The organism is Bacteroides sp. AF25-38AC (assembly GCF_003602995.1).
Taxonomy (GTDB): domain Bacteria; phylum Bacteroidota; class Bacteroidia; order Bacteroidales; family Bacteroidaceae; genus Bacteroides; species Bacteroides uniformis.
Genome location: NZ_QTMD01000003.1, coordinates 57,672 through 173,014, shown reverse-complemented (window position 1 = coordinate 173,014; position 115,343 = coordinate 57,672). Strand labels below are relative to the sequence as shown.

Here is a 115,343-nt window from a genome sequence, read left to right as displayed (position 1 = left end):
AGTTCCCGATAAGAATGAGCTCAATACAGAAATAGACGCACTCTCGGCAATCGCCGTTCAAGACACATGGCAGCAGACGGCAACGGACAACAATCTTGGTATCCGCCAGGCAACGGTTGCCACAAATCTGGCAGAGCAGAAGGTGAAGCAGGCAAAGGCGGAGTCATTGCCTTCGGTGGCTGTCGTGGCAGAGAATCATCTCTTTGGTCCTTATACACAAGACCTCATCCCGAAGGATTGCAATGTAAACGTGTGGTTTGTCGGGATAGGCGTAAAGTTTAATCTTGGCAGTCTTTGGAAGAACAAACACCATATCCGCAAGGCACGTACAGAGCATCGGCAGTCGAGGGAAGCGCTCGCCTTGGCTCGTGAGGGTGTGGAGAATGCTGTACAGGCAAACTACACCAACCTCCTTACGTCCTACACCGAGGTGAAGACACAGCAGAAGCAGGTGGAACTTGCCAATCAGAACTACTCCGTGGTGCAGAACCGTTATCAGAACGACCTTGCACTCCTTACCGACATGGTCGATGCCTCCAACATGAAACTCTCTGCCGAAATGGCACTGGTCAATGCCCGCATCAGCATGCTTTATAATTTCTATACACTCAAATACGTAACAAATACTTTATAATAATGGAAAAGAACAAGATACACATCTATTTATACAATGCGCTCATCGTGCTTTGCCTCTTGGGTGGAGCCGTTTATGTGGTGAGCCAGTTTATGCACTTCGGCGGTGGAGAATTTACCGACAATGCCCGTGTACGCCAGAACGTCGTGCCTCAGAGCAGCCGTGTGCAAGGCTTCATCCGTGAGGTACGGTTCGCGGATTTCCAGCAAGTAAAGAAAGGCGATACGCTTGCCATCATCGAGGATGCCGAATTTCGCTTGCGACTGGCCCAAGCCGAGACCGACCTTATCCGTGCCGAACACGGTTCGCAGGGAACGGCAAGCAGCATCGTTACCACCAAGACAAGCATGACCGTTACCGAAGCCGGCATCGAATCCGCACGTGTACAGATGGAGAATGCCATGCGTGAGGATACTCGTTTCAAGAAGCTCCTCAGTCAGGATGCTGTTACCCGACAACAATATGATAAAGTACATACGGGCTATCTGAGTGCCAAGGCAGCCTACGAGCAGGCGGTTCGTTCACGTCAGATGCAGTCGGCTGTTGTGGCCGAACAGGGGCATCACCTTTCCGTTTCGGAGCAGGGCATCGAACTGGCTCGTCGTGCCGTCGACCTCGCCCGTCTCAACCTCTCCTATTGCTACATCATTGCCACTTGTAACGGTACCGTTGGCACGAAGGATATTCACGTAGGTCAGCTTGTCAATCCGGGCCAGGTACTGGTGAGTATCGTTGACAATGGTGAACGTTGGGTTGAGGCAAACTACAAGGAAAGCCAGTTGCCTCACATCAAGGTGGGTGGTAAGGCTGAGATTACAGCCGATGCCGTTCCCGGTATACAATATACGGGTACGGTGGAACGTATCTCTGATGCTACCGGCAGTGCCTTCTCACTTATTCCCATCGACAATGCCACGGGTAATTTTGTGAAGGTCGAACAGCGCGTCACCGTACGCATCAAGCTCGATGAGAATGCTGATGTTGCCAGGCTCAAGGGCGGTTATAATGTGGAATGTATCGTTGAGGAGTAATGGGACAATTGACTGAATTCTTTATGAAGAGCGCCGGTGGCCCTCCACCCGGCATGGGCTTTTCCATGCCTATGATGAAGGGATGGGTACCTCGCCGGATACAGCCGTGGCTGTACGTGCTGACCGCCTTTTGCTTCCAGTTCGGCGGTGGCATCTACCTTGGTGCACTGGATGGCATTCGTGGCACCACCGACTTCATGATCGAGGACGTGCTCTTTCTGCTTTATGCCACCCTCGCGGGCATGGCTGTCTATTTTCCGATGCTTTTCCGCATGAAGTTCCGCTTCACCAACAAGCAGTTGCTCTGCGGTTCTGCCATCGTTCTTGCCGTATGCAATGTGCTGACGATGCATTGCCAGTCGATGCCTGTGCTCATGATAGTGTGCTTCATAGCCGGAATGGCTAAGATACAGGGCACGTTCGAGTGCATGAGCAACATCCAGCTTTGGATTACCCCCCGACGCGATTTTGCCGTTTTCTTCCCCGTGCTTCACATCATCCTGCTCACCGCCATCGAGGGTAGCGGATGGCTTGCCGCCTGGTTCGGTCATCATTTCACATGGCAGATGATGCACGTCTTCACCATCGGCACTATGTCGTTCGTATTGCTCACGCAGGCCATCTTCTGCCGTCCGTTTTGTCCCATGCCCCAGCGTCTGTCGCTCAAAGGCATCGACTTTCAGGGAGCATTGCTCATCTGCGGACTGATGCTCGTGGTGTCGTACATTGTGGTGTACGGCGACTATTTTATGTGGTTCGATACCCTCCGCATACGCCTTCTGTTCGGTGCTGCCATTGTGCTTTCCGGCATTGTGCTCTACCGCCTGCGCTACTACCGTTACCCCTACATCGAGCTTAGTCTTTTTACACGTCGCAACGTTGTTCCCATCCTCCTCGTCACCTTCTTTGCCGAACTCGCTTTCGGTGCTGAACACACGATGGAAGAGATACTCTACAGCGAAGTCATCCGGCTGGAGGAGCTGACCAAAGAGTCGCAGTATATGTGGGCGCTTCCCGGCATGTACCTCGGTATTCTGCTCGATCTCTATTGGCTGAAAGTCAAGAAGTGGAAGGTGTGGAAACTCTTCGGCATTGCCTTCATTGGTATCGCACTCTATGGCATGCTGATGTACTTCACGCTTGACATAAACGTCAACATCGAGCAGTACCGCTTTGCCATCTTTTTGCGAGGATTTGCGTATGCCATCCTTGCCCCGACATTGATGTGGGCTTTAGACGAATCGGTGCCAAGTCTTGAGCAGTTCTTCATGGGCTTGTTCGTGTTCAACATCCTCCACATGTATCTGGCAGGAGCGGCAGGTTATGGCATTTATACCACTATCTTCTCGCACTTTATGAACGACAACATGATGAGCTACGGACAGCAACTCACTCTCACGCATTTGGATATGGCGCACTTCAACCTCGGCGAATACGTTGGCCACGACTTCCTGCACTCCATGATGATGGTGGCAATGAAGCAGGTCTATGGCTATGTTATCTGGTTCGCTTTAGGCCTTGCCGCCCTCTTCCTGCTGTGCGACATTCCTGCTGTCCGTACAAATATCCGCAAAGTTCCCCGCTGGCCGGTTTATGCCATCGAGTATCTTGCGAGAAGGAAGTAAAGGCGCCGGCAAAGCAGAAGATTTCATCGGCAGTGATATTACAGCTCTGCGCATCTGTTTCTGGGTAAACAGTGACATCCGTATCACGGCATCCGGCACTACCCGTACCGAGGGACTTGCGCTGAAGGGAGGCCTTCTTTTCTCCAAAAATGACCGGTATTGATTCGGGACAGACGGCATCATCGTCAATCTGGCCGGTAGTGAGCGTGGAGTAGATGATGGAGAAGGAGGTGGAGGCATTACTGAAGGAGCGTCTCAGTACCTGTGGCTTTACGTTTACCAACATACAGTCGTCCGTGAAACCCAACGATGTGCTGCAAGCTGCCATTGTCTACCGGTGGAAATACGTTACCATTCTTGAAGTTGCAATGACAAGCTCATGAGAACTCATTGGCAACTTGATTCTTTGGGGAAGGTACTGATTGTGTACGCGGGTACTCACAAATAAATCAAGCGGTAAGCCATCTATCTTTTTCTTTGCTAAGATTTATTCGTCCGATACTTGTTGAATTATCGTCCGACAGCTGTTGCAGATTCGTCCGACAACTGTCGGACGATAATTCAACGGCTGTCGGACGAATAAGTTTTAGTAAGCAAGAATTTAAAATGCAGTATTGCAGGAATTGTTGCTTAAATAGGGAATGTAGTAAATGGGAGACTGGCAATATAGACTACCGATTGGGAGTTCGCAGGCGACGGCTGTCGGGGGTCATTGAAGCTATGAGGTCACTGTTGAAAAGGAGAACACTTTCTTTGCCGGCACGGCTTCCTGTATTTTTTACGTCCACAGTGAAGATAAGCTCGTCATCGGCTGTGAAGTCTGCCTTGTTTACTTTCAGATTGCTATAGCTGAAGCAGGTATAGCTTAGTCCGTATCCAAAAGCCCATTGCACGGATACAACCGCGTCATAGTCGTAGGCCCCTTCCATTTTTTCCACTTCCTCGCTCACCTTGTAGTTGTAGTTGATGAGTGAGTTGATTTCTTTCGGATAGGTGAAGGGCAGCTTTCCACTGAAGTTTTCATCACCGCTGAGCAGGTTGGCAAGGGCTTCGAGGATAGTATTGTATTCATCAGTAAAATGGTTGGTCAGGTGTCCTTGCCAAGTATAAGACCATCCTCCGTTCAGACAACGCATGGAGTTGGCATTCGGTCCTGTGACGAGCAGTCTCTTGCCTTTTGCCAGTGGCAGGATGTTATCCGTATTCTTGAGCAGTACCATGGTTTCTTCGGCAGCATGGAGGGCTGTTGTGGCATGTTCTTTTCTGCCGAATAGGGGGAAATCCTTGGTGTCGTAGGTCGGGGTGTCAAACAGTCCCAGGCGGAATTTCATGCGTAGCACGCGCCGGGTGGCGTCATTAATGCGGCTTATGGGTACTTCGCCTTCGTGTACAAGTTCTTTCAGCAGTGTACAGAAATCCCATTCATAAGGTTCCATGGCCATGTCGATACCTGCGTTGATGGCGATTTTGATGGCTTCTTTCTTGTCGGCTGCCACTTTTTCGCGGCGCCAGAGGTTGTTGATGTCAGCCCAGTCCGTGACAAGTACTCCATCCCAGTTCAGTTCTTCTTTCAGCCATTGGGTCAAGAGTTTGTAATTGGCGTGTACGGGCAATCCGTTGACAGAACACGAATTTGCCATGACGGATAATGCTCCTGCTTTTACACAAGCCAGGAAAGGAGCAAAGTGTTTCTCACGAAGGTCTTGAGCCGAGATGTATACCGGTGTACGGTCTTTTCCGGTGAAGGGGACGCTGTAGCCCATATAATGCTTTAGTGATACGGCAATATTTTGTTTGCCGATATGGTTCGGGTCTTCTCCTTGGAAGCCGAGTACGGCAGCCCGCCCCATTTCTGCATTGACGTAGCAGTCTTCGCCATAATTCTCCCATATGCGTGGCCAGCGGGGATCGCGTCCCAGGTCGATGGTGGGAGAATAAGTCCACGGGCAGCTGCCGGCTTTGGTTTCATAGGCAGTAATACGTGCGGCTTCACGGACCAGGTTGCGGTTGAAGGAAGCAGCCACATTGATGTTTTGAGGAAAGAGCGTTCCACCCATTGTGTAGGTTGTCCCGTGATTTTGGTCCAGTCCATAGATGCAGGGTATGCCGATTTCTCTCATGGCCTATTTTCTCTTCAAGGGTCATTTTTTTCAGTAGGGCTTCCACTTTCTGCTCTATTTTTTTGTCTTGTGGAATAGCTGGAGCAGCTGCTTGCTGCGCCATTGTTGGCAGGAGAAACATGCTTGCCAACAAGAAAGATTTTATTCTATTCATGGTAGTGTGTATTTGGGTTCAACAATCATTTGGATGTTTTGGTATTCTTCTTCATCAACCAGTGTTGTTTCAGCCACTCGCGTACCGGTTCGTCATACAGTTTGAGGCAAGCGTATGCAATGGCAATGGAGAGTACAAAGACGGATACGGCAATGAACAAGTGCATTCCTGCCGGTGCGTCGGGGTTATTCCGTGCCCAGGCTATCTGCATGTATATCAGCGGGAAGTGTGTGATGTACAGCGGATAGGATAGTTCGCCCAGGAATTTGCAGAGGGCTACGGAACGCTTGCCCGTGACGTTGCTGCCTGCTCCCATAGCCACTATCAGCGGAAAGAGGGCGAGCACGCTTACGGCTTCGTAGACGCCGTTCATCCATTGGCTGGTCTCGCCTCCGATGCGCGGCATCACGAGGATAACAGTCACCAGCAGGGAACACCAGTAGAATCCTCTCTTCACCTTCACCAGCTTGCCTATGCGAGACAACAGCAGACCCATGAAGAAGGGATAGAGCAGGCGTGAAATGCCTATATAGAGCTGGCCGGGTGTCAGGCTCCAGCCGCCGATGAGGGTGTAGGCGGCTTCTCCCCGCGATGAAAGAAGCCCAAAGGTATCTATGTTGAGCGTGACGTCGAGCGTAAGGCAGGCAGAGAGTCCGACGAATATGCCCAGTGCCAGTTTGGAGAAGCGGCGGATGAATAGGGCATAGAGCACATTGGCAATATATTCCCACATCAGCGACCAGGTGGGGCCGTTCAACGCGTTTGTTTCCCACCAGCCCCGGATGTCCCATGAAGTGGGGGTGGGGAACATAAGGCAGCCCAGGAGTGTCATCAGCAGCACGTTCCACCACGGTGTTTGCATCACCATCGGGAAGGCGGAGCAGGCACTGAAGTAGAATAGGGAGGCGCCGAGGAGTGTACCCATAATCACCATGGGGTGCAGGCGTACCAAGCGTCGCTTGAAGAAGTCCCACGTTGTCATACGGTCCCAGCGGTCGTCGTAGGCATAACCGATGACGAAGCCGGAGAGTACGAAGAAGAAGTCCACGGCCAAGTAGCCGTGGTTCAAAATCTGGTGGGCAGGCCCTGCGGAATAGGTTTCAAAAAGATGGAAAGCTACCACGATTATTGCGGCTACGCCGCGAAGCCCGTCCAGTATTTCGTAACGCGGCTTGGATGCTAAATAAGTTGTTGTCTTCATTGGAATTATGTTTGTTGTTAGATTAATATTCTTCTAAAATGCGGACGTGTCATGACTCACCACAGATTACACAGATTATTTTAGGAGCTCTGATAATCAAGAACTTTTATCGGTGTTAATCTGTGGCGAGTGTGTATTTTGACATATCCTCAGACAATCCGGATTCCCGGCATAACTTTATTTCGCGGGCAAAGTTAGTCTGCAATTTCTCCGGGCATTTCTCTTATTGTTTATTAGGATTGTCTTATATTTGCATTTACTCCCCTTCAGGGAGATATTTTACCCAAATTATGAATGATAATGCAGTGCCTCGGCCGGAAAACACTTCTTTTACCTTCGACGATGTATGCCTGGCTCCCGGCGAGCAGATAGGTCTGCATGAGCAGGCAACGTGGGAGTTGTCGTATATCATCGTAGGCTCAGGCATGCGGCTGATAGGTGACCGTACTGAACCTTTCGGGAGTGGGGAAGTAGTGATAGTTCCTCCGGAGATACCGCATTGCTGGTATTTCGAGAATGATGTGACAGATGCGCAGGGGCATATTGCCAATATCACGATAACTTTCGGCCGGGAATTTCTTGACAACTGCTGTGTTGCTTTCCCTGAGCTGCAGGAATGTACGGAGAAGCTGAAACGGAAAAGGGATGCCGTGAAGTTCGGGAAGGAAAAGTCGTCGGCTATTGCTTCCGTCCTCGAGGAGATGCGTCCTTTGGGGAGGGCTGAACGCATCCCGCTGATGATAAAACTGCTGCTTATTCTTGCCGGGAGCGAGGAAGAGAGTGTGGTGGGGCAGTATCAGAAGATGGACCCGGAACGGGAGCGAATGAATAGGATACAAGTCTACGTCGTTTGTAACGCCAAGCGGGATATTACGCTAGATGACGTTGCCCGCCACGTGGGGATGAACCGCACTTCTTTCTGTATCTTTTTCAAGAAAGTCTCGGGGAAGACTTTCGTCACTTATCTCAATGAATACCGCATTGAGCTTGCCTGCCGGTTGCTGAAACAACAAAAGGTATCCGTAGCAGAAATCTGCTATCAGGTGGGATTCAACAATGTTCCTTATTTCAACCGGGTTTTCAAGAAGATGAAGGGCGTTTCGCCGAGTGAATATGTCTTTTTGTAAGGGAAAAGGGGAAGATACGAAAGGTGTGGGTATAAAAAAAGGAGTACCGCTGTACTCCAACCTTTGTTAACCTTAAATCTAATACTATGAAAAACACATTGCAAAGGTACGGACTTTTTGCTTATCTCCAAATAAAGCAAATAAAAAAGGCTGTTTTATAACATGTTTTAGGAAAATACGTCTCTTTGTTAAGGCTTGCTAAGGTTTTGAAGCCTCTACGCAGCTGTTTTCTAAAAAAGAATTATCTTTGTCACATTAAGTTTTGGGCCTTACTTGACGATTTTCTGCTCTCTTGGCTCAAAATCCTGGAAATTAAAAATTAAAGACTTGTATGCACGAAGATATTGTCCTTACCCCGATGATGAAACAGTTCCTCGACTTGAAGGCAAAGCATCCCGATGCTGTCATGCTGTTTCGTTGTGGTGACTTCTATGAAACCTATTCCACCGATGCCGTCGTCGCGTCCGAAATCCTCGGTATTACCTTGACCAAACGTGCCAACGGCAAGGGGAAAACCATCGAAATGGCGGGCTTTCCGCATCATGCACTCGACACCTATCTGCCCAAGCTGATACGTGCCGGCAAGCGCGTGGCCATCTGCGACCAGTTGGAGGACCCGAAGCTGACGAAGAAACTGGTGAAGCGCGGCATCACGGAGCTGGTGACGCCGGGAGTTTCCATCAACGACAATGTGCTGAACTACCGGGAGAACAACTTCCTGGCTGCCGTGCATTTCGGTAAGGGTGCCTGCGGTGTGGCTTTCCTGGACATATCTACGGGCGAATTTCTGACGGCGGAAGGACCTTTCGACTATGTGGACAAGCTGCTGAACAACTTTGCCCCCAAAGAGGTGCTTTTCGAGCGTGGCAAGCGGCTGATGTTCGAAGGAAACTTCGGCAGCAAGTTCTTCACCTTCGAGTTGGACGACTGGGTGTTTACCGAGACATCTGCCCGCGAAAAGCTGCTGAAGCATTTCGAGGTGAAGAACTTGAAAGGCTTCGGTGTGGAGCATCTCAAGAACGGTATCATCGCTTCGGGAGCCATCCTGCAATACCTCATCATGACGCAGCATACGCAGATAGGGCATGTCACTTCGCTGGCACGCATCGAGGAGGATAAGTATGTCCGCCTGGATAAGTTCACGGTGCGCAGCCTGGAGCTGATGGGGTCGATGAACGACGGCGGTAGCAGTCTGCTGAATGTGATAGACAAGACCATCAGCCCGATGGGTGCCCGCCTGCTGAAACGCTGGCTGGTATTCCCGTTGAAGGACGTGCAGCCGATTAACGAACGGCTGAATGTAGTGGAATACTTCTTCCGCCAGCCCGATTTCAAGGAGTTGATAGAGGAGCAGCTGCATTTGATAGGTGACTTGGAGCGCATCATCTCCAAAGTGGCGGTAGGCCGTGTCTCTCCGCGTGAGGTAGTGGCGCTGAAGGTGGCTTTGCAGGCGATAGAACCCATCAAAGCGGCTTGCATGGATGCCGATAATGCCAGCTTGAATCATATAGGCGAGCAGTTGAACATCTGCCAGTCCATCCGCGACCGCATAGACCGGGAGATAGACAATGACCCGCCGTTGCTGATTAATAAGGGCGGTGTCATCAAGTCCGGTGTTAGTGCCGAGTTGGACGAGTTGCGCCAGATAGCCTACTCCGGTAAGGATTATCTGTTGCAGATACAGCAGCGCGAGAGTGAGCTGACGGAGATTCCCAGCTTGAAGATAGGCTACAACAATGTCTTCGGTTATTACATCGAAGTGCGCAACACGCATAAGGACAAAGTGCCGGCAGAGTGGATACGCAAGCAGACCCTTGCCAATGCCGAACGCTACATTACCCAGGAATTGAAGGAGTACGAGGAGAAGATTCTCGGTGCGGAGGACAAGATACTGGTACTGGAAACACAACTCTATGCAGAATTGGTGCAATCATTGAGCGAGTTCATCCCCGCCATTCAAATCAATGCGAACCAGATAGCGCGTCTGGACTGCCTACTCTCCTTTGCCACGGCAGCGCGCGAGAACAACTATATACGCCCCGTCATTGCCGACGACGATGTGCTGGAAATCTGCCAGGGACGCCACCCGGTGATTGAGAAGCAGCTCCCCATCGGCGAGAAGTATATTGCCAATGATGTGATGCTGGATAGCCAGACGCAGCAGATTATCATCATTACGGGTCCCAACATGGCGGGTAAGTCTGCTTTGCTGAGGCAGACGGCGCTGATTACGCTGCTGGCTCAAATCGGCAGTTTTGTGCCTGCGGAGAGTGCCCATATCGGGTTGGTGGATAAGATATTCACCCGTGTGGGTGCCAGCGATAATATTTCCGTGGGCGAGTCTACCTTTATGGTGGAGATGAACGAGGCGGCGGATATCCTGAACAACCTTTCTCCCCGCAGCCTGGTGCTGTTCGACGAGCTGGGGCGCGGTACTTCTACATATGATGGTATTTCCATCGCCTGGGCGATTGTGGAGCATATACACGAGCATCCCAAGGCAAAAGCCCGAACCTTGTTTGCCACGCACTACCATGAGCTGAATGAGATGGAGAAGAGCTTCAAGCGTATAAAGAACTACAACGTTTCGGTGAAGGAGATAGATAACAAAGTCATCTTCTTGCGCAAATTGGAGCGCGGCGGTAGCGAACACTCCTTCGGTATTCATGTAGCCAAAATGGCGGGTATGCCCAAAAGCATCGTGAAGCGTGCCAATGACATTCTGAAACAACTGGAAACAGACAACCGCCAGCAGGGGATTTCCAGCAAACCGATGGTGGAAGTGGGAGAGACACGCGGCGGCATGCAACTCAGCTTCTTCCAGCTCGACGACCCGGTGTTGTGCCAGATACGCGATGAGATACTGAATCTGGATGTGAATAACCTGACGCCGCTGGAGGCACTGAACAAGCTGAATGATATAAAGAGGATAGTGAAAGGGAAATAACCGGATAGGGGTGTGTCAAAATTCACCACAGATTACACGGATTAACACAGAATGAGCTTAATCTACTGATAATCAAAGATGCTTATCTGTGTAAATCTGTGTAATCGGTGGTGAATACCAGTTTCGACGCATCCTCATCCGGATTGTTTCAAAACACGGCTGGTTTCTTATAGTTTGACTTTTCCCTCCAACTGTATATCTTCCGATGAAGCCCCTATCAGCAGCTTCACCGTTCCGGGTTCTACAACGAACATCTGCTTTCCTTCGTTCCAATAGCCGAGCTCCTCTTTGGGAACGGTAAGCGTCACTTCCCGGGTTTCGCCGGCCTTGATGGGGATACGCTTGAAGGCGCGCAACTGCTTGGAAGGACGTTCCACTTTGGAGTCCGGATAGCTGGCATAGAGCTGTACGACTTCTTCTCCGTCGCGTCCGCTGGTATTCTTCACTGATACCGTCACGCGGATGTTCTTCTTGTCTTGCTTGACGGATTCAATCTTCTCGTACGTAAAGTCGGAATAGCTCAGACCATAGCCGAAAGGATAGAGCACAGGGCCTTGGTGGTACATATACGTACGTCCGTTGCGGATGTCGTAGTCCATCATGTCGGGCAGGTCGATGATGTCTTTCACCCACGTCTGTACGGTACGTCCGGCTGGATTTACCTTGCCAAAGAGTACGTCGGCCAGTCCGTTGCCCTGCTCCTGGCTGCAGTGGGTGATGTGGACGATGGCAGGCACGTGCTCCTGGCTCCAGTTGATGGTATAGGGGAAACTGCTGACGAGCACTAGTATGGTATTGGGATTGGCTTTGAGCACCAGCTTCACCAAGTCTTCATCGGGCAGCATCAGCGATTTGCGGTCCACGGCTTCGCGGCCGTCACTGGGGACGGGAGAGAACTTCCAGTCCGCACGTGTGCCGTAAGGATGGTTTCCTACACATACAATGGCGATGTCGGCGGCTGCGGCAGCCTTTTCCGCCTGGCCCATGCGGTTGTCTTCGGCGTGGATGACTTCGGTATCTTCCTTTACAGCATTGCGTATGCCGCTCAGAATCGTTGTTTCGTAAGGCGGGGTACCACTATACCAGTCTTGCACGATTTTGTCCGAATACGGGCCTATAACGGCTATTTTACGCAGCTTTCCGGCATCGAGTGGCAGGAGATTCTTGTTTTTCAATAACACCACAGACTTGGCGGTGACTTCCCGTGCCAGCCTGCGGGCTTCTGCTGTCATGAAAGGCGGTGCCTGCGTACTGTCCTTTCCGATGGAGAGATAAGGGTTACGGGAGTGGTCCCCGTCCAGCAAGCCAAGCTTGAGGGCGACGAAGATGTTCCCGCGGATGGCTTTGTCAATGTCGGCTTCGGTCAGCAATCCCTTTTCCAGCGCTTCCTTGACGTAAGGAACGTATACGTCGAGAAACTGTCCTGTGGTGGCTTTTACTACGGCAGCGGCACCCTCCGCAAAGCTTGGAAAACTCTTGTGCGCTTCAATCAGCAGTTTCAGGGCACCGCCGTCCGTACAGATGATACCGTTGTTGCCCCATTGCTTGCGGGTAATCTCTTCGAGGCAGGGATGGATGGACATGGGGATGCCGTTCCAACTGTTGTAGGCGGCCATGAAGGCGCGGCTGCCTCCCTCGGTGATGCCTTTATAGAAAGGATAAGCGTAGTATTCATGGAACAGCCGCGTGTCGAAGTCGGAGGAAGTGCTGTCCCGTCCGTCCTCGTTGCTGTTGGCAAGGAAATGCTTCATCAGAGAGGCGGTTTTCCAGTAGCGGGGATGATTGCCTTGCAGGCCGCGTACGCTGGCGATGGTGAGTTGGGCGGTGAGGAAGGCATCTTCTCCGAAACTCTCCTCGGTACGTCCCCAGCGCGGGTCGCGGGCAAGGTCGGCATTCGGAGCGCGCATCACGAGGGCATGACGCTTGTTACCGGTGGTCTGCATGTAGTAGCGGGCTTCTTCAGCGGCTTGTTCCGCTACTTTCTGCACCAAATCGGTGTCCCATGTGGAGCCCAGACCGTAGGACTGGGGGAATATGGTGGTGGGGCAGTCGGTAGGGACTACTTTCCCGTCTTCCGTTCTTTGGCGTCCGCCCCACATGGCAGGCCCGCCGAGGGTCAGCCCGTGCAGTCCTTCGTAGTGTCCGCAACGGGGAATGTTGAGGCGGGGGACACCGAGGTCGGTGGAAAGAAGGTTTATCTTTTCATCCAATGTCAGGATGGAAAGAAGATGTTCCACGCGCTGTTCGTCGGTGAGCGTGGTATCTTGAAAGGCTTGTGTGTGTTGTGCGCTTGCCTGTAAGCCGAATAGCAGGGGCAAGGCGAGGAACAATAACTTGTTTCGCATGGGGTATTAGGGTTTAATGTGTTTGATATACCGGTTATGGGATTGATATCCGTTGTAACTGTCCGTCCTGCGGCAGGCAGAGCAATCCTTTAGCTTTCTTTTCGTCTGCCAGATACTTCTTCCACGTAATCTTGTCCCATTTCATCTGGTCTGTGCATTGTGCCACGGGGATATGGGGGATGGCCGAACCGTCCTTTACAAGAATGACGATGGGCAGGGTGCCGCACTCGATATGGTTCCATCCCGGAGCATACACCTTTCCGGTCTGGTAGTCTATCCATTTCTGCCGTCCGGGGAGGTAGACATCCCGTCCGCTGCCCTCTTCGAGCATGGGTGCCACGAGGAGGTTGGAGCCGAACATGTACTCGTCCTCTACCAGCCATGCACCCGGGTCGTCGGGATACTCCAGCAGCAGGGCGCGGAGCATCGGCCAGCCGTTCTCGGTGCACTCTTTGGATTGTGCGTATACATAGGGCATCAGTTTGTACTTCAGCTCGGCGCAACGGCGGAAATAGTCTGTGAACTCTTTCCCGTAGTACCACGGCTCAGTGGGAGGTGCTCCGTGCACGCGGCTGTGGCTGGTGAGGAAGCCGAAGGGCAGCCAGCGGCGGTAGAGGCTTTCGGGGCTTTGGGTCACGAAGCCGCCTATGTCATTGCTCCAGAAGCAGAACCCGCTCAATCCGATGGAGAGACCGCTGCGGACGGTTCCCTCGAAACCGGTTTCGGTGGTGGCGGCATCACCGCCCCAGTGCAGCGGGTAGCGTTGTGAGCCTGCCCATGCAGAGCGTGCCCAGATGATGTTTTCGCCGTGCAGCTTCTTGATGATGTCGGCCACGGTTTTGTTGTAGCGCAGCGGGTAGAGGTTGTGTTCGTACAGTCCGCTACGGCCGTTGGCATAGATGGCATCCAGCGGGGCACCTTCGCCGAAGTCTACTTTGATGGCGCCTACACCCATTTCAATCAGATTGCCGAGTTTTTCCTGATACCACTTCACGGTTTCGGGGTTGGTGAAGTCCAGCACCACGTCCTCGTAGGGGAGCTGCCCCTTACCGTTGCGTACGTACAGACCGCGTTCCACCAGCTCGGGGAAGAACTTGTTTTTCGGAGTGAAGTAGGGGAGTTGCCAGAGGCAGGTGCGGAAGCCTTGTGACCTTAGGTCGGTGAGCATCTGCCGGGGATTGTCGAAGCGGTCGGCGGCAAAGGCGTAGTCGCACTGCCAGTCCACGCCGAACCAACCGGTATCGAAGTGGATGACGTCGCTCGGTATCTTGTTCTCACGCAGTTTCCGGGCTACATCGCGGCCCTCTGCTTCGCTGAAGTAGGTGATGCGGCTCATCCAGGTGCCGAAGCTCCACAAGGGGGGCATTTCGGGCCGTCCTACCAGTGCGGTGTATTCGCTCAGCATCTCCTTCGGCGAACCCAGGAAGATGAAGATGTCCATCGCTTCGTCTGCCATAAAGAGTTTGGTGGCTCCGATGTAGGAGCAGCCGAAGTCGCAGGTCACGGGGGCGGAAGTGTGCATAAACATGCCATAGCCGCGGTTACTGAAAAAGAAGGGGATAGGCTTGTACATATCCGGAGTTTCGGGGCCCTGCGGGTCGGTGACAAAGAGGTTGACCTTTTGTCCGGCCTTGTTCAGTGCGGTGGCGGACTCGCCGCAACCGTAGATTTTCTCGTTTGGCGCGAGGCTGAATACGGGATTGATGCTGCGTGAGTTGTCCGAGCCGCGCTTGATAAAGCTGAATGGAGGTACCTTGACCTGTGTGGAGTCGTTGTCGCTCCAGCAACGAGTCTGTGTCAGCAGGCGTCCGTCGGCATCTTTCAGCACCAGGCGCCAGGGGTAATTCTCGATGAGCAGGCTGCCGTATCGGGAGGTGTACAGGGTACCTTTATCCGTCTTCTCGGCTTTCCAGAAGGAGCGTCCGTCGGCAGGCTTTCCTATGAGCATGGGGTCATCGGCATCTTCTTTCGGTACGATGGGCGAGGTAAGCATACGGATGCGGAGGGTGCGTTCGCTGACCGGTTCGACGGTGAACGTCAGCTGCGGGTTGTTGTCGTAGGCCGTCTCCGGGAAGTCCAGCGACTGGAGGGGCTGGTGCAGGTAGGTGTTTGCATTGAATGCCTGGCGGGGCATCAGTTGCTGGCGTTTCCACTGGACAGTCCCTTTACCGGTAGAGGTGTCGAACGATACCAGGCTGTCGGCAAAGAAATAGGTGTTGCTGAGGTCCAGAAAATCCTGGCTCATGTCTTTCGACTGGGAAAGCAGGTATTGCACGCCGGCATTTGTTTTCAGTTGGGCATGCGCAGGCGGGGTGGCAGTTGCTGCCAGCAGCATAAAAGCTGCCCCTTTCATCAGTTGTCTCTCTTTCATGATAAATATATGATTTACGGTTACTGTTTCGATGCCGTAAAAGTAGAGAAATCCACACAGATGAAAGGGGTGGGTATGTTGCTTATGTAGGGCTGAAATGTTTATTTGGAAGCTTTCTTCCCGTAGAAACACATGAAATATACCCCGATAATCACAAACGGGATACTGAGCCACTGGCCCATGTTCAGCGTCATGCTGTCCTCAAAGTTCACCTGGTTTTCTTTCAGGAACTCGATGAAGAAACGGAAGGTGAAAATCTCCGTCAGGCAGAGTCCGAAGAAGAAACCGCGGTGATAGGGCAGGGAGGCTTCGGCCTGCACGGTGGTTGATTTCCGCTTGGTGGTGCTGAAATCTGTTTCGAGCTTGGTCTCTTGTTTCTTCTGTCCGCGTTTGTATAGCCAGACCATCCCCAGGAAGAAGATGAAGTAGGCGATGGCTTCGTAGAGCTGTGCCGGATGGCGGGGCAGCATGTCTTCGCGCTCGAAGATGAATGCCCAGGGCACGTCGGTCGGTTTGCCGATGATTTCGGAGTTCATCAGGTTGGCAAGGCGGATGCAGCAGGCGGTGATGGGAGTGGCAACGGCTATCATGTCGAGCACGTCCATGTAGTGCATCTTCGTCTTGCGGCAGTACATCCAGAGGGCGATAATCAGGCCCAGCGTGCCGCCGTGGCTGGCAAGGCCGGTGTAACCCGTCATTTTCCATCCTGCGGCGGTCTGCTTGATGGGGAGAATCATTTCAACGAAGTGGTCTTGGTAGTAGGCCCAGTCGTAAAATATGCAGTGGCCCAGTCGTGCGCCTATCAGTATGCCGAAGAAGCAATAGAAGAAAAGAGGTTCGAATTTCTTTTCGTCTATTTTGCGGTCGCGGTACTGGTGTTGCACGATAAGGTAGGCAAAAGCGAGGCCGATAATCCATAACAAACCGTAGTAGCGGATGGATATGCCGAAGAAGTTGAATAGTTCGGGGTCGGGGTTCCAGTTGATGGTGAGTAATGATAGCATATTTATGAAGAATTAAATTACTGAATTACGGGGTTGTTCGGGACAAAGGTATGAAATTATCTCGTTTGGCAGTTCATCGTGACAGTTTATTTGAATTTCTCCGCCACCATCCTATACGTCGGCACCTCAATCCCTTGTTCCTCTGCAGCCGTAATCATGTCGAACAACAAGCCTTGTACTTCGCTCTGATGCCCTTTGGCCATATCTTTCTGCATGGAGGCGGTACTTTCGGGGGCGAGTTTGTCTATTACTTTGAGGTTATACTGCACGATGTCTTCCTTGAATTCTATACCCAATTTCCTGCCCAAAGCTGCACTCTCTTGTGACAGTCCGATAAAGGTGTCGCGCACTTTGCCCGGTTTCTGGACTTCGCCCATAGGTACGTCGTAATAGGCTCCGGTGACGGCCATAGCAGAAATGAAGGACCACTTGACGAATGTGTCCCGGTCGATGTCGTCGGAGATTTCGGCTTTGATGCCGCTTTCCTGCAAATCGCGTTGCACGGCTTCCAATGTTTCACGGGAAACAATCGTGCCGCGGTGTGCTCCGTAGACGAGCCGGAAAATCTTTCCCATCTGCGTGATTTCTCCCCGTCCGGATACGAATCCTACGATGTAGATGCAGCCGTCGAGCACCGTGACGCCGGGGACCAACCGCTGGATACGGGGACCAGTTCCGTAAACATTCAGGATGGGGATTACCACTGTACGGTCGTGTGAGGCACGTTTGATGAGTTCAGTGATGGAGTCTACGGAATAACCTTTAACGCAGACAAAGATAACATCCGCTTTGCCTTGGAATTCTTCTGCGGTAAATGACGCAACTTTCAGAGAATGTTCACCTTTCAAATCGGAGTGCAGTTGCAATCCGTTTTTGCGTATGGCGGCAAGGTGTTCGCCGCGTGCAATGCAAGTGACGTCTTTGCCGGATAATGAAAGAAAGGCGGCAATGCTTCCGCCTACGCCGCCGGTACCTGCTATGAGGTATTTCAGATTATTGTTTGTCATTTGTAGTGTATGGTTAATGTTATTGAACGTAGTTTTTCTTTTCCATATAGTAAAGCCCTTCGCCGCGGTCACCGTTCTCCATGTCTTCCAGTTCTACTTTGAAGATACGGTAGGGAAGGTCTTTTCTGGGATGCTTGGGCATATCTACTGTCAATAGATAGGCGTTGCCATATTCGTTGCTGTCGAAATACTCTTTTATTTCCTGCTTCATCAGCACGGGGACCTTCTCGCCGTCTATCCAGACGGTGACTTTCAGTTGCCCGGGGCGGGGAGCCATCTGGCATTCTCTGGCTTCTTTGTTTTGTTCTTGTTGCTCAATGTCACCCAGGTTTTCACCGTGTACCAATGACTCGGGCTTTGTTTCTTTCATCCATTGGTAGGTACGTGTCAAGCTCATGGGACGGACGTATATCTGATAAGTAGGCATGGCTCCGGGGATGCGGAAAGCACGCAGACCATAAGCTTCCATACGATGATAACGTATGTCGAGTGTAGTGTCGCGGTCGGCGATGAAATCCCAGGCCCAGAATTCCAGGCGGTGTTCAGTCTCGGGCAGCCCGCTTTTCATGGCAATGTGCGCATAGGAGGGCAGATAAATAGAGGCTGCACTTTGATATTTCCCTTTGGGTATACGGGCCGTGTAATGCCCGTCTTTGTCGGTTATGGCTTCTATGATGTCATTGAACTGCGGGTTTTGCCACCAGACGCTGGCACTGTCTATCGGCTGTCCGTTGTAATCAGTCACCCGTCCGTGAATGGTTACTGAGTCTTGCTGTTGTGCATAAACGGCAGTACAGAACAATAGGAATAAAAGGAAGATAATCTGTTTCACAGTATTGTTATTGTATGGAGTTTATTAGAAAATGGCAATGTACAAAGAAAGTACATTGCCATCTGGAATGAATGTCATTACACATTGAACCTGAAGTGCATAATGTCCCCATCCTGCACCACGTATTCCTTGCCTTCCACACCCAGCTTTCCGGCTTCGCGCACGGCGGCTTCGCTGCCGTACTTGATATAATCCTCATACTTGATGACCTCTGCCCGGATGAATCCCTTTTCAAAATCCGTATGGATAACGCCGGCGCATTGTGGAGCCTTCCAGCCCTTGCGATAGGTCCATGCTTTTACTTCCATCTCTCCGGCAGTGATGAAGGTTTCGAGGTTCAGCAGGCTGTAGATAGCTTTAATCAAACGGTTGCAGCCGCTTTCTTTCAGTCCCAGGTCTTCGAGGAACATCTGCTTTTCTTCGTATGTCTCCAGTTCGGCGATGTCGGCCTCGGTCTGGGCGGAGATGATGATGAGTTCCGCATCCTCACCCTTGATGGCTTCACGCACCTGCTCTACGTACTGGTTGCCGCTGGCGGCACTGACGTCATCCACGTTGCAGACGTAGAGCACGGGTTTGGTGGTGAGCAGGAACATCTGCTTGGCACATTGTTCCTCGTCGTCGTTCTGTGGGATGACGGTGCGGGCGCTTTGTCCTTGTTCCAGGGCATCCTTGTAGCGGAGCAGGAGTTCGTACTCTATCTTTGCCGCCTTGTCGCCACCCACTTTGGCAATCTTCTCTACACGCTTGATGCGGTTTTCCACCGTGTCGAGGTCCTTCAGTTGCAGCTCTGTGTCGATGATTTCCTTGTCGCGCACGGGGTTCACCGAACCGTCCACGTGGACGATGTTGCCGTTGTCGAAGCAGCGCAGCACGTGAATGATGGCGTCGCACTCGCGGATGTTGCCCAAGAACTGGTTGCCGAGTCCTTCACCTTTGCTGGCGCCCTTCACCAGTCCGGCAATGTCTACGATGTCGCACACGGCAGGTACGATACGCCCCGGGTGAACCAGCTCGGCGAGCTTCGTCAGTCGTTCGTCGGGTACGGACACTTGTCCCATTTGGGCGTCGATTGTACAGAACGGGAAGTTTGCCGCTTGTGCCTTTGCGCTGCTCAAGCAGTTGAAAAGAGTGGATTTTCCTACGTTGGGAAGGCCCACGATACCAGCTTTTAATGCCATAGTGTTATCTTGTTTTTTTAGTTATTGTTCAGTTAATTGGATGCAAAGATAGTGCAAACCGAATGCAGAATAAAATGAACTCGTTCATTTTTTATGCTGAGGTGCAGCCTATCTTCGCTTTTTTTAGCAAAGATAGTGCAAACCGGACAAACTTACTGAAAAATAGCTGATTTTTGCATACACCAACGAAGAAAGGAGGAGATGGGAGAGCCGCCGGAACGGTATTTAGAAATTCGTATTGAACGTGTTAATTTGCATTAAAAGCATGACGATGAAACGATAAATTGATAGTTTTGTCGCAATTATAATTTAAGTATCATTCTATAAATCAATGCGATTATGAAAAACAAAGTAAGAAAAATTCTGATGATTTTATCATGTCTCATCAGCTTGTCTTTTACATTATCTGCACAGAATCCTTATCTGCCGCTTTGGGAATTTATTCCTGATGGTGAGCCCTATGTGTTTGAGGATCCTGACTGTCCCGGCAAGTACCGTGTCTATATTTATGGTTCGCACGACAATCTCAAGTGGATGTATTGCGGACGTGACCAAGTGGTGTGGTCGGCACCCATAGAGGACCTGACCCGTTGGAGATATGACGGCGTGATATTTAAAGTCAATGAGTCGCCCGAGCTGTATAAACTGAATGCTGATGGAACCGACGACGTGCTTTTTGCCCCTGACGTGACAGTAACTACCGATGCCGATGGTAAGAAAACTTACTACCTCTTTCCGAATAATCAAGGTAGTGGACGCAATTCCATGATTGCCAAAAGCGACCGTCCCGATGGTCCGTTTACGGTATGCAATTGGAACAAGGAACGTCCTCGTGAGACTTTCGGCTGTTTGGGATTCGACCCCGCAGTGTTTGTTGATGATGATGGACGCGTGTATGGTTATTGGGGATTTGGCATTTCGCATGGCGCGGAGTTGGACCCTGCTACCATGTGCACGGTAAAGCCCGGTACCGAAGTGGTGGAGAATATGATTTCAGGCTATCGGCAGGAAGGTATATTCCGCTTCTTTGAGGCATCTTCTATCCGCAAGATTGAGGATAAATATGTGTTTATCTATAGCCGTACTACCGCTGAGGGTGAAGATGGCCTGCCCAACGCCAGCAACTATACGTTGGCCTATGCCTACAGCAAGCATCCCTTGGGCCCGTGGACTTATGGTGGGACAATCATCGATGCGCGGGCGCGCGAATATGATGAAAAAGGCAATGTGATAGCTTCGGCCATGCCCGGTGGAAATACGCATGGCAGTATCTGCAAGATAGGTGAGCAATGGTACGTGTTCTATCATCGCCAGATAGGTACCGATTGCTATGCACGCCAAGCTATGGTGTCGGCCATTGATGTAAAGGTGGAAAAAGGAAAAGGCGGGAAAGTCGTGATTTCACGCGGAGAGTTCAATTCTGAAGGCTTCCTTCTTGAAGGGCTCAATCCTATGCAGCGCATCTCGGCCGGGCTGGCTTGTTGGCACACCAATCCCGGAGGAATCAAAGAGGTCTATCCCCATTATGTGTATACGGGGTCTTATATCCGGCCTGTGTACCGGGATAATAATCCCTATGCCGGCGATAACAACCACAAAATCCCGTTCGCTCCGGTGGTGAATAACACAAGTGGGTCGATTGTAGGATATAAATACTTGAATATGAATGCCGTTCCGCGAGATAAGTCTTTGCAGATGCAGTTAAGGTTGAAGGCTGAAGATACCGATGGGCGCATCCGCATCATGCTGGGTAGCCCTTGGACAACAAAAGGCGGTGTAGAGATAGGACTTGTGAATGTGAAGGCTGGCAGCACTTGCAGGGAGTTCTATGCTTCGCTCTCTATTCCGGCAAAGCTGCATAAGGGAAAGCAGCCGCTCTTCTTTGTCTTCGAATCAGAGACCGAAGGCCAGTCCATCTGTGAGTTTTATGATTTCCTCATGTTGGCACGCCCATAAGTCTTTATACTTATGGAGGCGGATACTTATCTTGTGAGACCTTCTAAATAGAGCTATTGTATTAGTTCACAGCACTGAACACTTTGTTACACCCCGTCGGAACAGATTGTTTCTCTTGTATGAAACGACTTGTTTCGACGGGATAAAACGATTTGTTCCGTTATAGGAAACACTTTGTTTCCTTATAGAGAACACTCTGTTCCATTATAGGAAACAAACCGTTTCCATAGTCGGAAATGAAATGGGGCATATGCTTCATTGATACCGCTATTACTTTTCCTCCTCGAATATTCGGTTGAAAACTTGCCGCAGCTGTCCTTCGTCTGCGATAATGGCTTGGAGCTTCTTCAGCTGTTCCGCATTCTTCCCCTCGGGAAACCAGAGCTTCAGATAACCGCCAGGTGCATATTTTGCCATGAGATGCTGATGGAACCGCTGGTAGTGCCACTCCTTGTCGGCGGCAGGATTCTGTTTCAATCCGTACTGCACGGTGCGGCGCAGGGTGATGTCCGGGTCGATGATACGGTCCGCTTCGGCAACAATCTTGCCGTAGATGCTACGAGGTTCGTGGTCTGTAGAGGCCCGGTGGTCCTCTACGGCTTCTTTCATGAGGAGGATTTCCGTGTCGGAGAACCATTGCCGCAGGGTGGAGTCCGCCATCAGTATCTCGCCGGAGACAAGGTGGTGGGTGGCGCGGTCGCGGCACAGTCCCGTGTCATGGTAGGCGGCAATGACGTATGCCAGGCGTTCGTCCGCTTCGGGATATTGCCGGGCGAGGGCAAGGCTTTCTTCGATGACGGTACGGACGTGTGAGAGGTTGTGTGCCTTGTCAAACTCCTTGTACCGGGGAATGATTGCTGTCTCGATGTAGGTAATGAGGGTCTCGGGTATCATGTGGCATTCCTTTTTAGGAGGCGAAGATATAATAAAAGAGCCGGAATGTGCGAATCATTCCGGCTCTTTTATGAAAGGTTTCGGTTATTGTTGTTAGGAATAAGATTTCTTACTTTAAGAGAGAGTTTGTCAATTACATGTTAGGGTTGTCCATGATTACTGTCATCTCGGGAACCAGTATGTATTCGCCTTTCTTGTTGTTCCATTTGTAGTATGTGGTAGTCATCGTCTTGCCTTGGTATGCATAGCGGATGCACATGTCCTTGCCCCATGTATTCTTGGTGCTGTTCCATTTCAGGGCTTCGCTTTCCGTCATGCGGTTCTGGTCGTCGTACTTATAATTGTACTTCATATAGTTGGCAAGCGTGTTTCCGTCCATCTTGTATACGGTCTCTGCCACCTTCATGCCATTTACTTCTTCCGAATTGTAAATGAGGTTGCTCTTATTGTCGGCTGAGGCATTTAATCCGCAAACTAAGAGAAGTGCTGAAACAATCACTGTTTTTAAAGATACTTTTGCTTTCATGGTTTTATGTCTTTTTTAGTTTAACTTTCTATTTTCTATCAATATATCATTGATTTCGCTGCAAAGGTACGTATTAAATTGACATAAATATAAATATTGGATTAAATTTTATCAATATGTCAGTAGTGAGGGTTTCGGTATGCTTTCCTTTTGGCAAGATTGGTGAATAAAAAATATCCGGCAGTGAGGTCGCCGGATATTCTGATGAGCAAACTGTATTTGGAAAGGATTGCTTCTGTTGCTTTCTGATTGTAAGTTAAATAAAGTTATTGGGCTGTTTAGTGTGCCTGCAACCAGTTGTTTCCCCACCCACAATCGGCTTTCAGGGGTACGTACATGCGATATGCCTGCTCCATCTCTTCGATTACGATTTTCTGTACAAGCTCTTTTTCTGCCTCTGGAACGCTGAAATTTAGTTCGTCATGGACCTGCAAAATCATCTTTGCTTTCAGATTGTAAGCTTGGAAGCGCTGATAGATGTGTGCCATCGCTACTTTTATGATGTCGGCGGCACTTCCCTGGATGGGGGCGTTGATGGCATTCCGTTCGGCATAGCCCCGTACCACCCCGTTTCTTGAGTTGATGTCCGGCAGGAAGCGCTTGCGGTGGAAGATGGTTTCCACGTAACCTTGCTCGCGTGCCACCCGGATGCTTTTGTCCATATACTCCTTCACTTGCGGGTAGGTTTCAAAGTAGCCGTCTATCAGCTCTTTGGCTTCTTGGCGGGAAACGCCCATGCGTTCGGCAAGCCCGAAGACGGAGATGCCGTAGATGATGCCGAAGTTTGCCGTTTTTGCCTTGCGGCGCATGTCGGCGGTTACGTCGTTTATGTCTATCTTATATATCTTGGCAGCGGTGGCGGCGTGGATGTCGTGTCCGCTGAGGAAGGCGTCTATCATGTTCTTATCTTCGCTGAGGTGTGCCATGATGCGCAGCTCTATCTGCGAGTAGTCGGCAGAGAAGAACTCGCAGCCGGTGTCGGGGATGAACGCCTTGCGGATTTCCTTTCCGTCTTCGTCGCGGATGGGGATGTTCTGCAGGTTGGGATTGCTGGAGCTGAGGCGTCCGGTAGCGGTCACCGCCTGGTTGAAGGAGGTGTGGATGCGTCCCGTGCGCGGGTTGATGAGCTGGGGTAGGGCATCTATATAGGTGCTCAGCAGCTTCTTCAGTCCACGGTATTCCAGTATCTTTCCGATGATGTCGTGCTTGCTGCGGTAGCTCTGCAGCACCTCTTCGGAAGTGACGTATTGTCCGGTCTTGGTCTTTTTGGCCTTCTCCACGATTTTCAGCTTGTCGAAGAGCACTTCGCCTACCTGCTTGGCGGAGCTGATGTTGAATGTTTCGCCAGCCATCTCGTAGATTTCCTTCTCAATCTCCTGCAGACGGACGGTGAAGTGTTGGGACGATTGCTTCAAGGCTTCCGTGTCGAGCAGCACTCCGTTGCTCTCTATATTGACAAGTACGGGCACGAGCGGCATTTCTATTTCGTAGAACAGATGTTCGGCACCTTGCTCCTTCAGTTCCTTTTCCAGCACGTTTTTCAGTTTGAGGGTGACGTCCGCATCCTCGCAGGCATAACGGTAGACATCTTCGGGCGGAAGGTCGCGCATGTTCTTTTGGTTTTTGCCTCGCGCTCCAATTAGCTCATCGATGTGGATGGTCTGGTAGTGCAGGTAGATTTCCGCCAGATAGTCCATGTTGTGTCGCAGTTCGGGTTGAAGCACGTAGTGGGCAAGCATGGTGTCGAAAAGTTTGCCTTTCACCTGGACGCCGTAATTTTGGAGGATAATCATATCGTACTTGATATTTTGTCCCACCTTCATGGATTTCTCGTTTTCGAAGAGGGGACGGAATTCGTTTACAATTTTTAAGACTTCCTCTCGTTCGGCGGGAACGGGTACGTAGTATGCACGGTTTTCGGCATCACTGAAGCTCATTCCTACAAGTTCGGCGTCCATTGGCTCGGTTCCGGTAGTCTCGGTATCTATTGAGAGAATTTCGCTTGTAAGTAACTTTTGAATAATTTCTGCTCTTTTATCTTCTGTATCAATGAGTTGGTAGTCTATATCGAGCATTTCTAACCGCGTCAGGTTTGAATTTTCAGAAACGCCCGTCCCCTCGCCCGCAAAATTTGCAAACAAATCGCCTTGAATCGGGGCGCTGTTTTCGGGAGTGGAGGTTTGCGGCTGGGCAAACAGAGTCCCGGCAAAGAGGTCGGGTACCGGAGAGGTTGGAGTAGGGGAGGACGAATTGCCGCTTCCCTTTTTGAGTACCCGGTCGATGAGTGTGCGGAATTCCAACTCCTCGAAAATCTTGCGGAGTTCTTCTTCGTTCGGTTCTTCGCGGACGAGCGAATCCATGTCGAGCTGAATGGGAACATCTGTTTTGATGGTGGCAAGGAATTTGGAGAAGGTAATCATCTCGCGGTTGGTCTCCACTTTCGTTTTCAGTGCGCCTTTCAGCTGGTCGGTATGCTCCAGCAGATTTTCGATGCTGCCGAATTCGGCAATCAGTTTCTGTGCGGTTTTCTCGCCCACACCCGGACAGCCGGGGATGTTGTCGGAAGCATCACCCATCAGTCCCAGCATGTCGATGACCTGCTCGGTGGTCTGTATGTTGAACTTGGTTTTTACTTCTTCGGTACCCATCACTTCGAATCCGCCGGTGTGCTTGGGGCGGTACATGAAGACGCGGTCCGATACCAGTTGCCCGTAGTCCTTGTCGGGAGTCATCATATAGGTGGTGATGCCCTGCCGTCCGGCTTCGGTGGCGAGCGTGCCTATCACGTCGTCGGCTTCGTAGCCGGATACTTCGAGGATGGGAATGCGGTAGGCGCGGATGATGTCCTTTATAATAGGTACGGAAAGGCGGATGGCCTCGGGTGTCTCCTCGCGCTGTGCCTTGTATTGCTCGTAGGCCTCGTGGCGGAAGGTGGGGCCCGACGGGTCGAAGGCTACTCCTATGTGTGTGGGATTCTCTTTTTTGAGCACTTCTTCCAGGGTGTTTACAAAGCCCAGAATGGCCGAAGTGTTGAATCCTTTTGAATTGATTCTCGGGTTCTTGATGAACGCGTAATAGGCTCGATATATCAGTGCATAGGCATCGAGCAAAAACAGTTTATCGATTGAATTCATACATTTAATCCTTTTTTTCATGGTAAAAGTACAAAAAAATACCGTATTAACCGTTTTATTACTATTTTTGTAGGCAAATAGCGATGCATGGACAACTCATCATTGATAAAATCTCCGATTTCTGAGGAATTGGAGGACTTCAAGAAGCTTTTTGAAAGTACTCTCTCCAGTTCCAACCTTTTGCTGAACAGCGTAATTGCGCATATCCGGCAGAAGAACGGGAAGATGATGCGCCCCATTCTGGTGCTTCTGGCTGCGAAGCTTTTTGGCAAGGTATGTCCTGCAACCCTGCATGCTGCGGTTGCGTTGGAACTTCTTCATAATGCCAGCCTTGTGCACGATGATGTAGTGGACGAAAGTACTGAACGCCGTGGACAACTCTCCGTTAATGCCATTTTCAATAATAAAGTAGCCGTACTGGCAGGCGATTATCTGCTTGCAACAGCGTTGGTGCAAGTGGGCATGACCCGTAACCATGACATTATCGACATCGTCTCCTGCCTGGGGCAGGATTTGGCAGATGGTGAACTTCTGCAGCTTTCCAACGTCAGCAATCTCCATTTCTCCGAGGAAGTCTATTTCGACGTTATCCGCAAGAAGACGGCCGTGCTCTTTGCAGCTTGTACGAAGGCGGGCGCTCTCTCGGTGGGAGCCAGCGATGAAAAGGCGGAATCTGCGCGTCTGTTCGGTGAATATATCGGGCTTTGTTTTCAGATAAAGGATGATATTTTCGATTACTCCGAGAGCAAGGAAATAGGCAAACCTACCGGAAATGATATGGTGGAGGGGAAGTTGACTCTACCTGCGCTTCATGTGCTCAATACCGTGAAGGATAAAACAGCGGAAGAAATTGCCGTAAAGATAAAGAATGGGGAGGCAACGCCTGGCGAAATAGCCCATTTAATCGAATTTACCAAGCAGAATGGTGGTATAGAGTATGCTTCGCAAGTGATGTATGACTATAAGGAAAAGGCTCTTTCTTTGCTGGCTTCTTTGCCCGATACGGAGGTAAAAGTAGCGCTAGCCGGGTATCTGGATTATGTGGTAGAGCGGGAAAAATGACGGAACTGTTTCCGGTTGATAATATGAGAAAGCCTGATGGAACCCACTCCATCAGGCTTTATTTATAGGTAAATACAGCTTTCTCTTAGAAGAATTTCATCTCTTCACCCTTGATTTCCGAAAGCAGCAGGTTGGCAAGACGACTGGTTCCCAGACGGAACAGCTCGTTGTTCAGCCATTCTTCGCCGAGCACTTCCTTGACGATGGTGTAATAAATCAGTGCATCGTTCACGCAGTTGATTCCTCCTGCGGGCTTAAAGCCTACCTTGATACCCGTCAGCTCGTGATATTCCTTGATGGTCTGGCACATAACCAGGGCGGCCTCCGGCGTGGCGGCAGGCTGCTGCTTGCCGGTGGAAGTCTTGATGAAATCGGCACCCGAATACATGGAAAGGATGGATGCTTTTTTGATGTTCGAAGCCGTCTTCAAAGCTCCGGTTTCGAGGATTACCTTCATGTGGTGCTCTTTGCAGGTTGCTTTGAGTTCTTGTATCTCCTCGCACATGCCTTCATAGTCTCCCGCCAGGAACTTGCCCACCGAAATAACGATGTCTATTTCATCGGCGCCTTCCATCAGTGCCATGGCAGTTTCTGCCACTTTCACTTCAATGAAAGTCTGGGAGGAGGGGAAACCTGCTGATACACAAGCTATTTTTACATCTTCCACTTCCAGCGTGTCTTTTACGACTTCTGCAAAATTGGGGTATACACAGATGGCTGCCACATTCTTCAGGTCGGGGAACTCTTCGTCGAATTTATTCACTTTCTGGGTGAATTTCATGACGCTTTCGTCGCTGTCCGTACTGTTCAGTGTGGTGAGGTCAATGCAGTTGAAAAGGAATTTCTTTACCTCCGGCGTGTTGTTTGCCGGCACTTTCTCTGCAATGATTCTGGCAGCTTGTGCAGCTATTTCCGCATCATCCAGTTGGGTGTTGTACTTTGCCAGGGCGGCGTCATACTTACTCTGGGTAGGCTCATTCTTCTCCATGGTCTTTCAATTTAGGGTTATTGATATGTCTTGTCTGGTCACGTCTGGTTTTCTTCTCGAAGTTGCGGCAGAAGGCGTCTGTCAGGTTCACTCCGGTCTGGTTCGCAAGGCAGAGAAGTACCCAAAGAACATCTGCCATCTCATCGTCGAGATTGTCTTTTTCTCCTTTCTTGAAGGATTGGTCGCCATACTTGCGTGCCATGACGCGGGCGAGTTCGCCCACTTCTTCGGTCAGTATCGCCATATTGGTGAGTTCGCTGAAATAGCGCACTCCGTATTCCTTTATCCAGGAATCCACTTGTTTCTGTGCTTCTTCTAACGTCATTATTCCTTGTTTTTTGTATCTATACAGATGGTCACGGGACCATCGTTCATCAGTTCTACTTTCATATCGGCACCAAATTCGCCGGTACCTATTTCTTTACCTAATGCTAAACTCAGTTCCCGGCAGAATTGTTCGTACAGTGGGACGGATATTTCCGGCCGTGCTGCCCGTATGTAGGAGGGACGGTTGCCTTTCTTGGTGGAGGCGTGGAGGGTGAACTGGCTGATAACCAGTATCTCGCCGTCTGCTTCAAGAATGGATTTGTTCATTACGCCGTTTTCGTCATCGAAAATGCGCAGGTTGACTATCTTCTTGCAAAGCCAGTCGATATCTTCTTTTCCATCGGATTCTTCGATGCCTACGAGTATCATGAGGCCCTTTCCAATGGAGGCTTTGCAGGTTCCGTTGATGGTGACGGAAGCGTGTCCGGCACGTTGTATCACTACTCTCATGTTGTTCTTGTCTTTTTGAGGGGACAAAGTTACGAATTAATTCGTTGTGTGCATGGCTCTGCAGGCTGATTTATCAGTCATTATTTCTCTGAGAAATAGGTCTGGATGATTTTGGCTTTCGCTTCTCCCACCACGGCGGCAAGCTCCTCGGCAGATGCTTCGCGGATACGCTTCACGCTTTTGAACTCCTTGAGCAACGTGCTTTTTGTCTTTTCACCGATACCTTTTATCTCGTCCAGTGCGGAGGCAATCTGCCGTTTGCTGCGCTTGTCGCGGTGGAAGGTAATGGCGAAGCGGTGCACTTCATCTTGAATCTGCGTCAGCAGTCGGAAGAGGGGGGTGTTCTGTTTCAATCCGATGGTCTGGGGAGGGTAGCCATACAATAGCTCGGAAGTGCGGTGTTTGCCATCTTTGGCAAGTCCGGCGATGGGGATGTTCAGGCCAAGCTCGTCTATCGCCTCTTTTACGGCGCTCATTTGCCCTTTTCCGCCGTCGGTGATAAGAAGGTCGGGCAGGGGTGCTTTCTCTTCTATAGCGCGCTGATAGCGCCGTTTTACGACCTCTTTCATGGAGGCATAGTCATCCGGTCCCTCTACGGTCTTGATATTGTACTTGCGGTAATCCTTCTTGGAAGGTTTCCCCTTGACGAAGACCACGCACCCGGCCACGGGGTCGGAACCCTGGATGTTGGAGTTGTCGAAACATTCTATCTGCATGGGCAGGCGGTCCAGGTGCAGCTCTTGCTGTATCTCTTTCAGCAGGCGCACGGTCCGTTGCTCCGGATTCAGCTTTTCGGCTTGCTTCAGGCGGTCGGCTTTGTACTGCTTCACATTGAGGATGGAGAGTTCCAGCAGTTTCTTTTTGTCTCCCCGTTGCGGAATGGTAAAGACGACATCTTTCAGCTCCATATCCAGCTCAAAAGGCACGATGATTTCACGAGAAAGGCTCTTGTATCTTTCCCGCATTTCGATGATGCCGAGAGAGAGCAGTTCTTCTTTGCTCTCATTCAATCGTTTCTTGTATTCAAAGGTGAAAGCCTGGTTGATGGCACCGTTCGTAATGTGCAGGTAGTTGACAAAAGCGGACTTTTCATCGCTGTCTTCCTCGATGGAGAACACGTCGATATTGTGCAGCACGTTGCTTACCACTTCCGATTTCGCCCGGTAGTTTTCCAGCAGCAGGTATTTCTTCTTTATCTTCTGTGCTTCTTCAAACTTCATTTCGGCTGCCAGTTCCTGCATTTGCTGGAAAAGCATCCGTTCTATCTCCTGGGTATTCCCTTTGAGTATTTCCTTGATTTCAGCGATGTTTTTCAGATACTCTTCCTGGCTTTGCTTCCCGATGCAAGGTCCTGCACAGTTCTTGATGTGGTATTCCAGGCAAACATTGAACTTTCCGGCACGTATGTTTTCCGGAGAGAGGTTCAGGTGGCATGTACGCAAAGGGTACAGATGCTTGATGAGGTCGAGTAATGCGTACATGGAAGGTATATGGCTGTAAGGGCCATAATAGGAGGAACCGTTACGGATTATCTTCCGGGTTCTGAATACACGTGGAAAGTATTCGTTCTGCACGCAGATGCTGGGATACGTCTTGTCGTCTTTCAACAGTACGTTGTAGCGAGGCTTGTATTTCTTGATAAGATTGTTTTCCAGCAATAGCGCGTCTTCTTCCGTATTCACCACGATATATCGGATATCTGCAATCTTGCTGACCAGCACCCTCGTCTTTCCCGGTTCGTGCTCCCGGTTGAAGTAGGAAGACACTCTTCGCTTCAGATTCTTTGCCTTTCCTACATATATAATAGTCCCTTCGGTATTCAGATATTGGTAAATACCGGGACTTTCGGGAAGGTTGGATACAATCCCTTTGAGGTAGTCGTTAGTTCTGAGTTCTTCCATAATACCGACGTTTCACCACAGATTACACAGATTAGCGCAGATTTCTCTTCGATAAAACTGTGTTTTGTGGTGGATAAATAATCTGTGTTAATCTGTGTAATCTGTGGTGAAATATGAAATGGCTAAAGCGACAGCACAGCCTCCACTTCCACATCATCTCCAAACACATCCTTGCCATGAAGCTCTTTCAGCTCGATGATGAAGTTTACATACACTTTCTTGGGGTTCATCTGTTTCACCAGTTTGCAGGCGGCTTCCATTGTTCCACCGGTTGCCAGCAAGTCGTCGTGTAGCAATACTACATCGTCTTCATTGATGGCATCCTTGTGCATCTGCACGGTGTCTTTGCCATATTCTTTCTCATAGCTCTCTTCGATGGTTTCTGCAGGAAGTTTTCCCGGCTTGCGGATAGGAACGAAGCCTGCTCCCAGTCTGGTGGCGAGAATGGGGCCCATAATGAAACCTCTTGATTCTATACCCACTACTTTGGTTATTCCTTTGTCCTTATACATCTCGTACAGTGTGTCCGAGAGCTCCTGCAGGGCAGCAGGTTCCTTGAACAAGGTAGTTACATCGTAGAATAGAATTCCCGGAATGGGGAAGTCGGGTATTTCCCGGATGCTTTTGGCAAGCGTTTCTTTGCTCATAATCAGTTATTTAATAGGTTTATTGAATTCTTTGTTTCACGTGGAACTTTGCGTTCTATCGTCCGCAAAGTACCAGTAGCACGTTGATGTCGCTCGGAGATACTCCCGGAATCCGACTCGCTTGGGCTATTGTTTCCGGATCTATCTTCATCAGCTTCTGTCTGGCTTCGGTGGAAAGGGATTGAATGGAATTATAGTCAAACTTACCTTTTATCTTGATGCTTTCCAATCTTGCCAACTTATCCGCAATAATCCGTTCGCGCCCGATGTATCCCTCGTACTTGATGAGTATTTCTGCAGCTTCTACAATTTCTTCCTTTCTATCGGATATTTTATCCAGTTCTCGTTTAAAGGCACTGACGTGTTCGGCAATGTTCTCAATCGTTATCTGCGGACGGTTTATCAAATCTATCAATTTGCATCCCTGGCGCAGTGGAGTAGTGCCGAGCTGCTCCAATACCGGATTGATTAATGCCGGTTTCATCGAGTAATTCCGCGCGAAGTCTATAATCCAGTTCACGGCTTCACGTTTTTCTGTCAGCAGCTTGTACCGCTCTTCCTTGACGAGTCCCAGCTTCCAGGCTTTTTCCGTGAGTCGCATGTCCGCATCATCCATACGGAGCAGGATGCGATATTCGGCACGGGAAGTAAACATACGGTAAGGCTCGTCCACGCCTTTTGTTACCAAATCGTCGATTAAAACGCCGATATATGCTTCATCCCTTGCAAGGGTGAACGGCTCTCCGCCGTGGCAATTGATGTGGGCGTTGATGCCAGCCATGATTCCTTGTCCGGCAGCTTCCTCGTAACCGGTTGTTCCGTTTACTTGTCCGGCAAAGAACAGATTCTTTATATTCTTCGTTTCCAGCGTATGTTTCAGTTGGGTGGGGTCAAAGAAGTCGTATTCGATGGCATAGCCCGGGCGGTAGATGACCAAATCTCTGAATGCCGGTATCTTTTTCAATGCTGCAATCTGGATGTCCATGGGCAATGAAGAAGAGAATCCATTCAAGTAGAGCTCTTGGGTTGTTTCCCCTTCGGGCTCCAGGAAAAGCTGGTGCTGCGGTTTGTCGGGGAAAGTCACAATCTTGGTTTCTATACTGGGGCAATAACGTGGGCCGATACTTTGGATTTGTCCGTTGAAAAGGGGAGAATCCGGCAGACCTTCCTGCAGGATGCGGTGTGCTTCTTCGTTGGTGAAGCAGGTCCAGCAAGGGAGCTGTTTCAAATGGCGTACATGAGTGTCCATGAACGAGAACTTGTGGAAGTCACATTCTCCGTCTTGGATTTCCATATCCTCATAATGCACGCTGCGTCCATCTATGCGTACGGGGGTTCCCGTCTTCATGCGTCCAAAGGTGATGCCATGCTTTGCGATGGATTCGGTTAATTGGTAGGATGCAGGTTCTGCCATACGTCCGCCTGGAAGCATGGTACGTCCCACGTGCATCAGTCCATTGAGGAAAGTTCCTGCGGTGAGTACTACACATTTGGCATGGAACGTTACTCCCCATAATGTGACTACTCCCGTAATCTCACCGTTTTCAACGAGGATTTCCTGCACGGTATCCTGCCAGATATGCAGGTTGGGGATATTTTCCAGTATCTCTCTCCATGCCCAGATGAATTTGTTGCGGTCGCACTGCGCGCGCGGACTCCACATAGCGGGACCTTTGGAACGGTTCAGTATACGGAACTGTATGGCTGTCTGGTCTGTCACCAATCCCATATATCCTCCCAAGGCGTCTATTTCGCGTACTATCTGTCCTTTGGCGATGCCTCCCACTGCCGGGTTACAACTCATCTGTCCGATTTTGTTCATATCCATTGTGATAAGACAAGTCTTCGAACCCAGGTTTGCAGCAGCGGCAGCGGCTTCGCATCCTGCGTGTCCGGCGCCGATTACAATAACGTCATACTTAAACTCCATTCGTTCAGTGTATTTTAAAACTGTGCAAAGTTACGAAAAAAGTTGTATGCCGGGACGTGTCATATCTTAAAATCCGGATATATCTTCTTTGGCATTGCTTATATTTCCGTATCCAGCATCATACTTATTGCTTGGAATGCTTAGGCTATAGACATATTGCTTGTGTTTAGCTTAAAATACAATCAAAATGAAGCTTTTTGAATACTATTGCTTTTCTTTTTGAAAAAGATACATACCTTTGCAACGTTTGGATATTAAAAAGTGTTTTGATTGACTAATTTTAAGGAAGAGAAGCATGAGAAAGAAATTCTTCTTGTTAATCATTGTCTGCCTGGTTATGGGGGCGGGAGTGATGGCTCAGACGTCTACGGTCTCGGGAACAGTATTTGCCGAGGACAACAATGAGCCGATTATTGGGGCATCGGTATTGGTGAAGGGTACAACGCTGGGGGCCGTGACCGATATCGAAGGTAAATTTACAATCTTGAATGTGCCGGGCACGGCAAAGACAGTGATTGTCTCTTTTGTAGGTATGCAGAAAGTAGAAGCTGCCATAAAGCCTGCTATGAAGGTGGTGCTGAAATCGGATTCGGAACTGCTGGATGAAGTGATGGTGGTGGCTTACGGCACGGCCAAAAAGAGCAGCTATGCAGGTTCGGCTTCTTTAGTGAAAGCGGATGCGCTGAAAGACATTCCGACGACCAGCTTTGAAAACGCGTTGAACGGTAAAGTGGCGGGCTTGCAACTGACGAATAATTCCGGCCAGGCGGGTTCCGCACCGGCCATCCGCATCCGTGGCATAGGTTCTATGAATGCCGGGAATGAACCGTTGTATGTAGTGGACGGTGTTCCGGTCTCTTCGGGCAATACGGGGCAGATGAGCGGTGAGCTCTATTCTACCAACAACATCATGAATACGTTGAACCCGGAAGACATCGAATCTATTTCTGTATTGAAAGATGCGGCGGCCAGCTCGCTTTATGGGTCGCGTGCGGCAAACGGCGTCATTCTGATTACTACCAAAAAAGGACAGATTGGCAAGCCGGTGGTGACGCTGAAAGCCGAAGTGGGCTTCACGCCCTGCTGGGCAACGGACAACTATGAAACGGCCAGCGTACAGGAGAATGTGAATATGCTCTACACCGTATTTCACGATGCCCGTACAAGTGGTAAGGGCGAAACGGACGAAAAGGCGGCAGCCTATGCCATAGGCCAGTTGAACAGCCGTTTCAACAAACATGGCTACCAATTTACCACAAATGGTACGGGAGCTTACGAGAACGTCAATATCCTTGAGTACGACAACTCCGGGCGTGGAGGCAAATACTACGATTGGGACAAGGCATATTTCCGTACCGCCATTTACCAGACCTACGATATGTCCGTCAGCGGTGCTACGCAGAATACCAACTATTACACTTCCCTTTCCTATACCCAGGACGAAGGACGTTTGAAGATGAACAGCTTCGACCGTGTTTCCGGTCGCCTGAACCTCACCCAGAAGGTGGGGAAATTCCTTGAACTGACCACCAATGCCAGCCTGGCGCGTACCAAGAAAAGCGGTTATAATGATACACGCAACACGGGCAGTAATTACTTCATGCAGACCCGTAACTTGCTGTGGGGACTCTACTGGCCCACTGATTACAAGACCGGCGAGCTCTGGACCGAACGTTACGGTAGCTACGCCTACAATGGGCTTTATTATGACAAAGAGTGGGAGAACGGTTCTACCAGTACCAAAATCATAGCTGCGGAGACGCTCACCCTGCATCTGATGCCGGGCCTGGACCTTCGTTCTATCTACTCTTACGACAATACTACTGTAAAAGACTATATCTATTACAGTGCCAATCACTATAAAGGCTCGGCAGACAATGGGAATGTCAACGAATACCGTACTACATACGAGAAGATGGTTACCTCCACTACCGCCAATTATACCGGCACCTTCGACAAACACACAGTTGGCACCATGGTGGGTTTCGAAGCGGAGAAGAACAAGACAGACTATGTGCGTGCCACAGGAAGCAATCTTGCGGTCAGCACCATTCATACAGTTTCTACTGCCGGAACGCAGACTTCTGCCGGATATTCCTGGGGAAACTCGATGGTGTCCGTGCTCTCCAAGTTGGATTATAATTACGATGAACGCTACTTCATTTCCGGTTCTTACCGCCGCGACGGTTCTTCCCGGCTCAGCAAGCAGGAACGTTGGGGAAACTTCTGGTCAGTGGCAGGAGCGTGGAACATCATGCGCGAGGGTTTTATGAGCAAATATTCTTTCCTGAGCAACCTGCGTGTACGTGCCTCTTATGGTATTAACGGTACGCTGCCTTCGGACAATTACGGCTATATGAGCTTGATGAGCTATACCAGTAAGTACATGGGTAACCCGGGCGGTACAATCACTACCGTCACCAATGACAAGCTGTCTTGGGAGACGAGCTACAACACGAATGTGGGTATCGACTTCGGCTTCTTCGGTCAGCGTCTGCGCGGTACGGTAGAATACTTCAACCGTGATTCGAAGAACCTGCTCCAGGATGTTCCCATTTCGATGGTTACGGGATTTTCCTCTACGTTGCGGAACGTAGGATGCATCAACAACCATGGGGTAGAGGTGGAGTTGAGTGGTGACATCATTGATAGTAAAGGATGGTTATGGAGTGCCGGTGTCAACGCAACCTTCCTCCGTTCTGAGGTGAAAGAGTTGTATGGCGGTGCGGACATTATCTGGTACGACCCCACCAGTAGCGACAGCCGTGCGCAATATGTATACCGGGAAGGTCAGTCCACGTTGGCTTTCTATGGATACGAATGGGCAGGTGTGGACAAGACCAACGGCAAGAACGTCTACTATGTAAATGACCCCAAGAATGGCAAGGCCGGAGATTTTGAGTATAACGGACGCGGAGCTACTTATGACTATAACAATGCCAACTACACCATCATCGGCAATGCCGTTCCCAAAGTGTATGGGGGCATCAATACCTCGGTCTCCTACAAAGGCATAGCCCTTTCGTTGGGCTTTACCTATAAGATAGGAGGAGACTTGTACGATGGAGCCTACATGGATGTGGCCGACGACGGTTATTATTGGGAGCGTATCCGTGCTAAAAGCTACTACAACAACCTTTGGACGCCAGACCATACGAACGGTACAGAGCCCCGTATCGAAGGTGTAGACCTCGATGACCCGCAACAATACAGCAGCCGCCACTTGTTCAATGCCAGTTATCTGCGCTTGAAGAATCTCTCATTGGCCTATACGCTACCCAAAGCCATGACCCGCAAGGCTTTCATCGAGAATGCCCGCCTTTTCTTCACTGCCAGCAACCTTTGGACAATAGCCAAATACAAGGAGGCAGACCCCGAAGTGAGCGAATACGGCACACGTGGTTGGGAAACCCCTATCGGAAAAACGTTTGTCGTTGGCGTTGAATTGAAATTTTAATGAACTGGAGGAACTAACAATGAAAAAGATATATCATTTATTGGCACTTGTGATACTTGGTGCCTTTACATTCACTTCGTGTGACGATTTTCTGGATATGCAGCCCACCAACTCCGGAAATGCAGAAGGTGCTGTCGGTACGGTAGCCGATGCGCAGGTGGTTATCAACGGTGTGATGAGTGCGATGACCTCATCGTCCTATTACGGCAGAAACCTTTTTATGTACGGTGATGCCAAGGGCGGTGACCTCACGATTTTTGCTGCCGGACGCGGACTGGATGCATTCTATACGTTCAACCACACTTCCAACAGCAATACTTATTCCGGTTTCTGGAGCCGTGGATATTACTGCATTCTGCAGGTCAACACCTTGTTGAGCAACATTGAGAAGCTGGAAGAATCGGGCAGTATGGAAGACTTTTCCGAAGCCAAAGGGCAGGCGTTGACTCTGAGGGCGCTGTTCTATTTCGATTTGGTCCGTCTCTACGGGCTTCCTTACAATTACAACAAGACCTCTTATGGAGTTCCCAATGTAACCGAGCCGCTTACGGTGAACGCCCAGCCCACCCGTGCTACTGTGGAGGAGAACTATCGCCAGATTCTGCAGGACTTGTCGGACGGGGCGGCCCTGCTTGCCAAGAAGAAGACAAAGCAGAGCGGATATGCGGACTATTACACCAACATAGCCCTGCAAGCGCGTGTGAAACTCTATATGGAAGATTATGACGGTGCTTTGAACGCTGCCCGGGAGATTATAGAAAGCGGTGTGTACAAACTGTATGAGCCTGCCGATTGGACGGCTTCCTGGAGCAAGCAGTTTGGTTCCGAGTCCATCTTTGAGCTGGGCATCACCACTGAGGAATCAGACCTGGGAACTTCTTCTTTGGGCTTTTACCTGATGCGCTACGGACAGTTGAAGAATGCCATGGGCTGGTATCTTGCCAGCGATTATTTCTTGAACCGTCTGGGTGAAGACGAGACGGATGTGCGTTGGGGAATCATGGACAACGATGAATACTGGGTGGACAATGAGATTGAACGCAAGGGAGCCTGCTACAAGTATATGGGCAGTACCACTCTGGCAGGTGACGGCAAGGCAACCAATACAGCCGTCAATATCAAGATAATCCGTCTTTCCGAGATATATCTGATTGCCGCCGAAGCAGCCTTGCACTCCACGAAGCAGGAAGCAGGCGCAGATGCCGCCGCCGGTTACCTGAATGAAATCCGCAGGCGTTCTCCCGGACTGGCACCGGCCACTGCCGCTACCATTACCGATGATATGATTCTGGACGAGCGCAGCAAGGAGCTTTTTGGTGAAGGACAACGCTTCTTCGACATGATGCGTATGGGCAGAACCATCGAATTCAACGACGATTTTCAAGATATTCCGGTGAGTCACCGTGGAAAAACAATCGACCGTACTTTCGAGAAGATTGTGCTTCCTATTTCGCAGGATGAGATAAATGCCAATCCGGCATTGGAGAACCAGCAGAATCCGGGATATTAGTCATTCCCTGCTGTCTATTGTTTGCTACTCCTTGTATATCAGGGAGGTATTTTGCCAACAAGTTGTCACTGCCTTGGCAAACTTTTGCCACGCCTATGGCAAAGTTTTGCCAACGCGGTGGCAAAGTCTTGCCAATGGGAAGGCAAAACCTTGTCATAGGCGTGGCAAGAAAAGCGGAAAAAGGTGCCTTTGATGAATTTCTTTGATAAAATGAGATGGTAATACCTTGATATTCCACAAAAATACTATTTATTGGTTCGAAATTTCTATTCTTTTTTTCTGAATCGGCTTATCTTTGCTTTCGTAGAAACCAATAAAAAGTTATAATACTATGAGAAGATTTTTCCTCATATCGTCATTCTTGACGTTGTTTGCAATCGGAAGCTCGGCGCAATGGAAGCCGGCAGGTGATAAAATCAAAACGGACTGGGCATCCCAGATCAATCCCGCGAATGTGTTGCCCGAATATCCTCGTCCCATCATGGAACGGAGTGACTGGAAGAACTTGAACGGACTGTGGAATTATGCCGTTATAAATAAAGGTGAGCATCTTCCGGCAGAGTTCGAAGGGCAGATACTTGTTCCTTTTGCCATCGAATCCTCCTTGTCCGGAGTTGGAAAAAGAATCAATGAAAACCAGGAACTGGTCTACCAGCGCAGTTTTGAAATTCCTTCTGCCTGGAAGGGAAAACAAGTGCTGTTGCACTTTGGCGCTGTCGACTGGAAAACGGATGTATGGGTGAATGATGTGAAAGTAGGCAGCCATACGGGGGGATTTACTCCGTTCTCTTTCGATATTACTGCCGCCCTTTCTGGCAAAGGCAATAATCAGTTGGTCGTAAAAGTTTGGGACCCAACGGATAAAGGACCTCAACCCCGTGGAAAGCAGGTCAGCAATCCGGAAGGTATCTGGTACACTCCCGTAAGCGGTATCTGGCAGACGGTATGGATGGAGCCGGTTGCCGGAAAACATATCAAGAACCTCCGTATCACTCCCGATATTGACCGTAATCTGTTGACAGTGAAGGCTGAATTGAATAGTGCATGTCCTTCCGACTTTGTGGAAGTGAATGTGTATGACGGCAATCAACTGGTAGCCACCGGCAAAAGTATCAATGCAGAGCCGGTGGAGGTGTCCATGCCCCGGAATGCCAAGTTGTGGAGTCCGGATTCCCCCTTCCTCTATACGCTGAAAGTGACTCTGAAAAGCGGAGGCAAGGTAGTGGATAAGGTGGACAGCTATGCTGCCATGCGTAAGTACTCCACCCGTCGTGACGCGGATGGCATCGTACGCCTGGAACTAAATAACGAGGCTTTGTTCCAGTTTGGACCGCTGGACCAGGGTTGGTGGCCCGACGGACTGTATACAGCTCCCACAGACGAGGCTTTGCTGTATGATGTACAGAAGACGAAAGATTTCGGTTTCAATATGATTCGCAAGCATATCAAGGTGGAACCGGCACGTTGGTACACACATTGTGACCGTTTGGGTATCATCGTATGGCAGGATATGCCGAGCGGTGACCGTAATCCGGAATGGCAGAACCGCCGCTATTTCGACGGAACAGAACTGAAACGCTCCGCCGAATCCGAAGCCTATTATCACAAGGAATGGAAGGAAATAATGGATTGTCTCTACTCTTATCCGTGTATCGGTACATGGGTACCGTTCAACGAAGCCTGGGGGCAGTTCAAGACGGTAGAGATAGCCGAATGGACGAAACAGTATGACCCGACCCGTCTGGTGAATCCGGCAAGTGGCGGTAACCATTATACTTGCGGTGACATGCTCGACCTCCACAACTATCCCCAACCGGAGATGTATCTGTATGATGCACAGCGTGCCACGGTTTTGGGTGAGTATGGCGGCATCGGCCTTGTCTTGAAAGACCATATCTGGGAACCGAACCGCAACTGGGGATATGTTCAGTTCAACTCTTCCAAAGAAGTGACTGATGAGTACGTGAAATATGCCGATATGCTGTATCAGATGATAAAAAGAGGTTTCTCGGCAGCCGTCTATACACAGACCACGGATGTGGAGGTGGAAGTGAACGGTCTGATGACTTACGACCGCAAGGTGATAAAGCTGGATGAGAAACGCGTGAAAGAGATAAATACACGTATCTGCAATTCACTTAAGAAATAGGGGCATTTACAATTTACCATTTACAAAGTACAATTTGGCTGCGCTGTCATCTGCATAGTTAAATTGTACTTTGTAAATGGTAAATTGTACATTAAAAATGTTGTTATGAAACGATTGATTATAAAGCTTTTCCTTAGTCTGTGCCTATGGGCGGTATTGCCGGTCTGTGCGCAGGATGCTGTTCATTACTATTTCAGAACGATGGATATCCGGAACGGTCTTTCGCAGAACACCGTGTATCAGATTTTGCAGGATAGGAAAGGCTTTATGTGGTTCGGAACCAAGGACGGTCTGAACCGTTATGACGGATTGTCTTTCCGTATTTACAAGAAAGAGAACTCCGGTTTAGGAAAGAACTTCATAACTGCGCTCTACGAGGACCGCCGGGGAAATATCTGGATTGGTACCGATGGGGGAGTCTTTATTTACGACCCGGTACTGGATTCCTTTACCGCTTTCGATGAGGCCAGTGATAACGGCAGTATCATCAGGGATTTCGTCACCATGATTGGAAGTGACGAGGACGATAATATCTGGATATCGGTAGAAAACCAGGGGTTGTTCTGCTATAAACCGGATGAAGGGAGGCTGCTGAACCATCTGCACGATTCGGGACTGCCCAATGTAACCCGCTTTTGGCTGAATGGGAATACGTGTTGGCTGGCCTTGTATGCGGATAATCTTTACTATACGAAAGCTGACTTTGAAACTCCTCTGCAGCCTTTCAAGGACGCGGAAGGAAATGAGATTTTCAAGAATGATATTATCAACTGGCAGGTCAGCGGACCCCATAATTGTGTGTATATCGCTTCGCTGAACGGGTTGACAGAGATAAACCAGACTACCGGCAAGACGCGGAAGCTGCTGAACACCTATGTGAGGGCTTTGCAGTTCAAATCTGACAACGAGCTGTGGGTGGGCGCAGAGTCCGGCTTGTATATTTACAATCTGACGAATGACAAGATTACCCATTTGACCGTTCCCGACCAGGATGATTCGTATGCATTGTCGGACAATGCCATTTATTCGCTCTGCTGCGACAAGGAGAACGGCATGTGGATAGGGTCTTATTTCGGTGGAGTGAACTATTGTCCTTATCAGTGGACTTACTTCGAGAAGTTCTATCCGAGAGACAATCTCAGGCATTTCGGCCGTCGTGTACGGGAAATCTGTGAAAGTAATGATGGCACCTTGTGGATAGGTACCGAAGACAAAGGCTTGTTCAATTACAATCCGGAAAACGGAAAGATAGAGCCTTTTGAGCATCCGGCCATTTATCAGAATGTCCACGGCCTTTGCCTGGACGGGGATGATTTGTGGGTGGGTACGTTCTCCGGTGGTCTGAACCGGGTGAATCTTCGGACCAGGCAGGTGAAACATTATGCCAAGGGTGAGAGTGAGAATTCCATGGTCGCCAATGACGCCTTTACCATTTGCAGGACCACTACGGGAGACGTGTGGATAGGCACCACGTCCGGTCTGTTGAAGTACAATCGCTCTACAGATGACTTTACCCGGATTCCTCAGCTGAAGAATATGTTTACTTATAACATTCTGGAGGACTTCAACGGAAATCTGTGGTTTGCTACTTTCTCCAATGGAGTGTTCTGCTACAATGTAAGAAGCCAGCAGTGGAGGAATTATCTGTCTAATGAGAATGATTCGACCTCTCTTCCCTACAATAAGGTAATCAGTATCTACGAAGACAGCAGGAAGCGTCTGTGGTTCATGACGCTGGGTGAGGGCTTTTGCCGCTACAATCCGGAAACGGACAATTTTACCCGTTATGACATGTCGAAAGGATTTCCGAGTAATACCATCTACAAGATGGTCGAGGATAAGCGGGGTAACTTATGGATTACTTCCAATTATGGTCTGGTCTGCTTCAATCCCGATACGGAGAGCAAACATGTCTATACCACGGCAAACGGGCTGCTGAGCAACCAATTTAATTTCCAGTCCGGTTACATTGACAAGAAGGGACGCATCTATTTGGGAAGTATCAACGGATTCATAGCCTTTGACCCGGAAACTTTTGTGGAGAACACTTTTCTCCCTCCCGTAGTGATTACAGATTTTTATCTGTTCAACAAACGGCTTTCGGTGGATAGTCCGGATTCTCCTTTGGAGAAGAGCATCACCTATGCGGATGAGATAGAGCTGGATGCCGACCAGAATTCTTTCTCTTTTCAGGTTGCAGCCTTGAGTTACCAGGCACCCGAAATGAATGGTCTTGAATGTAAGCTGGAAGGCTTTGACCGTGACTGGTATACGGTAGGACGGAATTCCATCATCAACTATTCAAACCTTCCTTATGGAAGCTATACATTGCGTATAAAAGGTTCCAACAGCGATGGCAAGTGGAACGCGACGGAACGTGTGCTCGACATCCATATCCGTCCTCCTTTCTATCTCTCCACTTGGGCGTATGCTGTTTATACGGTATTGGCGTTATGTTCACTGGCTGCTGTAATTATCTATTTCAGAAAACGGACCCGGCAGAAGCATCAGCAGGCTATGGACAAGTTTGAACGGGAAAAGGAACGGGAGTTGTATACTGCGAAGATAGACTTCTTCACGAATGTGGCGCATGAGATACGTACACCGCTTACACTGATAAAGAGTCCGCTCGAGAATGTATTGGCTTCCCGTTCTGTTTCGGATGACATCAGGGATGATTTGGAGACCATGGAACTGAACACCAACCGGCTGCTTGATTTGGTGAACCAGTTGCTGGACTTCCGGAAGACGGAGACGCAAGGCTTCCAATTGAATTTTGTGGAATGTGACGTGTCTGAGCTCTTACAAAAGACGTATAAGCGTTTCAAGCCTTTGGCACGTGAAAGGGGGCTGGCATTGAGTATAGAGACTCCCGAAAGCTTGTATGCTTCGGTTGATAGGGAAGGGCTTACCAAGATTATCAGCAATCTGCTGACCAATGCGATAAAGTATTCGGAGACCTATATACGCATCAGGCTATATTCGGAAGGTGAAAGACTGCTGCTTTCTGTATGCAATGACGGCCTTGTCATTCCGGTAGAGATGCGCGAGGAGATTTTCAAGCCGTTCATCCAGTATAAAACCGGTACCTTGCGCTCTGTACCCGGCACCGGTATCGGGCTTGCACTTGCCCGTTCATTGGCCGAACTCCATGAGGGTACGTTGTGCATGGAAGATTCGATGGAGAACAACTGTTTCCTGCTGTCACTTCCGCTGAAGCACGAGCAGACGGTGGCTATGGAGCATAAAGAACCGGTAACGGGCGGGGAATCCTCTGAGGAAAGTGGTGCAGGTACTGCCTTGGAACAGCACCGGTATACTCTTTTGGTGGTGGAAGACAGTCTGGAAATGCAGGCATTTGTTGTGAAACAGCTCTCTTCGGAATATCGTGTGCTGACTGCCGTGAATGGGGTGGAAGCTTTGAAGGTGTTGAAGGAACATACTGTAAATCTTGTCATTTCAGACATTATGATGCCCGAGATGAATGGATTGGAGCTGTGCGAGCATCTGAAGTCCGAGCTTGACTATAGCCATATACCGATTATCCTGCTTACGGCGAAGACGACCCTTCAAGCCAAAATAGAGGGAATGAAGCTGGGGGCTGACGTATATATAGAGAAACCTTTCTCCGTGGAATATCTGAAAGTTTGTGTGGCCAATCTGCTGAACAACCGTGAGAAGCTACGGGCTTCTTTTGTCAATTCTCCTTTTGTGCAGACGGGCAGTATGGCAATGACAAAGGCAGATGAATCTTTCCTTAAAACATTGAAGGAAGTGGTGGTTGCCAATATGCAGAATCCGGATTTCTGTCTGGATGATATGGCAAGCCTGCTGAACATGAGCCGTTCGAGCCTGAACCGGAAGATAAAGGGCATATTGGATATGACCCCGAATGACTACATCCGCCTGGAGCGGTTGAAGAAAGCGGCGCAGCTTTTAAAGGAAGGAGAGTGCAAAATCAATGAGGTTTGCTACATGACCGGCTTCAATACTCCTTCCTATTTTACCAAGTGCTTCCAAAAACAATTTGGTATTCTGCCCAAAGACTTCGTGAAATGATAGCATGGAATGCTTGCTAAATATAACAATCCAATCAAATGCCCCTGAGGTGTCTCTCAGGGGCATTTTTTGGATTTATAATTGCATAGATTGAAGCGATATTTGCATTAATTTTAGCTTTATGCGGATATATTTGCATCCGAAAGCCAACAATTTATAATACTATGACCCCTATGCCTATGACGTAACAAATCCTAATCAATGTTCTATGATTGGCAGAAGTGACTAATCACTTTCTGCGGTGTATTTAAAAAGCGGGCGTTAGTTTCCGCATAGTTTTAAAATCTAATTCTATAAAAAATGATCAAGAAAATCTTATTCTTATTCTTTGTTGTGTTTGCAGCTACCGCTTATTCACAAGATGTGACCATAACGGGAACGGTGACGGATGCAAATAGTGAGCCTTTGGTGGGCGTGAATGTATTGGTGAAGGGTACTACCACGGGTGCCATTACCGATATTGACGGTAATTTCTCAGTGAGTGGAAAGAAAGGAAGTACACTCGTTTTCTCTTATATCGGTATGCTTACGCAGGAAGTTGTCTATAAGGGAACTGCCTTGCGCGTGGTGATGAAAGATGACTCGAAAGCGCTGGAAGAAGTGGTTGTCATCGGTTATCAGACGGTGAAGAAGTCCGACTTGACCGGAGCGGTTGCCGTGGTTGATACCAAGGAAATGAAGAAAAGCGCTGCAGGAACACTGGTCAGCCAGATGCAGGGCTTGGCAACCGGTATTAACGTACGCAGTAGCGGTAGGGCAGGCGAAGATGCCTCTATTGAAATTCGCGGTGTCGGTTCCTTGAGCAATAACTCTCCGCTGTGGGTTATTGACGGTATGATTACAGACCCGGGTGTTGATTTCAATCCTGCGGATGCAGAGTCCATCCAGATTCTGAAGGATGCTTCTGCTGCTGCCATCTACGGTTCGCGTGCTGCCAACGGTGTGATTATCGTTACTACCAAGAAAGGTGCGAAAGGTCCCATGAAAGTGAATGTAAGCGTAAAGGAAACATTGGAATGGAGCCCGAAATTCGATTTGATGAATGCGGCAGAATATATCAAGTATAATGATATTGCCTATAATGAAGCCATCAAAGACGGTATTGCCACTGTAAACAGCACTCAGAAACACTCACAGTATGATACCAACTGGCAAGATGAAGTGTTGAAGACCGCATTGGTGCAGGACTACAACGTATCGCTTTCCGGTGGTGGCGATTCCGGCAGTTATTTTGTATCAGCCGGTTACTATAACAATGACGGCGTTTCTTATGGAAATACTTTCGACCGTTATAGCTTCCGTGTCAATACACAAGGTAAAAAGGGCTGGTTCTCTTTTGGTGAAAACTTGGCTTATTCACTCACAAACACAGACCCGAACCAGACCAATACCTACAATGACTTTTTGCGTATGATGCCTACCATTCCTATCTATGATGAGAATAACCCGGGTGGATATGGCTATGGTGATGCTGCCAAGTACAATACGTTCGGTGTAAACCCGATTGCCCGTGAAGATTTGGAATACCGTCATTTCCGCCAGAATCGTCTGAATGGTTCTTTATGGTTGGAATTCAAGCCATTCGAATTCCTTTCCTATAAATTCAATGGTGGTATTGATCTTTACTTTTATGAGAATTCATGGTTCCGTGGAGAAGGTAACTGGACTCAGAATCAGGAACACCGTGATCCGGAAAGCCAGAAGGCGCGTGACAATACCTACAACATGTTGATTGAGCACACGTTGAACTTCAATAAGGATTTTGGCAAGCATCATGTGGATGCTGTAGTCGGTACTACTTACCAGCACCATGAATGGGAAGGCTTGTGGGCTTCCCGTCTGAACTTCCCGATGTTGGGTAACGGTGATTATCTGACTGTATTGAATGCCGGACAAAGCAACCAGCAGAATTCAAACAGTATCAGTGAGAATGCGATGATTTCTTATTTGGGACGTGCGAACTACATTTATGATGATAAATACTATCTGACTGCCACCTTCCGTCGTGACGGAACCTCCCGTCTGGCTAAGGAAAACCGTTGGGGTAATTTCCCGTCATTCTCCGGTGCCTGGAGAATTTCAAAAGAGGAATTCTTTGATGTGCCTTGGATTAATGATTTGAAGATTAGAGGTAACTGGGGCCGTCTTGGTAACTCTTCCATTGGCGATTGGGATTATATTGGAACTATCAATCAGAGTATTGTAACTGTATTCGGAGGTGCTATTGTTCCGGGTTCTACTCAGGTGAAACTTGTGAATGCAGGTCTTGTTTGGGAAACGAAAGAAACGGTGAATGTAGGTTTTGATGCCAGCTTCCTTAACCAGCGCTTGACTGTCAGCGCAGAGTATTACAACTCAAAGACCAGTGATGTATTGGCAGAGACTCCGATTGCCATTTCTACCGGTAACCAAGGAGGTTCTCCATGGAAAAATGCTGCCAGCTTGCGCAACAAGGGCTTCGAGTTTACACTTGGTTGGAAAGACCAGATTTCGGACTTTAAGTATAGCGCTTTGCTGAATGTGACTACTATGGATAACGAAGTATTGAGCTTGGGCCGTGATGGTACTAATAGGGATTATATTGATTCCGGTCAGGCAAGAACCAAACCGGGCAGATCTTTGGCTGAATTTTATTTGAGAAAGACAGACGGTATTTTCAAGACACAAGAACAGATTGATAATTATGTGACATCTACGGGTACCCCCATTATGATTGAGGGAAAGCGTCCTCAATTGGGAGATGTCAAGTATCTCGATTTGAATGATGATGGAGAGATTACTGATGCCGACCGTGGTTATTGTGGTAGCCCCTGGGCCAAGATGCAAATGTCATTGGTATTCAATGCAGAATGGAAGAACTTCGATTTCAGTATGATGTGGAATGGTCAGTTCGGCAATAAGATATACAACGTATCCCGCTGGCAAGGACGTCTGTTTGCAGACAACTCCAACTATATCCGTTTTAAAAAGGGTGAAGAACCTTACCAGGTAAATCCTAACTCCAATACCCCGCGTATCATTTACGGTGATTTCCGCAACTCCCGTGATGCCGACCGTTTCCTGGAGAATGGCTCTTACTTCCGTATGAAGAACATTTCCATTGGATATAACTTCAGACAAGATTGGTTGAAGAATTTGGGAGTCGAGAAGCTCCGTCTGTTTGCTACCGGCAGCAATTTGATTACCATCACCGGATATTCCGGCTTGGATCCTGACTTCAAGGGTGCGAATTCCGTTTGGAACAGTGGTACGGACAGCTTTGCATATCCCAATACCCGTTCGGTAATGTTTGGATTGGATTTGACCTTTTAACTTATAAATCAGCTTATAAATTATGAAAAAGATATATTATGGATTAATGCTTGCAGGTGCCTTGACGTTGTGCACCGGATGCAGTTCGAGTTTATTGGATATTGATAATCCCAATGAAGTGACCAATGATACTTATTGGAATAAGCCGGAAGATGCGACAGCCGGTGTGAATGCCTGCTACAGTTTTCTTTATAAGGAAGGTACTTGGATGCGTTGGCTCTCTTTCCGCTATGATTTGACTTCGGACGAAGGATGGAGTTCTTCTCCTTGGATTGAATTGGGCGACTGGACACGTTTCCTTTACAACAACTATAATTTTTATGAAGGCAACAACATACATTGGGAGCATTTCTATGTAGGTATTTTCCGTTGTAATCAGGTGTTGGCTCATGTTCCTTCTATTGAAATGGACGAGACGACGAAAAACCAGGTACTGGCACAAGCTTCTTTCTTGCGTGCATTGTGGTATTTTCAGGTAAATCTGTTGTGGGATAAAGGAACTATGCCGTTGGAGCCTAAAGATGCTTCCTATATACCGGAAGATGCTTCCGAGCAGGAAATATGGGACCAGGTAGAGAAAGATTTGACTTTTGCCATGCAGTATTTGCCGGAATCTTGGGATGCTGCCAATCTGGGACGTGCTACCAAAGGTGCTGCCAAGGCATTGTTGGGCAAGGCTTATATGCAACAACATAAGTATGACAAGGCAAAGGAACAGTTGCAATGGCTGATTGATAAAGAGGGCTCTTTGTACGGTCTTATTGCCAACCGTGAGGATAACTTCACCGACTTGGACGAGAACAACAAGGAAGGCATCTTTGAAATTCAGTTCGATGACCAGAACAAGGGTGGCACGGGTAATGACGCCAGTATGGCATTCGGTTTCCAGCGTACTCAGTTCTATGCTCCGAGTGGTATAGGTTGGGGAGACGGTAAGGCACGCCGCTGGCTGGTAGACGAGTTCTTGAAAGAGAAGCGTGTGGACGGAAAGAACGACTTGCGTTTGTACGGTAGCATTTTGTACCGTGGATTCTCACAAGACTTCCCCGACCAGCCGAAAAGTTACTATAGATTTGAAAATGCCGATTGGAATGACGGTTGGGGAACTGACCCGGAAGACTGCTATATCCGTAAATACAATACTTCGTACTATCGTAGTGCAGAAGATTATTTTGCCCGTAACAACTATCGTATCATGCGTTACGCAGATATACTGATGAACTATGCAGAGTGTCTTGTTGAAACGGGAACCAATCCTGCCGATGCTGCTGTTTATGTGGACAAGGTAAGAGAACGTGCCGGTCTGGCCAAGTTGGAAGACAGTCAGTGGAAAGACTGCTTGAGCTCTAAAGATGCCTTTATCAAGCGTCTGCAGATGGAACGTACATTGGAACTCTGTTTCGAAGGTTGGCGTTGGGCTGACTTGAAGCGTTGGGGATTACTTGATTCCCAGGCTGGAATTGATGAACTGAAAGCTCGTGACAAGGACTTTGACAACTTTATTGTCGGCAAGCACAGACGTCTGCCTATTCCAAGAGATGAGGTGGAAAACAGCACAGTAGGTGGTGTTGCACATCTTACTCAGAATCCTAACTATTAATAACCGAAGAAGGCTATGCCCGGAAGCCTGTTCCCATTCAGGATGCTTCCGGCATAGCCTTTTCTTTCTTAAATCTTATACCATATGCTTGTCTGTAAAAAACTACTATTACCATTCGCTTTTGCCTGTTGCGGCGCTTTGTTTGCGCAGAACATCCAGAATCCGGTACTTCCGGGAGTGGCGGATGCCGGCGTAATGAAATACAACGGCAAATACTATATTGGCGGGGTCCGTACAAACGGGGATTTCTATGTGTCCGATGACCTGGTTCATTGGGGGAAACCTATCCATGTCGTATCCATGGACAATGACTGGACCAGAGGCAGCGGAGCCGGAAATGACCAGATTCATGCCAATGACATGTTCTATCTGAACGGAGATTTTCATTTGTACTGGTCGGTCAATTATTGGGGGAAGGACAAGCATGCCGTTCACATTGTACATGCGCAGAGCAAAGATGCCCTGGGCGCTTACACAGAGCCGAACAAGAAGACATGGATGGATAACCGTATCGACCCCAAAGTTTTCAGAGATGATGACGGGCAACTATACATGTATATGGTACGCTTTACCGATGGGAATACCATCTGGGGACGTAAAATGAAGAACCCGGCAGAATTTGCCGGCGAACCGGTGTGCCAGTTCGCCTCATTGCCGGACACATGGGAAACGATGGATAACAGAGTGGCGGAGGGACCGTGGGTCATGAAGTATAGAGACCGCTACTATATGATGTACAATGCCAACCACACCTCTACAGAGTGGGGCAATTATCAGTTGGGAGTTGCTGAGGCAGACTCTCCTTTAGGTTTTCAAAATGGTAATAAATATAGCTATCCGGTTGTAGGCTGCAATCAGACACAACTGGAGGAGAAGCAAGTGGATTTATTGCGGTATGGCCGCACGTATGAGCCGTTGTTTGCTTATACGGAGAGCAAACCGGGAAGCGATTGGACAAAAGTGACCTACGATGACTCCGGCTGGGCGAGGGGGGAGACCGGCTTTTCGTCCCGTGAAGTGAAAGGTTCCACCACCCGGCATCTGGGCACCTTGTGGAATACGCCCTCCTTATGGTTGCGAAAGACTTTCTCTGCCGGTAGCGAAACCGGCAACCTGGCATTGCGTGTCGCTCACGACGGAGATACCCGGATTTATCTGAACGGAACACTTGTCTACGAGAAGCAGGGGCGTGATTATTGTATCGTGAACCTGGACAAGAAGCTGCGTGCTGCTTTGAAGGAAGGCACGAATCTGCTTGCCGTAGAAACAAACAAGGGACGTTCGCAATTCTTCGACGTTTCTCTGTTCGATATGAAAGACGGCATTGCCGACGATATTCTGATGACTCCCGGTCAGCCCAATATTTTGAGAGGCCCCAACGGATTTGAATGGTGGCTGATTTATATGGCAAACAAGAACGATGAGCATCGGGGGCAATATATCAACCGTGTCCAGTTCTTCGACAAGACGTTGTTTGTGGATGGTATCACCGGCCCCCGCACGGCAGGTTATCATCCCGAACCTTCGATGCCTACCTTTGCAGGCAAAGGCGAGACAGCTTCGTTCGGTGTGTTGCAACAAGTACAGCCGTCCGTGGATTACTTGTTCGAGACGGGAGTCAAGACCGAGGGTGGAGCCGGCGTCATTGCCTGGTGGAAGGATGCAGATAACTGTGCCTATGTAGGTTTGGATGCCGAGAACCGGAGTTGGTACCTGCGTACACTTGTCGGCGGTAAAGAAAATAAGGAATCCTATGCCCTGCCTGAAGATTTCCGTTGGGGTGTGTACCATCATCTGCGCATTGAGCGTAATGGTGGCTGTCTGAAAATTTGGCTGGATGAGATTCCCACACCGGGAAAACATGTCTTTGCAGAGGCTCTTCCGACGGAAGAAGCGGGTGTTCCCGGAGTATTTGACGAGACAAAGTCTGCCTTGTTCGAAGGGGCTACCTATACCATCGGCTTCGATGATGTGCATTTCCAGCTTTCGGGGAATGAGGAGTTGTTGAAGGGCGATTTCTTGAACGATTATGAATTCAGCTTCCAGTTGTCCGGCTTGTCCGGACAAGACAAGGCAGGAAGCTATCCGGTTTATGTGGATAAGGATAACTATGTGAAGGCTCAGTTCGATGGCATCACCCGTATGCTTGAGGTGACAGCCGTGAAGAAAGGGAAAACTGCCTGGAAGAAGGAATTCCCGTTGGGATGCCTGCAAACGCTCTATCCGGATGTGAAGTATACCGACTTCATTGAGAAAGGTTATCGTTTTGCCGCACCTGCATGGTTGGATACACTTTACCTGAATCGTCACGAAGCAGGCAATAAATCCGAATTTGTGGATGACATGTTCGGCAAGTTCGACATAGAATACCTGAATGGCGGCGAATGGCATCCGATAGAAAACAAAGATAGGGGGATAGCAGAACATCCTGCATATAATTATTGTACCTTTACTCCGGTAAAGGCAGAAGGCATCCGCTTCATCAACAAGGAGGCGGAGGATTTGGAACGCCATATCTATAAGATAGGTGTACATGAATTGTGGAAGGAATCCTATAATTTTCGTGCCGTGCGTCGTGCAGACAAGCTGTATCTGTTTGTCGACGGCAGGGAGCTGGGAGCTTTGGATATACGCTACCCTGCATCCCGCATCGGATTCTGTTCGGAGGGCGGCTCTCCGGTTTATAGCGGTACGTTGTATTATCATGTAGGGCAGAGGCGCGATTAGACGCGATCGTGGGATGTGCCGTTCCGTATATATGTAATGAAAGATGTATATAGAAGCCGGTGTTTGTATTTCCTTGTGAATCAGTGTGATGGACTGGGGTGATTCAGTATACGACTGAATGTATTTCAGTATACGATTGAATAGGATTCAGTATACGACTGAATAGGGTTCAATATACGGGTGTAACGGAACATCTTCTTGAAAGTAAATATTTATCATCATAACAATTGTTTAAGAAAGAATCATGAAAAAGAATTTTATATGTATGTATCTGTTTCTGTTGGCCACGCTGGCTTCCTGCCAGTCCTGCTCTTCAGACTATAAGGATGTGGACGATATTGTTGTCGAAGGAGTTGAAACGCCGGTGCTTTTGGGCGACCCGTTCATCATGTTGCACGATGGCACTTACTATGCCTATGGCACCCATGCGGATGAAGGCATCGAAGTCTATACCTCCGATGATTTGAAGACTTGGAAGTATAAGGGCATGGCGCTCCAGAAGAAGGATGTCTGGGCCGACCGCTGGTTCTGGGCACCGGAGGTCTACGAAGTGAACGGGAAGTTCTATATGTATTACTCGGCAGACGAGCATATCTGTGTGGCAACAGCAGACTCACCTGCAGGACCATTTACCCAAAGTAAGAAGGAACCGATGATTGCCGATGAGAAATGCATTGACAACTCTCTGTTTATTGATGATGACGGCACGCCTTATCTCTTCTTCGACCGTTTCAACGACGGGCTCAACATCTGGGTGGCCGAATTGGAGAAAGACCTCATGACTATCAAGAAGGAGACCATGCACCCTTGCATCCACGTCTCTCAGGCATGGGAGGAGGTATGGCCCCGTGTGAATGAAGGCCCGTTTGTCATCAAGCGTAATGGGCTCTACTATATGACCTATTCTGCCAATAGCTATGAAAGTCCTTTCTACGGCATAGGTTGCGCCACAGCTACCGATTTGATGGGTACTTGGACCAAATACGAGGAGAATCCTTTGCTGCAGAAACCCGGAGAACTGGTTGGGGTGGGGCACAGTGCCACCTTCACAGACAAGGCAGGCAAGCTTCGTATAGTTTTCCATGCCCATAAGGACAAGAGTAGTATCCACCCACGTGCCATGTACATCAGTGACGTTTCTTTCGAGAAAGTGGACGGTGTGGACCGTATGAGAATCAGCAAGGACTATATGACGCCCAAAATAGTAAAATAAGAGATGGATATGAAGAAGAATTATATATTGCTACTGTTGCTTTGTCTTTGCTTTGCAGGCTGCAAGGAGAAGACGGTTGTAGAATCAGACTATCTGCCGATTGCCGACCCTTACGTAATGCTTTACGAAGGCAAGTATTATGCTTACGGCACTGGAGGTACGGTAGAAGGAGAAGGCTTTGCCTGCTTCTCTTCCGATGACTTGAAAAACTGGACGCGTGAAGGCCAGGCGTTGTCGGCAGCAGATTCCTACGGTACGTGGGGATTCTGGGCGCCGGAGGTCTACTACATCGAATCGAAAAAGAAGTTTTATCTGTTCTACTCCACCGAGGAGCATATCTGCGTGGCAACGGCAGATGTTCCCCAAGGTCCGTTCCGTCAGGAAGTGAAGCAGCCGATATGGGATGAGAAGAGTATCGATACCTCTCTATTCATTGATGATGACGGTACGCCTTACCTTTATTTCGTGCGTTTTACAGATGGCAACGTCATCTGGGTGGCAGAGATGAACGATGACCTAACCGGCATCAAGCAGGAGACGCTGACAGAGTGCATTAAGGTGGGAGAGCCTTGGGAACTTTCGCAGGACAAGCCTGCTAAGGTGGCCGAAGGTCCTTCAATTTTGAAGAAAGAGGGTGTCTACTACCTGGTTTATTCAGCCAATCACTTTGAAAGCAAGAACTACGGAGTGGGTTACGCGACTTCGAACAGCCCGATGGGACCGTGGAAGAAATACGAGGGAAATCCGATTCTGCAACATGCCGACGGCTTGATGGGTACCGGTCATGGAGCACCCTTCTGCTGTAAGGACGGTAGCTGGAAATACATTTTCCATGCACATTGGGATTCCACGAAAGTACAGCCGCGCACTTCGTATATCAAGGATTTTGCCATTTCCGACCAGGGAACGGTTTCTATCGGTGGCTCTCTTATCCGTCCGCAGGTATTGGGCAGTACATCACCCGAAAAGTAAAATGAAAGAATGAAAAGAATACATTGTATGAAGAAGTTTCTTGTATTATCAGTGTTATGCAGTCTGATAGCCTGTTCCTCGTCATCGGCTACAAAAGAGGATAAACCGGAAGAACAACAGCCGAAGAATGTCTATCGCAATCCGGTGATAGATTATAGTTTGCCAGACCCTTCTGTCATTGAGGGAGATGATGGATACTACTATTTGTATGCCACCGAGGACATACGCAATCTGCCGATTCACCGTTCCAAGAACCTGGTGGATTGGGAGTATGTAGGTACTGCCTTTACGGACCGTACGCGGCCTGATTTTGAGCCGAACGGCGGTTTGTGGGCGCCGGACATCAACAAGATAGGTGATAAATACGTGCTCTATTATTCTATGTCTGTTTGGGGAGGCGAGTTAACTTGCGGCATCGGTTGTGCTACTGCCGATAAGCCTGAGGGACCTTTTACGGACCACGGAAAGATGTTCCGCAGCAATGAAATCAATGTACAGAACTCCATCGACCCTTTCTATATAGAGGATGGAGGGAAGAAATATCTTTTCTGGGGCAGTTTTCGAGGAATCTATGCGATTGAACTGTCTGATGACGGACTCTCTCTGAAGGACGGCGCCACACCGCAGCAAGTGGCAGGAACCGCTTACGAAGGTACCTATATTCACAAGAAGGACGGGCATTACTACTTCTTCGCTTCCATAGGAAGTTGTTGTGAGGGATTGAAGAGTACTTACACTACTGTTGTAGGCCGTTCAGATAATCTTTTCGGCCCCTATGTCGACAAGAATGGCGGTAGCATGATGGATAACAAGCACGAAGTGCTGATTCAGAAAAGCAATTCCTTTGTGGGTACCGGTCATAATTCGGAGATTGTGACGGACAATGCCGGCAATGACTGGTTCTTTTATCATGCGGTGAGCACAAAGAAGCCTGAAGGCCGTGTATTGATGTTGGATAAGATTAGCTGGGAAGACGGATGGCCGACGGTAGAAGGCTCCGTTGCATCCACGGAAGCGGAGAAACCGAAATTCTGACAAGTATGAAGAAATCTATTTTAATCTCCTTGTTGGCCCTATTGATGATGGGCTGTCAAGTATCGGGTGGCAGTTCCTTGAAAGTGGAGGAAACCACTGTTGAAATGCGGAAGAATCCCGAAGGAGTAGCTGTATCGGCTCCCCGTTTCTCATGGCAACTGGTAACCGACAAGCAGGATGTGATGCAGACTGCTTATCAGATTGAAGTGGCGGACTCGGAAAAGGGCTTGCAGGCCGGCTCCGGGCTGGTATGGAACAGCGGTCGTGTGGAGTCTGGCCAATCGGTGCTAGTGAAGTACGCAGGGGCGTCTTTGGAGTCGGGACAGAAATATTGGTGGCGTGTCACTGTATGGACAAATACCGGTGACAAGGCGCAAAGTAGTATCCAATATTGGTCAATGGCTTTGCTGGACAGTTCGGACTGGAAAGCCGGCTGGATTGGACTGAACGACAGTACAAACTTGAAACTGGACGGTGAGCGGACCATCCTTCCGGCACGTTATCTGCGGAAGGAGTTTGATTTGCCGTCACAGCCGAAGCGTGCAGTCCTTTATGTTTCGGGAGTAGGCTCTTCCGTATGCTATATGAATGGCGAGAGGATTGGAAACGATGTATTCGGTCCTTTGCCTACCTGGTACGATGCTTCTGTATCTTATCTGACCTATGATGTCACCCCCTTGTTGAAGTCCGGTACCAATACGATAGGCGTGGCTCTGGGCAACGGCCGGTATCTTTCCATGCGTGCCAATGGGATGGTAGGTTTTGGTTTACCCCGTCTCATGGCGCAGTTGAATATAGAGTACGACAATGGTGAGACGGTGTCGGTAGCCAGCGATGACTCCTGGAAAGTGACGAACTGCGGTCCTATAACCGCAAACAACGAGTTTGACGGTGAGTGGTATGATGCCCGCTTGGAATTGGGCAAATGGGCGGAAAGCGGCTATGATGATTCCGGATGGAAACCGGCCGAACGGATGGAGGCTCCCAAAGGAAAACTTGTGGCACAGCTCTCTCCGAGTCTGAAGGTGATGGAGGAAATAAAGCCAATATCCGTTAAATCGGTAGGTGATGGAAGATATATCGTGGATATGGGGCAGAATATGGTAGGAATACAGCAGGTGAAACTGCGTGGCAAGAAGGACAAGCCCATTACCATGCGTTTTGCCGAAGTGCTGAAGGACAATGGTACGGAACTGTATCTTGACAACCTGCGCAGTGCCCTTGTCACGGATATTTATACTCCTGCCGCTGACGGTGAGTTTGTTTGGGAACCGTTGTTTGTTTACCATGGTTTCCGTTTTATGGAAATATCCGGTTTGGACTATGAACCGGCAGCGGATGATTTCATCGGTAAGGTGGTGTATGATGAAATGGCAACGAACGGTACGTTCGAGACTTCCGAGGAGTTGATTAACAGAATTCACAAGAATGCCTATTGGGGAATCCGTGGAAACTATCGCGGTATGCCTACCGACTGCCCCCAGCGTGATGAACGTCTTGGATGGCTGGGCGACCGCACTACCGGTGCCTATGGTGAAAGTTTCATTTTCGGCAATGCCTTGATGTATAAGAAGTGGCTGGTGGATATAGAAGAGTCCATGAATGAAAATGGAAGTATCTCTGTGGTATCTCCCCGTTACTGGACCATCTTCCATGATGACGTGACTTGGCCGGCTGCCTATTTTTACGTAGCCGACATGCTTTACCGCCAGTTTGGCGATGATAGCTCCATCAAAGAGCGCTATCCGTCCATGAAGCGCTGGGTAAACCACATGACGGAGACCAAAATGAAGGACTATATTCTGGTGAAGGATGAATACGGGGATTGGTGCATGCCTCCCGAGTCGCCGGAGCTGATTCATTCGGAGGACCCTGCCCGTAAGACGAACGGTGAAGTGTTGAGTACAACGGTGTTTTACAGTATTCTGCAACTGATGGAGAAGTTCGCGCAAATGAACGGACTTCCGGCAGATGCTGAAGAGTATGCAGCACTTGCCATTAAGGTCAAGGACGCTTATAACAAGAAATTCTTCAATACTGAGACTGCACAGTATGACAACAATACGGTGACGGCAAACCTGCTTTCCCTCAGACTGGGTCTGGTTCCCGACGGATATGAAGATAAAGTATTTGCCAATGTCGTGGAGAAGACGGAAAAAGACTGTAAGGGACATGTCAGTGCCGGTGTGCTTGGCATCCAGCATCTGATGCGCGGACTTACCGAGTACGGCGGACTGGAACTTGCCTATAAGATAGTGACCAATGACACTTATCCCTCATGGGGTTACATGATTAAGAAGGGTGCAACCACCATTTGGGAATTATGGAATGGTGACACGGCAAATCCGGCGATGAATTCAAGAAACCATGTGATGCTTTTGGGAGACCTGCTGATATGGTTCTATGAGGATCTTGCCGGTATAAAAAATGCTCCCGCTTCCGTCGGGTTCAAGCAGATTCTGATGGAACCGGTATTCCCGGAAAAACTGAATTATGTGAATGCTTCGCATGTATCGCCTTATGGCAGAATAGGAAGTTCCTGGAAACGTGATGGCAATAAGCTGAAGTGGAACGTTGAGATTCCTGCCAATACAACCGCTACGGTCAAGATGCCGCTTGACTTCCATGTACAGGTAGCTGCCGGTCAGGCGGGGATTCATTCCGTGGAGGAGGCTGACGGTAAGCTAGTAGTCGAATTGGGCTCCGGCAGGTATGTATTCATGTCTGAATGATATTTTTCTAACAACAATAAAACAGATGTAACTATGAGACTAAAAAGATTGTTTTTGGGGGTAATGCTTTTGGCAGGCATTACGGGTGCAGGAGCGGCAAATGTTGCTCCGGAAGACATCTCTGCCTCTATTTCCTTGAAAGTACCGGGGAATGATGCCAAGCAATATCCGCTGGCCTTGCAGAAGATGCAGGATGGTATGTACAGCTGCCGGGCTTCGGAAGCGTTGCCGTTGGACATCATCCGCCAGGTGGTGGACAAGGATGGCAAACAGCGCATTACCGTCACACTCAAGGCGCTGGAAAATGTGTATTTCAACTACGGGGAACAGATAAAGACCGGTTACAAGCATTCGGACTGCCAGTTCTACATGCCGGGCTTCTGGTATCGCCGCAACCTGCGTTCGCCGAAGGAGGCTCCTTCTTTCCACACATCGGACAGTTGGCTGGTGCGTGAGGACCGTTTGAGCACTCCGCTGACGGCAGCTTTCAATCCGGCAAGCGGTACGTCCATGTCGGTTATCCGTATTGACAAGTTCGACAAGGAAGCTTTGACCACTCATAAGGAGGGAGAGGTAATCTTGTCCGGCGAGACTTCCATCGGATATACCGGTTTCTGCAATGTGGATGGTGTGACTGTCTTGGCATACGGTTTCCCCTATAAGGAAGCACCGAAGACATATATCCGCAAATTGACGCTGGCTCCTGCCGTTGAGGCTTTCCAGTTGCTGCGTAAGGGCGATAGCATCTCCATGACTTGGGAGGTGTCCGAAAGGAATGCTGCCGATTTCTCGGAATGCGTACAGCGCACCTGGGAGTATTGTTATGACACTAACCGCCCGAAACCGGTTGACACACCTTACACGGTAGACCGCATGAAGGAGGTGATGAGCAACTTCTTTGTGGAAAGCTATGTCAGCAATACCCCCACTCATTATTACTCCGGTGTAGAGTTGGAGACTGCTACTTGTGCCAATACCGATGTTGCCGAAGTGGGCTTTGTGGGACGTACGTTGCTGAACGCTTTCAATGCTTTGGAGTATGGCAAACAGCAGAACCGTCAAGACCTGGTGGACAATGCCAACCATATCTTTGACACTTATCTCCAGAACGGTTTTTCGCCTGCCGGTTTCTTCAACGAAGTGGTACACTACAACCGCGACTTCAAGGAAACCAGACATAGCATTCGACGTCAGTCCGAAGGCGTATATGCCATTCTGAACTATCTGAACTACGAGAAACAGCAGAAGCGTAAACACCCCGAATGGGAGAAACGCATCAAGGGCATGCTGGACAGCTTCCTCAAGTTGCAGAACGAGGACGGCAGCTTCCCGCGCAAGTTCAAGGATGATTTCTCTATCGTGGATGCCAGCGGTGGTAGCACGCCTTCGGCAACATTGCCTTTGGTGATGGCGTCCAAGTATTTCAAAGACAAGCGTTATCTGGCAAGCGCCAAGCGTACGGTAGACTATCTGGAGAAGGAACTGATATCCAAAGCCGATTATTTCTCTTCTACGCTGGATGCCAACTGCGAGGACAAGGAAGCCTCCTTGTATGCTGCTACGGCTGCTTATTACCTGGCTTTGGTTACCAAAGGAGAAGAGCGTGCACACTATGCCGGTCTGGCAAAGAAAGCCGCTTATTTTGCCTTGTCATGGTATTATACTTGGGATGTTCCTTTTGCCGAAGGTCAGATGCTGGGAGATATCGGCTTGAAAACCCGTGGTTGGGGAAATGTGTCGGTAGAGAATAACCATATCGATGTATTTATCTTCGAATTTGCCGATGTGCTGCATTGGCTCTCCAAAGAGTACAACGAGCCGCGCTTCTCTGACTTTGCCGAGGTGATATCCACTTCCATGCGCCAGTTACTGCCGTATGAAGGACACATGTGTGGCATTGCCAAAGTAGGCTATTACCCGGAAGTGGTGCAGCATACCAATTGGGATTACGGACGTAACGGAAAGGGATATTACAATAATATCTTCGCTCCGGGCTGGACGGTTGCTTCTTTGTGGGAGTTGTTCACTCCGGGACGTGCGGAGCAGTTCTTGTTGAAAAAATGATAGTCTAAACAGTAACCAATATTGTATTTATGAATAAGATGATGACTTTGTTGGCAAGCGTGATGCTATTGGCATCGGCTTGCACGGGCAAACAGGCGAGTGAAAAGACTGCTTCTGGACTGGAACCTGCGAACTTCCGTACGGAAGTGGATGGCAAGCAGACAGACTTGTTTGTTTTGGAGAATAAGAATGGTATGGAAGTTTGTATTACGAATTTCGGTGGACGTATTGTATCAGTGATGGTGCCGGACAAGGATGGCGTTATGCGTGATGTGGTGCTGGGCTTCGATTCCATTCAGGACTACATCAAGTTCCCTTCGGATTTCGGCGCTACCATCGGACGTTATGCCAACCGTATCAATCAGGGTAAGATTACAGTGGATGGGGTAGAGTATCAGCTGCCGCGCAACAATTACGGTCATTGCCTGCATGGAGGTCCCAAGGGATACCAATATCAAGTGTTCGATGCCCGCCAGTTGAGCAGTCAGGTTCTGGAACTGACTTATCTGTCGAAAGACGGAGAGGAGGGCTTCCCGGGTAACCTGACCTGCAAGGTCACTTTCTCGCTGACAGATGACGATGCCATCGACATTCGTTACAGTGCCGAAACAGACCGTACCACTGTTGTCAATATGACGAACCATTCTTACTTTAACCTGGACGGTGACCCCTCCAAGTCCAATTCGGATTATCTGCTCACTATCGATGCAGATGCTTATACCCCCGTGGACAGTACCTTCATGACTACCGGTGAGATTGTTTCCGTAGAAGGTACGGATATGGATTTCCGCACTCCTACTGCTGTTGGCGCCCGTATCGACAATGACTTTGAGCAGTTGAAGAACGGCAAGGGCTATGACCACAACTGGGTACTCAATACGAAGGGCGATGTCACCCGCCCGTGTGCCACCCTCGAATCTCCCTCAACGGGTATTGTGCTTGATGTCTATACCAACGAACCGGGCATTCAGATTTATGCCGGTAACTTCCTGGATGGCACACTGACCGGAAAGAAAGGTATCGTGTACGGTCATCGTGCGTCCGTCTGTTTGGAGACGCAGAAATATCCCGATACGCCCAACAAGCCGGAATGGCCTTCGGCGTTGCTGAAGCCGGGAGAAAAGTATGACAGTCATTGCATCTATCGCTTTTCGGTGAAGAAATAAATATAGGGGATGTGTCATCTGTGTGCTATCAACCGTTTTGATACCCTCTTATTGTATGGCCTTTTTTGTGAATCTAAAACATAATATACAATGAAACACTTTAGTGTTTTTTTATTGGCTGCTTTATTCCCTTTGATTTTCATGGGTTGCAAAAGTGAGGAAGACTCTTATCCTCCTATTCATTATGGATACAATTTAGCATTTGTCGATGAAAATGGTAATGATTTGATTGAGGGAATGCAAACCGGTCTTGGAAGAAATGGTAAGCCTGCTTTGAGAGAGAAAGATTACTCCTATAAATTGGTAGAACCCGATTCTAAAGATGACTTTACCGGACCGGACTGTATCTATGTGGAAAGCAGGGACGGACTTTTTACTTTGGCAATCTTTGATGCACTATGGGATGGATATAAATATGACAAGAAGCCTGAAGTATTGAGGCGTACGTTTGTTTGTCCCTATATCTTTGGTGACGGAGAGGAACATTCCATTATTTCCCATTGGAAGTACAATGATGGTTATGGCAGTGTTGAACTTATTAGAGTAACTATAGATGGTGTGGATGCCCGCATCGAATCAGGAGCAGACAAATATCACCCGTTAGTTGTCGTTGTGTTGACAAAGTAACTTGTTTTTCTTAAATACTCTGTCTTGGTAAAATCAGCACTTTATCAAGACAGAGTTTTTATTCTTTGGAATTACCGCATCGCCAGCGCCTTATTCTCCGCCTCCTCCATAATCTCCCGTTCTCCCGGCCCTTTGTCATTGATGCCGCAAAGGTGGAGGATGCCGTGGATGATGACCCGGTACAGTTCACGTTCGTAGTTGTTATCGGCGAACTGTTCCGCATTGGTGCGTACGGTATCGAGGCTGATGAAGAGGTCACCGCTAAGGCGGTTGCCTTCACAGTAGTCGAAAGTGATGATATCTGTGTAATAATCGTGTTGCAGATATTGGCGGTTCACTTCGAGTATCTTCTCGTCCGAGCAGAAGATGTAGGCTATTTCACCGACTCTTTTTCCGTAAGTGGCGGCTACGGATTTTATCCATTCCGTGGTTTCACGCTTCTTGATGGATGGCATTTCCACGCCGTCTGTCTGATAACTAATCATTTTATTTACGATTTAATGATTTACGATGTACGATTGGGATTACGTTCTTGCGATTAAGGCGGTTCTTTTAAAAGAAGAACAGGTAACTGATGATGATGGCGGCGATGATGCCGGAGAAATCGGCAATCAGTCCGCACGTCACGGCATTCCTTGTTTTGGTGATGCCTACGCTGCCGAAATATACCGCAAGGATATAGAACGTAGTGTCCGAAGCGCCACGTGCCACGCAACTCATGCGTCCTACAAATGAATCGGCGCCATACTGTTTCATGGTGTCAATCATCAGTCCGTTGGCACCGCTGCCGCTCAGTGACTTCATCAGGGCAGTGGGTAGGGCACCTACAAAGCTGGTATCTACACCGAATAGTCCTACTACATAACCGATACCGTTCACCAGTATATCCATGGCGCCGGAAGTGCGGAAAACGGCGATTCCAACGAGAAAAGCAACCAGATAAGGGATAATGCGTATGGCAGTGGTAAAGCCTTCTTTGGCTCCTTCTATAAAGGCATCGTATACATTGATTTTCTTCCATAGCCCCCAGAGGATGAACAGCAGGATGATGGAGAACAGCAGTATGTTGGCAATTAAAGTGGAATATACACCCATTTCATCACGGCTAATCTGTGTGAACAGATAAATGAGTGCGGCAAAGAAAAGACTGATGCAGCCAATCAGGATAAGTATGGGCTTGTTCAGCAGGTTGATGCGTTGTGCAATGCTGACGGCAATGACACCGACAATGGTCGAGATGGCAGTCGTTATCAGTGTGGGGATAAAGATGTCCGTGGGTTGGGCGGCACCCATCTGCGAGCGATACATCATGATGCTGACGGGGATAAGTATCAGTCCCGAGGTGTTGAGGACAAGGAACATTACCATCGGATTGGTGGCAGTATCCTTTTTCGGGTTTAGTTCCTGAAGTTCCTTCATGGCTTTCAGCCCCATTGGGGTAGCGGCATTGTCCAGCCCCAGCATGTTGGCAGAGAGATTCATGAATATGGAACCCATGGCAGGATGTCCTTTCGGTATTTCGGGAAAGAGACGGCAGAATACCGGACTCAGCCAACGGGAGAGGGCATTGATCATGCCGCTGTTTTCGCCTATTTTCATCACGCCGAGCCAGAGGGCGAGTATTCCTGTCAGTCCCAGGGATATTTCAAAAGCTGTTTTGGAAGAGGAGAAGGTGGAGTTGACGAGTTCTGTGAATATCTCCACATCACTCATAAAGATGAGTTTGCAGAGGGCTACGATGAATGCGATGACGAAGAAAGCTACCCAGATGTAATTTAAAACCATGTATCGTTACTTTGTTTCTAGTGGATTAATATTTGTTTTCGTTGGCAAGATTCCAGGCGTTGAGGAAAGCTGCTTTGGTTATTTCTATCATTTTTTCCCAGTTCAGCCGGTCGGTGTGGTCCGAAGGCTGGTGGTAATCGGGATGTCCGTCTGTGTGGTACCAGATGATGGGGATGTTGCACAGGGCAAAAGAAGCATTGTCACTTCCTCCCGTGGGGCGGTCCCAGGCGCGGTAGTCCGGTTGCAGGCGCAAGCTGTAGCGTGCAATGTCCTGCTTCAGCCAGTCGCCGAATACGGGGTGGGCGGCGGTGTAGAAGTAGACAACGTGTTGAGGCTGCTCGGGCTTATTGTTACGGCCTATCATGTCGAAATTGAGATAACCTTTCACCTGGCTGATGAAAGGACAGCTTTGTACAAAGTATTTTGAGCCGAGCAATCCCTTTTCTTCCCCATCCCAAAAGGCAAAGATGACCGTGCGCAGAGGCTTCTGTCCGGTGGCAAGAAATGCACGGGCTATCTGCAGGACGGCAGAGACACCGGAGGCATTGTCGTCCGCACCGTTGTATATCCGGTCGTTTGCCAGCGTCTCGTCCACACCCAGATGGTCGAAGTGGGCACCTACGATGACATATTCATCCGGTCGTTCTCCCGGGATGGTTCCCAATACATTACTCATCTGCAGGATGCGGTGGACGCCTTGTTTAAGGATGGCGATGGAGTCGGGATGCACTTGCCACCGTCCCCGTTGTTGGCGTTCCTTGTTGTAAGCCTCGAAGGGCTGGTAATAATTGTCCTTTTCCAGCGGGGCAATGCCGGCTTCTTTCAGGCAGGATGCCAGATAGCGGGCAGCCAGTCGTGAACCGTGCATGCCTGCTTCGCGTCCTTGCAGCTCATCATCGGCCAGAAAGCCGACAATAGCCTTGGCCGAAGTGCGGCTGATGCTTTGCAACCCCTTTTCTTGTGGAGATTGTGCATGTAAGGATAGTGCGAAAGAAAGGCAGCAGATTGCTCCCAAAACAGCTTTATACATGTCGTACGGTTTTAAGGATTGGACATACCGGTTGCAAAATTAAAGATAACTTTCCATAGTTTCTATATAAATGTTGTATTTTTGTCCATTGGCGGATGAATTCAAATCCGTGTAAATCAAATGAGAGAAGGATGAAAAAGAAGAATGAAGCAGTGGAAACCGTCTTGTGCGAACGTGTGCTTTCGGCAGAAGAAGTGGCGTGCATCTCGGTACAGATTCAGCAGGAATTGGAGGCGTATATCGACCCGGTGAAAAGGGAGTATCTTCCCCGTTTCTTCAAGACCGGAAAGGGGCAGTATGGCGAGGGGGATAAGTTTCTGGGAGTGGTGGTACCCAACACCCGGCAGGTGGCAAAGCAGTACAAGCACGAACCTTTTGGGGTAATGGCAACCTTGCTTCAGAGTGAATGGCACGAGTGTCGCCTTTGTGCCTTGCTGATGTTGGTGGAGCGATTCAAAAAGAGCGATGAAAAGGGGAAAAAGGAGATTTATGACTTTTACCTTTCGCAAACGGGCCGTATCAATAATTGGGATTTGGTCGATTTGTCTGCCCCCGGCATTGTGGGCGAATATCTGAAAGACAAACCTCGCAAGGACCTCTACCGGCTGGCGGATAGTCCGCTGCTTTGGGACCAGCGCATTGCTGTGGTATCTACCTATACACTTATCAAAAATGGTGATTTCATCGATATATTAGCCCTTTCGGAACGGCTGCTCCATCATAAGCATGACTTGATGCAAAAGGCGGTAGGATGGATGCTCCGGGAGATGGGTAAGCGGGACAAGGACTTGCTGGTGCAATTCTTGGAGAAGCATTGCAGGACGATGCCGCGAACGATGTTGCGTTATGCGATAGAGAAGTTCCCGGAGGAGGAACGCAAGGAGTTTATGAAGCGCTGATGGGGAATGAAAATCGTGAAACTGTATTTTTATGGGTTTGCATTTTTATGTAAAGGTAGGCTTGCTTTGGGGGAACAGTAAATACTTTTCCATTTCTATACTTTTTAGGAAATAAATTAGTTCTTTTGCAGCAAGAACTATAAAACTGCTATGAAACGGGTCGATTCAGTCATATCACTGATATATTCTATGTCCAAAGCGGAAAAGAAAGCTTTCTCCGTCCAAATGTTGAAGGATAAGGAGGAAAAAGACTATTTGGTGATATATGATATCATTACCAAAAGTAAGCAACTGGATAGTAAAAATGTAAAGGGGGAATTTCATAAGCGCAGGCCTGGTGGTTCGTTTGAAGTCTCTATTCAATATTTGTATGAAAGACTGACGGATAGTTTGCTCACTTTGCGAAAGAAGAAAGATATCTATTATGACCTACTGAACAATTTGTGTAAAGCCCGTATGCTTTACGAACGTTCTTTATTTGAAGAATGTTTTGAGATACTTTCAGACACGATAGAACAAGCAACATATTATGAAAACAATGAAGTGCTGACCATTGCCTTAAAGCTGGAGTTGGAATATTTGCTGAGACTTAATTTCCCGAATTTGGCTGAATCTGAACTCTATCATAAACACTTTATGCAAAATGAAGCTTTAAAGAAAACCCGCAAAATTGTAGAACAGTCTTCTTTGCATAACTTGTTGAAGTACCGCCTTAGCCATATCGGTTCTATCCGAACTTCAAAACAGAAGCAAGATATGAATGACCTTATGGTTAATGAACTTTCCATAGCTGCTTCTTCCGGAATAGAAGGAAATTTTGAGTTAATGCGGAATCACAGACTTTTTCAAGCCAACTATTTGATGGGAGCTGGAGAATATAAAGCTGCCTTGAATTCTTATAAAGAGCTTAGCCGGCTGTTCGAGCAGAACCGGCAGTTCTGGTCGAATCCTCCTATCTACTATTTATCAGTACTTGAGGGGGTACTTGGCAGTTTGAGGGTCTGTGGACAATATGACGAAATACCTTACTTCCTGGACAAGTTGAAAAAGCTTATCTCGGATGCTTCTTCATTTGAATTTCAGGTGAACGCCATTTGCCTTCTCTTTCAGTATGAACTGTTTCCTTATTTAGATAATGGAGATTTTCTGGATTGTACAAAACTGATGGCATATTATCAGAAGTCACTTTATGATAAGGAAGCGTGGTTGAGCCCGGTGCGTAAAAGTGAATTGCTACTCTATACTGCACTTGTACATATAGGTAATCAGAATTACAAAGCAGCAAAGAAATACATAAGCAATGCCATTATTGATCATAATATAAAGTATCAACCTCTGATGAGGACTATCCGGCTAGTGCGCCTTATAGTTTATTATGAAATGCATGAATATGAGTTTGTATATCATGAATCACGTTCTATCAATCGTAGCCTTTCTTCTCCCAAAGAGCATACTTTCAAAACGGAGCATATCATTCTGTGGTTTCTGAACCAGCAGCATCTTCCAGTTTTGAGAAAAGATCGCGAAGCTTTTTGGGAGAAACTTCTTCCTGAAGTGCAGGCTTTGTATGATGATAAATATGAGAATCAGTTATTGCATCTTTGTGACCTTACTGCGTGGATAGAAGCCAAGATATTGAAGGAAAACTTGTCTGATGTACTGAAACGGCATATGCATATGAAAGAACTGCTTCAAAAATAGAATAAGTGGCAGAGTGCTGCCATAAAATACCTTCACTTATAGTTCTCTTTTTCTCTCTTGTAATTATATAAATATGGGATAAGAATACCCATAAAATCTGTTTTATATCTATTTATAGAAAGATATATATAGTTTGTAATTATATAAATGAATTAATAGTGTAAAGTTTTCCCTCTTATTATTTATTTCATTTGCATAATCTTAATTTTTAATATTATGGAGAGAGAATCTTTTATTTATAAACCAAAGATTGTAGTCATCGGAAGTTGTAATACGGATATGGTGGTAAAGGCTGGACGTTTACCAGTTCCAGGAGAGACTGTATTGGGAGGAACCTTTTATATGAATCCTGGTGGAAAAGGAGCCAATCAAGCCATTGCAGCCGCCCGATTAGGTGCTGAGGTTACATTAATTTCAAAGATTGGCTATGATTTGTTCGGGTTGCAAGCTTTGGAGATATACCGTTCTGAAAAAATAAATACAGAGTTCATCTTTACGGACCAAAAGAGTCCTTCGGGAGTTGCTCTAATTTCTGTAGATTCTTACGGAGAAAATAGCATCATTGTTGCACCAGGAGCGAGTCGTTCCTTATCGACCGAAGATATAGATAAAGCAAAAAGTAAATTGGAGGAGGCTGATATTATACTGATGCAATTGGAAGTACCCATTGAAACTGTAGAATATGCTGCTACTATTGCCAAAAGTTATGGAAAGAAGGTGATTTTGAATCCTGCCCCGGCTTCTGTTCTGAGTAATTCATTTTTGAGTTGTGTGCATACCATACTTCCAAATCGGATTGAGGCTGAAATGCTGTCGGGCATCAAGGTGATAGATGAGGAAAGTGCTTGGCGTGCAGCGAAAGCTATAGGTGAGAAAGGAATAGAGAATGTCGTCATTACATTAGGAAAAGATGGCGCTTATGTAAAGGAAAAGGAAGAATATACTATGATTCCTGCAAAGGAAGTAGAAACAATTGATACTACTGGTGCTGGAGATGTGTTTTGCGGAGCGTTTAGTGTCTATTTGTCCGAGAACCATACGCTGACAGAATCGGTGGAATTTGCCAATGCTGCGGCAGCTCTTGCAGTGACACGTATGGGTGCACAGAGTGCCATTCCTTATAAACGGGAGATAGCTTTATGAGATAAACCAACCTGAGTTATATTTATAAATCTGATAAAAATGAAAATTGTAGTTATTGGAAGTTCAAACATAGATATGGTTGCACAAGTCAGCCATCTTCCTGCACCGGGCGAAACAGTCGGAGACGCTTGTTTCATGCAGTTACTGGGAGGAAAGGGGGCAAATCAAGCTGTTGCGGCAGCACGGCTCGGAGCTTCTGTCACGTTTATCACTTCTTTGGGAAATGATATGTATGCGGATATTCTGAAAAAACAGTTCGAGAAAGAAGGTATCATTACGGATTACATCGTGGATGATGAATGCCATCCTACGGGTACTGCCCTCATCTTTGTGGCTGATAGTGGCGAAAATTGTATTGCAGTAGCTCCTGGAGCTAATTATTCTTTACTGCCAGATGCGGTGATACGTTTCGAAAAAGTCATTGATGAGGCGGATATGATTGTGATGCAGGCTGAGATTCCTTATGAAACGGTGAAGAAAGTGGCTTTATTGGCTAATGAGAGAGGGAAGAAAGTTTTACTTAATCCTGCTCCTGCTTGCCCAATTGATAGGGAATTGATGAATTCCGTTGATTTGTTGGTAGTGAATGAAGTGGAAGCTTCCTTTATTTCCGATATGAGTTATACGGGAGATAATCTTGATGAGATAGCTACTGCATTAATGGAATCAGGAGCACGTAATGTTATTATTACGTTGGGTAGCTGTGGGGTATATATGAAGAATAAAAAAGAAACTGTCCGTATTTCTGGTTATAAAGTAAATGCTGTTGACACAACTGCTGCAGGTGATACCTTTTGTGGTGCCTTAGCCGTGGCTTGTTCGCAGAGAGGTTTGGATAGGGAAGCATTGGAATTTGCTAATGTTGCAGCTGCAATCGCAGTTACCCGGATGGGTGCTCAGCCATCTATTCCTACACTTGAAGAAGTCGGACGTTTCAGACTTGAGAGGGAAATATCTTTATCGTTTAATCTTTAATATTTTGTACTATGTTTATTGTCAGCAGTTATACGTTAGCCGTTCTTTTCTGCTTTGTCACAATGATTTGCTGGGGCTCTTGGGGAAATACCCAGAAATTGGCGGGAAAGAGTTGGCGTTATGAGCTCTATTATTGGGATTATACCATAGGCATTCTGCTGTTTGCACTTCTTTTGGTATTCAGCTTAGGGAGTTTCGGAAGTCAAGGAAGAAGTTTTCTTGAGGACATTCGTCAAGTCAGTACGGAAAATATGGTCAGTGCATTTGTAGGAGGTGTGATTTTCAATGCTTCTAATATTCTTTTATCCGCTTCAGTTTCCATGGCGGGAATGGCGGTAGCTTTTCCGTTGGGTGTTGGGCTGGCATTGGTCCTGGGAGTTTTTATCAATTACTTTAGTGCTCCGAAAGGTAATCCGCTATGGTTATTTGTGGGGGTTCTTCTTGTGGTGGTTGCCATTGTCTGTAATGGAATGGCTGCAGGTAAGAAGCAGAATAGTGGTACTATTGGGAGCAGGAAAGGGATTGTTTTAGCAACGATTGCCGGTGTATTGATGTCCTTCTTTTACCGTTTTGTTGCTTCTGCCATGGATTTGAATAATTTTATTTCTCCCACACCTGGGATGGCTACTCCTTATACAGCATTTTTCATCTTTGCTGTCGGAATCTTTTTCAGTAATTTTATATTCAATACTTTGGTGATGAAACACCCTTTTGTGGGAGTATCTGTTACTTATAAGGAATATTTTGCGGGAAAAATAGAAACACATTTGGTTGGTATCTTAGGTGGATGCATCTGGGGGCTGGGAACGGCTTTGAGCTATATTGCTGCTGAAAAGGCAGGTACTGCTATTTCATATGCACTAGGGCAGGGAGCTCCTATGATTGCTGCTTTATGGGGAGTGTTTATTTGGAAAGAGTTTGCAGGAAGTCCGCGCGGAACGAATAGACTTCTGGCAATAATGTTTGTCTTCTTTATTTTAGGGCTTTCACTTATTATATTTTCGGGAGGTAACTGATCTCTCCGATGATTTGAATATAAATTGGCTTTATTAACTTTATTAAAATAATATGAAACAGAAAAGTGTAAAATGGTGGCGGTATTTCTTTCTACTGTGTTTGATGGGAATATCAGTATGTATGTATGCTTCCGGAGGAAAAAGAACCTTAAACGGATTGGTGACAGATGTTGAGGGTGTACCTGTTATTGGTGCTAATATTCTTGTTAAAGGCCAGACTACTGGTGTGATTTCTGATGTTGAAGGTAAGTTCTCCATAACGGTTTCTTCTCCAAAAGATGTGTTGGTCATCTCATACATCGGTTATAATACCGTAGAAATGATTGTGGGCGAGAAAACAAGCATTAACGTCCAGTTGACCGAAAGTTCTAATCTTCTAAATGATGTGGTAGTTATTGGGTATGGCTCTATGAAGAAGGGGGAAATTACAAGTGCCATTACGAATGTGAAGTCTGAAGACTTTATTCAAGGAGTTGTAAAAGATGCTACCCAGTTGTTGCAAGGCAAGGTTGCTGGTTTGCAAATGGCAAGCCCATCGGGAGACCCGACAGCAGGAGTGGAAATCAATATTCGTGGTGTATCCACGATTTCTGCGTCATCAGCCCCTTTGATTGTTATTGACGGCATTCCCGGAGGAAGTCTGAATTCCATTGCTCCCGAGGATGTGGAAACCATTGATGTACTGAAGGATGGATCGGCTGCGGCTATTTATGGAACTAGAGGAACAAATGGTGTGATAATCATTACTACAAAAAAAGCAAAGCAAGGCAAAGCGTCTTTGGAATACCATGGATATGTAGCATTCGAGTCTATACAAAAGCAGACGGATGTACTGACAGCATCTGATTACAGAAGACTAGCACAGGACCCTTTGTTTAAGGATAATATCAGTGATGAAGGTGCTGATGTCAATTGGATTGATGCAATTACCCGTAATCCCGTAAATCATACTCATAATTTGTCTTTGCGTGGAGGAACTGAAAAGACAAACTATATTGCTTCGATAACCTATAGAAAGCAGGATGGTATCTTGTTGAATACAGGCAAGGAAGCTTTGACATTCAAGATTGGATTGAATCATTCGATGATGGATGACAAATTGAAAATACAGTTGAATGTCAACAATTCGACCATAAAGCAGGACGTTACTTGGTATAATGCTTATTTGCAGGCTTGCTTGATGAATCCGACGCGTCCGGTTTATAATGAAGACGGCTCCTATAAAGAATATGGAACTTCTTATAAGCCCTATAATCCGGTAGCTCTTCTGAATGAGGAAACAGACCAGGAAAAATGGAATCAACTTCTAGCGAGTGGGAAAATTACTTTTTCACCCATTGAAGGGTTGAATCTGAGTGCGATGGCGGCCATGCAGCGATATGACTCCATGAGGGACAAATGGAATACTTTCAACTATTTTACTACCACTATTGAAAATAAAAACGCTGAAGTAACCAAATGGGCAGCCGGCAGTATGGATCGGACTCTGGAACTGACAGCAGATTATTTTAAGACGATAGGAAAGCATGAGTTCTCGGGATTGGTGGGATATAGCTATCAAGATTTTGAAAGACAAGGCAGCCAGATGTATGCTATGGATTTCCCTACTGATATATTTGGCCCTTGGAATATTGGTACAGCCCAGTCTACAAAAGATGGTAAATCGACAATCAGTAGCTATAAAAATGGCAATAAGCTGATCTCTTTCTTTGGTAGACTTACCTATAACTATGATAACAAGTACATGCTGATGGGAAGTTTGAGACGTGAAGGGTCTTCAAAATTTGGCGTGAATCATAAATGGGGCTGGTTTCCTGCTATTTCAGCCGGTTGGAGAATTAGCGAAGAGAGCTTCATGAAAAATATCGGTTTCGTAGATGACTTGAAGTTGAGAGTTGGATTTGGTGTGACGGGAACAGAATTGTCAGATTCTTATCAGTCGCTGGTTTTATTGAACTATTCTGGTGTAGGCCAGATGAACGGGCAATGGACACAAGGAGTAGTACCGGCCTCTAATCCTAATCCAGATTTGAAATGGGAAACAAAATCGGAATGGAACTTAGGTATTGATTTTTCTCTTTTGAGTAGAAGATTGAATGGTACAATTGATCTTTATCAGCGGACAACTTCAGATTTATTGTCTGAATATCAAGTTCCTGTGCCACCTAACTTCATTAGTACGATGTGGGCTAATGTAGGCAAGATAAGAAATAGGGGAATTGAAGTAGCATTGGATGGAGAGGTTATCCGGACAAAGGATTTTACTTGGAGACTGGGAGGTAATTTCTCTTATAATGTCAACAAACTTTTATCTCTTTCCAATGACAAGTATCAAAGAGATTATTGGTATACGGGGTGGACTAGTTCAGGTATTCAGCAGACGACGCATATTGTAAAGGAGGGTGAACCGATAGGAAATTTTTACGGTTGGAAAGCAGTAGGACTTACCGATGATGGATTATGGTTGGTGGAAGGTGCTGATGGTAATCCTAAATTGGCCAGTGAAGCCGGACAGGAAGACAAACAAGTGATCGGTAATGGTTTGCCAAGTATGTATGCAGGTTTGAACACAACACTTTTATATAAAAAGTTTGATTTGGGAATATCTTTGAGAGGAGCTTTCGGCTTTGAAGTATTGAATGAGTATAGAATGCATTGGGAAACGATGAAGCGTATTAGTGAAGGTAATTTGCCGAAATCTGTATTGAAAAAACCTTTCGGGAGCCAGTCTTATGTTTTTGATTCTCATATGTACCATAGCTATTATGTTGAGAAGGGAGACTATGTGAAGTTAGACAATGTTACATTGGGTTATACTCTTAATCTGAATAATAAATATTTGAGAAGTGTGCGGTTATATGTGACGGGACATAATCTGCTTACTATCACTGGTTATGATGGACTGGATCCTGAAGTCAGTATTAAGGGTTTAGATCCTGGAGTTGAGCGTAAGGAGCTGTATCCTACAGTCCGTTCGTATACGGTCGGTGCTATTGTTAAATTTTAAAATGAAGAATGATGAAAAAATATAGTTTATATATATTGTTCCTGATGGGGTTGGGGGCAATGGCTGGTTCTTGCACAAATCTTGATGAGAAAATCTATGATAGGTTGGTAGACAACAACTTCTATAAAAATGAAAAAGATATCATTGCTGCCATTACACCGGTATATACGGATTATAGAGGACTTCTGGAATGGCGTAAGTGGTGGGACTTTGAAGAAACGACTGATGTGGCCGTAACACCGCGAGCAGCTTGGTTTGACGGAGGAATCTATATACGTCTGCATAAGCATACATGGAAACCGGAAGATCCCCATTTCTCAGATCTTTGGGGACAGGCCTACGGAGGAATCAGTAATTGTAATCGGGTAATTTATCAGCTTGACAATTTGGATTTCGAAGTTACTGGTAAGGAAAGTGTAATAGCTGAGTTGGAGGTAGCCCGTGCTTATTGGTATTACATACTATGTGAGGCTTTCGGTAATGTACCTATTGTAGACCGGTTTGATGTTCCGGAAGGTTTCTTGCCGGAAACCAGTAGCCGCGAAGAGGTGTTTGCATTTATAGAGAATAGTATAAAAAATAATGTTGATAAGCTGAGTGACGATACAAAGACTTACTATGGCAGATTCAATAAATGGAATGCCAAGATGTTACTGGCACGTCTTTATTTGAATGCAGAGTCATGGATAGGGAAGAATATGTATACGGAATGCATGGCACTTTGTACAGAAATAATGAACTCCAATAAATATGCCTTGGAGAATGATTATAGTGCACCTTTCTATGCCCAGAATGAAGGCTCCCAAGAGATTATATTTGCTTATCCGGCAGATGAGGTGAAGACTGGAAGTACCATTTACATGGCTTTGCAGAAAACTCTTCATCCTTCAAATGTAAAAACCTTTAATTTGCAGACATGGTTGGATAATGGGGTGTGTGCTGTTCCTACTTTTATAGATACTTATGAGGAAGGCGATAAGCGTTTACCGAAAACCTGGAGAATGGGGCAGCAGTATGGCAGTGACGGGTCTATCTTATATTGCACTGGACTTGTTCCTGGTTGGGAAGGAAAACCCTTGATTTATACAAAGGAAGTCAGCAATCTTGAAAATGGAGGAGAGGCTGAAGGTTACCGTTGCGGTAAGTATGAAATTAAAATGGGAACCTCGCGTGCGTTGGATAATGATTGGGTGGCTATGCGTTATGCAGAGGTTTACTTGATGAAAGCTGAGTGTATTTTACGTACAAATGGCAATGCGGAAGAAGCGGCACAGTTAGTCAATGAAGTACGGAAACGTGCTTTTGACGGTGACAACAAACTCTCTGGAGCTGATTTGTTGAAAACAACTAATGTAAATGGTGTTCCTGTACGTTTTGGAATTTTATTGGATGAATGGGGCCGGGAATTTGCTTTGGAAGGTTTGAGGCGTAGCCAATTGATACGTTTTGATAATAATTATACAAAAGGAGAATGGACTTTTCACGAACCTTCTAAAGAAACTTATTTAAACTTATTTCCTATTCCTTTGTCAGAGATACAAGCTAATAATAAATTGGAACAAAATGAGGGGTATAAATAGGGTGGTATATTGAAATATAAATTAAAAAATTAATTATGAAAGAACTTAGAATCTTTGGAATATGTATATGCGTGCTGCTGGGGACTGTAATGGGTAATGCAGCTTCAAAATTGCCTTCATCAGTGACGATGAGTAAGGTTCAATTAGAGAATAAGATAAAGGGAGGTTGGGCCGGCCAGACTATCGGGGTTAGCTTCGGTAGTTATACGGAATTTAGGTATCAAGGAACTTTTATTCAGGATTATCAGACGATTCCTTGGGGGGAAGGTTATGTGCAAAGATTGATGGATTCCTGGCCTGATTTATATGATGACATTTACATGGACCTCACTTTTGTAGATGTATTGGAGAAAAAAGGGCTGGATGCTTCGGTGAAAGATTTTGCTGTAGCTTTTGCTACGGCAGACTATAATTTATGGCATGCCAATCAGGCTGCGAGGTATAATATAGCTCATGGAGTGGACAATCCTGGACATTGGCTGAATAACCCACATGCCGATGACATTGATTATCAGATTGAAGCAGATTTTGCCGGACTGATGAATCCGGGTATGCCTAATTCAGCTTCTCAAATCAGTGATAAGGTGGGGCATCTTATGTGTTATGGCGATGGCTGGTATGGTGGTGTTTATGTCGGTGCCATGTATAGTCTTGCTTTTGTGTCTGATGATATCCAGTTTATTGTTACTGAGGCTTTAAAGACGATTCCGGAGGAAAGTGGTTTCTATAAATGTATTGCAGATGTGATAGAGTGGTATAAAATGTATCCTGATGATTGGAAACGTACTTGGTTCGAAATTCAGAAACATCATGCGGAAGAGATCGGTTGTCCGGATGGAGTATTTCATCCATTAGATATTGATGCTAAAATTAATGCCGCTTACATCGTTTTAGGATTATTGTATGGCAATGGTGATTTCACTAAGACAATGGAAATATCAACGCGGGCAGGTCAGGATTCAGATTGTAATCCGTCTTCTGCAGGAGGGATATTAGGCACAATGATAGGCTATGATGCTATCCCTGAATATTGGATGAAAGGTTTGAGAGGGGCGGAAGGCAAGAATTTCAAGTATACGTTACTCTGTTTGGATCAGATTTACACTATCAGCAATAAACATGCTTTGGAGATGATTCGCAGGAATGGAGGAAAAGTGGAAAAGGAGAATGTGACAATTGCCGTACAGAGGCCCGAGACTGTACGTTTGGAGCAGAGTTTTACAGATATGTATCCCACGGCTAAGGTTGAATTGTCTAAACACGATATAGATATACTGACTTTTGAATTTGAGGGTACGGGATTTGTACTCCGTGGGGAGGCTATTCGTAGGGACATGAATCGGCCGGATGCAGTACTGAAAGTTAATCTGTATCTTGATGGGGAGTTGGTCGAGAAGGCTGCTGCATTTCCGACTTACTTCCATGATCGGCGGTTAGATATATTTTGGAAATATCAGCTGCCTGAGGGTAAACATCAAGTAAAGGTAGAAGTCATAAAAGATGGTGCTAATGCTTTGTTGAAGTCTTGGGATTATATCGTTTATTCGAAAGGCAAGAAATGATTGTGAAATACTATGCTGATTAGGAACCATATCAAAAACAATAAATAGGTATTAATATGTAACATAGTATTGCATAGGGTAAGGTAAGCAAGATTAGCTTATGGATGATTTTAAGAACTGTATGAATGAGTTTTCTTTCATGCAGTTTTTTTTGGGTAGGAGAGATAGCCATGAAAAAACTAACTTCTATCGCTTATCTCAAAATAAATTAGTTATTTTGCAGAAAACAAAGGAATCTGGAATGGAACAAGAAGATTTTGATATACGCAACCAGCAGCCCGTCACCAGCCGAGAACGTGATTTCGAGAACGCTCTCCGTCCGTTGAATTTTGAGGATTTCAGCGGGCAGGACAAGGTGGTGGACAATCTGCGCATATTTGTGAAAGCTGCCCGCCTGCGTGGCGAGGCGCTGGACCATGTGTTGCTTCACGGCCCTCCCGGATTGGGAAAAACGACACTCAGCAATATCATAGCCAACGAACTGGGCGTAGGTTTCAAGATAACTTCCGGTCCGGTACTTGACAAGCCGGGGGATTTGGCGGGAGTGCTTACCAGCCTGGAGCCCAATGATGTACTTTTCATCGACGAAATACACCGGTTGAGCCCCGTAGTGGAGGAATATCTGTACTCAGCCATGGAGGACTACCGCATAGACATCATGATAGACAAAGGCCCTTCTGCCCGAAGCATACAGATTGATTTGAATCCTTTCACGCTGGTGGGAGCTACCACGCGTAGCGGTCTGTTGACAGCTCCGTTGCGTGCCCGTTTCGGTATCAACCTGCATCTGGAATATTACGATGATGATGTGTTGAGCGGCATTATACGTCGTTCGTCCGGCATTCTCGATGTACCCTGCTCCGTAAGGGCTGCCGCCGAGATTGCGAGCCGCAGCCGTGGCACACCGCGTATTGCCAATGCATTGCTGCGGCGTGTACGCGATTTTGCCCAGGTGAAAGGTTCGGGGAGCATTGACACGGAAATCGCACAGTTTGCCCTTGAGGCTCTGAATATCGACAAGTATGGTCTGGACGAGATAGACAATAAGATACTCTGTACCATCATCGACAAGTTCAAAGGCGGTCCGGTGGGATTGACTACCATCGCCACTGCTTTGGGCGAAGATGCAGGTACGATAGAGGAAGTCTATGAACCGTTCCTGATAAAAGAAGGTTTCCTGAAACGCACTCCCCGTGGGCGTGAAGTGACGGAGCTTGCCTACAAGCATCTGGGGCGAAGCCTCTATAGTAGCCAGCGTACCTTGTTTGGCGACGAGTGATTCATTTTAAGAAAACGAATACAGAGATGCGGAGACATAAAGTCTCTCTTTCCTCTTATCCTAAAAAACTCTGTGCCTCCGTGCCTTTGTGTTCATAACAACCATTAAAGAAGTGGCCGGATTAAAATCATTGGCAAAAGAAACTGCCATTTATGGGTTGAGCAGCATTGTGGGGCGTTTCCTCAATTACCTGCTGGTGCCCGTATATACCATGGCGATGTCCGCACAGAGCGGAGGCTATGGCGTAGTGACGAATGTATATGCGTGGGTGGCGCTCATGCTGGTGTTGTTGACGTGCGGCATGGAGACCGGTTTCTTCCGCTTTGCCAATAAAGGAGAGGATGACCCGATGCGGGTGTACTCCACGACATTGCTCAGTGTGAGTGTGGGGGCGCTTACCTTTCTTGCATTGGGATTGCTGTTCCTCAACCCCATTGCCGGATGGCTGGAGTATGGTGACCATCCCTGGTACGTGGGCATGATGATGATTGTGGTGGCGATGGATGCTATTCAAAGCATTCCTTTCGCTTATTTGCGCTACAAGAAGCGTCCCATTAAGTTTGCGGCACTCAAACTGCTGTTCATCTTCCTGAACATTGCACTGAATCTGCTCTATTATGTAGGGATGAAAGGGGATGACGTGGGCTATGCCTTCCTTTTCAATCTGATATGTACCTCTACCATCATGCTTTGCATGATTCCGGAGTTGCGTGGGTTTGCCTACGTGCTGGACAGAAAACTGCTGAAGCGGATGCTTGCTTATTGTCTGCCGTTGCTGGTACTCGGCTTGGCAGGTATCCTGAATCAGGTGGCGGATAAGATTATTTTTCCTTTTGTCTATCCGGATGAGGCGGAAGCTTCCGTACAGTTGGGCATTTATGGGGCTGCCAGCAAGATTGCCATGGTGATGGCGATGCTTACACAAGCCTTCCGCTATGCATACGAGCCTTTTGTCTTCGGGAAGAGCCGGGACAAGGACAACAAGCAGATGTATGCGCAAGCCATGAAGTTCTTCATCATCTTCACACTGCTGGCATTCCTCGCTGTCATGTTCTATCTGGACATCCTGCGCCATATTATAGGTCGCGACTACTGGCCGGGGTTGCGGGTAGTGCCCATCGTGATGGCTGCCGAAATCTTTATGGGTATCTACTTCAATCTTTCTTTCTGGTACAAGCTGATTGACGAGACGCGTTGGGGCGCTTATTTCTCCCTGATAGGTTGCACGGTACTGGTAGTGATGAACATACTTCTGATTCCCCGATACAGCTATATGGCTTGTGCCTGGGCAGGCTTCTGCGGTTACGGCATCGCCATGCTGCTGTCTTACTTCGTGGGGCAGAAGAAGTATCCCATTCAGTATGACCTGAAAGCTATCGGTAGTTATGTGCTGCTTGCGGCAGTACTCTATCTGGCTGCCGAATATGTCCCGATAGAAAATATTTACCTGCGTATGGCGTACCGTACCGTTTTGTTGCTGCTCTTTGTGGCCTATATCGTGAAGTGCGACTTGCCGTTGAGGCAGATTCCGTTCATTGGTAGGCTGGTGAAGTGAGGTTAGAGAAGTTAGATTGATAAACATTGCGTATTTAACAGTTTTGTCAAGAAAAGCATTACTTTTGTACTGTTATTAAAACTGAAGTGACACAATGGACAGAAAAATCAATCGCATAAAGATTGTTTTGAAATCAAGGATTGTGCAGAAGAGCAAACAATAAATTCAGAATCAAGTATGATTAAATCAGAAGCAATTCAGAATCTCCTCGCAAGATTCGAATCCATTGCGTGTGAATACGAAGGCGTGGAGTGCTGGAGTGCTCGCGAATTATATCCCATTCTGGGCTATGCCAAATGGCAAACGTTTGAGAATGTTTTAGGAAAAGCTAAGGAGGCTTGCCAAAACGCTGGTGTAGAGACGAGTAATCATTTTACCGGCATCAGTAAAACGATACTTATGCCTAAAGGTGCATCAAAGGACATTGAAGACTTTATGCTCACTCGCTATGCCTGCTACCTCGTGGCACAAAATGGTGACCCTCGTAAGTCGGAGATTGCTTTTGCCCAAAATTACTTTGCTGTACAAACACGTGTGGCAGAGGTAATAGAGCAACGACTTCTTGACTACGACCGTGTCCAGGCTCGCCATAAGTTGGCAGAGACAGAGAAACGCCTCTCTGGTGTTCTTTACGAGCGTGGTGTGGATGACAAGGGGTTCGGAATCATACGTAGTAAGGGCGACCAAGCTCTTTTTCGCATGAACACTGCTATGCTTAAACGTAAACTTGGAGCACCGGAAAAACGTGCTTTGGCAGATTTCTTGCCAACTCTTGGCATTAAGGCAAAGGACTTTGCTGCCGAGATGACCAGCAGTGTTTTACGAGGCGTTTCATTGAGAGAAAATTGAAAACTGATAATTGATAATGGAAGAAAAGACGACCGACAACAGAAATACCTTCGCTATCAAGACTTTTCTGAAAGACTATCTTGATTTGCGCAAAGACAAGGACAATGAACTGGAAACTGTAGATTCCATCCGTAAGGGAGTGGAATTCAAAGGAGCCAATCTTTGGATTCTGATATTCGCCATATTCATGGCCTCGTTGGGATTGAATGTAAACTCCACAGCCGTGATTATCGGTGCCATGCTCATCTCGCCGCTGATGGGGCCTATCATGGGCGTGGGGCTTTCTGTGGGGTTGAATGATTTTGAATTGATGAAGCGGTCTTTGAAGAGCTTCTTGATAACTACCTTGTTCAGTGTGACCACTGCTACCATTTTCTTTCTGGTGAGTCCCGTTGCCGAGGGGCAGTCGGAATTGCTGGCACGTACGTCACCCACCATTTATGACGTATTCATCGCCTTGATGGGTGGCTTGGCAGGTGTGACGGCGCTCTCTACCAAAGAGAAAGGAAATGTGATTCCGGGTGTTGCCATTGCTACGGCTTTGATGCCGCCTCTCTGTACGGCAGGCTACGGGCTGGCAACGGGTAACTTGATTTATTTCCTCGGTGCATTCTATCTTTATTTCATCAATTCTGTGTTTATCAGTCTTGCCACTTTCCTGGGCGTGCGCGTGATGCACTTCCAGCGCAAGGAGTTTGTGGATAAGAACCGGGAGAAGAAAGTACGTAAATATATCGTCCTGATTGCTATCTTGACCATGTGTCCCGCTGTCTATCTGACGGTAGGTATCGTCCAGGATACCTTCTTTGAGAGTGCTGCCAACCGTTTTGTCAACGAGCAGCTCTCCTTTGAGAATACGCAGGTGCTGGACAAGAAAATCCATCACGAGGGCAAGGGCCACGAAATACGTGTCGTGCTGATTGGGCAGGAGGTGCCCGAAGCTTCCATCGCCATTGCCCGCAGCAAGATGAAAGACTATAAGCTGGACAATACCAAGCTGATAGTCCTCCAAGGTATGAACAATGAAGCGGTGGATATTTCTTCCATCCGTGCCATGGTGATGGAAGACTTCTACAAGAACAGCGAGCAGCGTCTGGTGGAACAGAAACAGAAGATTGCCACACTGGAGCAGAATTTGGAAAGATACAAAACCTTCGATGAATTGGGCAAGAAGATTATCCCAGAACTGAAAGTGCTCTACCCGTCGGTAAAGACCGTATCAATATCTCATGCGATTGAACTGGCGGTAGATTCTGTACGGGTGGATACTGTGACCCTTGCCGTCTTGAAATTCGGCAAGCATCCGGGTGCGCACGAGAAGGAAAAGATTGCGGAGTGGCTCAAGGCGCGTACGGGTGCCAAGCAATTGAGGCTGATTACTGAATAATACAAGAATTGACGGAATGAAAATAAGATTTATACTGATAGCTGTCTGCTTCCTTTTTTCTCTGCCGGGACAAGCGGATGAAGGGATGTGGATGCTGGGAAATCTGAACAAGCAGACACGCCAGACCATGAAAGAGTTGGGCTTGCAGATGTCTGTCAACAAGCTATACAATACGAAACGCCCGTCGCTGAAGGATGCGGTAGTCAGCTTCGGAGGCTTTTGTTCCGGAGTGGTGGTGTCCGGGGATGGGCTGGTGTTTACCAATCATCACTGCGGCTTCAGCAGCATACAGCAACACTCGTCTGTGGAGCACGACTATCTGAAAGACGGATTTGTGGCACGTAATCTTAGTGAAGAACTGCCTAATCCGGAACTTTACGTCCGCTTCCTCTTGCACCAGCAAGACGTGACCCGTCGGGTACTTGGAGCAGTAAAACCGGATATGAACGAATCTGAGCGTACAAGTGTAGTAGATTCGGTGATGCTGGTCATTGGCGAAGAGGTTTCTCGTAAAGACTCCACGCTGATAGGCATTGTGGATGCTTACTATGGAGGCAATGAATTCTGGCTTTCCGTTTATCGCGACTACAATGATGTGCGTCTGGTATTTGCACCGCCTTCTTCAGTGGGCAAGTTCGGCTGGGACACTGACAACTGGGTATGGCCGCGCCATACGGGTGACTTCGCCGTATTCCGTATCTATGCCGGCAAAGACAACCGTCCTGCCGACTATTCTCCCGACAATGTTCCCTACCATCCCGAATACGTGGCTCCGATATCTCTGGACGGTTATCGTGAGGGTTCCTTCTGTATGACGATGGGCTATCCGGGCAGTACGGAACGCTATCTTTCCTCTTTTGGCATCGAAGAGATGATGACCACCACCAACCAGGCTCAGATAGATGTCCGTGGTGTGAAGCAGGCCATCTGGAAGCGTGAAATGGATAGCCGTGACAGCATCCGCATCAAGTACGCTTCCAAATACGACGAAAGTTCCAATTATTGGAAGAACAGCATAGGAGTGAACCGCACCATCAAGAAACTGCATGTGCTGGACAAGAAGCGTGCCATGGAGACCGAACTCCGTCGCTGGATACAGCAGACACCGGAGGAGCGGGAACATCTGCTGCATCTTTTTTCCGACCTGGAGCTGAACTACAAGAGCCGCCGTGATGCTTATCGTGCCAGAGCTTACTTTGCCGAATCTTTCCTGAACGGTCCGGAACTGGTGCAGCTTGCTTTGTCCATCCTCAACTTCGACTTTGAGGGGGAAGAGAAAACGGTGGTTGCCAATCTGAAAGCTATCGTTGAGAAATATGCCAATCTGGACTTGGGCATTGACAAGGAAGTGTTTACAGCACTGTTGAAAGAATACTGCTCCCAAGTGGATTCCACCTATCTGCCCGAGCTCTACCAGACGATTGCGACAGAATACGGAGGTAACGAGCGTACCTATGTGGATAGTCTTTATGCCCGCTCGGAGCTGACCACCCCCCGTGGATTGAAGCGTTTTCTGGAGCAGGACACCACCTATCAGATATATAATGACCCTGCCATCAACTTGGGCATCGACCTCATCACGAAGCTATTCGAGATGAATATGCAGGTACAGCAGGCTTCCGGTGAAATCGAGCGGAATGAACGTTTGTTCAACTCTGCCGTGCGACGTATGTACGCATCCCGTAACTTCTATCCCGACGCCAACTCCACCATGCGTTTGAGTTTTGGCACTGTCTGCGGTTATGCCCCCTTCGACGGAGCGGAATATGATTATTATACCACCGCGAAAGGTATTCTGGAGAAAGTCAGAGCCCATGCAGGCGATGTGGATTTTGAAGTGCAGCCTGAGTTGCTATCCCTTCTTTCCTCCGGTGATTTCGGTAGATATGCCGATGAGAAGGGAGAAATGAATGTCTGCTTTATCTCCAATAATGACATTACGGGAGGCAATTCCGGCAGTGCCATGTTCAATGCCAAAGGAGAACTTCTGGGGCTTGCCTTCGATGGGAACTGGGAAGCCATGAGCAGCGACATCCTTTATGAGCCGAAGATGCAGCGCACCATCGGGGTAGATGTACGCTACATACTGTTTATGATTGAGAAGTATGGGAAGGCAGGAAATCTGATTCAGGAACTGAAGCTTGCCAATCCTTAACGTGTGCCCCCTGCCTATACTTTTATGGGTGATATTTTCTAAATCACTCCACGGATACGGTCATCGAATGCCGAGAGTGCTGCCTTTGCCCCTTCGCCCATGGCAATGACTATCTGCTTGTAGGGAACATTCGATACATCCCCTGCCGCATATACCCCCGGAAGTGTGGTACGGCAGAAAGCGTCAATCTTAATCTCCCCGGTCGGAGTCGTTTCCAGCTTGTTGCGGAAAGGAGCGCTGTTGGCTGCCAAACCGATTTGCACGAAGATGCCGTCTAACGGGAAGTCGCGTTCCTCGCCGGTAAGGCGGTCCTTGATGCGGATAGAAGTTACTTTTTCCTCGTTTCCATCGACTTTTACGGTCTGTGACGAGGTGAAGATTTCCACATTCGGCAGGCTCTGGGCTTTCTCTTGCAGCACTTGGTCGGCTTTCAGTGTATCGGCAAATTCGAATACCGTTACCTTCCGGCAGATGCCTGCCAGGTCGATGGCAGCTTCAATCCCCGAGTTACCTCCACCGATAACCGCCACATGCTTGCCTTGATAGAACGGACCGTCGCAATGCGGACAGAATGCCACGCCGCGTCCTATGTATTCCGCTTCGCCCTCCACATTCAGTTTGCGCCAGCTTGCCCCTGTGGCAATGATTACCGCCGGTGCATGGAACATCTCGCCGCCTACGGTGGAGACACTTTTCTCCGTTCCCTGCAACTCTACTTTCTCTATCTTACGCTCCTCGAAAATCTCTATCGGATAGTGCTCTATATGTGTGCGGAGTGCGTTGGCAAGTTCTGCACCAGTAGTCTGCGGCACGGAGATAAGGTTTTCTATGCCTACCGTCTCCTTTACCTGTCCGCCTATGCGCTCGGCAACAATCGCCACCCGTAGGCCCTTGCGTGCAGAGTAGATGGCTGCGGAAGCTCCGGCTGGTCCGCCGCCCAATACCAGCACGTCGAAATCTCTCTCTATCGGCGCTTCGTCCTCTTGCGGAGCACTGCCGAAGGCTTCTTCCAGCTTCTGCAAAAGCTCTCCTAAAGAACCGCGACCTACGTGAAGCAGCTTGCCATTAGCGTAGACTGACGGCACGGCTTGTATCTTCAGCGCATCTACTTCCTCTTGATTAAGCGCCCCGTCCACCATCTCGTGGGTGACGTGCGGATTCAGCAATGCGATGATGTTCAGTGCCTGCACCACATCCGGACAGTTGGTGCAAGTAAGCGATACATACGTTTGCAGGCTGATGTCGCCTTGCAACGCCCGGATGCGGCGACGAATTGCTTCGTCCGGCAGATTTTTCCCCTTTCCATCGGCATTCAGCACGGCAAGCAGGAGGGAAGTGAACTCGTGTCCGCCGGGGATGCCGCGGAACTTGATGCCGGTTTCCACATCGTCTTTCAGCAATGTGAACTCCAACACGGGGTTCTCTATCTCACTCATCCGGCAGGAGAGCTTGTCGGAACAGCTTGCCACATCCTTCAAGAATCCGATAAGCTCTTGTGCCTGCTCGTGACCCGGATGATAGGTGATGTGAAAGACGTAGCGGGCTTCCAAATGCTGGAATACGCTCCGCACCTGGTCTAATATAGTTGTTTCTAACATGATTAATAGGGTGTTTGGGGTGAGAAAATAGTCTTTTAATATGTTTGATATAGAGTAGTTGCAGAACTTGTGAGGAAGTACTCCAATACTCCTTCGAAAGTACTGCGGTACTCCTTTGAAAGTACTACAGTACTTCTGTACAAGTACTGCGGACGTCTTAAAGGAAAGCGGACGTCTTTCTATGGTGAAAGCGCCCGCTCCTCCTATTACTTATCAAATCTTTCCTACAAGGTCGATGCTCGGCTTCAAAGTTTCCGCTCCTTTCTTCCACTTGGCAGGGCAGACTTCTCCATCGTGTGTGGCAACAAACTGTGCAGCTTCTACCTTGCGCAGCAGCTCGTCGGCATTGCGTCCGATGTTGTTGTCCTGTATCTCGGCAATCTTGATTTTACCCTCGGGATTTACGAGGAATGTGCCGCGATATGCCATGCCTTCCTCTTCAATCATCACGCCGAATGCGCGGCTCAGCACGCCTGTGGGGTCGGCAAGCATGGGGTACTTAATCTTGCGGATGCTTTCGGAAGCATCGTGCCATGCCTTGTGCACAAAGTGCGAGTCTGTGCTTACAGAATATACTTCTACGCCCATTGCTTGGAATTGGTCATATTTCTCTGCGATGTCTACCAGCTCGGTAGGGCATACGAAGGTAAAGTCTGCCGGATAGAAGAAGAAAATGGCCCATTTACCTTTTACGTCTTCGTGGGATACTGTTTTGAAACTTCCGTTTTGGAAAGCCTGAACCTTGAATTCAGGGAGTTGTGAGTTGATGATCGGTTCCATAATTTTTCTCTTTTAATAGGTTTAGTTTTTTGTTTTACCAATGCGAAGATTGTGCAGACAGAATGTAGAAGCCAGTTTGCTTGATGATGCTGAGGTGCAACCGACCTTCGCTTTTTCTGTTTGCAAAAATATAGCATTTTTCCCCGATAGAACAAAAAATCCGATTGAAAGATTTTATGGAGCGATAGATGAAATCTATACGACTGCTTGGGTTGCTTTCAGTGAGAGCATTTCCTTGGGTACGGAAAGTTTTATCTCCTTAACCAGCACTTCGAGCAGCGTGTGGCGGATAAAGTTCTTATTGGTCAGCAGCACGACCTGGCGGGTGGGGCAGGGGATGGCGAAGGAACGTACCAGCTCTTTCTGGGCATCGCCCAGTTGCAGAACGGCCAGTTCGGGGATGAAGGTCACGCCTTTGCCGCTTTCTACCATGCGCATAAAGGTCTCCATGCTGCCCAAGTGATAGGCAAGCTGGCTGGCACGTGCCGACTTCATCTGGCAGAAGCGCACCAGCTGGTCACGGAAGCAATGGCCCTCGTCGAGCAGCCAAAGCTGTTCGCCGTTCAGGTCGGAAGTACGGATTACCTCGTTGTTGAAGAGGGCGTCTTCGCGCGACACGTAGGCAAAGAACTGTTCATAGAACAACGGCGTCTGCTGCAACTCTTCCATACCTGCCAGACTCGCTACGATACCTGCATCTATTTCTCCCGTCTGCAGGGCTTTCTTGATGTCGTTTGTTTTCATTTCGACTACCCGGATGTCGAGGTTGGGGTATTTCTTCATCAGCTGCGGAAAGAAACGGGGCAGGAGGTAAGGAGCTACGGTGGGAAGTATGCCCAGCTTGAAGGTGCCGGTCAGTGAGTGTTTTTCTTCTTCTATAATATTCTTTATACGGTTGGCTTGAACCAATATATTCTGTGCTTGTTCTATGATGTGGATACCGACGGGAGTGGGGCATACCGGCTGCTGGCTGCGGTCAAAAATCCGGGTGTCCAGTTCCTCTTCCAGTTTCTGAATCATGGCACTGAGGGTGGGCTGTGTCACGCGGCAATATTCGGCTGCTTTGGCAAAGTGGCGGAACTGGTTGACGGCAAGGATGTATTCCAATTGTTGTAAAGTCATGATGAACAAGGCATTTGAAGGTTATGTATAGAGTTCGTCTATGCAAAGATAGAAATTATCTGTTTGACAAGCCTTGATTTACCCCTTATCTTTGCAATATCCAAAAGAAAAATAGTATAAATATTTAAAACAATAGAATTATGAAAACTTTAGATTACTTGCATTTGAATGAAAAGAAAGTGGCTGGCGTAGCATCAGCATTGCACCAATTATTGGCCGACTTCCAGGTACATTACACCAATTTGCGCGGTATGCACTGGAACATCAAGGGACACGGCTTCTTTGTGCTGCACGAGAAGTTCGAGAGTATGTATGACGATACCGCCGAGAAGATTGACGAGATTGCAGAGCGCATCTTGATGCTGGGTGGCGTGCCCGAGAATAAGTTCAGTGAATACCTGAAGGTTGCCAACGTGAAGGAAGTGTCCGACATCTCTTGCGGCAGTGAGGCTGTGGACCATATCCTCGAGACTTACGGCTACCTGATTGGTGAAGAGAGAAAGGTAATTGAACTGGCAAATGAAGCCGGCGATGACGTGACGGTAGATTTGATGACCGGCTACTTGAAAGAGCAGGAGAAAATGGTTTGGATGCTCGTTGCATTCAGTACGAAAAGCTGTACGAAATAAAGGATAAAGAGTTGTGAAAAAGGATAGGGTGATAAAACGGTAGCGGATGCTGCCGGTTTTATCACCCTATTATCTTTCTATAGTTTATATCACTTCTTCTTCTTCGGTGTCCGTCTTGCCCACCCTTCTTCACTGAAGTCGGGCTCTGCATCCTTAAAGTCATTGTTGCCCTGGAAGAACTGTTTCCAGTCATCCTTTTTGCCACGGGCTTTGGTGTAACCCCGCTCTTCGCGGCTGGGCTTGCCTTTCTTCTTGTCGTTTGCAGGACTTTCGGCCTTTTCGCTGCGTTTGCCGGTGGCATCGTTCCGTTTGCCGTCTTCCTTGTAGCTGCGCTTCTTGCTGTCAAACTCTTTTTTCCCATAGCTTCCGGCTGTACCCGGACGTTTGCCCCTCGGAGCCTCCTTACCCTCGTCTCCGGCAACCTCTACGGATACTTTACGGCCGTTCCAGCTGGCGCGGTTCAGGGCCTTCACTACATTGGTGGCTTCCTTTTCCTCCACTTCGAAGAAGGAGAACTTCTGCATCAGGTCAATTCGTCCCAGCTCTACACGTCCACGTGTATTGTTGTTCAGCAGGCTGATTAATTCGTTGGGGAAGAAGTTGTCCATTTTACCCAGGTTGATGAACAAGCGGGTAAAGCCGGGTTCTGCTTTGCGGCTGCTTCTACGGTCGTTGCGGTCGCCCCTCTCGCCACTTCTTGCACCACGCTCACTACCGGTTGCTGTCTCTATCTCGTCACGGCCGCGATAGTAATCCAGGAAACGGTTGAATTCATGCGAAACCATGCGTTTAATCAGGTCCTCTTTGCTCAGCCAGTCCAGCTTGCGGTAGATGTCGGTCATAAAGTCGGCGATTTCCTCCTCGTTCACTTTCACCTTTTCAAGATCGTCTATCACTTTGAGCAGTTGCTTTTCGCATATCTGTTTGCCGGTGGGCATTTCGCCTGCAATGAATTTCTTGCCGATGATGCGCTCAATCTCGCGCATTTTGCCTTTCTCTCGCAGGTTGATGATGGCGATGGAAGTCCCGGTTTTGCCGGCACGTCCCGTACGGCCGCTGCGGTGGGTATAACTCTCGGTGTCATCGGGCAATCCGTAGTTGATGACGTGTGTCAGGTCGTCCACATCGAGGCCGCGTGCGGCAACGTCCGTGGCAACCAGCAGTTGTAGGTTGCGGATGCGGAACTTCTGCATCACGGCGTCACGCTGCGCCTGACTCAGTTCGCCGTGCAGCGAGTCGGCATTATAGCCTTCCTGCATCAACTTGTCAGCTATTTCCTGCGTTTCTTTGCGGGTACGGCAGAAGATGATGCCGTATATCTGCGGATAGTAGTCCACAATACGTTTCAGGGCAGCATACTTGTCTTTGGCATGTACACAGAAGGCTACGTGTTTCACGTTGCTGGTGCTTTCATTTTTGCGTCCGATGGTGATTTCCTTGGCATCGCGCAGGTACTTCTTGGAGATGCGTGCGATTTCCGGGCTCATGGTAGCGGAGAACAGCAAGGTGTTGCGCTCCTGCGGCACATCGGCGAGAATGGCGTTGATGCTGTCTGTGAATCCCATGTTCAGCATTTCGTCCGCTTCGTCCATAACCACGTTCTGTATGGTGGCGAGGGACACGGTTTTGCGTTCCATCAGGTCCAGCAGTCGTCCCGGTGTGGCTACGATGATGTGTACACCCCGTTTCAGGGCGCGTATCTGGCTTTCGATGGACGAGCCTCCATATACGGGCAACACTCGCAAGCCATCGGTATATTTAGAATAATCGTTCAAGTCGCCTGCTATCTGCAAACAAAGTTCGCGGGTGGGGCAGAGAATAAGTGATTGGGGAATTCGGTTGTTGACGTTAATCTTCTGTATGAGCGGCAGGCCGAACGCTGCGGTCTTTCCTGTTCCTGTTTGTGCCAGTGCTACTACATCATTGTTTTCTCCTAAAAGGTAGGGAATTACTTCCTCTTGTACCGGCATGGGCTGCTCGTAACCCATTTCTTCGATGGCGCGGCGTATCTCCGGCGACACACCGAGCTCTTCAAATGTCTTCATTAAATCTTCTGTATATCTTTATCTTTATATTTCGGGCGCAAAGATAGTGCTTTTCAATGGATAATTGATAATTGATGGTTGATAATTATGCAATTACATGATAAAATCGTTTTTTATTGGCTACTCATTATCCATTATCCATTGTCAATTATCCGTTAAAAGAATGTCTTGCAGTCTCTTTCTTTCTTCTTTTGTCAGACCGATGCCTCTTTGCAGGTAGGTGTCGGTATCTCCATACCTTCGTTCCATTTCTTCGATGGCGGCATTCAGGAAATCCTCGCGTGCCGAGAAGAGGGTGGTGATGGCCTCTTGCGAGCGTGCCGGAAGCTGGTAGGCGTATCGGGAGGCCGCCGGGATGTTGAAGTAGTCGTTGCTGAGGCGGTAGTCTTCCATGATGATGTCTTCGTCCACTCCAAGGGAGGCAAGCACAAGTGCCGATACGATGCCTGTGCGCCCTTTGCCCGACGAGCAATGGATAACGACGGGATAATTGTTCTTGTCCAGCAGAATATCGAAAATCCGGCGGTATTCTTTGGTGTAGTTGCTGATGAGCTCGCGGTTCATCTGCTCCACGATTCGGTAGACAGTATCGCTCTTGATTTTCTGTTCCTGTACACCTTTCAGGATATACTCCATGTCGCCGGTAGGAATGGGGATATGGATCACTTTGAATGCCTGTTGCAAAGGGCTTTGTCTATTCGCTTCGACAGATGAACGCAGGTCGATGATAGTCCTTATGCCTATGTTCTTGAGCTCTTTGCGCGAACACGGTTTCAGTTTATCTATTTCGGCAGAGCGGTACAGCATGCCCCAATGCACTTTCTTTTGGGTGGGATAGGAGGAATAGCCTCCCAGGTCTCGGAAGTTCTGTATGCCGGGGATGTTGATGTTGCGGGTGGCAATCTTTACCCGGTATTTGTCAGCGAATACAAGTGTGTAGTAGTATCGTTGTGTAGGGTCGGTAGTGATGACAGTCATCTTCAGGTCGGAGATGTTGGCGACGGCAACGGGAACATCTTCGGGGATATGGTTGGGATTGGTCGAAGCATATACCTTCACATTTCCTTTGATGAGAGGGGCCATTTCCCATTTTACAATGCAGTTGCCCACGTTGTTTTCTTCGCATACAACGGAAATGTGAGGGGCAGTGCCATTGCAGGAAGGGAGCAGCACTGCCAAAACAAGCAAGTTCAATAAGTTCTTATACATAATTCGTAACCTCTCTGATGTCGTTAATCACAAATATATGTAATTTACCCACAGAAGGTAACAGCAATGCCAAGCTTTTATATTTCTTTTTTGAACTTTAAAAAAACTGCTATAGATTCTTTCGTGCATAGGCAGGTTGGTTTACAATGTTACATCAGCGAACCGGGAGGTGGTAATGGGGGGAGTTTCCCTTGGGGCTTTTGTCTCCATGACAGCATGATGTAATTGAGTTGTTTTCCCACTTCTCCGGGTTTAAAGTGTATTTGTTCTTTCAGTTTTACTTCGATTTCCCTATATACATGCAGTGGTACTCTGGCGTATGGGCTAAAGGTCGTGAAATTGAAATTCACTTCCATTACTTTCCCCGTATCCGGACTGAGTAGCATGGTTATTGTGAACTCACGCTTTCCGAGTTCATCTGCCATGGCTTTGGTAAAAGCTTCGTCCACAATGAAGTCTGCTTGTTTACTCATGGAGCTATTGTATTCAATTACTTTTTTTTCATTCCAGCTACCGATGTATATTTTTCCTGTGGCTTTATATACAATATCTTTGTATGTCAACTTGTTCTCTTTGTTATAAAGAGTCACAAACTGGCTACCGTCATCTACGTCACATTGATACGTATAACCATCTACCTCGAAAGTGGTGGTTTTTTTATAAATGACTGTTCCTTCAAGCGATTCTTCTGTTCTGATAGGTTTATCCTGTGCTACACAAGGGTAGATGTATCCTATAAGCAGTGTAATAAGCAATAGTCTTTTCATTCGTCACAATTTTTAGTTGTTAATTTTGTATGTTGCTTACATTAGCGAACCGGGAGGAGGTAATGGGGGGAGTTTCCCTTGGGGCTTTTGCATCCATGCCAGCATAATGTAGTTGAGTTGTTTTCCTTCCTCTATGGGTTTAAAATGAATTTGTTCTTTCAGTTTTACTTCGATTTCCCTATATACATGTAGTGGCACTTTGGCGTATGGCTCAAAGGTGAAAAAATTGAAATTCACTTCCATTACTTCTCCCGTATTTGGACTGAGCAACATGGTTATCATAAGTTCCGTTTTCCCAATTTCATCTGCCATGGCTTTGGTGAATGCTTGGTCTACTATGAAATCTGCTTGCTGACTCATGAATCTGTCATATTCAATTACATTGCTACTCCAGCTGCCAATATATGTCTTCCCCGTGTCTTTATACACAATCTTTTCGTATGTCAGTTTGTTTTCTTTGTTATAAAGAGTCACAAACTGGCTACCGTCATCTACGTCGCATTGGTACGTATAACCATCTACCTCGAAAGTGGTGGTCTTTTTATAAATGACTGTTCCTTCAAGTGATTCTTCTGTTCTGATAGGTTTGTCCTGTGCTACACAAGGGTAGATGTATCCTATAAGCAGTGTAATAAGCAATAGTCTTTTCATTCGTCACAATTTTTAGTTGTTAATTTTATGTTGGGAAAAATATTGGTGATATCCGAATACTCTTTAAATGGATAATTGTCGTATCCTTCCTGACGGAAAGCATTAACGACATTATTAGATATATAGGTTTCAAAGATATCCAAGAATGAAGTTGTAACATGACCTTGCTGATTTACATATTTAGTCAATGAAGTTGTTGCTCTTAGGCGTTGGCTTTTTGCATATTTATCTTGTTTTTTGTCCGTCCACTCCGCTCTCCTTTGTAAGAACAGGTATTGCGCATAGTGCGCTTCTATCTCTCTGTTCATCATAGAACTTTTGAACGATGATATAGGCTCTTGTGTGGTTTGGAAAACATGGAACATTTCATGCAGAAGGTTGTTTGCTTCCAATTCTTCCAATCCGATGTGCAAGGTATGCTCTTCCCAATTGTAGGAATACCCTTTGCCGAAATCGAATTCCAGATTGATTTTGTTGTTTTTGACTTTCTCTTTCAGTTGGCTGTATAGGTCTCCTCCCAAACAGTCTTCCATGATTCGGGCTGTCATGTTTTCGGTGATTACCCATAAAAGCGAGTCTTGGTCGGCCTCTTTCTTGAATATATTTCCTGCCGGAGTGCCCGATGAAGAGCCGGAACCTCCTGAACTTCCTCCTCCAATCCACACATCGCCGCTTCCTCCTCCTTCACTGTTCCAGTTGCTATTATTTATAAGGGCATCATCTACCCAATAGGAATGACTAACGCAGTTGGTATAGCTGTATTCCAGCTGGTCTTTAGGTCCGGTATATACATCCCAGCATTGGGTGACGGTTATTACCGAACGGGTCTGGGCATGAGGCTTGAATGTGAGTCCTTGCGCATTCTCTTCGCCAAATACCAGATAGCTTAACAAGTCGAATATGAACACTTGGTCGCTTTCTCTTATGAGTTCGTCATCACGCTTCAATGGAAGGAATTTCATCCATCCGTCTTTGATGTGCAACAGCCAGATGGCATCGATGCAGTGTGGCTTGTCAAGGCGGTAGAGGGGAACGAAGATGCAGGTCTCTTCTTCTTCGGTCAATTGGTAGGTGAAGTTCCAGAGAGGAATGCCGTATTTCAACAGGAAAGGAGCGGTGAAATGCTTTTCTTCTTCTACTCTGCGTAATGCGGAAATCACGGCTTTCAGGGTAGAGTCGGTGTAGGCAAAGAAGTTTTCCGGCTTGAATAACGCTTGCCGGGTCAACGGGATGTTGTTTGCCGGGAATCGGGGTTGATAGAAAGATTCTTCTGTTTCGCAAGAGGCGAGCATTCCTAAAAGAACGCACAGTGCAAGGTAGATGTTTTGCCATTTCTGCTTAGGAGGGGTTGGAGAGTGCTGTCTGTTTCCTTTTCTATTCATAGCGCGAATGCTTAAGGTATAAAGAATAGACAAATAAAGCAAAAAAAAAGCAGAAATGAAAGGAAAAACAGGAGAATTTTGTTAATCCGGAAGCTGTCCTACCACAGATTGCATGGATTTTCAGGCCGTGTAATCTGTGGTGAACACCCTTTTGTAAGGGTGCCTATGGTTGGTATTTCCGTGCTTCTGCAAATTCCTTTGAAACGGAGTTATTGAAACTCTTGCATACCTCGGCGGCAAACTCAATGCCGCATTGGATGATTTTGTCCCAAGTGGCCTCGTCCATGGTATCGAGGTCCTCGTAGCGTACATTGTACTTCAGCAGCCCGAAGATGATGCCTGCATTGAAGTTGTCGCCCGCACCGATGGTGCTGACCGCTTCCAACGGAGGAATGGAGTATTCTTTGGAAATTGTGCCGGTACGCAATGAAACCTGCTCCGCGCCGGCCGTGCAGAGGAAGTTGCGGCAGTAGAACTTCACTTTGTCCTTGTATATCTTGTCGGCCTCCTGCAAGCCCCACATATAGAAGAAATCCTCCTGCGAGCCGCGTACAATGTTGGCGTATTCCAGATTCTCGATGATGGTGGGAGCCAGCTTGATGGCCTCCTCTTTATGGGACGAACGGAAATTGGGGTCGTAATAGATGATGGCATGCATGTCGTGCGCGCGTTCCAGCAGTTCCAATACCTTGTCGCGCAATACGGGGTTTAAGGCATAATAAGACCCTATTATAACGATGTCGTCCTCTTGAATCTGCGGATATTCCACGTCCAGGCGTTGTTTGGGATAATCTTTGTAGAAGATGTATTCCGCATCGCTCCGGTTGTTCAGGAAAGCGAGTGATACGGGGGATTTCCCGTCGGGGAAGACATTGACATGGTCTGTGGGAATATTGTTCTCGCGCATGAAGTTGAGGATGATATTGCCCACGTGGTCGTTGCCCGTTTCACTGATAAAGCAGATGGGAACGCCGATACGTCCCAGTGAAACGATGCCGTTGAATACCGAACCGCCCGGAACGGCCGCTGTGGGCTGTCCGCCACGGAATATGATGTCCAGTATGGTTTCTCCTATACCTATTACTTTACGCATAACGATCTTGATTTTTCTCCGAGGTAACCGCCGTGATGGCGTTTGGAGTAGTCTTCAATAGTGAATCCTGTTTCTTTCATGGTCTGTACCACCAAGATGTCGCCGATGACAGTCATGGCGGTGGTCGAAGTCGTAGGCGTCATGCCCAGTACACATACTTCTTGCGGTTTCCCGGTGCTGAGGCATACATTGGATTCGTGTGCCAGGGGGCTGTCGGGGTTTCCGGTGATGACGATAAACTTCAGCTCCGGGTTCAGGTTATGTGCCAGCTGTGTCAGCTCCACGATTTCGCGAGTTTTGCCCGAATTGGAGATAAGTAGCAGCAAGTCGTTCTCCTGAAGAATGCCGAGGTCACCATGCTGTGCTTCGCTGGGGTGCAGAAAAACGGAAGGAATGCCGGTGGAGCAGAAGGTAGTAGCGATGTTCATGGCTATTTGTCCGGCCTTGCCCATACCCGAAGTTACCAGTTTCCCTTTTTTGCGGTGCACTTGTTCTACGATGAGTTCTACAGCTCTTTCATAAGCGTCCGTCACTGGAATGTTCAGTACGGCTTGTGCCTCTTTCTGCAAAAGCTCTTGAATGGATGCAATCATACTTAATGTGCTAATTTGATTAATGTGCTTAAAATTATAGCAATTGCAAATATCTGCAATTTTCTATAAACGGCAATAAGTTTTATTGTATTTTTGTCGCCTCAAATAGTTTGAAACGTCAGAATGAAGAACTTAAAAGAAAATTTACTGCCAACTTTCAATCAATATATCCTGCCCAATGGCATGCGCATCATTCACGAACCCTCAGCCTCCAAAGTGGCTTATTGTGGTTTTGCCGTAGATGCGGGTACGCGCGACGAGCTTGAAAACGAGCAGGGTATGGCGCATTTTGTGGAGCACCTTATATTTAAAGGTACCGCCAAGCGCAAGGCATGGCACATTCTGAACCGCATGGAGAATGTGGGCGGCGACCTCAACGCTTACACCAACAAGGAAGAGACGGTGATTTACTCTGCTTTCCTGACCGAGCATTTCGGCCGTGCCTTCGAACTTCTGGTGGATATTGTATTCCACTCCACCTTTCCGCAACGCGAGATAGAGAAGGAGACAGAGGTGATTATCGACGAGATACAGTCCTACGAAGACAATCCTTCCGAGCTAATCTTCGATGATTTTGAGGACTTGATATTCAGGGGGCATCCCCTGGGACGCAACATTCTTGGCAATCCCGAGCAGTTAAAGCAGTTTCGCAGTGAGGATGCTGCCGCATTCACTGCCCACTTCTACCATCCCAACAATATGGTTTTCTTTGTTCTGGGTAATCTGAGTTTCAAGAAAGTTGTGCTTATGGCAAAAAAACTTCTGGCGGATATACCGGCAACACCGGTGCATTATGGTCGTACTCCGCCTCCCCTCTATGTACCCGAGCATCTTGTAGTGCATAAGGATACTCACCAGGCACATGTCATGATTGGCAGCCGGGGATATAATGCATACGATGACAAGCGCACCGCACTTTACCTGCTGAACAATGTCTTGGGTGGCCCGGGCATGAATAGCCGCCTGAACGTCTCTCTCCGTGAACGTCGTGGGCTGGTCTATAACGTAGAATCCAACTTGACTTCCTATACCGATACGGGAACTTTCTGCATCTACTTCGGTTGCGACCCTGCAGATTTGGACTACTGCACCCGCCTGGTATATAAGGAATTGAAACGCTTGCGTGATGTCCGGATGACTTCCTCGCAGCTTGCGGCCGCCAAGAAGCAGCTTATCGGGCAAATCGGTGTAGCTTCGGATAATAATGAGAACAATGCGCTGGGTATGGGAAAGACTTTCCTGCATTATAATAAATGCGAAACTTCCGAAGCCGTGTTCCATCGCATTGAACAGCTCACTTCGGAAGCTCTGTTAGAGGTGGCGAACGAGATGTTTGCCGAGGACTATCTTTCGACGCTCATTTATCGCTGACCGCTTTTTTTATTTGAAAACCTGCAACATAGGACGTCCTATCCATACTTGTGGCTGTTTCAGCCCGAAGATGTGGGCAATGGTGGAGGCAACGTCATACTGCATCATGCTTTCGTGGAATTCGCCTTCTTTCTTAATGTTCTTTCCGGAGATGATGAAGGGAGTCTGCATTTCCTGCATGGTCCTGCCGCCATGTCCTTTTTCAATGCCTCCGTGGTCGGCAGTAACGACGAAGATTGTTTCTTTCAGCATGCCTGCCTCTGTAACGGCCTGGATGATGCGGCTCACATAACCGTCGAGTTCTTTCAGTTTGGCGTAATATTCAGGAGTATTGTGTCCGGCTTGATGGCCTACATGGTCGGGGTTGTCAAAGCAAATGGCAAGAAGGGTCGGTTGTTTCTCCTTGATATACTTTTCTGCCATACCGCATAAGGCTTCGGGATGTTTGTTGTAGTCGGGCGCTTGCGCATAGTGGCTTAAGGCAAGAGTGTCTACAAGGTATTTGATACCGTCCCATTCATACAGGCAGCCTATTTCCGCTTCCGGCCGGGCATCACGTAGCAGCTGGAAGATGGTAGGAAATATGCCGTGCTGGTTCAGTACGCGTGACGGAAGCTCGGGAGTCTTGGAGCCCCATTGCGTATATCCGTGCAATTCAGGACCTGCCCCCATAAACATGCTTGCCCAGTTGACGGCGCTGGAGGAGGGAAGTACAGTCCGTTTTTCTAATGTATAAGAACCGTCTGCCATCAGTTGCTTGATGTGGGGGATGTCTGCTTTGGGAACACTGTAGCTACCCCAGCCGTCAAGACCGATGAAAACTACGTGTTTTGCTTTTCCCTTGGCATTGCAGGGAACTGAAAAGAGGCATGCCACTGCTAGGGCGATGAATAATGTAAAAGTCAGTTTCTTCATGTTTTCTTTAGTTCTTATTGTTAACATGAAACAAAGTTACGGGAAACGTACCTAGTTTTAGTACGATATCGTACATAATCCGGCCGATTTTATATCGTTTCGTTCTTTTCCAACCGTTGCATGCTGAATTCACAGCCGCAATACTGCTGGTTGTAGAAGTCATACTCTTTCAGCAGTTGGTTGCGCCGCTCCTGGAGCCCGCCTTTCCGCCAATTCTGTTCCCAGAAGAGGGTATCCGGATAGAGCGCGGCGGCACGGCGTCCGGCTTCATTGATTTGCTCCAGGCTTTTCCAGCGCGAAGAGGCGAGGGTAGTGGTGAATACGGAGAAACCATGCTCGGAGGCGTAGCGGGCTGTCTCTGTCAGGCGCAGTGTGAAGCACTTTAGGCATCGGCTGCCACGTTCCGGCTCGTTTTCCAGTCCTTTTATAGTGTGCAGCCAGTGTGCATAGTCGTAGTCCGCGTCGATGAAATCGAGGTTTTTGGAGGTTACGAAGCGGATAGCCTCCTCTTTCCTTATCTCATATTCCGCCTGCGGATAGATGTTGGGATTGCAGTAGAATACGGTGGGGCGTATGCCGTTCTCCAGCATGCACTCGATGATGGCAGAGGAGCAAGGTGCGCAGCACGAATGCAGCAGCACCTTGTCTTCACCGTTGGGTGTCTGAACTTTCAACATTATACTTTCAGTTTAATCTTGCCTTTCACCAGCAGGCCGGTCAGCCCCACAATGACAAGCGAGAACATGAGGGACTTGAGCAGCCCCGGTACACCGCTTCCCAATGCCTCGGGATAGTGCAGATGCAGCAGTTGCTGGACAGCATACCAGATGTAAGGGATAATATAGCAGGTCAGCGTTGCCGTACCTGCAGGTTTGATGATATCGAACCAGTTGGTTTTGCCTTTCACGTCCGTCAGCCAGTAGAAGAAACCGAACAGCGGGAAGAACATGGCGAGGCAATAGAACAGCCATGTCGGTGTGGCTTGTATTTTGGATATAATCCAGAACGGGTGTGAGACGAGGGCAAGGACAAGCATTCCTACGCCGAGGGCACAAAGCATGCCGATGAATCGTCCCGGCCGTTCCCGGTCGGCATAGCGCTGCATGAGCAGGGAGGTCAATACGCCGGACATACCGAAGGCATGCAGTGTCCAGTCACTCGGGATAAAGGGAAGCAGGATAATCCGGCTGCCGTACTCTCCCGGTATCAGGTCTGAATGGCTGATTACGGCAAGCAATACGACCACGAACCAGGCAATGGCATTCTTCCGCAGGTTCTCCCGAGTGAATAGATAGATGCCTGCACATACCGCATACGTCCAGCCGATAAGTCCGAGGATGCCCCACCAGCTTATCTGGAACGGTTTCCCGTTCATGTCCTTGTAGATGACGAGGAAGGCGAGCAGCAGCACGCCTGCTGTTTTCATTGCGGTGAAAAGGGTCTTTTTCGTTCCTTCCGCTTTGGGATATACCCCCCAGGTGAGGAAGAAGCCGATGACCATCAAGATGGAAAACCATTGATGTGAGAGGCCGCCTTCGATGCCTCCGCTGTTCAGTGAAAACAGTCCCATGGCAATCAGTGCCACTGTCCGCCAGAAGATATGGGCCACGACTTGCAGGGTGTTGTCTCCCTTTTTGTACCGGTTTTGTATGGCAAAGGATACGGACATGCCCATGCAGAAAAGGAAAGCAGGGAAGATGGTGTCGGAGAATCCCATCATGTCTTCGTCCATCCTGGCATGCATCAGCCAGTGGGGCACGTTTTTCAGTCCGGGAATGTCGTTGACAAAGAGCATGAGGAACATGGTGAGTGCGCGGAATACGTCTACCGCGGCAATCCGTTGGAGTGTTAAGCTTTTCATGATAGATAATTTGTTTGGGGGTTTTGAACGCAAATATAGGAAACTATTCTTTCCGATGCTACTGCTTTGCAGGATTTCTTGCTATATTTGCATGAACTTTATGGTCATGGAAAGGAGATTGTTCATTTTTTGTTTTCTTGCCGTCGTGGTATGGCAAAGTGTGGCTTTGGCTGCCGGCACGCCCTCTTTTACTGCGCTGACGTCCTCTTTGGATGAGGCTATCGAGGCGCACCGGCACTATGTCGCCGTGCGTGAAGGACGCATTGCCCGGCTGAAGCGCCAAGTGTTGGATACCGATACCGCCAATATCTCTTTTTTTCGATGGAATGGGGAAATTTATAAGGAGTATAAGGCATATATCTGCGATTCGGCCATCCATTATCTTCGTGTCAATCTGGATTGGGCAGAGCGCTATGGCCGGCAGGATGCAGCACTCGAAACAAGGCTGGAGCTTGCCCACTTGATGGCTTCGGCAGGCATGTACGAGGAAGCCGCCGAACTCTTGAGGCAGACGGACAAAGCCTCCCTTCCCTCCCATCTGCTGCCGGACTATTACAATGCCTGTCATAAACTTTACACAGAACTGAGTTTCTATACGCTGGACGATTCTTTCAAGAAGCATTATCAGGCTTTGGCTACCCATTATGACGATTCTTTGATGCAGGTACTTCTGCCTTCATCCCCCCTCTATCTGGAACGAAGAGAGACGCGGGAGGCCGCTGCAGGCCATCCGGACGAAGCCTTGAGCATCAATGATACGCGTCTGGCACATGCCAAGCCCAATACTCCCGAATATGCGCTGGTGACCTATCAGCGCTCATTGCTCTACCGCCGGCTCGGGAACCGGGAGGAGGAGAAGCGCTATCTGGCTTTGTCTGCACTGACCGATATTCGCCTGAGCATCACAGACCATGCCTCACTCTGGAACCTGGCGGAACTTCTTTATGAGGAAGGGGATATGGAGCATGCCTACCGTTACATCCGTTTCTCGTGGGACGAAACCAACCGATACAACGCCCGTAGCCGCAGCCTCCAGACTGCCGGCATCCTTTCACTGATAGACCTCACTTATCAGGCCATGCGTGAGAAGCAGAATGACCGGCTCCGGCTGTACCTCTGGCTCATCAGCGCTTTGATTGTGCTGTTGGTGGTGGCAGTGGGCTTTATCTACCGGCAGATGCAGCGACTCTCTGCCGCACGGAACAAGCTGGAGCATGCCAACGAGCAACTGCAACTCTCAAACAACATCAAGGAGGAGTATGTGGGCCGTTTCATGAATCTCTGCTCCGTTTATATCAACCGGCTGGATACCTACCGGCGGATGGTCAACAAGAAAATCTCTGCCGGGCAGATGGAAGAGCTGCTGAAGATGGTGCGTTCCCGCGAGGTGCTGGACACCGGACTGAAGGAACTCTATGATAACTTTGATACTGCCTTCTTGCACCTTTTCCCCGATTTTGTCGATAAATTCAATGACTTGCTGCAGCCCGAAGAACGCATCGTGCTCCGTAAAGGCGAGTTGCTGAATACGGAACTCCGCATTTTCGCCTTGATTCGTCTGGGCATCGACGACAGTTCGCAGATTGCAGAATTCCTCCGTTATTCCGTAAACACCATCTATAATTACCGTGCCAAAGTGAAGAACAAGGCCCGCATTTCGCGCGAGGACTTTGAAATACGGCTGATGCAGATACGCTGACAATACGTCAAACCGGCTTTTTGAATCCACTTTCTGCCTTTCTCTTCTTTTGATTATATTTCTGATTATTAGTTGTTTGTTTGTTCATGCTTCTTCACTCCTTCCACCTATTCCCGATTCGCCGGTACGAGGTGTTCTTATCTTTCCTAACTTTGGGGAAGCAAAAGCGAATATCGCAACTAATACTATAACCAAAATTATTGCCATGAAACATTTATTAGCGACAAGCATTTCCATCGCCTTGCTGTCTTTGGGCCTTGCGGGATGCGGTGAGAAACAAGCGACAAAAGAAGTAACTTCGGATGCATTCGTAACCATTCAGGGTCAGGACTTGATAAAGCCCGACGGTACCAAACTCTTCATCATGGGTACCAACCTGGGCAACTGGCTGAATCCGGAAGGATACATGTTCAAGTTCAACAAGACCAATTCCGGCCGTTTCATCAATGAGATGTTCTGCCAGTTGGTGGGACCGGACTTTACGGCCGACTTCTGGAAAGCATTCAAGGACAATTATGTAACGCGCGAGGACATCCGCTTCATCAAGGAGCAGGGTGCCAACACCATCCGCCTGCCTTTCCATTACAAACTGTTTACGGACGAGGACTATATGGGGCTGACTGCCGACCAAGACGGCTTTGCCCGCGTGGACAGCCTGGTAGAGTGGTGCCGCGAATCGGACTTGTACCTCATCCTCGACATGCACGACGCCCCCGGCGGACAGACGGGCGACAACATCGACGACAGCTACGGCTATCCCTGGCTGTTCGACAGCGAAGTCAGCCAGCAACTCTACTGTGACATCTGGCGCCGGATAGCCGACCGCTACAAGAACGAACCGGTCATCCTCGGTTACGAACTCTTCAACGAGCCCATTGCCCCTTACTTCGAGAACATGGAGGAACTCAACGGCAAGCTGGAAGATGTATACAAGAAAGGTGTAGCCGCCATCCGCGAGGTGGACAGCAACCACATCATCCTGCTGGGCGGTGCGCAATGGAACGGTAATTTCAAGCCTTTCAAGGACTCCAAGTTCGACGACAAGATAATGTACACTTGCCACCGTTACGGAGGCGAACCTACCCAAGCTGCCATCCAGACGATTATCAACTTCCGCGACAGTGTGAACCTGCCCATGTACATGGGTGAGATAGGCCACAATACGGACGAATGGCAGGCCGCTTTCTGCCAGACGATGCGCGAGAACAACATCGGCTATACCTTCTGGCCCTACAAGAAGATGGACGGTTCTTCTTTCGTCGGCATCACTCCGCCGGAGAACTGGGCAAACATCGTGTATTTCTCCGAAGCACCGCGTGCCACGTACAAGGAAATCCGTGAGGCACGTCCCGCGCAGGCCATGTCCCGCAAGGCGATGATGGACTTTATCGAGGCATGCAAACTGAAGAATTGTGTGGTTCAGGAGGGTTATATCCGGTCATTGGGAATGAAGTAGCGGGTGCTGCCTCGCTGCAAACAGTACGTATCAAGTCCCAGAGGATGAGATGCCGGGACTTAGCATGAAAGAGGTAGGGACTTAGCTGTACACACCATAGGACTGAGCACCCAAAACATCCGGATGTTTTAGGGCAAAACATGGGGATGTATTGGGATAAAACATCCGGGTGTTTTGGGGTAAAACATGGGGATGTTTTGGACAACAACATCCGGATGTTATGGGTACTCACTATACGGGTGTAAGGACTTCAGTTCCTATGTAGGTAGGGCTAAGTCATATTCCCTTGTATGTCGGGGATTATCAATGGTACGGACTGATTATGATTGCTTACTTATATAACAACTTAATTATACAACAATGAAAAAAGTATTATTCGGTTTGGTTCTGGCCGCTGTCGCGCTGCCTCTTTCGGCCCAGCAGAAGCCCGTCTATCTGGACGCAAGCAAACCTATTGAAGAAAGAGTGGAAGACGCCTTAAGCCGTCTGACCCTGGAAGAGAAAGTGAAGTTGACCCATGCGCAAAGCAAGTTCAGCAGTGCGGGTGTGCCCCGTCTGGGCATTCCCGATGTATGGACGGACGACGGCCCCCACGGCATACGTCCCGATGTGTTGTGGGACGAGTGGGAACAAGCCGGATGCACCAACGACTCCTGCGTGGCTTTCCCTGCCCTGACCTGTCTGGCGGCAACCTGGAACCCCGAAATGTCTCTCCTTTACGGACAGAGCATCGGTGAAGAGGCACGCTACCGCAACAAGTCCGTCCTGCTGGGCCCCGGTGTCAATATCTACCGCACACCGCTCAACGGACGCAACTTCGAGTATATGGGTGAGGACCCTTATCTGGCCGGAAAGATGGTGTCGCCCTATATCCGGGGCGTGCAGCAGAACGGCGTGGCTGCCTGCGTGAAACACTTCGCCTTGAACAACCACGAAGTGAACCGCCACACCACCAACGTCATCGTGGACGACCGTGCTCTTTATGAAATCTATCTGCCTGCTTTCAAGATGGCCGTGCAGGAAGGCGGAGCGTGGAGCATCATGGGTGCCTACAACCTATACAAAGGCCAACATCTTTGTCACAACCAATACACATTGAACGATATATTGAAGGGCGAATGGGGATTCGACGGCGTAGTCATTTCCGACTGGGGCGGCACGCACGATACCCGGCAAGCCATCACCAACGGGCTGGATATGGAATTCGGCAGTTGGACCAACGGGCTCTCGAACGGTGCCAGCAACGCATACGATAACTATTATCTGGCAAATCCCTATCTGAACCTCATCCGCGAAGGTAAGGTAGGTACCACGGAACTGGACGACAAGGTACGCCGCATTCTGCGCCTTATCTTCCGTACGGTGATGAACCCCGACCGTCCGTGGGGAAGCATGCTCTCTCCGGAACATTACGAGGCTGCCCGCCGCATCGGTGAGGAGGGCATCGTACTGTTGCAGAACAAGGGCAATGTGCTCCCGATAGACCTGAACCGGGCTAAAAAGATTCTTGTAGTGGGCGAGAATGCCATCAAGATGATGACCGTAGGCGGTGGTAGTTCTTCCCTGAAGGTACAGCGCGAACTCTCTCCGTTGGACGGCATCAAGCAGCGTGTGGCCGGCAAGGCCGAGGTGGTCTATGCCCGTGGCTACGTGGGCGATGCAAGCGGTGAATACAACGGGGTGGTGACCGGACAGAATCTGAAGGATGACCGTACTCCCGAAGAGCTGATAGCTGAAGCCGTGAAAGAGGCCCGGGATGCCGATTATGTCATCTTCATCGGCGGCCTGAACAAGAGCAACGGCCAGGACTGCGAGGACTCCGACCGTAAGGGTCTGGGCTTGTCCTACGGTCAGGATGCCGTTATCTCCGCACTGGCCGAGGCGAACAAGAATCTGATTGTCGTCAACATCTCCGGCAACGCCATTGCCATGCCGTGGGTGAACGAGGTGCCTGCCATCGTGCAGGACTGGTATCTGGGTTCCGAAGCCGGCAGTTCCCTTGCCGCCATCCTCATGGGTGATGTCAATCCCAGCGGCAAGCTTCCGTTCACCTTCCCCGTGAAGCTGGAGGACTGCCCGGCCCACAGCTTGGGCGAATATACCGGCAAACGGAGCAAGGACATCATCGACATCAAGTATAATGAAAGCATCTTCGTGGGCTACCGTTGGGCCGATAAGCAGAAGAAGGTGAAACCGTTGTTCCCCTTCGGCCACGGTTTGAGCTATACCACTTTCGAATATGGCAAGCCGACGGCCGACAGCAAGACCATGCAGGCCGACGGTACGCTGACCGTGAAGGTTTCTGTAAAGAATACCGGAGCGCGCGAAGGGCAGGAAGTTGTCCAACTGTACATCAGTGACAAGAAGTCCTCTCTGCCTCGTCCCGTCAAGGAACTGAAAGGTTTCCAAAAGGTGAAACTGGCTCCGGGCGAAACAAAGGAAGTCACATTTACCATTGATAAGGAGGCTCTTAGCTTCTTCGATGACACCCAGCACGCTTGGGTGGCCGAGCCGGGCAAGTTCGAGGCTGTCATAGCAGCTTCGGCAGCCGATGTGAAGGGAACGGTTCCTTTTGAATTGAAATGATGTAGGAAAATAAAGTTTCCTTTTAGGTTATTATCAAAGATAGTGTAGATGGAGGGTGTGGCCGTGAGGTTGCACCCTTTCTTTGTACTCTTTACAAGCCAATATGTTTTCTTATATTTCTGAGTTTCTTCGGGTTGGCTAAGGAAGATGCAGATATGCTGGATGTTAGAGTTAAAGCAGTGATGTTTTGTAGTAATGGGTGAGTTTTTACCGCCGTGTTTGGGCAGATTTTCATCTTTTATATTTATTTTTGCAGAAATCAATGTTTAATAAAAACTATCATGAAGAAGTATTTAGCAGAAATGATCGGGACAATGGTTCTTGTCCTGATGGGATGTGGTAGTGCTGTCTTTGCCGGAAGTGCGGCGGGGGCGGTTAGTGCAGGTGTCGGAACGCTGGGAGTGGCTTTTGCTTTCGGCTTGTCCGTTGTGGCGATGGCATACGCTATCGGAGGAATCTCGGGCTGTCATATTAATCCTGCCATTACCCTGGGTGTTCTGTTGTCCGGCAGGATGAGCGGGAAAGATGCAGCCATGTATATGGTGTTTCAGGTTATCGGGGCGGTTATCGGTTCTGCCATTCTTTATGCATTGGTGTCTACGGGCGCTCATGGTGGTCCTACGGCTACCGGTTCCAATGGGTTTGCTGACGGAATGATGTTGCAGGCATTCATTGCAGAGGCTGTGTTCACGTTTATCTTTGTGCTGGTTGTCTTAGGTTCTACGGATTCCGAGAAGGGGGCGGGTAATCTTGCAGGATTGGCCATTGGTCTTACGTTGGTATTAGTGCACATTGTTTGTATTCCTGTTACGGGAACTTCTGTCAATCCTGCCCGTAGCATCGGTCCGGCACTGTTCCAGGGTGGCGAGGCTCTCTCTCAGTTGTGGCTGTTCATTGTAGCTCCGTTTGTGGGTGCTGCGCTGAGTGCCGTTGTATGGAAAGTGCTTGCTGCAAAAGAAGGTAAATAAATGTCGGCAGACAGTGCCTTAAGAAGAGGCGGCTGATGGCAGAAAACTTATAAAGGGAAGCCCTCCGTCCGAAACTTTGAAGTTTCGGACGGAGGGCTTCCTGTTCTTTCCTTATGCTTGCTATATCTTGTGCCTTATTCGTACAGCGATTTGGCTATACCCATTTCCAGTCCACGAAGCTCTGCCAGTCCGCGCAGACGGCCGATACAGGAATAGCCGGGATTGGTTTTCTTCTTCAAGTCGTCTACCATCTGGTGTCCGTGGTCGGGTCGCATCGGGATAGAGACACCACGGCGTTGTTGCAGTTCAAGGAAGGCTTTCATCACGTGATACATGTCCACGTCTCCTTCCAGGTGGTTGGCTTCGTAGAAATTGCCTTCGGCGTCGCGTTGTGTACTGCGCAGATGGACAAAGTTGATGCGGTCGGCAAATTGCTGCATGATGACTGCACAATCGTTGGCGCTGCTTACACCGAGCGAACCGGTGCAGAGGCAAAGACCGTTGCTCTTGTTGGGAACAGCGTCAATCAGTGCCTGGAAATCGGCAGCACAGCTCATGATGCGTGGCAGGCCGAGGATGGAGCACGGTGGGTCGTCCGGATGGATAACGAGCATGACACCTGCTTCGTCGGCTACCGGAGTGATTTCTTGCAGGAAATAGATCAGGTTGGCACGCAGGCGTTCCGGAGTGATGCCCTTGTAGCGGTCCAGTTCCTGTTGGAACTGTTCCAGGGTGAAGCTTTCTTCTGAGCCGGGAAGTCCGGCAATCATGTTGCGTACAAGCAGTTGTTTGTCTGCCTCTGTCATCTGTTCGAAGCGGGCACGGGCTTTGGCCTTTTCTTCATCGGTGTATTCGCCTTCTGCACCGGGACGACGTAGCAGGAAGAGGTCGAAGGCGATGAAAGCGGCACGTTCAAAGCGGAGGGCACGACTGCCGTCGGGTAGTTCGTAGGCGAGGTCGGTACGTGTCCAGTCCAGTACGGGCATAAAGTTGTAGGTGACAATGTGAATGCCGCATTTGCCCAGGTTACGCAAGCTCTCTTTATAGTTGTCGATATACTTCTGGAAGTCTCCGGTTTGGGTCTTGATATGTTCGTGTACGGGTACACTTTCTACTACAGACCAGCGCAGACCGACGGCTTCAATCATTTCTTTCCGTTTCTTGATTTCCTCTACTGTCCATATTTCCCCGTTTGGAATATGATGCAAGGCGTTTACAATGCCGGTAGCCCCGGCTTGTTTGATGTCCCAAAGGCTTACCGGGTCGTTGGGACCGTACCAGCGCCAGGTTTGTTCACAAAGAATCATGTTATTTATTGTTTGATGATTTGCAATTTACTATTTACATGGCGAATGCGTTGAACCCTCCGTCCACTACAGCCACCGTACCGGTGACAAAGCTGGAAGCATCGCTGATGAGGTATTGGATGGTTCCGCAAAGCTCTTCTGCACGGCCCATACGTCCGAAGGGAGTTTGGCGAATCACATCTTGCCCACGTTCCGTGTAGCTTCCATCCGGGTTCGTCAGCAGGGCACGGTTCTGCTCTGTGAGGAAAAATCCGGGTGCGATGGCATTTACACGAATACCTTCACCAAACTTCTTGGCAACTTCCGTAGCCATGAAGGCTGTGAAATTGGAGATACCGGCTTTTGCGGCAGCATATCCGGCTACACGCGTCATGGGGCGGAAAGCAGCCATGCTGGAGAAGTTGACAATAGCGCCTGTCTTCTGTTCCACCATCGGTTTGAGGAAGACTTGTGTAGGCAGTACGGTACCGGTCAGGTTTAATTCAAGCACCCGTTGGAACTCTTCTATCTTCAAATCGAAGAAAGTGCCCGTGGGCGCGATGGTGGCACCCGGCATATTTCCGCCGGCTGCATTCAGCAGGGCATCTATGCGGCCATAGGCTTTCAGGATGTCAGCCAAGTTCTGTTCCAGCAGTTCACGGTTCATCACGTCGGTTGTCAGGAACATGGCTTCTCCACCGTTTGCCTTGATTTCTCCGGCAATGGCGTCCCCTATTTCTGCCTTGCGTCCCAAAATGACGACCTTTGCACCTTCTTCTGCCAGATGAAAGGCGATGGCTTTCCCCAATACTCCTGTTCCGCCGGTTATGACCACTACTTTGTCTTTAATGTTAAATAAGTTTTTCATGATTCGTTCATTTAAAAATTACGTTGTGTTTTATTTGATTAGCGTTGCAAAAATACGGAATAATCTGTTGCACTGACTAACAATCATACAAAAAAGATGCATTTGTTGTCCGGAAGAAAGTGCTATTTCCTTATCGGGTTGTCCAATGCCGTGGCTTGTATATACAGTAGATTGAAGTTGTCATGCGGTTTTAGGATACGGTGGGCATAATAAAGATTCAGGTAGTCTTTGCGTGCAGGATTCAGGTAGACGGCAGTACGGTAGAGGTCTTTGCAGAAATTCTGTATCGAGCTTTCCCAGCCGCTTATCTGCTGGTAGGGCCATTCACTGAGGCCCTTTCCGACGTAGGAAGCCAGGAAATCCATGGCTTTGTAGAAGTTACGTCCATCGGTAGAGGTGATGTCATCCAGCTTGATTCCAAGATTTTTTGCCATCAGCATGATGTCAATAAAGTGGGTCAGGTTGTACTGTGAGTAGTGGAAGGCAAGGGTACGTTGCAGTTCGTGCGGTTGTCGTCCGTCAGGAGCTATCTGGGGGAAGATACGTTTTTGGGGGAAGTCATTGATGATTTCCTGCGCCAGTTTCTTGTTACCGGTATAGAGGGCGAAAGCTATGATTTGGGCATCGTAGGCTACGCTGTGGTTGTTGGCACTGGCTGCTTCTTCCTTACCTTGCGGACTGGCGAGCATCCAGTCGGTCAGTTTGGAAAACCATTTCTTCAGTTGTTTGCTGTCCTGGGTAGTAAATGCTTTTGACTGTTCTAGCAGTGCCACAGCATCCAGCATTTCTATGAAGGAGTAGGTGTCTATCAGCCCATAGCAGCGACCTTTGTCGTTATTGTGTCCCGGCATCATTTGTGCATATTCCAGGTTGGGGTTCATTCGGGTGTCTTTGTTCAGAAACCATACGCGGATAAGTTCTGTGGCTTTCCGGGCATACTGCTCTTCTCCGCTGAAGTACCAGACCAGAGCCAGGGTAGTGATGCGGCCGGCTGTTGTTCCCAACCGATTACGGTCTAGTTTGTTCAGTTCAGGATTGGATACGCCGTCGCGGTTGATGTAAGGCAGGCCGTTTGGCTTTGTCGGGTCGGGCCAATAGTATCGGGCTTGGCTCATATAGTCATGCTTGTCACCGCTGGCAGGTGTTTTTTCTTTCATCATGACAGAAAGGGGCTGGGCGTCCAATAACCTGTCCGCTTCCGCTTTCAATATCTCGTAAGTTGTGGCATAGAAAGGCTCGTGAATAGAGTGTTTTACATTTGCGAGGTGTGCTGTGTTCCAAATGGATTGTGCTTGCATACAAGATGCCAGGAGCAGGAAGGCAAGCGTCCATTGTATTGTTGCTTTCGGTTTCATGTCTTATTTTAGAGTGATGGACTTCTGTAATACCAATAAGCTCTCCGGTCCCATATTGAACAGCAGGTCTATGATGCTCAAGTTGGGCAGAAACCCGAGTCTCTCTTGAAACACTTGATAATAAGGTTGTGGTGAGAATTCTGTATCTTCCAGAGAAAAATCCTTTTTCGGATGAATGCGTTCGCGGAAATCCGCTTCATTCGGAGTGAATTCAGTCCGGTATTCGGTGGTGCGTGCCATATCGGGCTGTATGTCTATCAGAGAACAGATAAGATGGCAAAGTTCTTCGTTGAAATCGACTAAAAACTCATACTTCTTTTCATAGAAAGGGCGGAAGTCGTCTTTATAATATTCAAAGAAAGGAGTGTGGTTGTAGGCAGATTCTATGGCATTCCAGTGCAGATGCCTCCAGTTCCCGTGGTCTGAAATGCGTATATCGCGCATCGGGCATTTTAGGGTATTCGGTTTGACGGTGGGGATGGAAAGGGCCAGTTCACCGTCCGGTACGGCAATGGTACAACGGTTCCGGTAAGTCTGCTTCATATAGTGGTCATGCTGTTCGATGAATACTTTATCGTATGCCAGCAATTTGGTATAATATTCTATGGGAGCCAAATAGGCGGAAGAAAGAAAAACTGTTTTCATCAGTATATTTACGATTAGATGATTTGCGATTTACGATTGAAGCTACTGTGCATTGTTTGTATTTTCATTTTTATTCTTTCATTTGTTTGTCATTCCACTCTTTTCCATATCCTGCCCCATCGGTAACCGCTGAAAGGTCCTGTTCCCTTTTCTTTGGAGAACCAGATGATAGATGCCTTGCCTATGATGTGGTCTTTGGGGACGAAACCGAAAAGACGGGAGTCCGAAAGATTGATGGCATTGTTGGCACCTACCCAGTAGTAGTCTTTGGTAAAATGGCAGTGTTGCACGGGTTTGCCTTCCACATAAAGGGTGTCGTTTTTGATTTCGGCTTGTTTCTTTTCGTGAAGTACCAGGGTATTTCGCAACAAAGTCTTGTTCCACGGATATACGCGCACGGCTTTGCCTTTGCTGGGGATTATCAGAGGTTTCAGTATCTCCATAGAATCTTCCTTGACAATAGGTTCTATCCAGCAGTTCCCGTTCATGGCTTGTTCCAGCAAGTAGTGTTCATAACGGCTGAAACTGCGTATATTCTTTGTTGAGTCCTGCCCCAATAGTTTGTTGGGAGCGATGGAAAGTATGGAAAGCAATGAATCCAACTGTCGTTCCCGTTGTCTGGGGTAAGAATAAAGAAACTTCTGGTCGGGCGCATTCTTTTCGGAAGGAATCACTGAAAAAAGCGAATCTATCAGCAAGGTATCTCCGGGAATACCGATGCAACGGCTGATGAAGACTTCCCGTCGGTCAATCACGGGTTCTGAAAGATTGGCAGGATTGTTGAATACAAGAATATCCTCTTTCTGCACCGGACTGTCCGCCCAGCGATGATACCCCCATAACTTCATGAAAGGAAGCCGCAGACCGTAGCTCCACTTGTTTACAAGAATACGCTCACTTTGGTACAGTGAATTTTCCATGCCGGAAGAGGGGATAAGATAGGAAGTTGCCACACAACCCCGAAGCAGCACCACGACGAGTGCCACTCCAACTATTGTGATTGCTATCTTACACCCTTTTTTCATTTAATGCCGTCCACCCACTTGAATATCCGGTTCCAGCGTATCTTACCGTCAAACCAGCCCCGGTCTTTGTCCAGTGACAACCATACTACGATAGGCTTTCCTACGACATGGTCCTCCGGCACAAAACCCCAGTATCGGGAGTCGGCGGACTTGTCGCGGTTGTCGCCCATCATCCAGTAGTAGTCCATATTGAAGGTATAGGAGTCGGTCTTTTCACCATTGATGTAGATGCCGTCTTCCTTGACTTCCAGTTTGTTGCCTTCATAGGCAACGATACAGCGTTCGTAGATGGGCAGGTTATCCTCGGTCAGCTTGATGGTGGCACCTTTGGCGGGAATCCAGATTGGACCGTAGTTGTTGCGGTCCCATTTGGTGTAAAGGTTCAGCGGATACATCTGTCCCGAGAACTCTCCCGGCTCGATGATAATCTTGCTGATGAGTTTCTTGTTGCCCGTAAGGGTCTCGTACATCTTTTTGGTGAGCGGAAGATGATAGACCGGTGCCAGCCTGCCCTGGGCATCCCGGCGGTCCAGTCCCATTTCAATCAGATTCTCTTCCCAGCCCAGACCGTCGGTCATCAGTGTCTGGTCCTCTTTGCTGATGCCCAGTTCACGGAACATATCATCGGTGATATAAGGTCCCGTTGTCTGTACAAAGTAGTTGAATTGCATTTCTGTAGGGTTCTCAATGGCTTTGCCGTCGATGTATACTTGTCCTTTCTTGATTTGCAACGTATCGCCGGGCAGGCCTACGCAACGTTTTACATAGTTTTCACGACGGTCAACGGGGCGTATGACAATGTCACCGTACATTCTCGGATTGGAACGGATGAGGTTACGTCCGGCATTGTAGTACAAATCATAGACGGTACGTTGCTGCTTGCGTGTCAGGCTGTCCATATTCACCTTGTTGGGATACGCGCGTTTTCCTTCTTCGTAAGCAAGGGTATAGAAGTCTGTCTGCTGGAAGTTGGTGGCTACCGTGTCGCCTGCCGGGAAGTTGAACACCACAATGTCGTTCAGTTTCACTTTGCCGAAGCCCGGTACACGTTTGTATTCCCATTGGGGCCATTCGATGTACGATTTGGTGTTGAATACCGGTAGTGTATGTTGTGCCAGCGGCATGGAAAGCGGCGTATTCGGTACGCGCGGACCATAACTCATCTTGCTGACGTAAAGGAAATCGCCTACCAACAAGGATTTCTCCAATGAGGAAGACGGTATCTGATAATTCTGGAACACATAGATATTTACGAAGTAGACGGCTACCAGCGCAAATACGATGGCATCCACCCAACTCATGATGCTGCGTACGGCAGGATTCTCCGATTTCTTCCAGAACCCCCAGGGTATCTTCTTACTGATGTAGATGTCAAAAATGAAGGGTAGTACAATCAGTCCCAGCCAGCTTTTTACCCAAACCAGAAAGGCAAGGTAGAGCAAGGTGACTATACTGAATTTAATCCATTGGGTGCGTGTTGCTTTTCTCATGATGTTTTAGTCTTTTAAAAATGGAAACAAGTCACTCATTCCCAAAGCACCTTCGTGCTTGGCGGTATATTCGGCAGCAAGGACAGCTCCCAAGGCAAATCCCCTGCGATTCTTGGCATCGTGGGTGATAGTGATGCTGTCGGCTTCGGAGTCGTAGCGGATGCTGTGGATGCCCGGTACTTCTCCTTCGCGGATAGAACTTATGGGTAGCTCATTGGCTGCACATTCCGTAGAGCCCGAAACGGTTCCGTCGGGAGCCTGGAAAGTTCCTTCTATCCATTTGTCCTTACGGTCGAGATTCTCCAGAATACCTTCGGCAAGCGTGATGGCCGTTCCGCTCGGAGCGTCCATCTTGTGGATGTGGTGCGTTTCGCTCATTGTCACATCATAGGCAGGGAATTGGTTCATTATCTTTGCGAGGTACTTGTTGACGGCAGAGAATATGCTTACTCCCAGACTGAAGTTGGACGACCAGAACAGTGTCTTGCCGCCTTCGGTACAAAGTCTCTTCACTTCGTCTCCATGTTCCGCCATCCAGCCCGTACTGCCGGATACCAGTTTGACCCCGGCGCGGAATGCCTTCATATAGTTATTGTATGCAACCATGGGGTTGGTGAACTCTATGGCAACGTCGGCGCTCTTGAAGGCTGCCGATTCAAAGTCTTCCTGATTGTCGACATCGATGATGCTTACAATTTCGTGTCCGCGGCCAAGGGCTATTTTCTCGATTTCCTTGCCCATTTTTCCGTAGCCGATTAATGCGATTTTCATTGTTTCTATCTGTTTTTATTTAGTTTATCAACAAACTATAGGTCGCAAAGATAATCTTTTTCTTACATTTGTGCTCAACATTAACGTCTTGTTAACATGGAACAACTACTGCATTATGTTTGGAAGCACAAAATATTTCCTTTGTCATTGCTCCAGACAACCTCCGGCCGGCCGGTAGAAGTGATAGATCCCGGTTTGCCGAACATGAATGCAGGCCCCGATTTTTTTAATGCCAAACTGAAAATAGACGGTACGCTCTGGGTGGGCAACGTCGAAGTGCATACGCAGGCATCAGACTGGCTGCTCCATAGGCACGACCGTGACAAGGCGTATGATACCGTCATCCTGCACGTGGTGGGCGAATCGAATTGTGATGTGTACCGCACGAACGGTGAGCTGGTTCCCCAGATGGTGCTCACTTGCCCCGACACTGTCCGCTTGCGCTATGAAGAGCTTCGGCAGACAGAGATTTATCCTCCCTGCTATTCCATCCTTGCCTCCCTCCCAAAGCTGACCGTCCATTCCTGGCTGTCCGCTTTGCAGGTAGAGCGTTTTGAGCAGAAAGCATGCGTCATATCCCAGCGGCTCGAACGCTGCAATCATCATTGGGAAGATGTTTTCTTCATTACTCTTGCTCGTAACTTCGGCTTCGGGCTGAATGGGGATGCTTTCGAGGCATGGGCAAACCGCCTTCCATTCCGCGCCGTAGACAAGCATCGGGACAGTCTGTTTCAAGTGGAGGCTTTCTTCCTGGGGCAGGCAGGCCTGCTGGAGGAGGTCTCGGCAGAGGCAGATGATTATTATTTGATACTTCAGAAAGAGTTCCGCTACCTGCAACACAAGTTCGAGCTGCCAGCTCCCATGTCTGTTGAGCAGTGGCGGTTTCTGCGTCTTCGTCCCGATAACTTTCCACATGTACGCCTCGCCCAGCTTGCCTGTCTGTATCACAAGGAGCAGTCGCTCTTCTCGCGTGTTATGGAGGCTGAAACGCTGGAGGCGGTGAAGAAGATACTGGCTGCCAAGACTTCCGCGTATTGGGAGGAGCACTTCAATTTCAGAAAGGTTTCACCCCGGAGGGAAAAGCGGGTAGGGGACGGTGCCTTGAATCTGATTGCCATCAATACGGTCATCCCGTTTCTTTATGCTTATGGCCTGCACAAGGCCGATGACGTTTTGTGTGACCGTGCCACCCGTTTCCTTGAATCCTTGAAGGCCGAAAACAATCACGTAACCCGACT

At 48.3% G+C, this 115,343-nt stretch carries 80 protein-coding genes and 3 pseudogenes (2 of these 83 cut by a window edge); 43 read left to right on the top strand and 40 right to left on the bottom strand.

Going from position 1 to position 115,343, the window contains the following annotated elements; all coding sequences use genetic code 11:
• The 5 genes in view from DWY55_RS03500 to DWY55_RS03480 are tightly spaced (at most 52 nt apart) and all read left to right on the top strand, a layout consistent with a single transcriptional unit that may run on beyond the window.
• Positions 1–634, top strand: partial view of a TolC family protein gene (locus DWY55_RS03500; protein ID WP_243633633.1) — the end only. Its footprint begins 749 nt before the window's first position; only the last 634 of its 1,383 coding nucleotides appear in the window; its start codon lies beyond the left edge, outside the window; the stop codon is at positions 632–634.
• Positions 635–636: 2 nt separating this feature from the next.
• Positions 637–1,665, top strand: coding sequence for an HlyD family secretion protein (locus DWY55_RS03495; RefSeq protein WP_057087304.1), 1,029 nt, complete (start codon positions 637–639; stop codon positions 1,663–1,665).
• Positions 1,665–3,290, top strand: a complete 1,626-nt coding sequence (locus tag DWY55_RS03490; RefSeq protein ID WP_120178017.1) for a hypothetical protein — start codon at positions 1,665–1,667, stop codon at positions 3,288–3,290. Before DWY55_RS03495 ends, DWY55_RS03490 begins: the two co-directional genes overlap by 1 nt.
• Entirely contained in the window at positions 3,274–3,453 is a 180-nt protein-coding gene (locus DWY55_RS03485) for a hypothetical protein (RefSeq protein ID WP_087332804.1), read from the top strand. The genes DWY55_RS03490 and DWY55_RS03485 overlap by 17 nt, the downstream gene beginning before the upstream one ends.
• Before the next feature lie 52 nt (positions 3,454–3,505).
• A complete protein-coding gene (locus tag DWY55_RS03480; RefSeq protein ID WP_229068279.1) occupies positions 3,506–3,673 on the top strand; it encodes a hypothetical protein in 168 nt (55 codons plus the stop codon).
• A gap of 303 nt (positions 3,674–3,976) precedes the next feature.
• Here DWY55_RS03480 and DWY55_RS03475 read toward each other — a convergent pair.
• Positions 3,977–5,564, bottom strand: a pseudogene (locus DWY55_RS03475) (glycoside hydrolase family 3 N-terminal domain-containing protein); the annotation flags it as partial.
• A gap of 25 nt (positions 5,565–5,589) precedes the next feature.
• Positions 5,590–6,765 carry an acyltransferase family protein gene (locus DWY55_RS03470; RefSeq protein WP_057087309.1) on the bottom strand — a complete coding sequence of 392 codons (1,176 nt, stop codon included), beginning with the start codon at positions 6,763–6,765 and terminating at the stop codon, positions 5,590–5,592.
• Between the two features lie 290 nt (positions 6,766–7,055).
• Here DWY55_RS03470 and DWY55_RS03465 point away from each other — a divergent pair, with 290 nt between their 5' ends.
• Both DWY55_RS03465 and mutS read left to right on the top strand, forming a co-directional pair.
• Positions 7,056–7,892 (top strand): AraC family transcriptional regulator, encoded by an 837-nt coding sequence (locus DWY55_RS03465; protein ID WP_227212800.1) that lies wholly within the window; start codon positions 7,056–7,058, stop codon positions 7,890–7,892.
• Between the two features lie 331 nt (positions 7,893–8,223).
• On the top strand, positions 8,224–10,839 hold the full coding sequence (gene mutS / locus DWY55_RS03455) for a DNA mismatch repair protein MutS (protein ID WP_008662199.1): 2,616 nt from the start codon (positions 8,224–8,226) through the stop codon (positions 10,837–10,839).
• A gap of 167 nt (positions 10,840–11,006) precedes the next feature.
• Here the strand turns inward: mutS and DWY55_RS03450 are convergent, their stop codons facing one another.
• The 6 genes from DWY55_RS03450 to ychF all read right to left on the bottom strand — a co-directional run bounded on the left by DWY55_RS03450 (position 11,007) and on the right by ychF (position 19,579).
• Positions 11,007–13,184 (bottom strand): glycoside hydrolase family 3 C-terminal domain-containing protein, encoded by a 2,178-nt coding sequence (locus DWY55_RS03450; protein ID WP_120178016.1) that lies wholly within the window; start codon positions 13,182–13,184, stop codon positions 11,007–11,009.
• A gap of 34 nt (positions 13,185–13,218) precedes the next feature.
• The gene (locus tag DWY55_RS03445) at positions 13,219–15,555 is read right to left on the bottom strand and encodes an alpha-xylosidase (RefSeq protein ID WP_117878349.1); all 2,337 of its coding nucleotides are present in this window, start codon (positions 15,553–15,555) and stop codon (positions 13,219–13,221) included.
• 101 nt (positions 15,556–15,656) lie between these two features.
• A complete protein-coding gene (gene lgt / locus DWY55_RS03440) occupies positions 15,657–16,559 on the bottom strand; it encodes a prolipoprotein diacylglyceryl transferase (RefSeq protein WP_022401919.1) in 903 nt (300 codons plus the stop codon).
• 86 nt (positions 16,560–16,645) lie between these two features.
• Complete coding sequence (locus DWY55_RS03435) at positions 16,646–17,566, bottom strand: ketopantoate reductase family protein (RefSeq protein WP_117878347.1); 921 nt, start codon at positions 17,564–17,566, stop codon at positions 16,646–16,648.
• A gap of 19 nt (positions 17,567–17,585) precedes the next feature.
• Positions 17,586–18,398: a carboxypeptidase-like regulatory domain-containing protein gene (locus tag DWY55_RS03430; protein WP_035447515.1), complete on the bottom strand. Its 813-nt coding sequence runs from the start codon at positions 18,396–18,398 to the stop codon at positions 17,586–17,588.
• Positions 18,399–18,475: 77 nt separating this feature from the next.
• Positions 18,476–19,579 (bottom strand): redox-regulated ATPase YchF, encoded by a 1,104-nt coding sequence (ychF, locus tag DWY55_RS03425; RefSeq protein WP_008662190.1) that lies wholly within the window; start codon positions 19,577–19,579, stop codon positions 18,476–18,478.
• A gap of 339 nt (positions 19,580–19,918) precedes the next feature.
• Here ychF and DWY55_RS03420 point away from each other — a divergent pair, with 339 nt between their 5' ends.
• The gene (locus DWY55_RS03420) at positions 19,919–21,535 is read left to right on the top strand and encodes a family 43 glycosylhydrolase (protein WP_117878344.1); all 1,617 of its coding nucleotides are present in this window, start codon (positions 19,919–19,921) and stop codon (positions 21,533–21,535) included.
• A gap of 270 nt (positions 21,536–21,805) precedes the next feature.
• Here the strand turns inward: DWY55_RS03420 and DWY55_RS03415 are convergent, their stop codons facing one another.
• From DWY55_RS03415 to polA, 3 genes are all read right to left on the bottom strand, one after another.
• Entirely contained in the window at positions 21,806–22,429 is a 624-nt protein-coding gene (locus DWY55_RS03415; protein WP_005826183.1) for an HD domain-containing protein, read from the bottom strand.
• 133 nt (positions 22,430–22,562) lie between these two features.
• On the bottom strand, positions 22,563–22,955 hold the full coding sequence (locus tag DWY55_RS03410) for a DUF3836 domain-containing protein (RefSeq protein ID WP_005826180.1): 393 nt from the start codon (positions 22,953–22,955) through the stop codon (positions 22,563–22,565).
• 278 nt (positions 22,956–23,233) lie between these two features.
• Positions 23,234–26,089 (bottom strand): DNA polymerase I, encoded by a 2,856-nt coding sequence (polA, locus tag DWY55_RS03405; protein ID WP_120178015.1) that lies wholly within the window; start codon positions 26,087–26,089, stop codon positions 23,234–23,236.
• An 87-nt stretch (positions 26,090–26,176) separates the two neighbouring features.
• Here polA and DWY55_RS03400 point away from each other — a divergent pair, with 87 nt between their 5' ends.
• Positions 26,177–27,151, top strand: a complete 975-nt coding sequence (locus DWY55_RS03400; protein WP_008662178.1) for a polyprenyl synthetase family protein — start codon at positions 26,177–26,179, stop codon at positions 27,149–27,151.
• A gap of 85 nt (positions 27,152–27,236) precedes the next feature.
• On the opposite strand, the gene deoC is transcribed toward DWY55_RS03400, so the two are convergent.
• The 6 genes from deoC to mnmG form a co-directional block, all read right to left on the bottom strand.
• Complete coding sequence (gene deoC / locus DWY55_RS03395) at positions 27,237–28,139, bottom strand: deoxyribose-phosphate aldolase (RefSeq protein WP_117878342.1); 903 nt, start codon at positions 28,137–28,139, stop codon at positions 27,237–27,239.
• A complete protein-coding gene (locus tag DWY55_RS03390) occupies positions 28,126–28,464 on the bottom strand; it encodes a nucleotide pyrophosphohydrolase (protein WP_005826173.1) in 339 nt (112 codons plus the stop codon). The genes deoC and DWY55_RS03390 overlap by 14 nt, the downstream gene beginning before the upstream one ends.
• Positions 28,464–28,916 (bottom strand): D-aminoacyl-tRNA deacylase, encoded by a 453-nt coding sequence (gene dtd, locus DWY55_RS03385; RefSeq protein ID WP_005826171.1) that lies wholly within the window; start codon positions 28,914–28,916, stop codon positions 28,464–28,466. The genes DWY55_RS03390 and dtd overlap by 1 nt, the downstream gene beginning before the upstream one ends.
• Before the next feature lie 80 nt (positions 28,917–28,996).
• Positions 28,997–30,817, bottom strand: coding sequence for an excinuclease ABC subunit UvrC (uvrC, locus tag DWY55_RS03380; protein WP_022401911.1), 1,821 nt, complete (start codon positions 30,815–30,817; stop codon positions 28,997–28,999).
• Between the two features lie 122 nt (positions 30,818–30,939).
• Entirely contained in the window at positions 30,940–31,464 is a 525-nt protein-coding gene (locus DWY55_RS03375) for an adenine phosphoribosyltransferase (RefSeq protein ID WP_005833919.1), read from the bottom strand.
• A 55-nt stretch (positions 31,465–31,519) separates the two neighbouring features.
• Positions 31,520–33,394: a tRNA uridine-5-carboxymethylaminomethyl(34) synthesis enzyme MnmG gene (gene mnmG, locus DWY55_RS03370; protein WP_005833918.1), complete on the bottom strand. Its 1,875-nt coding sequence runs from the start codon at positions 33,392–33,394 to the stop codon at positions 31,520–31,522.
• 295 nt (positions 33,395–33,689) lie between these two features.
• On the opposite strand from mnmG, the gene DWY55_RS03365 reads away from it, so the two are divergent.
• The 14 genes from DWY55_RS03365 (at position 33,690) to DWY55_RS03300 (ending at position 62,017) form a co-directional block, all read left to right on the top strand.
• Positions 33,690–36,851: a SusC/RagA family TonB-linked outer membrane protein gene (locus DWY55_RS03365; RefSeq protein WP_117878340.1), complete on the top strand. Its 3,162-nt coding sequence runs from the start codon at positions 33,690–33,692 to the stop codon at positions 36,849–36,851.
• 19 nt (positions 36,852–36,870) lie between these two features.
• Entirely contained in the window at positions 36,871–38,361 is a 1,491-nt protein-coding gene (locus DWY55_RS03360; protein WP_005833916.1) for a RagB/SusD family nutrient uptake outer membrane protein, read from the top strand.
• A gap of 331 nt (positions 38,362–38,692) precedes the next feature.
• On the top strand, positions 38,693–40,510 hold the full coding sequence (locus tag DWY55_RS03355; RefSeq protein ID WP_005826156.1) for a glycoside hydrolase family 2 protein: 1,818 nt from the start codon (positions 38,693–38,695) through the stop codon (positions 40,508–40,510).
• A 105-nt stretch (positions 40,511–40,615) separates the two neighbouring features.
• A complete protein-coding gene (locus DWY55_RS03350) occupies positions 40,616–44,569 on the top strand; it encodes a hybrid sensor histidine kinase/response regulator transcription factor (RefSeq protein WP_117878338.1) in 3,954 nt (1,317 codons plus the stop codon).
• 300 nt (positions 44,570–44,869) lie between these two features.
• The gene (locus tag DWY55_RS03345) at positions 44,870–47,881 is read left to right on the top strand and encodes a SusC/RagA family TonB-linked outer membrane protein (RefSeq protein WP_008662162.1); all 3,012 of its coding nucleotides are present in this window, start codon (positions 44,870–44,872) and stop codon (positions 47,879–47,881) included.
• A 22-nt stretch (positions 47,882–47,903) separates the two neighbouring features.
• On the top strand, positions 47,904–49,481 hold the full coding sequence (locus tag DWY55_RS03340; RefSeq protein WP_005826150.1) for a RagB/SusD family nutrient uptake outer membrane protein: 1,578 nt from the start codon (positions 47,904–47,906) through the stop codon (positions 49,479–49,481).
• 84 nt (positions 49,482–49,565) lie between these two features.
• Positions 49,566–52,208: a family 43 glycosylhydrolase gene (locus tag DWY55_RS03335; protein ID WP_120178014.1), complete on the top strand. Its 2,643-nt coding sequence runs from the start codon at positions 49,566–49,568 to the stop codon at positions 52,206–52,208.
• A 244-nt stretch (positions 52,209–52,452) separates the two neighbouring features.
• Positions 52,453–53,421: a glycoside hydrolase family 43 protein gene (locus DWY55_RS03330; RefSeq protein WP_057256598.1), complete on the top strand. Its 969-nt coding sequence runs from the start codon at positions 52,453–52,455 to the stop codon at positions 53,419–53,421.
• A gap of 3 nt (positions 53,422–53,424) precedes the next feature.
• Entirely contained in the window at positions 53,425–54,393 is a 969-nt protein-coding gene (locus DWY55_RS03325; RefSeq protein ID WP_057259006.1) for a glycoside hydrolase family 43 protein, read from the top strand.
• 27 nt (positions 54,394–54,420) lie between these two features.
• On the top strand, positions 54,421–55,428 hold the full coding sequence (locus DWY55_RS03320) for a family 43 glycosylhydrolase (protein WP_005826142.1): 1,008 nt from the start codon (positions 54,421–54,423) through the stop codon (positions 55,426–55,428).
• A 5-nt stretch (positions 55,429–55,433) separates the two neighbouring features.
• Positions 55,434–58,160: an alpha-L-rhamnosidase gene (locus DWY55_RS03315; RefSeq protein WP_120178022.1), complete on the top strand. Its 2,727-nt coding sequence runs from the start codon at positions 55,434–55,436 to the stop codon at positions 58,158–58,160.
• A 33-nt stretch (positions 58,161–58,193) separates the two neighbouring features.
• A complete protein-coding gene (locus DWY55_RS03310; RefSeq protein ID WP_117878332.1) occupies positions 58,194–60,224 on the top strand; it encodes a hypothetical protein in 2,031 nt (676 codons plus the stop codon).
• A gap of 29 nt (positions 60,225–60,253) precedes the next feature.
• Positions 60,254–61,390: an aldose epimerase family protein gene (locus DWY55_RS03305; RefSeq protein ID WP_117878330.1), complete on the top strand. Its 1,137-nt coding sequence runs from the start codon at positions 60,254–60,256 to the stop codon at positions 61,388–61,390.
• Positions 61,391–61,480: 90 nt separating this feature from the next.
• Complete coding sequence (locus tag DWY55_RS03300; RefSeq protein ID WP_005826131.1) at positions 61,481–62,017, top strand: hypothetical protein; 537 nt, start codon at positions 61,481–61,483, stop codon at positions 62,015–62,017.
• A gap of 71 nt (positions 62,018–62,088) precedes the next feature.
• Here the strand turns inward: DWY55_RS03300 and ybeY are convergent, their stop codons facing one another.
• The 3 genes from ybeY to DWY55_RS03285 all read right to left on the bottom strand — a co-directional run bounded on the left by ybeY (position 62,089) and on the right by DWY55_RS03285 (position 64,832).
• The gene (gene ybeY / locus DWY55_RS03295; RefSeq protein WP_005826129.1) at positions 62,089–62,502 is read right to left on the bottom strand and encodes an rRNA maturation RNase YbeY; all 414 of its coding nucleotides are present in this window, start codon (positions 62,500–62,502) and stop codon (positions 62,089–62,091) included.
• Positions 62,503–62,569: 67 nt separating this feature from the next.
• A complete protein-coding gene (locus DWY55_RS03290; protein ID WP_005826127.1) occupies positions 62,570–63,802 on the bottom strand; it encodes a nucleoside recognition domain-containing protein in 1,233 nt (410 codons plus the stop codon).
• 25 nt (positions 63,803–63,827) lie between these two features.
• Positions 63,828–64,832: a M28 family metallopeptidase gene (locus tag DWY55_RS03285; protein WP_005826125.1), complete on the bottom strand. Its 1,005-nt coding sequence runs from the start codon at positions 64,830–64,832 to the stop codon at positions 63,828–63,830.
• Positions 64,833–64,963: 131 nt separating this feature from the next.
• Here DWY55_RS03285 and DWY55_RS03280 point away from each other — a divergent pair, with 131 nt between their 5' ends.
• From DWY55_RS03280 to DWY55_RS03220, 13 genes and pseudogenes are all read left to right on the top strand, one after another.
• Positions 64,964–65,731, top strand: coding sequence for a DNA alkylation repair protein (locus DWY55_RS03280; RefSeq protein ID WP_005826124.1), 768 nt, complete (start codon positions 64,964–64,966; stop codon positions 65,729–65,731).
• Positions 65,732–65,881: 150 nt separating this feature from the next.
• A complete protein-coding gene (locus DWY55_RS03275) occupies positions 65,882–67,432 on the top strand; it encodes a hypothetical protein (RefSeq protein WP_008662136.1) in 1,551 nt (516 codons plus the stop codon).
• Positions 67,433–67,648: 216 nt separating this feature from the next.
• Positions 67,649–68,575 (top strand): ribokinase, encoded by a 927-nt coding sequence (rbsK, locus tag DWY55_RS03270; protein WP_005826122.1) that lies wholly within the window; start codon positions 67,649–67,651, stop codon positions 68,573–68,575.
• 39 nt (positions 68,576–68,614) lie between these two features.
• Positions 68,615–69,550 (top strand): ribokinase, encoded by a 936-nt coding sequence (gene rbsK, locus DWY55_RS03265; protein ID WP_005826121.1) that lies wholly within the window; start codon positions 68,615–68,617, stop codon positions 69,548–69,550.
• An 11-nt stretch (positions 69,551–69,561) separates the two neighbouring features.
• Entirely contained in the window at positions 69,562–70,566 is a 1,005-nt protein-coding gene (locus tag DWY55_RS03260) for a GRP family sugar transporter (protein ID WP_005826120.1), read from the top strand.
• A 52-nt stretch (positions 70,567–70,618) separates the two neighbouring features.
• Positions 70,619–73,573 carry a SusC/RagA family TonB-linked outer membrane protein gene (locus DWY55_RS03255; protein ID WP_005826119.1) on the top strand — a complete coding sequence of 985 codons (2,955 nt, stop codon included), beginning with the start codon at positions 70,619–70,621 and terminating at the stop codon, positions 73,571–73,573.
• A gap of 8 nt (positions 73,574–73,581) precedes the next feature.
• Complete coding sequence (locus DWY55_RS03250) at positions 73,582–75,153, top strand: RagB/SusD family nutrient uptake outer membrane protein (RefSeq protein WP_005826118.1); 1,572 nt, start codon at positions 73,582–73,584, stop codon at positions 75,151–75,153.
• A 35-nt stretch (positions 75,154–75,188) separates the two neighbouring features.
• The gene (locus tag DWY55_RS03245) at positions 75,189–76,715 is read left to right on the top strand and encodes an ADP-ribosylglycohydrolase family protein (protein WP_005826117.1); all 1,527 of its coding nucleotides are present in this window, start codon (positions 75,189–75,191) and stop codon (positions 76,713–76,715) included.
• Between the two features lie 241 nt (positions 76,716–76,956).
• Positions 76,957–77,994 (top strand): Holliday junction branch migration DNA helicase RuvB, encoded by a 1,038-nt coding sequence (ruvB, locus tag DWY55_RS03240; protein ID WP_034525480.1) that lies wholly within the window; start codon positions 76,957–76,959, stop codon positions 77,992–77,994.
• A 112-nt stretch (positions 77,995–78,106) separates the two neighbouring features.
• A complete protein-coding gene (locus DWY55_RS03235; protein WP_117878378.1) occupies positions 78,107–79,549 on the top strand; it encodes a lipopolysaccharide biosynthesis protein in 1,443 nt (480 codons plus the stop codon).
• A 180-nt stretch (positions 79,550–79,729) separates the two neighbouring features.
• Positions 79,730–80,362: pseudogene (dinD, locus tag DWY55_RS03230) on the top strand (DNA damage-inducible protein D); the annotation flags it as partial.
• A 52-nt stretch (positions 80,363–80,414) separates the two neighbouring features.
• Positions 80,415–81,785, top strand: coding sequence for a TIGR00341 family protein (locus DWY55_RS03225; protein ID WP_005826112.1), 1,371 nt, complete (start codon positions 80,415–80,417; stop codon positions 81,783–81,785).
• A 16-nt stretch (positions 81,786–81,801) separates the two neighbouring features.
• Complete coding sequence (locus DWY55_RS03220) at positions 81,802–83,940, top strand: S46 family peptidase (protein WP_120178013.1); 2,139 nt, start codon at positions 81,802–81,804, stop codon at positions 83,938–83,940.
• Between the two features lie 38 nt (positions 83,941–83,978).
• On the opposite strand, the gene ahpF is transcribed toward DWY55_RS03220, so the two are convergent.
• The 3 genes from ahpF to DWY55_RS03205 form a co-directional block, all read right to left on the bottom strand.
• Positions 83,979–85,538, bottom strand: a complete 1,560-nt coding sequence (ahpF, locus tag DWY55_RS03215) for an alkyl hydroperoxide reductase subunit F (RefSeq protein WP_117588616.1) — start codon at positions 85,536–85,538, stop codon at positions 83,979–83,981.
• A 213-nt stretch (positions 85,539–85,751) separates the two neighbouring features.
• The gene (gene ahpC, locus DWY55_RS03210) at positions 85,752–86,318 is read right to left on the bottom strand and encodes an alkyl hydroperoxide reductase subunit C (protein ID WP_005826106.1); all 567 of its coding nucleotides are present in this window, start codon (positions 86,316–86,318) and stop codon (positions 85,752–85,754) included.
• Between the two features lie 195 nt (positions 86,319–86,513).
• Positions 86,514–87,440 carry a hydrogen peroxide-inducible genes activator gene (locus DWY55_RS03205; RefSeq protein ID WP_117681009.1) on the bottom strand — a complete coding sequence of 309 codons (927 nt, stop codon included), beginning with the start codon at positions 87,438–87,440 and terminating at the stop codon, positions 86,514–86,516.
• 140 nt (positions 87,441–87,580) lie between these two features.
• Here DWY55_RS03205 and DWY55_RS03200 point away from each other — a divergent pair, with 140 nt between their 5' ends.
• Entirely contained in the window at positions 87,581–88,069 is a 489-nt protein-coding gene (locus DWY55_RS03200) for a Dps family protein (protein WP_117878328.1), read from the top strand.
• Between the two features lie 89 nt (positions 88,070–88,158).
• Here DWY55_RS03200 and DWY55_RS03195 read toward each other — a convergent pair whose 3' ends face one another.
• From DWY55_RS03195 to DWY55_RS03165, 7 genes are all read right to left on the bottom strand, one after another.
• Complete coding sequence (locus tag DWY55_RS03195) at positions 88,159–90,114, bottom strand: DEAD/DEAH box helicase (protein WP_022401898.1); 1,956 nt, start codon at positions 90,112–90,114, stop codon at positions 88,159–88,161.
• Between the two features lie 144 nt (positions 90,115–90,258).
• A complete protein-coding gene (locus DWY55_RS03190) occupies positions 90,259–91,323 on the bottom strand; it encodes a tyrosine-protein phosphatase (protein WP_022401897.1) in 1,065 nt (354 codons plus the stop codon).
• A gap of 149 nt (positions 91,324–91,472) precedes the next feature.
• A complete protein-coding gene (locus tag DWY55_RS03185) occupies positions 91,473–92,090 on the bottom strand; it encodes a DUF5043 domain-containing protein (protein ID WP_005826097.1) in 618 nt (205 codons plus the stop codon).
• A gap of 36 nt (positions 92,091–92,126) precedes the next feature.
• Positions 92,127–92,741: a DUF5043 domain-containing protein gene (locus DWY55_RS03180; protein WP_005826095.1), complete on the bottom strand. Its 615-nt coding sequence runs from the start codon at positions 92,739–92,741 to the stop codon at positions 92,127–92,129.
• Positions 92,738–94,123, bottom strand: a complete 1,386-nt coding sequence (locus DWY55_RS03175) for a hypothetical protein (RefSeq protein WP_117720805.1) — start codon at positions 94,121–94,123, stop codon at positions 92,738–92,740. The genes DWY55_RS03180 and DWY55_RS03175 overlap by 4 nt, the downstream gene beginning before the upstream one ends.
• Positions 94,124–94,286: 163 nt before the next feature.
• The gene (locus tag DWY55_RS03170) at positions 94,287–95,216 is read right to left on the bottom strand and encodes a carbohydrate kinase family protein (RefSeq protein ID WP_044468247.1); all 930 of its coding nucleotides are present in this window, start codon (positions 95,214–95,216) and stop codon (positions 94,287–94,289) included.
• Positions 95,204–95,809: an SIS domain-containing protein gene (locus tag DWY55_RS03165; protein WP_022401895.1), complete on the bottom strand. Its 606-nt coding sequence runs from the start codon at positions 95,807–95,809 to the stop codon at positions 95,204–95,206. Before DWY55_RS03165 ends, DWY55_RS03170 begins: the two co-directional genes overlap by 13 nt.
• Positions 95,810–95,932: 123 nt before the next feature.
• On the opposite strand from DWY55_RS03165, the gene DWY55_RS03160 reads away from it, so the two are divergent.
• The gene (locus DWY55_RS03160; protein WP_022401894.1) at positions 95,933–97,180 is read left to right on the top strand and encodes a M16 family metallopeptidase; all 1,248 of its coding nucleotides are present in this window, start codon (positions 95,933–95,935) and stop codon (positions 97,178–97,180) included.
• A 9-nt stretch (positions 97,181–97,189) separates the two neighbouring features.
• On the opposite strand, the gene DWY55_RS03155 is transcribed toward DWY55_RS03160, so the two are convergent.
• From DWY55_RS03155 to DWY55_RS03145, 3 genes are all read right to left on the bottom strand, one after another.
• Positions 97,190–98,095, bottom strand: coding sequence for an alkaline phosphatase (locus DWY55_RS03155; protein WP_022401893.1), 906 nt, complete (start codon positions 98,093–98,095; stop codon positions 97,190–97,192).
• Between the two features lie 89 nt (positions 98,096–98,184).
• Positions 98,185–98,772 (bottom strand): epoxyqueuosine reductase QueH, encoded by a 588-nt coding sequence (locus DWY55_RS03150; RefSeq protein WP_008662117.1) that lies wholly within the window; start codon positions 98,770–98,772, stop codon positions 98,185–98,187.
• Entirely contained in the window at positions 98,772–99,956 is a 1,185-nt protein-coding gene (locus tag DWY55_RS03145; RefSeq protein WP_120178012.1) for a DUF5009 domain-containing protein, read from the bottom strand. Before DWY55_RS03145 ends, DWY55_RS03150 begins: the two co-directional genes overlap by 1 nt.
• A 106-nt stretch (positions 99,957–100,062) precedes the next feature.
• On the opposite strand from DWY55_RS03145, the gene DWY55_RS03140 reads away from it, so the two are divergent.
• The 4 genes from DWY55_RS03140 to DWY55_RS03125 all read left to right on the top strand — a co-directional run bounded on the left by DWY55_RS03140 (position 100,063) and on the right by DWY55_RS03125 (position 106,665).
• Complete coding sequence (locus DWY55_RS03140; RefSeq protein ID WP_196030896.1) at positions 100,063–101,655, top strand: DUF6377 domain-containing protein; 1,593 nt, start codon at positions 100,063–100,065, stop codon at positions 101,653–101,655.
• Between the two features lie 205 nt (positions 101,656–101,860).
• On the top strand, positions 101,861–103,111 hold the full coding sequence (locus DWY55_RS03135) for a glycoside hydrolase family 5 protein (protein WP_009037434.1): 1,251 nt from the start codon (positions 101,861–101,863) through the stop codon (positions 103,109–103,111).
• Positions 103,112–103,471: 360 nt separating this feature from the next.
• Positions 103,472–105,697, top strand: a complete 2,226-nt coding sequence (locus DWY55_RS03130; protein WP_009037433.1) for a glycoside hydrolase family 3 C-terminal domain-containing protein — start codon at positions 103,472–103,474, stop codon at positions 105,695–105,697.
• A gap of 281 nt (positions 105,698–105,978) precedes the next feature.
• Positions 105,979–106,665, top strand: coding sequence for an MIP family channel protein (locus tag DWY55_RS03125; RefSeq protein WP_022401890.1), 687 nt, complete (start codon positions 105,979–105,981; stop codon positions 106,663–106,665).
• A 134-nt stretch (positions 106,666–106,799) separates the two neighbouring features.
• Here the strand turns inward: DWY55_RS03125 and uxuA are convergent, their stop codons facing one another.
• The 7 genes and pseudogenes from uxuA to dapB form a co-directional block, all read right to left on the bottom strand.
• Positions 106,800–107,972, bottom strand: a complete 1,173-nt coding sequence (uxuA, locus tag DWY55_RS03120) for a mannonate dehydratase (RefSeq protein ID WP_005826068.1) — start codon at positions 107,970–107,972, stop codon at positions 106,800–106,802.
• Between the two features lie 34 nt (positions 107,973–108,006).
• On the bottom strand, positions 108,007–108,819 hold the full coding sequence (locus DWY55_RS03115) for an SDR family oxidoreductase (RefSeq protein WP_057254023.1): 813 nt from the start codon (positions 108,817–108,819) through the stop codon (positions 108,007–108,009).
• Positions 108,820–108,956: 137 nt separating this feature from the next.
• A pseudogene (locus DWY55_RS03110) lies at positions 108,957–110,174 on the bottom strand (alginate lyase family protein); the annotation flags it as partial.
• A gap of 3 nt (positions 110,175–110,177) precedes the next feature.
• A complete protein-coding gene (locus tag DWY55_RS03105; protein WP_005826060.1) occupies positions 110,178–110,819 on the bottom strand; it encodes a WbqC family protein in 642 nt (213 codons plus the stop codon).
• Between the two features lie 89 nt (positions 110,820–110,908).
• On the bottom strand, positions 110,909–111,844 hold the full coding sequence (gene lepB / locus DWY55_RS03100; protein WP_005826058.1) for a signal peptidase I: 936 nt from the start codon (positions 111,842–111,844) through the stop codon (positions 110,909–110,911).
• The gene (gene lepB, locus DWY55_RS03095) at positions 111,841–113,334 is read right to left on the bottom strand and encodes a signal peptidase I (RefSeq protein WP_117878309.1); all 1,494 of its coding nucleotides are present in this window, start codon (positions 113,332–113,334) and stop codon (positions 111,841–111,843) included. Before lepB (DWY55_RS03095) ends, lepB (DWY55_RS03100) begins: the two co-directional genes overlap by 4 nt.
• Before the next feature lie 6 nt (positions 113,335–113,340).
• Positions 113,341–114,105 (bottom strand): 4-hydroxy-tetrahydrodipicolinate reductase, encoded by a 765-nt coding sequence (dapB, locus tag DWY55_RS03090; protein ID WP_005833852.1) that lies wholly within the window; start codon positions 114,103–114,105, stop codon positions 113,341–113,343.
• A gap of 96 nt (positions 114,106–114,201) precedes the next feature.
• On the opposite strand from dapB, the gene DWY55_RS03085 reads away from it, so the two are divergent.
• On the top strand, positions 114,202–115,343 hold the 5' portion of the coding sequence (locus tag DWY55_RS03085) for a DUF2851 family protein (RefSeq protein ID WP_005826054.1). The gene runs 133 nt beyond the window's last position; only the first 1,142 of its 1,275 coding nucleotides appear in the window; the start codon lies at positions 114,202–114,204; its stop codon lies beyond the right edge, outside the window.

What these genes read in the sequence shown, in the direction of transcription:
- rbsK (WP_005826122.1), top strand. Translation starts at nt 67,649, where the DNA reads ATGGAGAGAGAATCTTTTATTTATAAACCAAAGATTGTAGTCATCGGA.
- DWY55_RS03280 (WP_005826124.1), top strand. Translation starts at nt 64,964, where the DNA reads ATGAAAAAGAAGAATGAAGCAGTGGAAACCGTCTTGTGCGAACGTGTG.
- DWY55_RS03175 (WP_117720805.1), bottom strand. Translation starts at nt 94,123, where the DNA reads ATGAATAGAAAAGGAAACAGACAGCACTCTCCAACCCCTCCTAAGCAG.
- DWY55_RS03320 (WP_005826142.1), top strand. Translation starts at nt 54,421, where the DNA reads ATGAAGAAGTTTCTTGTATTATCAGTGTTATGCAGTCTGATAGCCTGT.
- DWY55_RS03450 (WP_120178016.1), bottom strand. Translation starts at nt 13,184, where the DNA reads ATGCGAAACAAGTTATTGTTCCTCGCCTTGCCCCTGCTATTCGGCTTA.
- DWY55_RS03255 (WP_005826119.1), top strand. Translation starts at nt 70,619, where the DNA reads ATGAAACAGAAAAGTGTAAAATGGTGGCGGTATTTCTTTCTACTGTGT.
- lepB (WP_117878309.1), bottom strand. Translation starts at nt 113,334, where the DNA reads ATGAGAAAAGCAACACGCACCCAATGGATTAAATTCAGTATAGTCACC.
- DWY55_RS03375 (WP_005833919.1), bottom strand. Translation starts at nt 31,464, where the DNA reads ATGAGCAAAGAAACGCTTGCCAAAAGCATCCGGGAAATACCCGACTTC.
- DWY55_RS03390 (WP_005826173.1), bottom strand. Translation starts at nt 28,464, where the DNA reads ATGACGTTAGAAGAAGCACAGAAACAAGTGGATTCCTGGATAAAGGAA.
- DWY55_RS03365 (WP_117878340.1), top strand. Translation starts at nt 33,690, where the DNA reads ATGAGAAAGAAATTCTTCTTGTTAATCATTGTCTGCCTGGTTATGGGG.
- mutS (WP_008662199.1), top strand. Translation starts at nt 8,224, where the DNA reads ATGCACGAAGATATTGTCCTTACCCCGATGATGAAACAGTTCCTCGAC.
- DWY55_RS03480 (WP_229068279.1), top strand. Translation starts at nt 3,506, where the DNA reads ATGATGGAGAAGGAGGTGGAGGCATTACTGAAGGAGCGTCTCAGTACC.
- DWY55_RS03140 (WP_196030896.1), top strand. Translation starts at nt 100,063, where the DNA reads ATGGAAAGGAGATTGTTCATTTTTTGTTTTCTTGCCGTCGTGGTATGG.
- DWY55_RS03260 (WP_005826120.1), top strand. Translation starts at nt 69,562, where the DNA reads ATGTTTATTGTCAGCAGTTATACGTTAGCCGTTCTTTTCTGCTTTGTC.
- rbsK (WP_005826121.1), top strand. Translation starts at nt 68,615, where the DNA reads ATGAAAATTGTAGTTATTGGAAGTTCAAACATAGATATGGTTGCACAA.
- lepB (WP_005826058.1), bottom strand. Translation starts at nt 111,844, where the DNA reads ATGAAAAAAGGGTGTAAGATAGCAATCACAATAGTTGGAGTGGCACTC.
- mnmG (WP_005833918.1), bottom strand. Translation starts at nt 33,394, where the DNA reads ATGGAGTTTAAGTATGACGTTATTGTAATCGGCGCCGGACACGCAGGA.
- DWY55_RS03335 (WP_120178014.1), top strand. Translation starts at nt 49,566, where the DNA reads ATGCTTGTCTGTAAAAAACTACTATTACCATTCGCTTTTGCCTGTTGC.
- dtd (WP_005826171.1), bottom strand. Translation starts at nt 28,916, where the DNA reads ATGAGAGTAGTGATACAACGTGCCGGACACGCTTCCGTCACCATCAAC.
- DWY55_RS03310 (WP_117878332.1), top strand. Translation starts at nt 58,194, where the DNA reads ATGAGACTAAAAAGATTGTTTTTGGGGGTAATGCTTTTGGCAGGCATT.
- DWY55_RS03220 (WP_120178013.1), top strand. Translation starts at nt 81,802, where the DNA reads ATGAAAATAAGATTTATACTGATAGCTGTCTGCTTCCTTTTTTCTCTG.
- DWY55_RS03340 (WP_005826150.1), top strand. Translation starts at nt 47,904, where the DNA reads ATGAAAAAGATATATTATGGATTAATGCTTGCAGGTGCCTTGACGTTG.
- DWY55_RS03495 (WP_057087304.1), top strand. Translation starts at nt 637, where the DNA reads ATGGAAAAGAACAAGATACACATCTATTTATACAATGCGCTCATCGTG.
- DWY55_RS03410 (WP_005826180.1), bottom strand. Translation starts at nt 22,955, where the DNA reads ATGAAAGCAAAAGTATCTTTAAAAACAGTGATTGTTTCAGCACTTCTC.
- DWY55_RS03360 (WP_005833916.1), top strand. Translation starts at nt 36,871, where the DNA reads ATGAAAAAGATATATCATTTATTGGCACTTGTGATACTTGGTGCCTTT.
- lgt (WP_022401919.1), bottom strand. Translation starts at nt 16,559, where the DNA reads ATGCTATCATTACTCACCATCAACTGGAACCCCGACCCCGAACTATTC.
- DWY55_RS03245 (WP_005826117.1), top strand. Translation starts at nt 75,189, where the DNA reads ATGAAAGAACTTAGAATCTTTGGAATATGTATATGCGTGCTGCTGGGG.
- DWY55_RS03315 (WP_120178022.1), top strand. Translation starts at nt 55,434, where the DNA reads ATGAAGAAATCTATTTTAATCTCCTTGTTGGCCCTATTGATGATGGGC.
- uvrC (WP_022401911.1), bottom strand. Translation starts at nt 30,817, where the DNA reads ATGGAAGAACTCAGAACTAACGACTACCTCAAAGGGATTGTATCCAAC.
- DWY55_RS03290 (WP_005826127.1), bottom strand. Translation starts at nt 63,802, where the DNA reads ATGGTTTTAAATTACATCTGGGTAGCTTTCTTCGTCATCGCATTCATC.
- DWY55_RS03200 (WP_117878328.1), top strand. Translation starts at nt 87,581, where the DNA reads ATGAAAACTTTAGATTACTTGCATTTGAATGAAAAGAAAGTGGCTGGC.
- DWY55_RS03155 (WP_022401893.1), bottom strand. Translation starts at nt 98,095, where the DNA reads ATGAAGAAACTGACTTTTACATTATTCATCGCCCTAGCAGTGGCATGC.
- DWY55_RS03205 (WP_117681009.1), bottom strand. Translation starts at nt 87,440, where the DNA reads ATGACTTTACAACAATTGGAATACATCCTTGCCGTCAACCAGTTCCGC.
- DWY55_RS03150 (WP_008662117.1), bottom strand. Translation starts at nt 98,772, where the DNA reads ATGTTGAAAGTTCAGACACCCAACGGTGAAGACAAGGTGCTGCTGCAT.
- DWY55_RS03445 (WP_117878349.1), bottom strand. Translation starts at nt 15,555, where the DNA reads ATGAAAGAGAGACAACTGATGAAAGGGGCAGCTTTTATGCTGCTGGCA.
- DWY55_RS03225 (WP_005826112.1), top strand. Translation starts at nt 80,415, where the DNA reads ATGGAAGAAAAGACGACCGACAACAGAAATACCTTCGCTATCAAGACT.
- DWY55_RS03345 (WP_008662162.1), top strand. Translation starts at nt 44,870, where the DNA reads ATGATCAAGAAAATCTTATTCTTATTCTTTGTTGTGTTTGCAGCTACC.
- uxuA (WP_005826068.1), bottom strand. Translation starts at nt 107,972, where the DNA reads ATGATTCTTTGTGAACAAACCTGGCGCTGGTACGGTCCCAACGACCCG.
- deoC (WP_117878342.1), bottom strand. Translation starts at nt 28,139, where the DNA reads ATGGAGAAGAATGAGCCTACCCAGAGTAAGTATGACGCCGCCCTGGCA.
- DWY55_RS03435 (WP_117878347.1), bottom strand. Translation starts at nt 17,566, where the DNA reads ATGACAAACAATAATCTGAAATACCTCATAGCAGGTACCGGCGGCGTA.
- DWY55_RS03180 (WP_005826095.1), bottom strand. Translation starts at nt 92,741, where the DNA reads ATGAAAAGACTATTGCTTATTACACTGCTTATAGGATACATCTACCCT.
- DWY55_RS03325 (WP_057259006.1), top strand. Translation starts at nt 53,425, where the DNA reads ATGGATATGAAGAAGAATTATATATTGCTACTGTTGCTTTGTCTTTGC.
- ahpF (WP_117588616.1), bottom strand. Translation starts at nt 85,538, where the DNA reads ATGTTAGAAACAACTATATTAGACCAGGTGCGGAGCGTATTCCAGCAT.
- DWY55_RS03330 (WP_057256598.1), top strand. Translation starts at nt 52,453, where the DNA reads ATGAAAAAGAATTTTATATGTATGTATCTGTTTCTGTTGGCCACGCTG.
- DWY55_RS03165 (WP_022401895.1), bottom strand. Translation starts at nt 95,809, where the DNA reads ATGATTGCATCCATTCAAGAGCTTTTGCAGAAAGAGGCACAAGCCGTA.
- DWY55_RS03470 (WP_057087309.1), bottom strand. Translation starts at nt 6,765, where the DNA reads ATGAAGACAACAACTTATTTAGCATCCAAGCCGCGTTACGAAATACTG.
- ruvB (WP_034525480.1), top strand. Translation starts at nt 76,957, where the DNA reads ATGGAACAAGAAGATTTTGATATACGCAACCAGCAGCCCGTCACCAGC.
- DWY55_RS03160 (WP_022401894.1), top strand. Translation starts at nt 95,933, where the DNA reads ATGAAGAACTTAAAAGAAAATTTACTGCCAACTTTCAATCAATATATC.
- DWY55_RS03185 (WP_005826097.1), bottom strand. Translation starts at nt 92,090, where the DNA reads ATGAAAAGACTATTGCTTATTACACTGCTTATAGGATACATCTACCCT.
- ybeY (WP_005826129.1), bottom strand. Translation starts at nt 62,502, where the DNA reads ATGATTAGTTATCAGACAGACGGCGTGGAAATGCCATCCATCAAGAAG.
- DWY55_RS03350 (WP_117878338.1), top strand. Translation starts at nt 40,616, where the DNA reads ATGAAACGATTGATTATAAAGCTTTTCCTTAGTCTGTGCCTATGGGCG.
- DWY55_RS03250 (WP_005826118.1), top strand. Translation starts at nt 73,582, where the DNA reads ATGATGAAAAAATATAGTTTATATATATTGTTCCTGATGGGGTTGGGG.
- DWY55_RS03115 (WP_057254023.1), bottom strand. Translation starts at nt 108,819, where the DNA reads ATGAAAAACTTATTTAACATTAAAGACAAAGTAGTGGTCATAACCGGC.
- DWY55_RS03400 (WP_008662178.1), top strand. Translation starts at nt 26,177, where the DNA reads ATGGACAACTCATCATTGATAAAATCTCCGATTTCTGAGGAATTGGAG.
- dapB (WP_005833852.1), bottom strand. Translation starts at nt 114,105, where the DNA reads ATGAAAATCGCATTAATCGGCTACGGAAAAATGGGCAAGGAAATCGAG.
- DWY55_RS03130 (WP_009037433.1), top strand. Translation starts at nt 103,472, where the DNA reads ATGAAAAAAGTATTATTCGGTTTGGTTCTGGCCGCTGTCGCGCTGCCT.
- ahpC (WP_005826106.1), bottom strand. Translation starts at nt 86,318, where the DNA reads ATGGAACCGATCATCAACTCACAACTCCCTGAATTCAAGGTTCAGGCT.
- DWY55_RS03125 (WP_022401890.1), top strand. Translation starts at nt 105,979, where the DNA reads ATGAAGAAGTATTTAGCAGAAATGATCGGGACAATGGTTCTTGTCCTG.
- DWY55_RS03465 (WP_227212800.1), top strand. Translation starts at nt 7,056, where the DNA reads ATGAATGATAATGCAGTGCCTCGGCCGGAAAACACTTCTTTTACCTTC.
- ychF (WP_008662190.1), bottom strand. Translation starts at nt 19,579, where the DNA reads ATGGCATTAAAAGCTGGTATCGTGGGCCTTCCCAACGTAGGAAAATCC.
- DWY55_RS03170 (WP_044468247.1), bottom strand. Translation starts at nt 95,216, where the DNA reads ATGCGTAAAGTAATAGGTATAGGAGAAACCATACTGGACATCATATTC.
- DWY55_RS03190 (WP_022401897.1), bottom strand. Translation starts at nt 91,323, where the DNA reads ATGTATAAGAACTTATTGAACTTGCTTGTTTTGGCAGTGCTGCTCCCT.
- DWY55_RS03355 (WP_005826156.1), top strand. Translation starts at nt 38,693, where the DNA reads ATGAGAAGATTTTTCCTCATATCGTCATTCTTGACGTTGTTTGCAATC.
- DWY55_RS03305 (WP_117878330.1), top strand. Translation starts at nt 60,254, where the DNA reads ATGAATAAGATGATGACTTTGTTGGCAAGCGTGATGCTATTGGCATCG.
- DWY55_RS03415 (WP_005826183.1), bottom strand. Translation starts at nt 22,429, where the DNA reads ATGATACCCGAGACCCTCATTACCTACATCGAGACAGCAATCATTCCC.
- DWY55_RS03490 (WP_120178017.1), top strand. Translation starts at nt 1,665, where the DNA reads ATGGGACAATTGACTGAATTCTTTATGAAGAGCGCCGGTGGCCCTCCA.
- DWY55_RS03300 (WP_005826131.1), top strand. Translation starts at nt 61,481, where the DNA reads ATGAAACACTTTAGTGTTTTTTTATTGGCTGCTTTATTCCCTTTGATT.
- DWY55_RS03420 (WP_117878344.1), top strand. Translation starts at nt 19,919, where the DNA reads ATGAAAAACAAAGTAAGAAAAATTCTGATGATTTTATCATGTCTCATC.
- DWY55_RS03145 (WP_120178012.1), bottom strand. Translation starts at nt 99,956, where the DNA reads ATGAAAAGCTTAACACTCCAACGGATTGCCGCGGTAGACGTATTCCGC.
- polA (WP_120178015.1), bottom strand. Translation starts at nt 26,089, where the DNA reads ATGAATTCAATCGATAAACTGTTTTTGCTCGATGCCTATGCACTGATA.
- DWY55_RS03275 (WP_008662136.1), top strand. Translation starts at nt 65,882, where the DNA reads ATGAAACGGGTCGATTCAGTCATATCACTGATATATTCTATGTCCAAA.
- DWY55_RS03285 (WP_005826125.1), bottom strand. Translation starts at nt 64,832, where the DNA reads ATGTATAAAGCTGTTTTGGGAGCAATCTGCTGCCTTTCTTTCGCACTA.
- DWY55_RS03195 (WP_022401898.1), bottom strand. Translation starts at nt 90,114, where the DNA reads ATGAAGACATTTGAAGAGCTCGGTGTGTCGCCGGAGATACGCCGCGCC.
- DWY55_RS03105 (WP_005826060.1), bottom strand. Translation starts at nt 110,819, where the DNA reads ATGAAAACAGTTTTTCTTTCTTCCGCCTATTTGGCTCCCATAGAATAT.
- DWY55_RS03135 (WP_009037434.1), top strand. Translation starts at nt 101,861, where the DNA reads ATGAAACATTTATTAGCGACAAGCATTTCCATCGCCTTGCTGTCTTTG.